This is a genomic window from Spirosoma lituiforme (assembly GCF_054776635.1).
The window spans coordinates 112,278-222,311 of the sequence record NZ_BAAHBO010000009.1; the positions used below are offsets into that span (position 1 = coordinate 112,278).

The window sequence follows — 110,034 nt, forward strand, 5'->3', positions numbered from 1 at the left end:
TTGCCTTCCGTTTCCTGGTCATTGTCCCTAATGGTCCAGTCTTGCCAATACTGGCCGGTTTTGTCCAATATCAAAATCGCCGTGTCATCGATGGGCAGGTGGGCTTTCAGCTCTCTGAAAATTGTGGCCAACAGCTCTTTCCGTTCGCGCACGCTGACAATGGTCTTGCTAAGCTGCAACAGGATCGTAACCGCATCGGACTGTAAAGAGGTAGGCATAGCAGAAGGGCTTTACTTACATATGGGTAGTTCGAAAATACACACTAAACTCTACCGGCAACGTACGGCAAACGTAGCTATATGCTGGAATTTTTAGGGGAAGGCGAAACGTATGTTACGAATTGCCGTTGCCAGTTACTAAAACAGGTTTTCTAATTTATAGTACAGGTTCATGCACTTGGAACTTTCCGACAAAGACCATTTACACTGTACTCAATCGGCATCCGTAGTAGGCTGAACGCAGAAACCACTTAATCCAGAACGCGGAACCTGATGAAGTGAACTATGTAGTTACCTTAGTCTAAAACTTCATTGCCATGGCCCTAGCATTGCCCCTTATTGCCCCAACCCATCCTTGCAGCCGTGGCTCTTGACCGAGCAGGAAATCATCACCCGCAGTCGACAAGGCGTGCTGCGCGCCGGGGGCGACCGCGTGGCCGCTTTGGTCGGCTTAACCGATTGGGAGTTTCGGGGACATTGACCCCCCTGGTTTCGCTGTAAACTAAACAGGCGTTCCACGGCAAAATGGCCAAGGTATACGGCTGTATATCAGCCCGTTGTTGCCAATGATTCTTTTCTGCTCCTTGATTAGTTATTTGCGAAATACAGCGCTCTCGATGACTGAAATTACCACTCCCCAACCCGGATGAAACCAGCTAAGTGCAAGCTCTTAACTATTACTATAGTTTAAAGCCGATAAGTTTCGCTTGTTTAAAACAAGCTCCATGTTTGATTGGAATGTTCGTCCCGCATAATAATATATTTTGCAACAATGTTGTAAAAAGAATATGGTGTGCACCTTCTAACAGCAACCCAAAGGCAAAAACCTCACGGTTAGCCATATGAATAGCCGACTGCCAGCCAGCGTATGCCGCTTGGCTGACCAGACGGGCACGATCTGCGGGTAGTATTATCGAAAAGCAGTCTTGCCGGATGAACTGACAAGACTGCTCACATTAACCATTTAATCGGGAAAATCAGCGCTTGATCAGTGAATCGCCAAAGTCTGGCTGAGGAGCCGTGAAACAAAAACCATTCGTAGAGACCCCTCTGCAGGTTTATCCAATGAGTTCTTCGATTGCCGTTACAGCTCTCCAAACTACTCGACCAGGTATCTGTGGACCGAGTGCGAAGCGACTTTTGTGGCGTACACCAACAAAATTCAGTCTGGCCCCCGCTCTGGCCCGATCCATAAGTTCTTTCCATACCGGAACTCGAACTGATGAATAGGTCTCAACGGCACTTTTGCCGTTCAGCTTACCTTGACGTAATCGATCGGAGATATGACGAGCCAGCATTTCAGCATCTTCAATGGCAAGGCTTGCTCCCATTCCAATGGTTGGCATAATCGCATGGGCTGCATCGCCAATCATTATGATATTTCCATGTTCGTTATAGGGGCGGGTCGCCACATCACTGTCACGCATCTTCCAAAGATAGATTTTCAATGAATTCCAATCAGGAATCCACTGAAAGGCCTGAGTTAGCATATTATCCTGGAATGAACAGTCGGTGGCAAGTAGTTCGGCGATAGTTTGTTTTAACGAAACGTCTAAATCAGCCCAGGTTTGATTGAGATCAGCTCCTACTGAACGCCATATTTCGGCCTGTACTTGATCATCAAAGCCGATTCCGACGGCGAAGCGGTCTTTCCCCAGCGGGAAAAAAGTCGCTGTTGTTGATTTGCCAAGAACGATCCAACATTCGCCAGTATTGGCGAAATCTTTTAAATGACGTGGCCCTTCATTAGGAACCTCAATTAACATGTACAAACAAGAAAAACCCCGGTTATGAATGTAATTTTTATTCTTAAAGTACTCTCTCCGAACCAGCGAACTAATCCCATCGGCGGCAATTAAAAAGTCGAACTCATAAGATACGTCGTTGCCTTGTGCGTCCTCGCATAGAACATCGACTTTCCCTGGCGACGATTGAATCGACTTCACGTTACATTGCCGCTTAATTCGGGTACGTTTCACGAGCTTTGTAAGGCCGGCGAGAAATTCTTGTCTGACTACCGTTACTGTCAAATCAGGATCTGTCGAAACACTAAAATTTTGTTTCTTATTTGTTCTCGAATTAAAGAAGCTGATACGAGAGTAATCTAAGCCGCAGGCTAAGGCCTCCTCCTTAATGCCCATCCGCCGAAGTGCGAGGCACGCCCGGGCCTGAATGCCGTATTCAACACCGGGGTAGTCAGCAGCACTTCGATTCTTATCCAACAGCGTTATCTCTACCGCTTCCGTTGATTTGCAATATGCCTCTAAGGCAAGGGCCGTGGTTAGTCCGGCAGGCCCAGCTCCGATAATACCTATTTTAAAAGCCATTTGATTCAGTGTTTACTTGGTAAGCATTTACAGTGCAAAGGACAGCAGCAAACACATTGTAAGAATTGTCAAATGGCAATAAATGAGCCTACTTGATTGTTTTGCGTAATCGGCTTAAAGATGTTTGGGTTACACCTAAGTAGGAAGCTAAATACTTTAATGGTACCCTTTTCAGCAATTCAGTCTCCTGCATAGCTTTCAGATAGCGTTCTTCTGCCGTCATGGTCTGAAAACTAATAACACCTTCGACTAATTTAAAAAAGGCGGTTTCCCAAATTTGCCTTCCGAATTGTTGCCAACAGGGAAACAGTTTGTAGAGTTTTTCCATCTTATCAGACTTTATGGTCAGCAAAATGGTCTCTTCTAAGGCATGTATATAAAAACGTGATGGCTGGTTGTATTTTAGGCTCGACAAGTCGGTAAAAAAATTGTTTTCCAATGCCAGCCACGTAGTTACTTCTTTGTCACCCTGGTCAAAATAGACACGAAGACAACCAGAGCTTACGAAAATATAATCTGTTGCCAGTTGACCTTTTTTCAGTACAAAGCCGCCTTTAGCGATTTTGCGTTCTTTGAATTGGCATAGAATTGTGTCTAAGTCCGTTTCGTCAATAACTATTTGTGATTGTATGTAGTCTTTTAATCTTTCCATTTCTCTATCGTTGAAAGTTGTGCTGAAATGATAGCCTACAGTCAACCCGCAAATCGTCGCCGATACTCAACGGGTGTCAAGCCGGAGTGCCGCTTGAAAAGCGTCCGGAAGTACGTCAGGTCATCGTATCCTAATCTGAACGACACTTCCTTGATCGACTGGCCACTTTCTTCCAGCATCAGCTTAGCCTGTTCAACTTTCACCAATTGAATGTATTCGGAAGGAGTTCGACCCGTGGCCGCTTTAAATCGCCGGATAAAGCTCCGTTCGCTCAAGGCGCAGGCAGTTAGCATTTGTCTTACGGTGAGTTTGTCTTGCACATGCGTTTGTATGTAGGTTTGGGCCTTGCGGATTTCTGTGTTCTGATGCGTATTTACCCCTGCAAACCGATAGTAGGGCTGTTGCGACAGTTTGCCCTTGTCTACCAGAACTACGTTGGCGCATTGACTGGCGACCCGTTTGCCGTATTGTTTTTCGATTAAATGAATATTTAGGTTGGCAAAGGTAAGGGTACTGCCACCTGTAATTAAACGGCCGCAGTCTACTACTACCCAGTCAGTGCGGTAGTTACCGGTCGTAGTTATGACGCTAATTCGTTACTGAATTGAGTAGCCGATGCATAAATTGAAATACCCGCTAAGAAGAATCGCTTGCCTGACCGCTCCATTGACGAGAATCTCTACAAGAATTGCAGCATAGTGGAGGGTTTATGTTTAATAACCATCCAATCTAATCAATAGCTTACGATTCCAACTCTGTGCAGTCTGGTTTGTCTTAATAGTTATCATGTAATAGTGATATTGCCGGAATAATGGTATCTATAAGCATAGCTGAGTGATTCCTAACTTGATCTCCAAAGCCACTTCTAGACACTATGGCTAAAGAAGCACTAATCGCGTTTATCCAAAGTAATATTCCCGTTTCAGGGAATGCCCTGACTACTATTATCGACCATTTTGAGGAGCGAACTATCAAAAAGAATGAGTTTTTCCTTCAAGAAGGGAAAGTCAGTAATGACTATTTTTTTCTGGAAACGGGCTGTATGCGGGCCTATACCCACGATCTCCATGGCAACCAGGTAACCACTTATTTTTATACCAAATACAAATACGTTTTTGAGGTATCATCCCTGTTTATGCGAACTGTTTCGACAGAAACCATTCAGGCGCTAACCGATTGTAGTGGGTACTCCATCACCTTCGAGACGCTAAACAAACTGTTTCACTCTTCGCCTGAATTCCGGGAGTTTGGCCGTATGATGTTGGTCAAAGCCTTTGCTGCCTTTAAACAGCGGACCCTAGATCTCATCAACAAAAGTGCAGAAGAACGCTATCTGAATTTGATGAGTACCGACCGGGAGATTTTTCAATACGCCCAGATTAAACACATTGCCTCGTACTTGGGCATTACCGACACTTCGCTTAGCCGAATCCGGCGCGAATTTACCAAAAAATAGGCAGCGCTTATTTCCTGCCATTTGGCAAGTGGCCTGATTGAGGTACTCCGTTCCTTTGCATGGTCATCGAACAACAATGTCATGGAACAAATCCCCCCTTTCATCCCCATCGTCTTCGGACTTACCATGCTGGTCGGTAGTTGGCTGTTCGCCAAAGCGACCCAGTACAGCCGATCTTTCCTGATAGTCATGACCGCCTGGATTATTTGCCAGTCGGTCTTGGGCCTTACTGGTTTTTATACCAGTATAGACCCCGGTCCGCCCCGGTTTCCACTGCTACTACTCCCCCCCCTTCTCTCGATCATTGCCTTGATGAGCATGGCGCGAGGTAAAGCCTTTATCAATCGTTTGAACATCAGAATGTTAACACTTTTTCACCTTGTCCGCATTCCCGTTGAAATCGTATTAGTATGGCTATTTACGTTTGAAGCCATTCCTCAATTAATAACGTTCGAGGGCCGGAACTTCGATATTTTCTCCGGGTTGTCAGCTCCGCTAATCTACTACTTCGGCTTTCAGGGCAATCGGCCTAACAAACCGTTACTTCTGGTCTGGAATTTTGCCTGCCTTGGCTTAGTAGTTAATGTCGTGATTAACGGGCTATTATCAGCACCCACTCCGTTTCAGCAATTTGCTTTCGACCAGCCTAATATCGCGATAGGTTATTTCCCCTTTAATCTGTTGCCTTCTTGCTTAGTGCCGTTAGTCATATTGGCTCATCTGACAACTATTCGGCAGCTACTCACTCAAAAAACGGTGCCAACTAACACTAAACTTATACAGCCATGAACCAGAAGATCCTCATCACCGCAGCTACTGGAAAAACGGGTTACGCGGCCACTACGGAGTTGTTAAGAGCAGGATACGCAGTAAAAATTTACGTCCGTTCCCGAAACGCGAAAGCGACTGAGCTGGAAAAACTGGGTGCAGAACTAGCAATCGGCTCATTGGATAATTTCCAGCAGTGGCAACGTGCATTAGTAGGCGTTAATCGGGTTTATTACTGCTATCCAATGATGAAAGGAATGCCCGAAAACGTAACCGTTTTTATTCGAGCCGCCAAGGAAGCGGGCCTTGAAGCGGTCGTATTTATGGGGCAACGCATCGCCGAATTTGCTGACACTGGTAGCCTGCTAACCAACGACATTCGGACGACTTACCGTTTATTGGAGCAATCGGACCTGCCAGTGATTTATTTTATACCGGGTTATTTTGCTGACAATGCATTTGTGGTCACGGAGTTTGTGTTACAACTTGGCTTGATGCCCAATCCGTTCGGCCACGGTAAAAACCCTTGGATTTCCACTGGCGACATGGGCCGATGCTTGGCGGCCTTGCTGCAAAACCCGGCACCTTACATTGGGCAAAGACTTTTCCCAACGGGGCCACAATCGATTTCTCCAACTGAAATGGCCATTATTTTCTCAGAGGTAAGCGGACGAAACGTCAGGGTGGTGCCGTCCCCGGAATGGCTCTTTCTGAGGGCGGGGATGATGCTCGGTGCGGATTTTGGATTTGATACCTTCAGCATCGTTCAGGCTACGTTCTACAACCGGCAAATGGCGCTAAATCGTTTCGACATATCACCTACTGACGTGGTCAAACGCCTGACGGGCCGCGAACCGGAAGATTTTTTGACCATCACCCACCAGTGTTTTGATAAATCGCCGTATCGGGTGCGTAATTTTTCCAATTGGTTTTCGGCCCTAAAAAAATTCATGGTGATGCCGTTAACGCGTGTGCCAAAGCCAGCTGAGTTAGCCGCATTGAATCGGTAGGGTTAGTATTTGGTTGGTGATTCAGGCAGTAGATTACTACTTGGGCACGTAAAGCATCAATTTGGCATAGATGTGGGATTATTGGTCAAATCAGTTAGCTTATCAACTGATCATTGCAGCGCACTTTTCCTATATCCAACTACATGATCTACCTTTTGAGATTATGTAGGATTTCTATGTAGTGTCGGCTAAATCTCTTTTTTAATCATACCTATACTCAAAATACGTTCCTTCTTGAGACAAATGGGCTTACAGGCGTTTGCAACTCTATTGGAGCATTTTTGTGAGAAATCGTCGTTTACCGTAGTTTGCTGAGTAATGCGTAGATTGGCTACCCCAAGTAGCCCAATTTAAAAAGCCACTTACTGATGACCAACCCACAAGCACTCAGTCGATTCTACCTTACCCTGGTTCCCTTTTTAGCCGCTGCTGTGGCGTTGGGCATCGGACACAGCAAACCTCAACTCTATCTACCCATCTGGCTGGTCCATGCCCTCCTGATGGCATTCGCCGTTTGGAGCTTGGGAAAGAACTGCTTCACCAATCCCGATCCTGAGCAAAGGCAACTCGGCACTATTGCCCTGTTGGTCATCATTCCTTGGATCGGGTTTACCGTTTTTGCGGGTATGGGCCCTCCGCCTACGTCCATACTCGAATGGGTCGAGACGGCTACCGAACAACAGATCCGCTATGCCCTGCTGATCGTGGGTGGAATACTGATCACGGCTGGTCTCGCCTTGCTGGCTAACAAACTCCGCCAAAGTGGGGAGAGGCAATACTGGTTACTTGGTTTACTGGCGTTGGGCATTGCCCTGCCTTTATTTATGGCTAACATGGCCTATTGGGGTAGCTTTTTAGTCGAATCGTTCACCAACTTTTCGGCTGCTTCGGTGGCCAAAAGGCCCGATTGGTACTTGTCCATGCGCGCCCTTTTTATCTGGATTAGCGCAGTGGAGGTAGCTCTTTTGTATTCGGCTACGGCTTCTTTTGGGGCAGCCTTACAATCGGCGGGCTGGTTCAAGATCGGTGCTTGCCGGGTCTATATTTTCTTGAGCCTAGTGGGCGCTTTGTTGAGTGTGCTGCCCACGTTTTCACTGGAACCGTTAGTGATTGCTACCTACTTAGTGTCGATCCCTGCTTTCCCCTTCATCATGCCCTATTTGATGGCACTTAATTTGTTGAACTTAGCTAATAGCAATTTTAACACAACTCCATGAACACTATCGTGTTTCACATGGGAGCGATTTATAAGCTATGAAAAAATAATACCCAAGATTCAGTAGTATATAAAAAATACTAGTATATTTGGGCATGAATACTACGTCTCATCAGCTACTTAAGGGCAGTCTGAGTGCCATCATCCTTAAACTGCTGGCCGACATCGAGTGGATGTACGGCTATGAAATTTGCCAAAAAGTCAAGCAAATCACCGACGGCCAGCTCAAGATTACCGAAGGGGCCCTTTATCCCGCATTGTACAAACTGGAAGCCGACGGTATGCTGATCACTAAAACTCAAATCGTAGAGGGCCGTACCCGTAAATACTATGCCATTGCTCAGGATCAACAAGGCAACGCAGTCGATCGATTGGCACAAATTGACCAGTTTCTCCATCAATTACAACGCATACTTACGCCTAGTGATCTCCATCAGCTTCCTACTCCCTAATCAACTTTACCGCTATGACTCAGGCTCAACAGGCTCGCATCACTACCTTTCTGACCCAACAATGTGACTTGATTGAAACCGTCTTTATTGACGAGATGAAGGACCATTTTGTGGCCTCCGTGGCAGCCCGGATGGCCGATTCGCTTTCGTTTGAGGAGGCACTTCAGCACACGATTGATGACTTTGGCGGGCCAACCAACATCCAGAAAATGGAATGGACCTATCGGCAGGTGTATTCGAAACGTCTGTTGCGGGACTGGTGGACCCTGGTAAAAAGCCAATTCGCTGCCCACAAACGAGTTCGAACGATACTTGTGGTCGGCTTTGTTACGTTTGCCAGCTTGTATTTTGGCTTGAATAGTGATTTTATAGGTGTACTCGGTGAGACGATGCTATGGAACTCAGTTCAATGGACAAGTAGTATATGGGCTCTCATGCTGAGCTGGTTTTTGCTCCAGGGAGTGGCTCCCCGGTTGAAGAAAGTGGGAGTCGTACGCTTCCCCGCCTTGTTGATCCGGTTGCTTACCTACTTGTTGTGGGCTGGGTCAGTGTTGCTTTACATAAGCCTTGGTGGTTTGGAGCTGTCTTGGCTGGTAAAAGGCTTAGGTTATACCGCTCTGTGGTCAGCGTCGGCTCTATTTTATCTAAGTCTGGTGGATTTCTCCAAGCAAACAGACCCCAACTCATGGTACCAAACCAGGTAGATACGAAATACCTATTCTAATCACTGCCTTACTAATCGCCCATTTTTAGTGACCATTTCCAAACTTCAGCCAGTTACGTCAATACTGTCTAGGCTTAGTCTCAAACTGCCATCTCGCAAATCAACGTATCATTTTCAACCAAAGCATGAGTTAGTGATACATCGTAGACCGCAAAGTGACGGATGAGTATTTAAACTGTAATAACTCGCGTCTGAGCGCTGATCTTACTTACATTGTCCGGATGTGCAGGAAGTATTTAGATCACCTTCCGTAAGGCCCCAGGAACGCTTAGGCGATCATCAATTAGTGCGGTTATATCTTATTTACCGACTGATCTGATTTTCTTATAGCTTCCACTTATGATGTAACACTTGTTTCCTACTGATAGTACGGATTCCATCCCTCATAAAAGCCACCAACTTTGATTGTTTAGTAAGGGTGCTTGCGGTACTACATTCGATAACATGAAGGTAGTTTGGTTTCCAAAGTTGGTGTTATTTCTATCGCTGCCAGGGCACATATGTCCCCGACCAAGTTTATTACTTACAGTTTTTCTGAGGTTAGGTTGTTATAACGGAATGGAATATTGAGAATGTTTACTCAAATATCTACCTTTCAATCGATCAGGAGGCAATAATAAAAGGGCTATGACTGCTTGAAGAGATTTAAGAGATTGATGTAACAAATTGGCAACTATTCTGATAACGCCCTAATCCTAAAGTCTAAGTGTATTCCAGCTACAACTGCTACAAATCAATTAGTTACCTTGATTGATGTGGACAAAAAACTAGTGTGTGTCCACGTAATTATCAATCAAGTATTTTGGCTTATCAGCAGGGTAAGCCAATAAGCCTGTCGATAAGCCACTTATAGGATTTACGATTGAGTTGAAAATTTGACTGATTGTTTATATATAATCTCATAAGTTTCTATAAGTCAGATACTTAGACTGTTGATGTGGACAAAAAACTAGTGGCGGCTGTACCGTCATATTGTGTGACCTTGTTTTTTTCCATTTCCTTCTTTGTTTTATCTAACTTTTGGACCAATTTTAGCTTTACAGCTTTCTAAAACCGTACCTTCAAATAACTTGTGAATCAATATATATTTTATTCTTTGATATTTACAGGTGTTTATAACTCCTTTATTATCAATCAGTTGAAGGGTGTTTTTGTGACTTTATGTGGACACAAAACTCGTTATTTGTGGACAGAAAACTCGTGAACTGTGGACAGAAGTTATTCACATTTGACCTGTAAAGTGGACATATTATTCGTAAAGTATTTTTATGCGTGGACAAAATACTAGTTCTTTGTGGACGTGACCACATTTGTATATATTTGTGGATAACCTAAGCAGGACCGCTATGAAGAAACAGATGCCTAGTAATCAACTTTCGTTACTTAAGCTCGACGCTAAAACAGAGATTCTGTTTCAGGCTAATGCGCTCACTAACGCGTATTACGATATGAGCGCGTTGCAAAAGAACATTCTGTATATGGTTCAGTCGCAAATTAAAAAGGATGATCCAGATGACCAACGGTATGTTGTACGAGTTAAGGAAATTATGACAATTACCGATACCGTTAACCCATATAAAAGTTTACAGCTGGCTACAGAGGGTATGATGCAGAAGATTATGAATATCCCAGTAGGGGGTAAGCTACTCCAGGTTGCACCCTTTTCATCGGTACTTTATGACTATGGAAAAGGAACCATGAGCTTTAAGATAGATCCCGATTTGCGTCCTTTTCTGTTCAATCTGGAGAAAGGACGGTTCACCACGTTTGGTAAGGAGCCTGCCATGAATCTACCGGGTAAATACTCTAAACGTATCTATGAAATGCTCTCGTCCTGGAAAAAGGCGGGGATTATGAAAATCAGCATTTTGGAATTGAAAACCCGGCTTCGACTTTATGATCCGGTGACCGAAATCGAGCAGTATGAAGACTGGCGCGATTTCAACAAACGAGTGTTGGTACCGGCTGTTAAGGACATTAATCAGGAGTCCGATCTATTTGTTGAATTTTTTCCGCAACGAGAGGGTAAACGAATTGCCCAGTTACGTTGGCTCATCAAAGTAAAAACTACAGTTCCTATTGAGATAAGTCCGACAGTGTCGGAACTACATGAGAAATTATTGACTCATTTTAAACTGCGGACTGATCAAATTGAGTACATACTGAGTAATTATGAGCCTGAGCTAATTAATAGAAAGCTCTACGAGATCCAGGTTCAGAATGCCAGTAAGAAGATTTCAAATATAGGGGGCTATACCGCAAAAGTGTTTGGCGTATTATGAATAGGGGATTTGTTGCCAAAAATTTTGGACATCCTTTTGCCAGGTTGCAATGCAAAACTAGTCGACCAAGTGCGTGGCTATGGCCTAAAGGCTATTTTTCATGATAGCACCGGTAAAATCAGTCAATAAACTAAGGGATGAGTTGGTAAACGTAGCATTAGTCAGATCGGCATAGGCAAATGAAGCATCTTTGAGCTGGGCTCCCCTAAAATCAGCACCTACTAGTGAACTTTGCGAAAAGTTTGCCCGGTTAAACTGAGCGCCGGCAGCCAGCAGGCTATCCAAATTTTGTCCCTGAAAGTCAGCATCTGATAGATCGATGTTGTTATCAATGGCCTGCTGAACAGCCATGGTCAGGGAATTCTCGGCTATATGTACTTCAGCGATTAGGTCGCCATCACAGGTTTGAAGGTAAAAGGTGTGCATTGATTCTTACGGTTTACTGCAGATTATAGTTGAACGTCCAATTCACTTACACGCTAAGCCTTTCTCGCTGGAAATAGTACTGACTGTCGGGTAGGGAGAGCCCTTGCTTTGTTCGCGTTAGTCCAACGTAGAGCATATTGATTTCTTCCAGGATACTCCCCGGATTTACCGGCTGACGATTGGGTTGTCCGCCCGCTTCGGCCTTTTGCTGCTGATTCAATAGGTCGATATAATCAGCTAATTTACGCTGATCAATGAAATCGTCGCATAAAGTGACCTGGTCATATTCCAGGCCTTTGCTGCGGTGCACCGTTGAAAAGATCAAATCCGCGTGCGGCCGAAAATGCTGGGCCAGGTGGGCCGTCCGGATCTGTTCGATGAAATGGGGTAAGTCATCGCCATACGTGAGCACGAGTTCCAGGGCCGTTTTCATCTGGCCATCACCCGTTTGATCGATGTAATCACCCAGCTCTTCCAGGGAACCCATGGAGCGTAGGAGTGGATTTTTTATTTCACGCTGCCGGTCTTGCTGTAATAAGACCATATCCAACAATCCCGCTCCGTTATCCATAAAGGTATATGTATCGAAGTTACCTTCGAAATAAACGCTTCCGATCACTTCCTGAATGCATAAGAGGTCAATAGCTGCGCTGACCAGCTGCAGATTGGTTCGCCCGATCAAGGCCTGTAGGCAGGTGGGTTCTGCTAAAATTGTCGCATCGTCGACGCTCATGCCCTCAATGGCCTGAGGGGTATAGGTTTCACCCAGAAAGGGATGAATAGGCTCTTTCAAGGATAAAGCGCGCCGGGCCTGGCAAGCAATACCGGGAGGAAATCGGAAGCTCTGCGTTAAACCATAGGCGTCAAAATCTACCTGATTCAGGCTGTTGACAGCGTGGCGGAACCCGTAAATTTGTTGATGGCTATCCCCTACAATGACCCGGCGCGCGTGCTGCTGCCGGCTGAAGACATCCAGCATCGTTGGAGAGGCATCCTGCCCTTCATCGAAAAGAATATAGTCGTAGCGCAACTGAGGCGCTAACAACTGAAATTTCTTCAAGTAATAATCATGGGTTACTTTCAGGCTTCGCTCGTCCATTTGATTCCAGAGCCAGATGGCACCGGCTTGGATAACCGCCCCAAAATAATCAGCGAACCGGCGGGATATCAGGGGATCGTAGCGGAGGAGGTGATTGTAGTTGAGGTCCTCGATCCGGGCAACGGGTTCATTACAGTACCACGCTAGCAGCCGTAAGCTGTGAGCGGCTACAGCTGTCCAGGGTGCTTTGCGACGTGTTGGGGGCATGCAACGGACAACGAGCGATTCGGTTTGCATTCGATTGGCCAGATCAAAAGCCGAATAGCTGCCACTGGCCAGCAATTCGCTGTTTTGTTTGATAACTCGCCCATAGGCTAGGGAATGCGCCGTGTGGATGGTAATGCCCCGTACGCCTTTTCGCGCGAAAGCTTGTTGAGCCTGCTCGCGCACGGTTCGGTTGAAGGCTAGATAAAGGCCGCGGCTACCCGTTTTTTGACGCCTGGCATACTCAATCAATGTGGTTGTCTTTCCCGATCCAGCCACGGCGTTTATCTTCATATCGGTTTGACAGTCGACAATCGCTTTCTGTTCCTGCGTTAGGGCATACCCATTTGCCTGAGACTTCAGCGCTAACCGAGGGGTAGGGGGGCGGTTAACCGACCCGAAGCTTACGCCAGCAAAACGGTCGAGTAGGGACCAGTTCCAAGTATCCATGTTCTTATCGTTTTAAAAGTATCCGGGTCACGGCAGACCGGGTCACCGCACCGGCGGAACGGCCAGACCGGGTCGCATCAGGCCGGTCGTTTGATTATTTTTCGTAATTGACTCCTTAGCGCTTGACATTTTGAAAAAGAATATACATTCACGCCAATTTTCAAATCGTATTACTGGGTTTAAACACCCTTAGCTTTATTTACCTATGCTCAACGTCCTAATTACTAAAGTCAAACCCCATATCTCTCCTCTGCTGGTGTTACTGCTGATCGGTCAATTTACAGCCTGCAAAAAGGGAGGGGTTTCCCCAGACGGCGATCCTGACGCGCTGACGCTGAAAGCCCAGCAAACAGAATTGCTCAATGATGCCAGTTTGCCCGTCGCGGTATCGGGTACTTACCAGGCAGTCGTCATCCGCTGGGAGCGATTCAACAATTCGGACTACAAGAATGAAGGATTCTTGACCTACGATACTCCAGCCATCGAAAGCAAATATTACCTGCAGGTAGATCCTACCATCGGCAAAGATTCCATTCAGCTTACGTTTTGGGGGAACGGGTACGGCGGTGAGATTCCTAAGCGAAATTTGGGTCGTTTTAAAGTAACCCAGGTTTTTAACCGTACCAAGTCGGGAGATGAGGCCACCGGGTATACCCTGGATAGCTGGCAGTTTGGCAGTGCCCTCGATTTGAATCAGATTCATGTTGCCCGCATGGGATATGCCACTAAAACCGAGTTGAGTTACGGCATGACCTTGTGCCGGATACTGGATAAGTCCAGGGCCGACTATGGTCAGATCGCGGTGAATATTACGGGGCAATCGGACCCCACGTCGAATCCCCGTAACCTCAACCCGTGGGGCCATTTTACCTTCACGCGCCGATCGCCGGGGACGCTGTTGAACCGCTAAAGGAGTCGCGCTGGTCATTCTATGATCGTTGTATCTGATAGTAAAATACGCATAAAGCAGGGGCTTTTTGAAAGGTTTCTGCTTTTTTTTTGGTCGCATAAAGAAATGCTTTAACTTTCTTTTCCCTGTTATAAAATATTAATGAATTGGTGAGGTTAACGTAATTGTGGGTCAGCAGCAAGTTTGGGATAAAAGCGCCATCAAAACACAATAAAAGCCTGATTCTAAATGAATTACCAGCTTCATATACTTATAGCGTCTTGTATTATTCTAAATCTTCCCTGCTGGGTCTGAGCTTTGCTCTTCGGATGACGGACGAACGTACACGTGATGCAAGTACATATCGGTGCGAATAGGAAAGCCCTCCAGGTAGCGATGAATTACTTTGTTTTGATACGGATCAGGCTGGACGATGGATTCCAGATCGATGAAAACGATATTGTAGCGAATCTGCGCTACGGCCTGGGTCCGGCCTTTACTACGATCTTTTTCGTACTGATTTTTTAGTAAATGAACCGTTTCGTTAGCCATTCGGTAGCCATCCGTTGGGTCCTCTACTAAATACTTATAGTTCAACGTGTTGTAAATATAATCTTTATGATAGTTTGACAGGGCTATGTCATAGCGATCCGGATGCTGGGCAATTTGTTTCCACTCATTAAGTTCATCCTGCACGACTCTGTGCTGATCGGTGGGTACATCGAACAACGTTTGTGTATCGAGTTTGTCCAGATCCTGCTGCAATTTCTGAATCACCTCCTGAATCGTGTCGAGTTTGGTTTGACGGGTAATTTTTTCGGCTTTTTTGAGAAAATACCGATGTGTTCGAAAGAAGGTGAGCCGACAGGCAGGTTTTCGCAGATTGATTAATTTAATGGTCCGGCAATCAAACTCTTCCCAAGGGTAAAAAAGGGGTGCATGTTCACGGCTTATGTAGCGAAGCTCGCAATCATCGGGTTCTGGCCCCTCAAGATTCCAGCCTTCGGGCCGCAGGCGTGGTACTTGCTGAATGCATTTTAGCAGTTCAGCACTCATATACAAATAATGATCGCTTTCATAGACTTTTCGTTTTGGTCTCCGCTTTGGCTTTTGTTCCTCATTTTCCATGATTGCTTGATACCCACCTGGTTTTAGTATGTTGCGCAATATTACACTTGAAGGTAAATATTACAATTGATTGCTAATCATTTTCTGACAATTTTATCTAATTTCCTCCAACCAGTTGAGTCATAGCCTTACCTATCCACCGATCTTTTAGTTTTTTTTCTAAGCCACCTGTCTTTTTATAATTTAAACTTACTTTTTACTACTTTTTACTGATTGAATAGATAATACGGCTAAAAAAACTTCTTGCTAACTAATTGATTTTGAATAACATATGATAACTAAATTTATAGTTCAGTGACTAATTCGCTAAGATTTACCGCCTTTGTAAGACAGATCCGCTAACCTCAAGCGACAGTTTCGCTAGCGTCAAACGACAGATTCGCTAATCTGTCGCGACAAATTCGCTCATTTCACGCGACAGATTCGCTAGAAACTGAACGAATACTATGACAAATCCGCTAAGCAAATTCCGGTTTATCCACATGTTTGCTTGACTGTTAGAGCCCTAGTTTACCGCGATAAAACCACACATGCTGATTCCGAACGCATGGGGCACATCAACCAACTCCAAGAAATGCAGCCGAAAAAAAAATTATACTAGCTTTGCAACTATAGATCTTTGAAATATTTATTGGTGACAAATGTTTCAGTTTGTCATTTGCGAACCGAAAAAAAAATTATATTTGACCATATATTTAGGGGTAACAGAAATATTTTCTTGTTCGTATGTCATCAACATCAGATATCACATCCCAGCCCTTGCCGCTGAAACAGATCCTGTCTAAATCCCAGAAGCGTCCCGTTAAGCAAAAACGAAGCAATCCCCCGGTGGTGGTTTCCTCAGCGGTTCAGCTGAATCTGTTCGAATTTTTCGAGCAGGGGTATACGCCAAATAACACCAAAGCGAATTACTCAGTCGAGTTAAATCAGGCCTTTCGTCAGCAGATGTTTCGGGAACCCATGCGCTTACTCCAGGCGCTGCCCAAGCTCAATGTGCTGGAACGACGGTTATACTGGCTTGTACTGGGGGCGCTAAAAAATTATCAATATCTCCAGCAGGCAACCCCCCAGAGTGAACCCCTACTTGAACAACGATTGTCTTTTCAGTTTCACCGATCCCGCCTGCGGCCTTGTAAGGATGAAACCGCAACGGTGAATATTAGCGTAACCGATGTAAAAAAGACGCTGGGTTCTTTGTCTGAGAAACGAATCAAATGGGTCAATCCCAAAGGCGATCAGGTGTCGGTTCACATCTTTGATACGCAGTACCTGATGGGTGAAGGGATGATGGTTTTGGAATTGAATCCGAAACTGACGGAGGCCTTTTTGAAGCTGGGTAATGATTTTGCTCAGTTTAATCTCCAGAAAGCACTCTTACTTAAAAAAGAGTATTCGCAGCTTTTGTATAGCTACTTCTCCCGACATCAGTGGCGCGGAAAGTGGACGATCGCCATTGAGGATTTCCGGAAATTAATGGACGTACCCAATCAAAACGACAGAAAAAGTGACTACAAAGGGAGTTACGATCGATTTGCGAACATTAAACGACGGATGATTGAACCGGCCATAGCTGAAATACTACCGCTGGGAGATATGAAGATAACCTACCAAGTACAATCAGTCAATCGCCAGGTAACGCACATTCAGTTCACCATCTGCTCAACAGCGGCTAAGCAGGTCAATGATAAAGATCCGGCGGCAAAAGCCCGGTTGGAAAAGCTTCTTGGCGTCATTGATATGATGAGTTATGCGGATAAACTGAGCTTCACAGCCAAGACACTCCACGAATATTACCCTAAGCTCCAGCCGTGGCAAAAAGATCGTATCCTGGCGGAGCGGAAATTACTGGACTTATTCCTGAGGGCAGACGCGTACGTAGAAGCAGGTTACGTGCAACAGGAAAAGCATGAGGCTTACGTTGCAACCAGTGTATTTAACCGTTCGGCCAACGGAAGCACCTCCTCGACCAGGCATATGGCCCTGTAGGTTTTTGTCAATGGGTGTCCCACAGCCTACACGCTATTTCGTCTAAACCTCCTGCGCTCCCCCTTTTCAAAACATTACCTAGTCACGGCTATGGACATAACACCCACCCAGCGCGGCATTATGCTTCTGGTTTTTACTGGCCTGATCGGTTGGCTCATCTATTACTGGTGGATGTTAGCCGGTGGCCGGCAGCCGTCAAAACGGCAGCCTACTTCCTATAATTTGGATAACCAATCTGACCGCCGCTTAAACCAGGCCCTGCATTCCCTGCGAGAGTTTCAGCAGCAACCTATTTTAGAATCCGCCCGATTAAATTTCCTGCGTCAACTCGAAGCAACGGATTTACATGACCTGATTCTACTGGCCCTCTCGGCGGTAAATTACGTCGTTCGCATGGATGAACCGGCGCTCCGCTATGAGCTTCCTCCTCTGCAGGTGACTGAACCCAACAGTGATTTTGTGGTACTCGACAACACGGGGGCGCTACCTACAAAACCATCCTACAAAGGGCGGTTAAGCCGACCCATGAAAGAGGTCATGATGAATCTTGAACCATGTATTGAGTCGGGTAATGTATTTACAGCAGACGGCCGACCGGTGCTGGTATCCATTCAAACAGAGGGGAATACCTATTCCCGGTATGGATTTAGTCGGCTAAATAAAGCGTGTGAGCTGGAAAACCTGATGGGACTTTTAATCTACCTGGGTACCTCACCCTTGACATCCGCACCCGTGTCACCAGTTGTCATTTTGACAGGAGGTGAACTGTTAGCCATCCTTGATGGACTTGAGCCGTAGAGTAACTACCACTAAAACAAATAAACAACATGGTCGCTCAGCACAAAATAACTGTCAGCGTAGATGACCGAAAAAAAACGCGTTCCCTGCCCGCAGGGCGGTCAGCCGATTACACCTGGACATGGCTAATTGCTGGATTCATTTTTCTGGCATTCCTATGGCATTGGTTTAGACCAATGATTGATGCGGCCTGGCTAATGGTTGACAAATGGCGGGTATTCCTCCATTACCATTGATCAAAATGTCTTAGTTAAACAGCAAAACTATGAAAGCCGAGACAATTAAACTTCCCATTGACCTGTACCGTCAGTACTTAACGTTGACGGATGAACAGCTGAACCAGGCTGTCCTTGTTATTGAAACGTGTCGTCAGCGTGGAATTTTCTCTTCCCTAACGCGGCCAGTTGACTCCTTTAAGCCTGGATTATTTGATTCTGCCTATTCCCGCTCTTGGCACGATCAGTTCAGTGAACATTCTGCTCGTCACACCTATTTTGTCGAATCTAATATTCGCTATTTCACGGCCTTGCTGTTAACCAATCTCATGGATAACTGGGGCCTGCACCCTGATGAAATTAATGAGGAATTCTATCATCTCCTTTTAGAAACAAAACCCGTATTCGACGCTCAATATAAGAAGCAAATTAATGGCTTGAGGGCCCCTATCTTCGAGGCAGAAATGGATTTGGCGCTGCTCCGCTTTGTTGACTCTACCATTTGCTGTCAGTTAATACCCCGTAAAAAAATGTCGGCAGATGAAGAAGTTGAATGCTTCAATGAGGGGAATGCCGAACTGGAGCCTACCCTGAGTATATCGGATTATATTGCCGAAGAAACACTAGAATCGCTGCTAGTATCTAGTAGTCAGGTTACGGCCAACAAATTTCTAAAAAAAATCAGCCCGAATTTACTTGGCTCATACGATCCACTGGATTTCAGTGCTCCCCTGTCGCCTCCTGAAGAAGATACGGCCATCAAACAGGGCAGCTTAGCCAATCTTAACCGATTAAACACGGAGGAGTTAATAAATCGATTAGCTGAATCTGACATCGATTTATTAAGTAGTATACCCTGGCATTCCATTCAGGCTTGCCCCAACTGTTTTAGTCGAGCGTTAGCTGAACGGAAAAAAGAAACGGATGAAGGCACTCATTACTGCTCAGCGTGTCGCAAACGCGTGAGGCCAGCTTATGTGCCTTTTTATACTGAAAACTACACGGCCGATCCCCATATTGCCGTTACCAAACACCGACGTCACCTTACTAAGCTAATAACGGATAAAATAGCCGGTCTTAAACGACTGGAATCATTAAAAGTATCTGGCTGGAAAAGGCGCTGCTATTTTATTAGTTTAGATCATATTGACGAAAAAGCATATAAGGACCTTGCATTATTGTACGAAGCGTTTTACGACGATTATACCGCTGACACACCAGATGCCAAACTGCAAATTCAGCTCTGCTCTAACGGAGGTAACGTCTTTCAGGCCAAACGAATTAGTGCGCTTATCAATGCTAATCAACACATAACGCATGTTCAAGGCAATGTGCTGAACAGTGCGGCTTTCGATATTTTCTTTACGGTAACCTGCAGCCGTGAGTTAACTCCGTACGCACAGGGAATGTATCACTTGGCCCGATCGGCGCACTTCGTGTTGGAAAATGGGTTAGTTCCAAGCTGGCAACAAACAATCAACGGGGAAGAGTCGCTGGCGTTATGTGAACAGGTTGGCATGACTGAAGGGGAAGTTGGTCGCATAAAATCAGGTGAGGACGTTTACTTTACCTATGCACGGTTGAACGATTTTCTCGAACAGTCAACTGCTCACAAACCAATTTCAAGAGATATTTCAAACGCTCATTCATACGCGGCTGACATAACAGCTATTGCTAAGCGGTTCACAGGTAGTAATTAAGATTAATGGTCTTATACACTTTAAGGCTTATTATAACTCGCCTCCCACCCATAAGTGCTAGGTTTATTAGTCAAAATGGGGAAGAGTCCGCTGGTCCGGAGGAGTATCAGGCTACTGTAAACAGTAATCAAGTCTACTTATTTTATCTACTATGAAACCTTTTGATGGTACTCTCATTTTCACTCGGCTGGCTCCGCTGCTCAACTTGATTATCCCGGACATTCCGCTCCGGCCGTTCTTTTCCCGCCTGATTATTGCTTTTCTGACCACTCAAACGATTGGAGCATTAGTCACACTGGGGCAGTCAATGCTGGGCAGTCCCAGTGATGACACCTGGCAATATTACCTGTTTCTGGCGCTGGAAATGATCCAATACGGTTGTTGGTTCTGGAATGTCTGGTACGGAATTCGGCTACTATTTACCTGGGTTATACCACTCGATGCCAAAGGTATCCTGACGGCGGACTCTGTTGGGTTAGCCATATCGCTTGGTTTTCTATTGTTTATGGTTAATGCGGTTTCTTCACTGCAAGATCAAACGTACTCCTTCACGATCCGATTAGTATTAATCGCTGCCTTCACGATTAGCATCGCCCTGCCAATGATTTGGAAAAAAGCTACCTAGTAAACTAGTGCTCTTTAGAACAATAAATGGGATACTGATGTGTCAGTATCCCATTTATTGTTCTAAAGAGCACTAGTTGATTTTTGGTTAGTCCATACTAGCAGTAAGCGTAGCTGTGGTAAATAAGCTTTTTTTGTGCGTACGACCTAACAATGGTTTTTCAATTAGGAACCAGGATAACGTGGCTGTACTGATTAGTAGCACTGAGTAAAATATAATTTCGGTGAATCCATTAACTGAACGAATGTGCAGGATGTCAGCCGTTCTCAACCAGGCCTGGCGACCATAGCTTTGCTGCGGGGCATGAATAGTAAAGATTAGATTATGGTATAGATACAACCCGTAGCTGATCCGGCCAATGTATTGACAAACGGGATTCAACAGAAGCAGCCGACCCAGCACGCCAAGGGGTTGATGACAATAGCCAACCAAATATCCCCCGTAAAGCGATACCGTAAAGCGTAAGCCAGCGGCCATACCTGGCGAATAGAATAATCCCCGACCGGTAAGCTGCCAGAGCAGGCCAGCCAAAATAACCGACGGCCAGGCGATGAATAAACTGTTTAACAGGATCGATGAGCTGAAAAATGATTGGCACTGTTCAGGTCTGTATAACCAGTACCAGGCAACGAGTAAGCCTATGCCATACCCATCCAAACAGCCTGGTAGTAGGCAGTAGCTGGCTGGCCACCAAATCGCTGCGGGAAAAAGAAGGTAACTGCTGCTCCGGAAAAATAAACTGATGATGATCAGGATCAATCCAAGCTTGGGCAGCTGCTGGCTGGGCGTCAGCCATATCAAGAAGGGCATTAGAATGTATAACTGTTCCTCAACCGACAAAGACCACAGGTGATCCAGATGAGGAACCGGATGAGTAACCAGAAAAAAATTGGCGGTATAGGTAAAGAAAGGTATACCCTGATGCCGGATCACGGAATCACCCGCCACCAGTAAGACTGACAAAGCAAGAAAATAAATTGGGAAAATACGCCAGGCTCGGCGCCTTAGAAAGGGGGTCAAAAACCGTCGAAAAGAAAACCGTTCATCACCTCTATCAACCCGCTGTTTTTCAATTAATAAAATACGACTGATTAAAAAGCCGCTTAAGACAAAGAATAGCGAAACCCCTGCGTTTCCTACCATACCGTAATCGTGCATTCCGTCAACCCAATGATCAAGTATCACAAGACCAACGGCCCAGGCCCTCAAACCTGTCAAAGCAGGAAAGTATCGTATCGTGGTTGTTGGCATAACATTGAGTATTTTTATAGACTGTAAATTATTCTATAACCTTGCATATGGGTAGTAATATTAGTTTTTTTTCGGTCAACATTGGTGAATATTTTAAACTATTATCAAAAGTAAACTACTTGGGAAAGTGTAAATGCCAAAATCCACAATCAAGAAAAACGCCTGATTCCTTATCAATTAGCTGAACTGGGCTAATAGTTTACCTTCAAGGTGGGTCACTGGCGCGAGTACTTTACCATAAGATCCTCAGACTTATACATTGCCATACGTAACTTAATAGCAAAATTACTTGATCGCTTAAACGGTAGTCGAAACACAAATGGGGGCAAAATCATGAAAGCACGACTAATAAAGGTGGTAAAGCCCCCCGGTTAATATTAAAAATAGCTTTATGCTTACCTCAGCTTGTATAGCCTCACGACCGTAGTTATACGTTAAGCGGCATAAAGGTTGGCCACAATCAGTTGACAGATGTTAAGATAGTTCATGAAAACAACCGCAGGCATAATCAGATTTCACTTTACCAGTGTAGGCGACCGGGCTTCTTACTTCACTATGTTGCGTACATATCGTCAGCAGCTCCTGTATTATCACGGTTCTGTATTTCCTGACTTTAATACGGATGGCAGTTTGCTTCTAACCAAAAAAGCCCGTTTCCGCTATGAGAACGAGTATTTTCTCAAACATGCTGAACGCCTTCCAGTAGACCCAATTTTATTATACAATGCCTTCATGCCCTGTCTGAGCTGGCAACATCTTGTGGATACCCGCATAACCCATGATGGAACAAATTGGGAATTAACTCTTCAATTGAATGATGCATGTCGCTCCTTCGGTCATGATACAAACACCGGTGAGTTTGACGAATGGGTTAGCCACCTGGAACTTATCATTCATAGACCGCTGGTGGCCAGTGGCGTTTACTACTAATATAACTACCAACGACTTGTTAATTAAACCAGTACGAAGCGCTCTGGCTATTAACATGCTTACGATTAAGTAGATAGGACATTAAAAACCATCAATAATACGACCTGCCAGGCAATTTGAATAACTAAACGTTACCGAAAATGAAAGACGACACAGTTAGTTTGCAATTTTTTATCGGATGGTATCATGGGGTAAATACCGAAATACACATTGCTCAGAACAAAGGGTTGTATTACCGATCTTCATTCCCTTTCCAGTCCACAAGGTTTAAGGAACTGGCGGAACCTGTTAATGTAGATAGCTCCGCGCTACTTGAGCTGGTAAAGCCCTGTTTGATTTGGCAGAGTAATTATGAAAGCCCACTCATGGACGGTATTCAATGGAGTTTATCAATCCTCATCCAAACAACGAGGCTAAAATGCATTGGTTCAAACGCATACCCTGAGGATTTCAACAACTTTGTGCTCGGCCTGGAACAAGTGATTGGAAAACCTATTCGTTAAGGGTTGATTCTTCAATTAATATCTTGTCCGAAAACTAGCCGGAGGTTTTTGTGGACGATTTCTGAGATGACTCGTCCTGAAAAGTATTGACCGTTTGGTGGTTATCCATCTTTTTATTGACCAGTAATTTAACCCCTATTTTTATCATCCGCCATAGTGACCACCTGCTTTTGGGGATAATAATTTTTCCATCTCCGCTTGAGCTTTTTTTCCCCGTTGTACGCCTGGTCCGGGACCAGCATATCACAGCTCATGTGGGGCCGTTTGTAGTTATAAAGAAAGACGGACTGCTCTAAAACCAGCTCAGCATGGACTAACGAGTACACCGCTCGATGAGCCAGATACTCATTCTTTAATATGCCATTGACTCGCTCGGCAATAGGGTTCTCCAGCGGGTCACCCGTCTCCGTCATACTAATCTGAACATGATAGGTATCTAACAACCCAATATAAATAGCGCTGCAGTACTGAAGGCCCCGATCAGAATGATGAATCAAGGCTTTAGCCGTTCGCTTCTTTATTTTCTTAAGAGCCATTTCTAGAGCTGCTTTGCAATGAACAGCACCCAGAGTTGGGGCTACATTGTAGCCCATGATTCGTTTGGAATAGGCATCAGTTACCAGCGAAATATAAAAGCATCCACCCTGAGTAAACCAATACGTGATGTCCGATACCCACACCTGGTTAGGTCTTTCTACGACTAAATCCTTGATCAGGTTTGGATATTTACGAAACGGATGGCCTGAAAAGGTAGTCTTTATTTTTCGTCGACGCCTTCGGATCAGCATCTTATGCCTGGCCAATAGCTCGAAAAAAGCATCCCGACCCAGTTTTATTCCCCTTTCCAAGAATTCATCCTGCAACAAATAGTAGAGTTTTCGCCCACCAATCCTGGGATGTTGGCGACGAATGGGCCTAACCAGACGCAACACATTTAAGTCGTCGTCTACCTGCTCATTCTGGCGTTGCCAGTATTGGTAGTAACCCTGCCGGGTAAACCCAAGCACATCCTCTAGCCGCCGAATCGAAATGTTGGGATGATTCGTCAGCATGAACCGGATGGCTTGGTAACGGACCGGGCCACGGCGGCTTTTTTTCGATATCCACCCCTAACTCATGCTTGGCTATTCGCACTAAAGTGGAATAGTAAAGTGCCTTGAAATTAGCCTCCTCTAATTGCTCTTCTAAGGCTAAGACCTTAGCGCGTAATTTATCTTCCTGGGATTTTGTCTTTGACTTCGGGAGGCTGGTTGGTTTTGGTGGAGGGGGCGGCTGCTCGAAATCAATTGGGGCCGTATGCTTGTTGGCCTCGGCTTCCTCTTCAATTTTCCTTATCCAGTGCATGACCGTCTTACGATTAACTTTTAGACGTTCCGCAGCTTGGTCGATGTTCAGTTGACCGAGCAGAATTTGGGCGACAATCTGGCGCATGACACCTTCTGGTTGTTTCATGCGTAGTTTAACAAGCCTGTCCATAAATTGGCTATTTATGGTCAATGTTTTCCAGGACAAGTCAGACACGGCTGGCTACACCGATATTATCTTTGCGTTGTTCGATCTACTGGGGCTTTTGTTCTCGCCCCGCTTACGGGATATCGCCGATCAGCGGCTATGCAAAATCAAAGGCAAGGACTGGACTTACCCAGGGTTGAAGTTCACGGGAACCATCAATCCCGATTACATTGAACGGCACTGGGATGAGTTGCTGCGGTTGGCCGGGTCGGTTCAATCGGGTGAGGTAGCAGCCTCATTATTCATCCGCAAGCTTCAGGCCTATCCTCGTCAAAACAACCTGACCTATGTGCTCCAGGCCTATGGCCAGCTGATCAAAACGATTTTTATTCTGCGTTATCTCCAGAGTAAACCGTTGCGTCGGCGTATTCATGGCCAGTTGAACAAAGGGGAAGAACTGAACGGTCTTCGGACCTGGTTATGGTTCGGCTCCGATGGAGTGATCCGGCGCAAACAGCACGAGCAGCAGCTGGAATCAAGCTGGAGTCTTACTATTGTAGCGAATTGCGTTGTGTTATGGAACACGGTGTATATGCAGGAAGTGCTACGGCAGTTGGCATCGGAAGGCTATATGGTTGATGAGACACATTTTGAGCATCTATCGCCCTGCCGCTTTGAACACATCAACCGATTGGGGAAATACAGCTTTGAAAATGGAACTGGGTTTGATAGTGGACATCGGCGGCCCTTACGTCGTCCTGATAAGGAATAACTAATGTCTTAGTTGATTAGCGTGTAAATCTGCCCCGTTGGAAGAAGAAGGCGTGGTATAATCGCCGACGGCGGCATTCAAGCCTGAACTACCAGACCCCGGCCCAACAGGAATCCTATTTTTACACCGCTCCGATGGCTGCCTGAAAAAATCTCCAGTGTACTGTTGCAAGTCCAGTCTACAGCATACAATCACTTTTTAAGCACTACATTTCCATCTTTATCGGTGATCGTCCCATGAACAACCAGGGGCGATTGCCCTTCCCGTAGTAACGCACAACGCCCGGTGAGCGTGTAGCCATCCGATAAGGGAACAGACTGAACAGCGTCCATATTCAGTGCCAGTTCAACCGTTTTTTCGCCTGGAATCTGGACGACTACCCGAAAGCTTCCAGCTGGAGATGGCAACACCTGCGTGGCGATGTCGGGTATTTTTTCAGTGGCCGATGGGTACAATATCCAGGCAAATATAGATGATGTGCCGCTCATTTTCGTGCGGTATTCAGCGCAGTACGACGGCACCCGCTGGTTATAACGCTCACTGTACCAGCCTTGTACGTAGGGCGTTTCCTGCCCTTTAATTAACGAGACCGACCACGCATCCGTGGCAACCGGCACTACACACAGATTGCCTGTTCCGAAATCATTGGTGCGGACCGACAACCCGTTTGTAATGACGGAACAGGCGGGATTGAAATGCCAGTAGGCGGTCAGGTTTCGCGGATTATCAGTCTGTATCTGATCGACGACAATCCAGTACCGGTTTTTTAGATAAACAACTGCCCGAGTGTGACGTCCGGGTACTCCCGTTGAACTGACTGTCGGTGCCGGGGAGGCTACGCCGGGATTTTCATCGTTGAAACCACCCTGATAGGTTCCCAGGCTAAAATCCACTTCGGGCTGCACGCTGTAACTCGAATCGGCGAGGGGGGAAGTAACCTCGGGCAGGTATCTGTTCTGCCCTTTGCCATCCAGCGCGATCACATTATGGGATGCCGACAGGTTAAAAAACCGGCGCCACTTGTCGATTTTGTAGTACATCCGCCCGGCATCACACAATATTTCCCGCCCATTCGCATAGACTGACAGATGCAGTTTATCATTATGCTGATGCGACGTGCCCCAGGGGCCATTGTCAAAGAAGGCATACTGATCTTTCCCAGCTGTTTCGCCCCAGCCGTTTCGCATAATAAGGTGCCCCGCCCACGGAAACAGCCTGGAGGTTTGGGCCGGTCGGTTCCCTGCTTTACCCTGCGTAAATACATACTGCCAGTCGGGCCGCGGGAAACGCTTGAGTAAAGGTGTAAGGATTTCGAAGTTATTGAGCAAATCCGCATCGTTGTTCAGCAGGCCGAACCCATCCGGGCGGGCTGTATACACCATATAGTTAATCATGTTGTCAACAATCTGGGCGAATCTGGGCGACAGCGATTTGGAATAGGTGTTGTGGAGGTCGAGGTACGCCAAAAAATTCCGAACCACTACCCACTGGTAACTGTTTGTAAGCTCCTTCATGGCCCCATCCGGGTAACTCTGGAACTCAAATTCTTCGCCCATGCTCTCCAGCGCGTGTTTATACCACTCGTCGGCGTGTTTAAATTCAGGAAAACACAAGGCTACCCGCGTCAGTCCATTCAGTTCCATCACGCCGTGATTGTGGTGAACCCAGTGAAACTTACGAACATACGTGGCTTGGTCGTATATAGACATCAGCATCAATAATCGGGCAACCGGCGTAAACGATGGTACCTGCTGAAGACCGTAGAACGCCGTCGGCCAGGAGCCAAACAAGCGTAACCCGACTTCCAGCACCCGCCAGGTTGCGTTAGTCATATTGCTGTCGGGCATTGGATTACTGCTTACCCAATCGATAACCAGCCGGTTAACGTCTTCTGCATAGGTGGAATCGCCGGTCTAGCAGTAGGCCGTCCGTAAACTTTCGAGATAACCCATCCGATTCAGGAAGTAAGCCCATTCGATGTCATTGTTCGGTCCTTTATGAAACCAGTTCAAATGATCAGTCGCGCGGGACGGTACTGAATCGGTAATGCCCTGAAATGTAAAGACATTCTTACCAGCAAGTTTGGCTTCTGTCTGGACAGATTGGCTAAGTGGCTCACTACAGGTACGAAGGTGCGGGTTGGTGCCGTTGGTCCGATAATAGTCCAACAGGGCCTGACACGCTTTGGGCCAGTCCTTTTTATCGACGGCCTGCCTGACCGGGTTCAAACCAGGGTAACCCAGGTTAATCTGGTCAAAAAAGGCAACGACTGCCGCCGTATTCTGTCGGCAGAACTCACCAACCGACAGCCGAGCCGACTTGTTAAGTTGTAACCGGGACGTTAACTGTCCGAACGAGTACGTAACGGCTGCTACCAATAGGAATACGGTAGAAAAAGCAACGGGGAGCCAGCTTCGGCCGGTAGTTCGGTATGACATACGAAAAGCAGTAAATGGTAAGGGTGATTTGCGCGCCAATCAGCTTATTGTTTGGCGCGCCCGCCGAACCTGTTCGCAAAGCTTAATAGCCCGTTCGGTGAGCCGGGAGTACTCTCCGGATTCGATTTCGTGTCTATCGGTCAACGCACCCCCAACGCCTACCGCGCAGGCCCCGGCCCGAAGCCAGTCGCCCACATTGTCGGCCGTCACGCCCCCGGTAGGCATGAGCCGTAATTGGGGCATGGGAGCTTTTATCGCCTTTAAAAAGGGAATGCCAAGTACCTCCGCCGGAAAAACTTTCACTACGTCGGCACCCTGTTCAAAGGCCGTCAAAATCTCGCCGGGCGAAAATGCGCCCGAAAAGATGGGTACATCGTACCGATGGGCCGTCTGAATGACGCTCTTTCGGGAAACCGGCGTGACAAGAAACTGCGCCCCAGCCCGGATTACAGTTTGCGCCATTACTGAATCAAGCACCGAACCGGCTCCAATCAGAACGTGCGGATACGTCTCCCTGATTGTTTCAATCAGTCGTAACGCGCCGGGCGACCCAACCGTAATTTCGAGTGCCTGGATGCCGCCCGCCTGTAAGGCATCGACGATAGCCAACGCTCCCGCTTCCTTATTTAACCGCAGAATGGCGACAATGCCTTCCTGAATGATTTTGTTCACCGTATCGATTCGGCTCATGGTTGGTTATCGCTTAATAAGTCCCCTGATGTCGCCGTTGGCAACCTCCAGAATCTCTCGTTCCGAAAGCAAATTCAAATCGCCGGGAATCGTATGTTTCAGGGCGGAGGCTGCTGCGGCAAACTCGATTGTTTGCGTATGATTCCACTGTTGCCCCAGGCCGTGCAGGACGCCGGCCGCAAATGCATCGCCACCGCCGAGCCGCTCGACCACCTCAATCGGGTAGCACCGGCTGTCATAAAACTGCTGGTTCTCATGCAGGATGCCTCCCCAATTCTGGCGCGCCCCCGACGAATGGTCCCGAATGGTAAGGGCTATCCGGTCAAATGAATGATACTGCAGGAGTATCGACACGGCCTCGCGGGCGCTTTCCTGATGGTCCTCCCACCGCCGGGCAGAGCCTGGGTTCCAGTCGAATATATCGGCAACGGACCCGACGTTGGCAAACAGTAGATTTACGTAGGGCAAAATCTGGTCAAAGGCCAAACGGGCAGCCTCCCGGCTCCAGAGTGTTCGCCGGAAATTGAGGTCAAACGCCACCTGAACCCCCAGTTTGTGGGCGGTAGCCAGCGCGGTCAGGCACTCCTGCCGACAGCTTTCGGACAAGGCGGGCGTGATTCCCGTCAGCATCAGCCAGTCGTTCCCCGCGAGTGTTGACTCCCAGTCGAAATCACCGGCTTCCACCTGGGCAATGGCCGAACCTTCGCGGTCGTAGGTTACCTGTGTGGCCCGGAGTGAAGCGCCATACTCAATAAAATACGTACCTACCCGCCTGCCACTTCGCCGAATAAACTGCGTGTCGACGCCAAACTGACGCAGGTTGTTGACAGCCGCCTGACCGATTCCATTGTCGGGAAGACAGGTAACAAAACGGGCGGTATGACCCAGTTTGGCCAGCGAAACCGCGACGTTGGATTCAGCACCGGCAAAATCCATTCTCAGGGCGTGTGTCTTTTCCAGCCGTTCGAGCGGAGCGAGTGGCGACAGCCGCAGCATGATTTCACCAAAACAAACTAGAGAGATAGGCATAGTTGGGAGCGTCAGAAAGTGGGGCGTAGTTGCAGGCCATAGAATGCCATGAAGGTATCGCCGGATTCGACCCGAATCAGTCCGTCGTGGTTGTTGACCGCATCACTGCAACACGACATTGGTTCTACAGCAATGGAAAGACGGTCGGGCGGGGTAAATAACTGGAAATAGCGGTACTGGTTAGCGCCTGATTCCATCCAGAAAACCAACTGCCTGTCGCTGGCTGGCGAGGTAAAGACAATCTCGCTACGGCCTGCTGCCGACAGTTGCCCAAAACAGTCATTCAGGTGAATATCCGCAAGCCGGGTTGGCACCACAAACCTCGAATAGTTTTCTTTGCTACCAGTTGGAATAGAAACATCATCCAGCTTATAAATTTGACAATCAGGCAATTGCATTGTCCAGTTAGCGATACCGCCCGGCAAACTCAGGTACGGATGCCAGCCAACCCCCAGCGGCATGGCCGTCGAGTCTGTGTTACGTATCTGGGTGGCGCACCGAAACCCGTCCTCCTCACTGACCCAGTACGTCACGGCAAGTTCAAAGGGAAAGGGATAGCCACTCACGACATCGTCGTAGGCGTACGTCAACCCTAGCTGAGCCGTCTGGTCGGTAACTTGCATGTCCTCAACCGTCATTGGACGGTTGTATAGTAGGCCGTGGATGGCGTGCCCATGCCGGGCTTCGTTGATGGGTAACTGGTACGTTTCTCCCTCAAAAACGTACCTGCCGCCATTGACCCGATTGGGAAACGGAATGAGCGGAGCACTTTTATACCGCTGGTCGTCCTGAATAACTTCTTCGTCGGCAAAGCCATCAAGAACCGAATGGCCCATACCATTCAGCGGCAATAGCAGGGCGCATACCCGCCCGCCCCAGGCCGGTGCCACAACCATCGACGCACCACCGGTTTGGGTACTCAGGCGGATTCGGTCAACCGATGCGGGACGAGCGGACATTTATTTTTTTATAAAAGTGAATAGTTCATCAGTCGGCTCCACCCCTAATCCCGGCCCGTCGGGCAGGTAAAAGAACCCTTCCTCACAACGCATGTTACCGCGCAGATAAGGCAGGTTTTTGTCGAAAATGGAATGCTGATACTCATGGTAGACCAGATTGGGCAACGCGGCCGAGACCTGCAGGCTGGCTGCCTGAAAAATACCAACGCCAATGCTAGCATGGGGCATCACAGTCTGGTTAAACGCGACCGCCATCTGGCATATATTCCAAAACGAAGTGATCCCGGTGCGGCCCATTTCGGGCTGAATTACGTGCATGCAACCTGCTTCAAACCGGGGGCGGTATTCATACACCGTCCGGAGTTCTTCACCAATCGCCACGGGGGTTTTCACCGACCGCACCACCAGCGCCTGTCCATTAATGTCTTCGGGTTTTACGGGGGCTTCGGCTACGTAAAGACCGTACGCTTCCAGCCGGGTAATCAGCGAAATGGCTTCGGCGGCCGTAAATTTCCAGTGCATATCGATCAGGATATGGGTCGTATCGCCGACAGCTTTCCGCAGGGCTTCCATTTCGGCTACAATACCGTCGTGCGAAACGGCCGAGGCAAACTTAAATGCGTCAAAGCCTTTGTCGATCCAGCTTTTGGCGAGGTCAGCGCGTTCGGCAATAGTTGGTTTGGGCAAACCCGACACGTAGGCCGGTAGCCGGTCGTGCCGTTGCGAACCGAGTAGTTTACAAATGGGCAGACCGGTTAATTTGCCACGTAAGTCCCATAGGGCGATGTCGATAGCCGCTATGGCATCGTGGTAGTAGCCCCCAAAAAAGCCCCGCACCCGCATGGCGTTGTACAGGTCTTCGTAAATCTGCACCCCGTCGTGGGGATCGCGGCCAATGAGCAAAGGGCCGAGCAGCTCCCTTATGAGAACGACCGCTACCTCCGGCACTACAAAGCCAACGCATTCTCCCCACCCATACTGTCCACTCTCGGTCGTAATTTTCACCAGCACACTCTGGTCGCTGATGTGGTACACGCTGTTGTTGCCGGGCCGGATGAAATACCCCTGTTTATTTTGAACATTACCCGATTCCAATGGTCCCAGGTACGGAACATCACGGGGTATTGAAATAGGGAATACGTCAACCTTATTAATTTTATCAGTCATAATGCTTAGGTTTTGAATAACAAATGATGGGTTCGCCAACGGAGGGGACGACACATTTTATAGCTGGTTGATGGGAAAATAGTCGGGCAAACGCGGCCGGATCTGCCCCATTCAGGACGAACATATCATAATGAGTAGGCACAACGGTGGTGGGCTGTAATGCAATTGCCAGTTCGTAGCTTTCGGTAGCACCGAGATTTCCATACTTCCCATTGATGCAGGTCAGCAGCACATCGACCTCAAACTTTTTCAGGTAGTGCAGAAAGGGGTGATACGCCGTGTCTCCGGTATGATACAGGGTGGGTCCGTTTTCGGCTTGAAGAACAAACCCAATCGAGTCCAGTACCCGGTCTTCGTTGGGTATACAGAACGAACCGGTCAGCCTACAGCCATCCAGTAGCAGCGTCTCACCGGCTTCCAGCAGCAGGCAGTTTGAATCCTTCAATCCTAACTCCCGCAACATGGACAACACATTTCGGGGACCAATAAACACCATCGACTCCCGGCTGACCAGCCGGGCAATCGTTTCGGGGTCGGCGTGGTCGAGGTGGTTGTGCGAACACAGATAGTAGTCGCAGACAACGGCTTCGGGGAGCAGCGGAACAGGCGTCAGCCGGTGAAAAGCCGGATTTTGTTTTGCCACCGAGTCAGACAGATAGGCATCCATCAGCAAAATCCTGCCATTGGCCAGTTTCACAAAAAAGCCAGACTGCCCCAGCCACCATAACACCACCGCTGAGGGTGGCACAAGGGTCGAACGAATGGATTGCATTAGCGACATACCGTTTTCGTGTTGATCGTCAAGCATAAACAATATACACGATAATGCGCAGGGCCAAGGCGATACTCCACCAGACCATAAAATTCCTTATCCCGCTATGTCGCCTGTTTTCTTCGGTTGATAGCTGCATATAGGATGGTTTCCAGATAATGTCCTCGGCAAGACGCTTCCGGTTGAGTCGGTTGCCCAGGAACGATACCGAGACCATCACGGAAAGCGAAAACAACCAGCTCACAAATGCCCGGTTCAGGAAAGGAGTCAGCAGGATCGACAGGCTGGCCGGTAGTTGTGGAGTGATTACTTTAAGGAATATGCCAAAGGCAATTCCGGCAACCAGTGTCCAGTTGGCGGCTCGTGCCGAAGCTCTCTTCCAGAGAATCCCCAGCAGAAAAATGACCGAAATAGGCGGAGCGAAATAGGTTGCCAGGTCCTGGATATAGACAAACAATCCTTTGCCAAGTAGTAAAATGAACGGCGCAATCAGGGTAGCCAGCAGCAACGCCACGGCCACCGTCCACCGACCCACCCGCACCAACTGCTGCTGAGAAGCCTGTGGGCGCAGATAGCGTTGAAAAATGTCGATGGTGAAAATGGTGGAGATACTGTTGAGCACGCTCGAAATGGTAGACATGATACCAGCCGCCATGCCGGTAAGGACAATGGATCGGATGCCGACGGGCACCAGTTCCTGCACCATTTTCACGAACACTTTGTCCTGCGGCACACCCTGGCCAAAAATAAGCAGGGCCGCCATGCCCGGTACCACCACAATCAGCGGCTTGAGCAGTTTCACCGTGGCTACCAGCACGATGCCCATGCGGGCATCCCACTCGCTGCGGGCGGCAAAACACTGCTGAATGTAGAACTGATTGGCGCAGTTGTACCAGATGCTGATGGTCAGCCAGATGGTAGCCACGCCCGTCCAGGGCGCAATGGGGTCGGTGGCGGGTTGAAACAGATGAATGCGTCCGCTGGCCAGTTGCTTATTCAACCGCCAAAGCTCGTCCCAGCCCCCCACTCGGTTGATGGCGATGGCCGTAACTACGCTTCCGCCAATGATGAGGATGATGACTTGCACCACGTCAGTCCAGACCACGGCAGCCAGACCACCTTTCACGCTGTAAATACCGGTTGTAACGGCCAGTACGCCAATCCCCAGCAATAGCGAGGAGCTAATCTGACCTGCTTCGGTCAGTCGAACTTCATCGTGCGCGAACAATTCCTGAAAGATCAGCCCCCCACCGTAAAGCACCCCCGCCAAAATGGCAATAATGCTATGGACAATGATGATTCCGGCAAAAATAAGCCGGGTGGTGCCGTTAAACCGGTTTTCCAGAAACTGAGGAACCGTGTAAATCTTCTTTCGGAAATAATAGGGCAGGAAAATAAAAATCAGCAGACTGAGCGGCACGAAAGCAATCAACTCCCAGTTGGCCGGAGCCACGCCCATGAAGTAGGCCGTTCCCACCATGCCAATGAAGTGCTCCGTCGAGAAGTTGGCACCAGCCATCGACAGCCCAACGGCGTACCAGGGCAACCGGCGCCCGGCCAGAAAGTAATCATCTGCCGTCTTCTTTTCCCGTCGACCTGCCCGTAGGCCGATAGCCAGGATACCCGCAAAATAGACGACGAACACGCCGATGGTGAGGAAATCCATTAGGCTGGCGTGGTTTGATGAACGAACTCGGTGAAGTAGGGCTGAATCTGTTCGTAATACTCATCAAACAGACTCAGGTAAATTTCGTCGGGCTGGTGCGTGGGCTTCCGGCAGTAGTCGCTGGCAATAATACCCCGGCGTTTCAGGATCTTCTTTTCGTAGGCAATAATCATTTCCACGTCCTGCCGGATGTGGTTCAGCATGGCGTTGAGCATGTTGTGCAGTTCAAAGACTTTTGCCCGGTTGCCGGCCCGGTATTCGTTGTAAATGCTCAGATAGAGGTCATACATGGAACAGCCCGGCACGACGCCCACAGCCCCCCGGTCGAGCCCTTCAATCATCTGAAAGCCGGCGTTACCGATGAAAATGCGGGCTTTGTTGCCCGACGCCTTCAGCAGGTTCGAGATGTATTTGCCCGATGGCTTATTCTCAATTTTAAATACGCTGATGTTTTCTACCTCCTGCCCCAGCTGAACCAGCATGGCCGGGTCGATGGCAACCCCCGTTTGTTCGGGGGCGTATTGTACCATGATGGGTACGCTGACGGCCTGCCCCACCTGGCGGATATGGTCAAAAATGCCCGAAGCGGCCGGTTTCAGAAAGAAAGGAGGCAGCAGCATCAGGCAGTCAGCCCCTTCATCTTCGACGTACCTCGCCCAGTCGACAGCTACCTCGGTGGCATGGCGGGTAATTGAAATGATGGAAGCCGCGCCAGCTTTTCGGCATTCCTCGACCGTGATTTTAATAAGCTGTTTCTCTTCCGGCTCGGTCAGCTTGTAGTACTCACCGGCAATACCAAAAAGGGTTATGCCGTGACAGCCGCCCTGCAGCAAATGCCGGGCGAGGTTCCGGTAGCTGTCGAAATCGACAGCACCGGTTTCGGTAAAAGGGGTAGCAATGGCCGGGCAAATTCCGTGTAGTTCCATACGAATAGTTAGCTGGGGTCAAATAGTATTTTTAAGCTTCGAGCCGGGTTGGCGGCCAGAGAAAACGCTTGCTGGTAGTCGGCGAGCGGGTAAATAGCGGTGATGAGTCGGGTGTAATCGACCGCGGAGGTGTTAAAAATTTGAACTGCTGTCTCCCAGGCCTGATGGGACGAAGAGAACACAAAATAGAGGTCGACGGCTGCATAAGCGGCCTTTTCCCAGGGGAACGGGGTATCTGTCGTGATAGAGCCGGCTTCCACAATCCGGCCGTTTCGTTTGACCAGTTCCAGAGCCAGCCCAAAGCCGCTGATTGTCCCCGTAGCATCGATAACTAAATCGGGTTTGTCGCCCCCGTTCGTATCCAGGATGTAGGTCAGTGGATCGGTCGTACTGGAATCGATACAATGGGTAATTCCCAGCTCAGTGGCAATAAGGAAGCGCACCTCCCGCGCGTCGTGCAGGCCAATGAGGTACACGGATTTTGCCCCCAGCTCAAGAGCGACCAAAGCACTCAGAATGCCGATAGTGCCAGGGCCAACCACCGCTACGGTTTCGCCCGACCGGAGCTTTCCTTTCACATGGACGCCCTCGGCGGCAATAGCGGTTGGCTCCACCAGTGCGGCCGCCCGCAGATCGGTTTGGGGCGAAAGCCGGTGGAGATACTGGCTGTTGAGCAGAACATACTCGGCAAACCCGCCGTTTTCGGTCCAGCCCACGATGTCTTTCGACAGGCACAGGTGATAATTGCCGTCCCGGCACATCTGGCAGGTGCCGCAGCTACCAAAAGTGGTTTCCGAAACAATTTTATCCCCAATCTGGTAGTCGGCAACCTGTTCGCCAACGTCCACGATCACCGCCGAGAACTCATGCCCCTGCACGACCGGCGGTCGATAAACGGTGTTGCGGCTGTAAAGAATATCCAGGTCACTGCCGCAGATGCCCGCATAGGCAACCTTAGCCAGCACCCGATTGCCGGATGGTTTCGGAATCGGGATGTCGACTAGTTGCAGATTGCCGGGCTGGCGGGATTCTTTGCACAGTGCTCGCATAGTAGGTTGGATTAAGGTTTGGGGCTGCTCGTTACCCGTTGATAGCGGAAGAAGCCGTAGTTCAGGGTGGTGGGCAGCGAAAATGTCACGGTTCCACTGTCATTCGTTTTTGCCTGAAAGCTCTTGCCACCACCGCTCAGGTGCTCGAATCGGTAGGTGCCGGCGGGCAGATTATACAGCCTGATCGGTCGGCTCCCGTCGGGGTTGAGTTCCCGGTACACAATGACGTACCCTTCCGCTTTACTGGTTTGCGATTGAAAACCCGTCCAGGAAAAACCCGTTGGTTCGTCGCCGATGGGAAAAATAGTGCCCTGATGAATGGCCGATTGGTGTGGCTTATAAACCGTCAGCAGGTCTGTAAAGGCCTTACGAGTTGAATCGGATAGCCCCGACGTTTCAAACCAGGCCATCGGTTTGGCAAACAGCGTAACGGCCAGCCCGTAATCTTTCGGATAGCGGGCCGGTGCCAGCGGGTCGTTTGGATACAGTTTCTGATTGCGTTCGGGGTTGAGAAATTCCATCCGCATTCGGCGCGGGTCCACAAACTGCGATAACTGCCAGAGATTGCGCAGGGTCGTGTGGGGATAGTATTTGCGCCAGTCGGTATAGCGATTCTCCAGAAACAGGGTTCCGTACGCCATCGCTGCAAAATACCCTGTTCGCAACCCGGCCGTGATGTCGATTTCGATACCTGCCTGTCCGTTCGTTTCCTGCACCACCCGGTGCATCGCCCGCAGCAGGTTTGCCTCTCCTTTTTTGGTCGTAAACTCAACCCCGTCGTATTTGAAATAATTGGCCCCAAACCGCCGGTGAAAATTAAGCAGCACGTCGGTATCCCGTTTCCAGTTGGCGTAATCGTTCGTCTTGTCGGGATTATACCACATCCCGATTTTGAAGCCATTGGCCTTTGCCTGCTTAACCAAGGCGTCGAAACCGTTTGGAAAGCGTTCTTTGTTGGGCTCCCAATAATCGGCGACTGACCACTGATTGTCCCAGAGGCCACCTTTCTCCCGGTTGATGGAGTTGGACGAAGGCCCTTTTTGCCAACCGTCGATGAAATACAGGTGGTCGATGCCGATCTGCCGGTTCAGGGCCATTTCCTTCGAGAGAAACCCTTCCGTCATGCGGCCATCGCGGTTACGATCGCCCCAGATGGAATGCCAAATGAGTTCATCCCGCTGGGCGTTGTAGACCCTAAACCGGCGCTGGTACTGTTGCAGCACCGCCGTGCGACCGGCTACTCCGTTCTGGTACAGCAGGATAGTAAACGGGTAGCTTTCCCGCACCGAGTCGGCCCCGGCCCCCAGTCCGGTAAACGCAAACTGAGAAGCATTCTGCCGTAAATCGGCTTCTGACTTGACTGGGCGGGCGTAGGGCAGCGGAGCCTCTTTCAGGAAAATCAGCCCGTTTTTGGTAAACTGATCCTCCAGAAAGAATAAGTTACCCGACCACGCATTACTCGATGGGTTGGTCAGCAGGTATGTATCGACCTGCACCAGGTTGTCTTTGTCGTCGGTATGGTCCATGAGGGTCACCGCCCGAAGCTGACGATGAACATGGTTGAGCAGCAGCAGATCCGTCAGGTCGGTTTTTATCGTTTGCGTCTGCTTTGCCGCTTCAATACCCGTAGCCCGCTCTCCACCGACGGTACCCGTAGCAAGTTTAGTTTTTTGCTCAATCCGCAGCCAGGTTGAAATAGCCGGGGTCTGGGGATAGATTTTACAGTAGGTCGTCAGGATGTACGAATCATAGTCTGACTGGATAGTGACCAGCAGGGCCGTCGTCTCCACGACAACGGCTTTGCTCGTATCGGCGGTGATCGCGGTTTTCCGGCATGTTTCCTGAACATCAAATTCCGGGGCAGGTGACGGCTGGGGGCTTACCGCCAGCAGCTGCTCTTTGCCCGTCAGGTTGTCTTTAAGGGACGTATTGACCAACAGCCCATTGTCAATTCGCCACTGCCGCTGGATAAACGCATTACCAAGTGTGAGCTGCTGAGCAGTCCATCGGGCCTGACAATCCTGGAAGATAAACGTGTTCGCCGTTCCAGCTTCCTGAGATTGAGCAAATAGCATCCCAGGAATGGCTGCCATCAGCCAAGCTATAACAATTCTCATCATACTAAATGGATGCCTGATAACCCAGCCGAAGCCTATGAGTTGAGCTTCGGCTGGATTAATTTTTAGTACCCCGGATTTTGCGTGAGGTTCGGATTAAGGCTCCGTTCCCGGAATGGAACTGGATACAATGCTTTGGTGGCGCTAAACTGGTAGTTCCCCACCAGGTATCCGCCCGACGTTCTGTATTTGGCGATGTAGGCCGTCATCACCGGTACCAGTCGACCGGTGCGGATTAAATCGAACCAGCGATGGCCCTCAAAACTAAGTTCGACCCGCCGTTCCTGCTCCACTGCTAACCGGAAAGCATCCTGCGTCAGATTTGTCTTAGCGGGCAGGTTGGCCCGGCTGCGTACCTGATTGAGCGCAACCAGAGCGTCGGTCGTATTGCCGGTTTCGTTGAGCGCTTCGGCATACATCAGCAGCACGTCGGAATACCGGATAACTGGCCAGTCGTTATCACTCTCGTTGGCCGTTGGTGGCTGGTCCAGAAATTTTCGGGTATAGTAGGGCATGTCGCCCCCCGTAAAGCGTTGTATGGACACGTTTTTCCGGCTATCACCTGCTTCAAAAGCATTGAACAGATCGAGGGTGCCCTGATTCAATGACGATGGATTCCCACCCGTCACGATGTCACTGCCCGCGCCGGTGGGCGCGAAGTCGAGCGAGAAATTACTGCCTTCTTTGTTGCCCGTTCGGGTGTACTGAACTGAGAAGACAATCTCAGCATTGTTGCCATTATTAGGTCTGAACACGTCATCGTATACCGGTAGCAGGCGATACGTACCTGGCGTAATGACTTCTTTAAGTTTAGCCACCGCCTTATCGAACTGCTTACTGGTCAGATAGGCTTTACCGAGCAGGGCCTGGGCTGCTCCTTTCGTAGCCCGACCAACATCAGCACCGGTATAACTGACCGGCAACACACTGGCGGCTTCCAGGAGGTCTTTTTCAATTTGCTCGTAGACTTTACTAACCGGTTCCCGATTGTAGGTGTAGGCTTCGGCTTCGGTATTGATTTCCGTCAGCACAATCGGGACATCCCCAAAATAACGAACCAGATTAAAATACATCAGCGCCCGTAAAAACTTTGCTTCAGCCTGATAGCGGGCTTTTAGGGCAGCATCCATTTGTACCGCTTCACTTTTTTCAATAAGGATATTACACCGCGAGATAATAGAATACGAGGAAGACCAGCGGTCGGTGATGACTCCGTTGGTAACGACCCAACTGTAGCGGTCGAAGTCACCAATGAAGGAATCCGCCCGGGAATTGGATTCGGTATTATCGGTCGGCACCTCGGCCATGACATAAAACGTACTGTAGTAACCCCGCAGTCCGCCGTAAGCTCCGTTCAGGGCTGCGTTAATATCGGACTGGGTCTTAAAGTACTGCGAAACCGGTATGGTTGTCGGGGGACTAAGATTCAGGAAACTCTCGCTACAGCTACTGGCGAAAATCAGTAGCGTAGCCGCCAGCAAGCTGGGCTTGAGCTTAAAGTCAGGGTTCATAGTGGTCGGAGTTATCGAGTGAAAAAGCGGGTTATATCCCTTAAAAACCAATGTTTAGACCCGCCGTCAAGGTGCGGTTAGCCGGGTAGGTACCCTGGTCGGAACCGGGCTGATAGACCGAATCGCCGTACTGACTGGGCTCCGGGTTGAATCCCGGGTACTTGGTAAACGTCAGCAGATTCTGACCGCTCACGTACACCCGAGCCGATTGTAGTTTAACCCGCTTAAGCAAAGCTCCTGGCAGTGTATACCCCAGCGTCACGTTTCGTACGCGCAGGAACGATCCGTCGTACACTACGTAAGAGGTTAACTGATTTTGTATGGTAATTCCGGCAGGGTTGTTGCGCGGATACTTGACATCACGGGTGGGATCGCTGGCCAGAAAGTAATTGTTGTAAACGGCCGCGATTGCGTTGAACTTACCACTAACGGCTTCACTATGCCGGGCGTTGCCATTGATAATACTGTTACCCTGCGTACCCTGGACAATGATGCTCAGGTCAAAATCCTTGTAGTTCACCCGGTTCGTGAAGCCGTAGGTAAATTTAGGTAATCCATTACCCAGCACGGTCCGGTCAGACTCATTTACGACGCCGTCTCCATTGACATCCCTGGGTTTCAGATCGCCGACCTGCGATCCGCCCGCCCATTTCGGACTGGCCGCCAGTTCGTCAGCGGTTTTAAACACCCCGTCAATGATAAATCCGTACATATTACCGAGTGGTTGCCCTACCTCAATGCGGTAGCCATTCGGCCAGCCCCCAGTAGCCTCGCTGGTGTTGAGAGACTGGCGCCCCCCCAAATCGAGTACTTTGGACCGGTTGAAGGCAATGTTGAAATCAGTTGTCCAGCGTATAGCACTACCCTGATTGGTGTTCCGGGTGGATAAGGATAGCTCAAGTCCGCGGTTTCTGAGCTTTCCGATGTTCGTCTGAAAATTGCTGGCGTAGCCTACAACAGCAGGCAGGTCTTTGGAAAACAGCATGCCATCCGTAATTTTTTCATAGGCGTCTACGGTCAGGTAGATCCGGTCCTGCCAGAAACCAGCCTCCAGCCCCAGATCGACCTGCTGGTTTTTTTCCCAGGTTAAGTTGGGGTTTGCGTAGCCATTCTGCTGCGTTCCGAAAACGCGTTGGTTGCCAAAGCTGTAGTTGGTAGAGCCAATGCTGCTCAGCCAGCTAAAATCGCCGATGTTCGCATTGCCGGTTTGTCCGTAACTGGCCCGAACCTTTAATTCACTGACCAGATTCTGCCGGCTCATGAACGGTTCTTCGGCAATCCGCCAGCCCACCGAAACCGACGGGAACGTACCAAACCGGTTGTTGGGGCCAAAGCGGGAGGACCCATCGCGACGAATAGCCGCCGAGAAGAGATACTTACTTTTATAGTCGTAGTTGATTCGGGCCGCCATCGACATGAACGCATTGAGTCCATAATTCAGGTTGCCTATCCGGTCTGCTGAGGCCGTTGGGTTCTGCACCAGATCGGTGGTGTACGTACCGGTTTTTCCGCTGACCGATGTATTGAACGACGTAAATTTCTGAATGGAATACAGCAGCAACCCGGAAAAGTTGTGTCCGGAAGCGAGCCGCCGGGTATAGTTCAGCGTATTCTCCCAGAGGTAGTCAATGGTCCGGTTGTTGGTTGATTCGCTGACAATACCGTTGAAGTTCGGAGAGGTTAAGCTCGCGGTTGGTGCGCCATCGTAAGATAGGGTCGGCGGGATGTACGTGTCACGGGAGGTGATTTCAAGTGAAACACCACCCTGCGTGCGGAACTTCAGGTTCTTAAGAGGCTCCCATTCCAAAAACGCATTGCTCAGCACCCGGTAGCTGTTGGCCTGGTTTTTCAATTGGTCAAGTACCGCCAGTGGGTTGTACAGGTTACTGATAGGGTTTAGATACCCGTACTGAAGTAAATTAGGATCGCCATTGGCCTGGCCGTAATTGCCGTTGGCAAATCGAACCGGAATAATGGGCGGCATCACCAGGGCCGAATAGATCGGACTGGGCAAACTTACCCCGGCAATGGCGTTATCGGTCGTTCCTGCGTAGGTGCCGGCCGCCGGTCGAACGTTCTGCTTGAGGTACGAGGGCGCAAAATTTACCCCTACTTTCAGCTTGGAGCTTAAATCGGCGTCGACATTGGCCCTGAACGTGGCCAGCTGATAGTCGGTGCCGATCAGCGTTCCTTTCTGATTTAGGTAGCTACCCGATATTGAGAAGCGCGTTTTGTCCGAACCGCCCGACGCCGACAGGTCTACCTGAGAGATGGGCGCCGTCCGAAAGATCACGTCCTGCCAGTCCGTATCTGGCAGTTCGTCGGGGCGGTCGAAAATGTCAGGGTAGCGTTCATTGCGAACCCTGGCCGCTTCCTTCGCATAGGCCAGGTATTGCTGTTTATTCATGACGTCAATCTTCCGGGCTACCTGCTGTACACCCGTGTAGGCATTGAAATTAAAACGGGTGACCCCCGCTTTCCCCCGTTTCGTCGTGACGATCACCACGCCGTTAGCCGCCCGGGAGCCATAAATAGCCGCTGATGCGGCATCCTTTAGGATTTCAATCGATTCAATATCGGTTGGGCTCATGCGGGTAAACTGGGCGGCATTTTGCAACGGATAGCCATCCACCACGTACAACGGATCATTGCCCGCTCCCAGCGAACCGGCTCCCCGGATGCGGATGGTAGGCGCATCGCCCGGCGAGCCTCCCCGCCCCGACTGCACCTGTACACCGGCCGCCAGTCCGGCCAGTGCTTCGCCCGGTGTCGATACCGGCAATCGGTTGATGTCTTTGCCAGACACTTTGGCGATGGCCGTTGTCAGTTCTTTTTTGGCCTGCTCGCCATACCCCACCACGACCACTTCGTTCAGCGTTTTGTCGTCAACCGATAATGCTACCGTTATTTCGGTCTTATTACCCACGTTGACTTCCTTCGCCAAGTAGCCTACAAAGCTGAATATCAGCGTAGCCGATCCATCAGGCACACTAATTCGAAATGCGCCCCGACTGTCGCTGGTGGTTCCCTGCTGGGTGCCTTTGAGCACAATGCTTACACCGGGCAGTGGTTCATTTTTGTCATCGGTGACCGTTCCGGTGATGGTCTGATCGGTGCTTATACCCGATGAAGACATGACTGACTTAGTGGGTGTTAGATCATCACCTGATGTAAACGAACGACGTACAAGGGCTACCTGATTGCCGGTGACTACGTAGCTGACCCGGAGGGGTGTCAGAAATTGGTCCAGTAACGTACCCAGCCGCTCATCGGTCGCGTTAACCGTAACTTTCTGATCCGGACGAATCATCTCCCGGCTATACACAAACTTTACGTGGGCAGTTTTTTCCAGCGTAGAAAGTACCTGCCTGATCGAGATGTTTTCCAGCCGGAGCGTTACCCGCTGCTCCAACACTTCCTGCGCATCGGCAGCCAGCGTGGCATTGAGCAAAAAACTGGTCAACAGGAATTGGAGAAGCGAAACCTTCATGACAAAAGCAATGGTTTCGTGTTTTAGAATTTTAGACATACTTTTAACTGGGTTTAGTTATTCTTGACGCAGGAATAGCACCCCGATCAGTGTAGCTTGAGACCCTCACTGATTGGTCAGTTAGTCCCGTCATGTTGGTAGCATGACGGGACTTTGTATTGGCGGGTTACTGGCACCCCTTCCCACTCACAACAATGTGGGTTTCAACAATTTCGTAGGTTGCTCCAATAGACGCACAGATAAGTTTAAGCTGGTCATAAAAGGGTACACCCGACAGGGTTGCTGTTATCGTGCAGTGTCGAAAAAGTGATGCGTCGTAGTTGATCGTGATGCCATACCCTTTTTCAAGCTGCTCAAATACACTCGACACCGGAGTATCCTGAAACGCAAACTGGCCAAGAGATTCGTTAGGGATAATGATACTCGGCTGAACGACCAGTTCTTTCTGATACGCGGCATGGTTGGCCTCATATACCACCTGCTGATTGGCGGTTAGTACCACCCCCGGTACATTCTTAACTTGTCTGCGGTGAGAGCGGGCTAGATCCTGCTGGCTATAAACCGATACTCTGCCGCTTTGTACACTTACAGTAATGCGGGAGTCGCCGGGTAAGGCTCGTACTTGAAACCGGGTCCCCAGCACTCGGGTGATTAAGGGGCCGCTCATGACCAGAAAAGGGCGGTTACTATCATGCACAACCGCAAAAATGGCTTCTCCTTTTAAGTTTATTTCCCGTTTAGATTTGCTAAACGTCTGTGGGTAACTGGCCTGGCTGTTCGGTGCTAACGTCATGCGGCTCCCATCGGGCAGTGTGATTGGTACCGGTTGAGAGGTGCCATTAACCTGATCAACCCAGCCGGCCGCCGGGGGCGGGCCGGAACGACTAATCAGTTGCTGGTTAAGTATGCTGGTACCGTTGGTAGTTTCTCTCCTGAGCAGCCCAAGCCCACCTATCCCCATAATTAAAACGAAGGTAGCGGCAAGCTGCCATACCGGGCGATGCCAGATACGCCGTTCATGCGTATCTGTTGTTGATTCAGGTAAACGACGGGTTAGCCGCATAATCTGGGCTACCTCGGCCTGAACCTGTTCATCTGTCATGCTGCCTGGCCGGTTTTTAAGCGCTTCGGCCATATCTTTTGCCAATAATATAGTAGCCCGCTGACCAGGATGCTGCTGTTGCCAGCGGTCCCAGAACTGCTGGGCTTCCGGCTGACCGTGCTTAACCCATGCCAGAAACCAAGGGTCTATCAGCAGATCTTCAGCCCGGAATTTTTCGTAGTCTTTCATGCTTAGAGTAAGTGGTCATAACCGATTCGTTAGCCAAACGCCAAGTAGGGCCAATAAAGAAGGCCAGTCATCCCGTAATCGGCTAAGGCCCCGGTGTAGGAGATTGGCAACCGACTGCTTGTTAACCTGTAGGATATCGGCAATCTCTTCGTTACTCAGTTCTGCGTAAAATTTAAGGTGGATAGCCTCCCGCTGCCGGTCCGACAGTCGTTCAAGCAGCTTGTTGAGTCTAACCGTTTGATATTCGGACAATTCGGTTTGTATCAGATTGTGCTCGGCGGTGAGGTCGCAGTGATCGGCTTCATTAAACGGCAGCGTTTCGTGGGAGGCCCGATGGGCATGGCGTGACACCTCGCGATAGATCTTTCGGCGGAGCGATTTATATAAATACGGTCGGATGTAGTTTGTCTCCATAACCTTCTGCCGGTATACCCATAAATCGACAAATAAATCCTGCAGACAGTCTTTCAGCAGATCAGTATCGCGGGTAAACCGGCTTCCATAAAAGTGCAGATCCTTATAGAAATAGGTTGTCAGTTGCTCAAATGCAGCCGGACTCCCCTGCCTGAACCGTAGCCAAAGCTGAGTTTCTGTGTCGTGGTGTGCGTACACATCTGGGTTACGGCTAACATCCGACTTAAGCATAGACTGGAGAAATTACTGGTAATACGTGTGTAGGGAAGTCACAACTCCTCCTGTTGATTTGGATAGCAATAGGAGGAAAATAAAAATCGATACTCAGTTTTTATAATTTATTTGAAGAATTTTTTAAATATATAAGGAAGTCATTCTACCGGCGAGCCGCATTATCGCTGAGTGAGATTCTACGTATGTCACGAGTTGCAATTACCTGTACTTGCTGATGGCGTAGCTTATTTTCTCTTTCAGTAGCTGGAGATCGTAGTGGGTATTGACCTCTAAAGACCAGGTATGGACCGGTTTTGGGGCAGTTGTTCTTTTTGGTTGACATATGCTGGTCATAAAAAGACCTCCTTTCTGGTTCTGACATGGTCGTCATGCTCAAGACGCAGGAAAGGAGGTTCTTTTCATGGCCCCCTGTATAGCTCGGGGTGGCTTATTGTACCATACAATCAAGTAGCGCCGAAAACGTACCTTAAGGATTCTCCTTCAGAATCTTTACCGTTTTGGTTTGCGAAGGAGTGCTGACGCGCAGTATCAGTAGACCGGTTGGCAGCTGTCCTGAGGATAGCCTGACCTGCTCGGATGCTGTAGCCTGTTCAATCAACTGATGGCTCACCAATGCTCCTTTCGTATCAATTACTTGCAGACGTAGCGGCTGGCCTTCAGCCCCCCGAACTTCAACAGCGACTTCAGGACCGCTCACGGGGTTACCTAATATGGTTACCTCAAAGGGAATCTCCGCACCAGCGGCTACACGAGCACCACTTCCGGGCTCCTGACCCCAGACCCGCTGACCCGCCACGTAAATTACCGCGCGGCTGTTTTCGGTCCAGTCAGTGCCTACCAGATACGAATGGTCGTTGGTCTGGTTGAGGTTCGTCCAGTCGTCCTTGGCAATCCGGTATTGAACATCGCCCGTGTTGCTGGCCGGATATATGGCTCCCAGGCTGGTGTTGAAGCTAAGCTCTAGGTACGCGTCGGCGCTGGCCTGTGCCGGATCGAGTTTAACAAACCGCCCCGTAACGTTCGAGTTGCCCAGCAGCGCGTAATCCAGATAGAAGCGGAGTTTATCGGGATTGCCCTCCGCCGTCAGGTAGTACCTGACCTTAACATCCTGGTAGTTTACCGGCACGTTTCCTTCGTTACGAACTTGCAGATACGTATTGATGGTGTTAGCCCCGTTGCTTCGGTTTTGGGTGTAGACTGTCAGACGTTGCTGGGCAGCTACTTCAGCCGGCTCCGTACCCCACACCAGCTTTCCGTTGAGGTAAGCCGTAATATGGTTGTTTGCGGTAAAGGTTTGGGCGTTGGCGTAGGAGTAATCGTCGGCTTCGTTGACGTTTGTATTATTCTGCTTGGCGATGCCACTCTGTATCTCGCCTGAGTTGCCGCCGGGCGCTAGCTGACCGGCCGACTCATCGAAGCGATACTCAACGTAACCCCATGCTCCCTGACGAGGATTGTCAAGGGCTACGTAGCTAGTCCGAATTTTATTGCCCCCTAGTTGCGCATAATAGATTGGTAAGTTGGTCAGCGGAGCAAAGTTTTCGGCCGTTAGCCAGTAGCGCAGGGTCAGCTGACCGTATACAAGCGGAGCATCACCCTCATTAACGATCTGGAGCGTCGGCTTGATCACGTTATTAGCTACGTTATTGTCGACGTCTTTGTGCAGCACCCGCACTTTAGCCGAAGGAGCCGCCTGTACGGTAATGGTCGTGGCAGTCGAAGTAGCGGCCAGACTATCGTTGTCCGATGCTTTCGCCGTTAGGGTGTAGGTACCGGCCAATACGTTGGTCAGCGTGAACGCGTAGGGCGACGTGGTGGCTGTGCCAAGTGACGTAGCGCCGTTGAAGAATTCCACCTTACTGACTGTGCCATCACTGTCGGTAGCTGTGGCGGCCAACTCTATGTTAGCCCCCGCTGTAAACGTAGCGCTTTCGGCAGGCGACGTCAGACTAACCGTTGGCCGGGCGTTGACCCGAACGCCAGAAGTGTTACTCGACTTGACCACGGCTGACCAGTCGCTTTTCCACAGATTGACTGACCAGTTACCGCCCTTGATTGGAGCAGCACCCGCCGGGATGGTCAGGATTACGGCCTGCGTACCCGAACCCGCTTCGACCTGTACGTTCTTCGATGCGATTGTTTGATACTGGGCGTTGAACAGGTACACGTCGATGATGCGCTTCGTCGTGGCGGTGTAATTGACATTGACCGTGTACGATTGCCCCGGATTAACGACCATTGGGGGCTTGTTAAAGGCAATGGCATCCTGTGCCACAGGCGCACCGCCAACGGTTACCGATACTGTCGAGGATGTAACGGCTGTTCCGCTGGTATTGGTTGCTTTAGCGGTCAGGGCGTAGGTACCGGCCGCAACGTTGCTCCAGACGTAGGCGTACGGGCTGTTCGTGGCCGTACCGAGCAAGGTCGTACCGTTGAAGAACTCCACCTTAGTAAAGCCACCCGCATCACTGGCCGAAGCCGTCAGTGTGATGGTTGCCGGGGCCGTGAAGGTCGCATTGGCAACCGGGCTGGTAAGCGCAACCGTGGGTACCGGGGCTGTTGAACCACCAACCGATCGAACAACAACGTTATCGAAGCGGGCAGGGCAGTAGAACGAATACAAACCGATTTTACCACTCATGAAGTCAGGCGTCGCCACGTTGTTGAACACCGTGTTGCCGTTGATCTTGACCGTGGTGGTACCACCGCTGTTGGTAACCAGAATTGCGTGGGTAGCGCCTGTACCTCCACCCGCAAACGTGGTTGAGGCAATCGTCGTCAAGACGCCATTCACCTTCTTTTTCAAGTCTACCGTTTTGGATTTTGAATTGAAGGTGACGAGGTAGTAGTTGTTGGTATTCTGGTAGTTGAACACAACACCGATGTTGTTGTCCCAACTGGCCACCGCATCTACTGCATAGGAGTAGTTACTGAACGAAGCGCCGTTGTAGAACGACGTAAATTCGCCGTTGGTGTTGGAGCTTTCGTAGCGTTGATTGGTGGCTGTCCAGGTGCCTCCATTGGTCTGCCAGCCAACGGCCGTATTCGTGTTGTAATCCTCGGCATACAACACATCAGACCCTAGATTGTCGACCGTAATCTTCACCGCGTCCGACGACTTCGTCACGCCCGCGTTATCCGTTGCTTTAGCCGTAACGAAGTAGGTACCCACCGGTATATTCGTCCAGACGTACTGGTAAGGGGCCGCTGTCGACGTGCCGATGAGGGCTGTACCGCTGAAAAACTCGACCTTCGTAATCGAACCATCCGGATCGCTGGCGGATGCCGTTAGCGTGAGGCTGGCCCCCGGCGCAAGACGGGTGTTGTTGAGCGATGAGTCGATCTTACAAACCGGAACCTGATTCGTCGGGTCGGTGGAGTTTCCCCAGAACTCCAGCTCGCTGATGTTGCCGTAGCCGGTGTTAGGCGACAGGAAGCGGTAGTAGCGGTACAAACCCGTAGTTGCAAACCGTCCCGTCGTGTAAAACCCTTCGATGGGCGTTTGGGTAAAGGTATAGAGGTCAACTGCACTGGAGAAGTCAGGCGAATTAGAACCCTGGATTTTACCACCCACAATCCGCAGCGCCCAGGCCGTGCGGGGAACGATGCGTACCTTCCTAACCGTCTTGGCCACGCCAAAGTCTAGTCCAACCCACTGCCCCGCCGGAGTTGCGCCATCAAAGTAGGTAGCGAGGTCGCCATCGAGCGCCTTAGCAAAGGTCTTGCCGTTGTTTTCGTACGAGCCTGGCGAGCCAATGCCTGTACCGGTAAACTTCACGTAGCCATCCGTCGATTTGACCGTAACGGTATCGACGGCTGAGGTAGCTGTTGCGAACAGGTTATCGGTAGCCACGGCTTTCAGCAGGTACGTGCCTTCATCCACATCGTTCCAGGTGTAGCGGAAGGGCGATGCAGTGGCTTCGCCAACCTTAGCAGCGCCGTTGAAGAACTCCACTTTGGTAACGCTACCGTCCGAATCGTTGGCTTCGGCCTCGAAGTTGATGGTGGCCGGAGCCGCAAACGTAGCGCTGTTCACGGGTGAAGTCAGGTTAACCGTAGGGGCTACGTTGGCGGGCGTGTTGTTGAGAATGGGCACCAGCGCATCAAACCAGGCGTTGGCGTCTTTGGTAGCGCCCTGCTTGCTCAGGTGGAGGTCGTCGAAATAATCGCCGGGGTCCCAGGTTGCCAGCATCTTCTGGTAAACGTCGGCCAGAAAGATGTTGTCCGTATCGCTGGCATTGGCAATGGCCCGAATCTTGGCGTTGAGCGCACCCAGACTTTTGTCATCGGGATTGCTGCCCCAGTTCTTATCCCACTTAACAGGCTCAACCGTACCCAGAATCAGCCGAACGCCGGGCTTGAGTTGCAGAATCTTGTTGACCAGGTCCTGGTAGCGCTGGGGTGCGGACTCTTTGTAGCCGGGGGCGTGGCTGGTTTCGCCAAACATATCGTTGATGCCAATGGCCAGCAGGACAATATCCGGATTAGCCTGGGGCAGATAATCCTGGATATGCTCATACAGCCCGGTCGTTTCGCAGGTCGGACAGAACTTTTGTATGTCCGGCCCGATGGTGTAGCCGCCGTGTCCGGCGTGGTCCTTATCGTTGGGAATGGTATCGCCTTCGGCGTAGTTCTGGCGGTCGCCGACGTAATCGATCTTATAACCGTTACGCATCAGCCGCGTACGCAGGAAACCCCGCCAGCTGGCCTGGGCGTTACCGCCACCACCCCCTTCAATCTTGGAGTCGCCCATGGGCATAATCTTGAAGGTCTGAGCTGGTGTGAAGTCAGGAGCAGCCGGTGCCCGGCGGTTGGTTAGGTCGATGATGGGACCACCACCTGGATTACCCTGAGTGTTGTTGGTTATGACATACAGATTTTTGAACAGCAGCTTAAGGTCGTTGGTCCAGTCTGAACTACCCAGGTTTCCGTTTATATCATAGCCGTAGAGCTGCTTGAACTCCTGGCGTACTGAGCCTTCGGGGCCGGTTTCGGTAATGAATGCATAACTATCCCCCGCTGTATTATCAACCGTGTAGCCACCGTAGTCGCGTAGAGTACGAGCAAGAATCAGCCCTGCCTGGGTTTTCAGCCCCAGGCTGTTGTCACTCACGCTATTGAGCACTACGTCTTTATTTAAGGCCAGCAATGCCCCAATTTTCATTTCAGGGTTGGTACCTCCGTAATAGTTGTAAGCACTTGGATCATTGTAGCCGCCATCCTGATTCGTAGCCGGCCAGCGTTTTCCACCAGTAGCGTCGTGGTAAAAATTTTCTTTCCCAAACAGGTTGAGCTTGATCACGTGCGGAATCTTACCCGAGGCAAACTCACCAACGCGGATGGTACCACCGATAGCGGATAGATGGCTACCCCCATGCGCCCCTTCAATACATTCTCCTGTCAGCACACACCCATCCGGTGCCCATGTGTACTGGGCGGTGGCCACGTCGGTGGCGCATTTAGCAAATGGCTGAGCCTGCCAGATTTTACCATCGGGTTGCAGAATAGCTACGCCCGCGTTCGGGGTTCTACCAACCCATACATTTTTATCGTAGATAAAGCTGGATGGGATAGGAGCTGAAAACAGGGTAGGCCCCTGCACCGGACAGCGGTCCTGCCCCGACCAGCCGGCATAGTTGGTTTCTACCTTCATCAACGGTTCATTCGGCTTGAATATGACAACATCCTCATCAGCCTCAAAGTAAGACGCATCCTGAATGTTAGCTGGCGCATACACTGCACTGTTGTGAATGGGGATGTTCCAGATAGACGTTTTGGCGAAGGGCCACTTGAGCGGGTCGCGCTGTGCGAGGGCGGAGTTACTGAGCATGGTAAGCCCGGCAACGACCGCGAGCATCATTTTTTTCATTGTTGAAATAAGGGTAAGGTGAATTGGTTAAGCCGTTACTCGGGGTGTGGATAGAAGGGAACCACAGGGGTAGGGCAAGCGCCTTACCAACCTGGATTCTGCTGTAACTTCGTGTTCTTGATCAGCTCGTCCTGCTGAATCGGGATGAGGTAATCTTTGGCACTGAACACCCGATCTTCCACTTTGAAGCGGATAAACGTTTTGCCGTCCTGGCTAATGCGCATGCCGTAGATGGGTGAGCCAATTACCTGCTTGGCCAGTTTCCAGCGCCGGAGGTCGTAAAAGCGGTGCTCTTCAAACGCCAGCTCGACGGCCCGCTCCCGCCGAATCCGCTCCCGCATGTCGGCCTTCGACAAACCGGCTGGCAGGGCGGGCATTTTCACTCTGGCCCGCAAGGTGTTGATGGCATCATACACGCTGGCGTCGGGACCGGCGGCTTCGTTCTGCGCTTCGGCGTAGTTCAGCAGAACTTCACCGAGTCGGAGCAGAATCCAGTTGTTGTATCCGTTTGTCGGGTTTTTGAAAAACGATTCGTCGATGTATTTCCGCAGGTAATAACCCGTGGTTGTGGCGTTACCGTCGGTTTGGTTCGGGCCACCGTCGATGCCATTGTTGCCTTTCACGCGGGTTTGTACCGTAATGGCATCGCCCCCCGTTCCCAGTACCGCTCCGTCGTAGATGACTGTGCCATAGAATCGGGGGTCGCGGTTTTTGTACGGGCTGCTGGCGTCGTACAACGGCGACTTATCGTAAGTCTGGCCATCGGTCATCTCAAACATATCGACCAGGTTCTGCGTTGGGCAGACGCCCCCCCAGCCGCCAATGCTGATAAGGCCGTTGTTGCGGTTAAAATCGTGGGTTACCAGCGTCGATTTGTACTGCTTGCTGAAAATAACCTCTGCATTGTTGTTGTTAGCTGCTTTGAAAAGGTTCTCAAAGTTGGGGAAGAGCGTATAGTTTTTGGCATCAATGACCTTCTTCGAGGCAACGGCTGCGTCGGTCCAACGTTCAGCGTAGAGCAACACGCGACTCTGTAAAGCTAAAGCGGCCCCGCGGCTAACCCGTCCTAACGCCTGGCCCGAGCGATTAGCGGGCAGTAAGGCGGCTGCTTCGCCTAACTCCTTACTGATGAAATCAACGCATTCGGCGTAGGTGTTACGTGGGATCAGTAACTGCGATATATCCTCAACACCCAGCGCCCTGGTCACTAAGGGCACTCCCCCATAAAACTTAACCAGTTCGTGATAATAATAGGCGCGGAGAAACTTCACTTCACCGGTCAGAGCCGCTATTTTGGCCGTATCGCCCGGTACTGACTTAATGTTGTCCAGGAAGATATTGCACCGACGAATGTAGTCGTATCCGTAGGTCCAGTACGTCGGCGGATTGGTCCAGTAATAGCCGTACCGTAACGATTTGTCCGGATTCGTGTAGCTCAAATCCCCCCGGTTCATGTCGTTGGTAACGGGCCAGGGAAACGTATTTTCGCCTTCGTCAGTAGCGCCGGACAGGTGATAGCCACCTCGCTCAAAACCGCTGATGATACCTGAGTAAATATTATTCGCAAACTGCTCGGCCAGGGAGTAATCGCTCCAGACGGCCGCGTCGGAGAACGAGTTGAGGGGCTTACGGTCCAGAAAGTCTTTCTGGCAGGCAGCCAGAAAAAAGCCTAGACCCGTTAGGATGAGTATGAAAATTCGTACGGATTTCATGGAATTAGGAAAGATTAGAAGCCGACGTTAACGCCTACCGCGTACACTTTTTGTTGGGGATAGAAACCGCCCCGCGTCGAGTTGGCTGAGTTGCCGGGTCCTTCGGGGTCCAGCACTTTAAGCTTGTCGAACGTTAGGATATTCTGACCGCTGACAAAGACGCGAAGCGTACTAATCCGGGCTTTTGTCGATAGAGCCGTAGGCAGGGTGTAGCCTAACTCCAGGTTCTTCAGGCGCAGGTACGACGCATCTTTCAGCCAGTACGACGATGTTTCGGTGTTGTTTGCCGTTGGCTGGGTCGTTATGCGCGGGTAGGTAGCGTCCGGATTGCTGGGCGTCCAGCGGTCGAGGTGGCTCACGAGGGCTTTGCCACTGTTGTAGAACGCCCAGGCGGCTTCGTAATCAACGTAGGCATTGACCCGGCCTGCTCCCTGAAAGAAGATGCTCAGATCGAGCCCTTTGTATTGCGCCCCGGCACTAAAGCCGTAAATAAGCTGCGGAATTGGGCTGCGGCCAATCTGCACAACGTCCTTGCTGTCAATTTTGCCGTCGCCGTTGATGTCTTCGTAACGGATGTCGCCCGGCTGGACGGCATTTGGCTGCCTGGGTGCGGCATCGATTTCTTCCTGCGACTGGAAGAGGCCGAGCGCCCGGTAGCCAATGAATTGGTTGAGGCTGCGGCCCGTTTCGCGAATGTTTGGGTTTTTGTCGGCCGGTTCGTCTTTGAACACGACTTTGTTCTGGGCAAAAGTCAGGTTACCGCGCAGGTTATAGGTTAGTCCACCAATCCGGTTCTGGTGACTGAGGACCAGTTCAACGCCTTTGTTATCCATAATGCCCGTGTTCTCGAACGGCAATTGCGCCCCGAGCGTAGCCGGAACGGCCAGATTTCGCTTGGTCAGGATGTCGCTGGTGCGTTTGTAGAACAGGTCGATTTCAAACCCGAGTTTACCCTTCCACAAGCTACCTTCCAGACCGACATTCGACGAGGTGGCTTTTTCCCAGGTGATGTTCTGGTTCGGCAATTCGCCCTGACGGAGTCCTTTCACCTGCTGCGCATCCGGCCCGAACACGTAGCCCCGGTCGTAATAGTAGGTCGAGAGGTATTTAAACCGACCAATAGCATCGTTCCCTAACTGCCCCCACGACGCGCGGATTTTCAGGAAATCAACCGTTGATAACGCTTTTTGGAAGAACGGTTCCTCCGAGATGCGCCAGCCAGCCGAAAAAGATGGGAAGAAGCCCCAGCGCGTAGCCGGTGGGAAATTCTCCGAACCGTCGTAGCGGAAGTTGCCTTCAAACAGGTACCGGCTGTTGTACGAGTACGAAATTCGGCCCACATAGCCCCGGCGCGCCCGTTGATCGGCACTACCTGTGTTGGTCTGGAACGCATCATTACCCGCAAACAACTGATCGAGCGTGGTCTGGGTATAGTTGGACCGGGTAGCGCCCAGGTTGCTGGATCGGGTGTCAGTCTGCGTGAACAGGAACAGGCCGGATACATCATGCTTGCCAAACGTGTGTACATAGTTGATGTGCGCTTCCGTCGTCAGGTTGGATATCTGATCGAACGTCTGGTTCAGCGAGGCAGGACCCGTAGGCAAAGCTGTATACGTATTCGCCGTAGCGTCATAATTGTAGAGCGAATAGGGTTCAAACCAGGCGCTGTACGTCCGGAACTGCTGATCATAGGCTATCACACCTTTTGCTGACAGCCCCGGAACAAAAGGCAATTGCTGGGTAATGGTGGCGATGCTTTGGAACACATTCCGCACATCTTTCTTGTAGCCGTGTTTGGGTGCTTCGGCCGGGTTCTCACCGATGTAGTTGCCAGGCAGGCCGTTGCTGTAATAAGCTACCGCCGTAGGCCGGTTGCGGTTCAGGAACCAGAAGGTCTGGTTAGCGTCCTTGTTCGGGTATTGCCGGTTTTCAATACGGCCGCTCAGGTCGAGCGTCAGACGCGTGGTGTTAGTCACGTCGGCGTCGATATTCGACCGCAGGTTGTAGCGTTTAAACTTATTATTCTCCAGCAAACCTTCCTGATTGAGGTGACCGGCTGAAATGAAGTAGCGGATTTTGTCCGTACCACCATTAGCCGAGATGTTGTACTGCTGCTGGGGAGCCGATGGCCGCAGGGCTACCTTCGCCCAGTCTGTATTCGGATACACGTCGGGGTTAGAACCCGTCCGGAACGCTTCCAGGGCGTCGGCCGAATACAATTCGGGTTTGCCTTCGTTGCGGTAGCCCTCGTTGAGCAACAGCGCCATATTGTACGAGTCGAGGTATTTAGGCAGGCGCGTCGCCATTTGCCAGTCCGTGCGGGCCGAGAATGAAAGGCTTGTTTTGCCTGCTTTGCCACGCTTGGTTGTCACCAGAATGACCCCGTTGGCACCGCGAACCCCAAACACAGCCGCCGAAGCCGCATCTTTCAGAATTGAAATGCTTTCGATTTCATTCGGGTCAATTTGTGAGAATCCATAGTCTGGGCGGGGAATTCCGTCGATGACGACGAGTGGGGTTGTGCTGCTGCCAAATGTGCTGACGCCCCTGATTAACAGATTAGACCCATCACTACCCGGTTCACCATTCGACTGTACGGCAATCAGACCTGGTAGCCGGCCAACGAGCGCATTGCTGATATTGGCGACGGGAGCTTGTACAATCTCGCGGGTTTTCACCGTGGCGACCGATCCTGTCAGGTTCGCTTTCTGCTGTTCGCCGTAACCGACCACCACAATTTCGGAAAGGGATTTGGTATCCTCTCTTAAACTTAGGTCGATAGTTTTCCGGCCATCCACAGGTATCTCTTCACGAACATAGCCAATGAAACTGAAGACCAGCGTTGGATTAGACCCCGAGATACTCAGTGTGTATCGCCCCTGATTATCGGTGGTTGTTCCCTGCGTAGTACCTTTTAGAATGACGCTGACGCCAGGCAGCAATTCACCATTTTCAGATGCGGTTACCCGACCGCTTACCGTCTGAGCCAGTCCGTAACTGCTCAGGCCCACCATCCAAACGAGGCCTATCAGAAGCCTCATCGACCCAATACCTGGAAAGGGAAGTATTCGTTTAGTCATAATAGAAATTGATTAAGGGTTAAAACCATACATACAGGAGAAGCACAACAACGATCAGTAGCAAGCCAATGAGCAGGCATTCCCCCCAGACAAGTCTGGAAAATTCATTAGCTGGACGAAAACGGGATGTGGCACGTCGGAACGGCAGCATGCACAATCAGTGACTTGTAAGGATTATATTTTATACCGGAATTGCTCAACAAAAGTCTGTTGATGGCAGCCGACGGGCGTTCACTGGGCTTGCAAACTGTTGGACTCAGTTTGCAGCAGGCTGATTTCAAGTCAATTTCTTATCATTTTCGGGGAGATAGCCGTCAGAGTTGCGTGCTTTCAGCGGCCGAAGCAATAGGTAATGACGACGAATCCTACGTTCGGGGGCATGCGGCCCTTTGTTTTCTCTTCAGAATCTCCGGACGATTATTAGAAGATGAAAGGATTGGTCTTTTGTAAAGGTTAATTATTACAGAATTTATAGTCTCTTTGGGGCTCCGATCAACACTTCGGTTACGCTAAACCTCTTATGCGGTGCTATTACGCTCTTCTCGGTTACTTGATTCTGTGGTCGCTGGTCACGACTGCATCCATTGCTCAGGCACCGATGCGTTTCGAACGAATTGGCTCGGCCCAGGGGTTAACGCAGAGCACCGTTCGCAAAATTTTTCAGGACCAGCGGGGCTTTCTGTGGATGGCTACCCGCGACGGGCTCAATCGTTATGATGGGCACGTGTTCCAGACGTTTCGCCATCGCCACGATGACCCCAGGAGCCTGCGAAGCGGTGACGTCGTTGCTGTAGGCGAAGACCTAGGCGGGCAACTCTGGGTAGGAACGTACACGGGTGGGCTGCAACGGCTTAATCCCGATGGCCGGACGTTTACACATATCGAACGCACGACAAACGGCCTGGATGTCAGCCATTGGGGTATTTCGAGTATCGTGACGGATCGGCAGGGACGCGTCTGGGCCGGAACCCTGGGGAGCGGCTGGCTGGTCGTGGATACCAAACGCAACCAGGCTACTCAATACCTGCTGCCGGACTCTGTGGGGAGACTCGATCACGTTGTGACCTGCGCGTTGAAAGACAAGGATGCCAGTTTGTGGTTTGGCTTCGATAATGGTCTCATCGTTCATTTCAATCCTGACGGACGATTCATCCGGACTTATCAATTACCCCCAGCCGCCCAGCGGTCGCGGATGCCCAAACGGATCACGGCATTTTTGCGCAGTCAGTCGGGGCAACTGCTGGTCGCTACGCGCAATATGGGTCTCTACGTGCTGGACGAGCAGCATGGCCAGCTAACCAGGCTATATGGGGAGGTGGGCCCAGACCGGAGCGATAATATGATCACGGCCATTACAGAGGATAAATACCGAAACCTCTGGGTAGGCACTGACGACGGCATCCGACGCTTTACGTTCGACAACCCCAGCCAGGTGCAGACCTTACGCGCCGACCCTTCGGATGAATCCAGCCTGTCGACTCATGCGATTCAATCACTGCTAACTGACAGACAAGGCAACGTATGGGTAGGTACCTGGGAAGGTGGTATCAATGTGTGGTATGCTGACCCGCCCCGGATTGAGGTAATCAGTCAACGGCCGACCGGCCCGCGTCGCCTGTTGACGCCCAGGGTTTCGGCGGTAAGTACTGATACGGAAGGTAACTTGTGGGTGGGTTCCGTACGCGGCCTGTTACGCATCGGAACCGATGGCCGATCTATGCAGCCTGTTGCCGCGCCCTTTGCCAGTCAGGATGTGTACCGGATGTTTACGGATCGAAGCGGTCATCTTTACGTCAGTTACTGGAATGGGGGTGTTGTTCAGTACGATGCGCAGGGGCATTCCAAAGTCCTTACGTTGACTCCCTCAACGAGTGGGCATGTTCTATCATTTGCCCACAAACAGGATGGAGGTGTCTGGATGATTGACAGCGACCAACGGTTGTATGCCTATGACCCTAAACGCAATCGGGTTGATAGCCTGGGTCTTATCCGCCATTTGCTCCGTACAAAGAAGTACATGACGTTTACCTGCCTGGTTGAGGATCGGCACGGCTGGCTTTGGTTAGGAACGTACGATCAGGGCCTGATAGGCTGGAATCGACGTAATGGGCAAGTAAAAGAGTTTTCTTCCGGGACTGGGGGCATCAGTGATAATTACATCACCTGCCTGTTTGAGGATTCGGCGGGCGACTTGTGGGTGGGTACCAACAGCGCCGGTCTAAATCGAATGCAGCCGAATCAGGATCGGTTTACCCTGTATACGAAGCACAATGGCCTGTCGGGCGATATGATTGCTTCAATGGAAGAAGATGCCTACGGTAATCTTTGGATCAGCACCAGCGAAGGGCTAACCCGCCTGAACCGGTCGACCCAGCAAATGACGGTTTACAGCGAAACCGACGGGTTACCGACCAGCGAGTTCGTCAATCCAGGCAGTGTGCGGTTACCCAACGGTGATATTGCCTTCGCCAGTACCCAGGGCCTGGTGTTGCTGCACCCCGATCAGTTCGCGAAGCCGTTACCTGCTCCACGAGCCTATTTGGCTGAACTGGAATTGTTCAACCGACCAGTCGTTGCAGGAGAAGCCGACTCTCCCCTATCGGTAGCTCTAAACGCTACTAAAGAGTTGACCCTAACCCCGCGCCAGAATGTGTTCACGCTCGACTTTGGGGCGTTGAGCTGGGGACAAAACCGCCACCTCGCCTACGCGTACAAACTGGAGGGGTTCGATTCCGATTGGCGATACACCGACGAACAGAAAAACACGACCTATACCAACCTGTCACCCGGTGCGTACACCTTCCGGCTTAAAGCGGCCCAGACTGACCAGCACTGGGGTCCTGAAACACAATTACGGATTACGGTACTACCTCCCTGGTTTAAGACCAGGTGGGCCCTAGTTGGGTATATCGTTCTGTTGCTAGGACTGTTTGCGCTTATCCGTCGGAATATCCGCGTTCAGGAAAAACTAAAAGCCGACGCCCGGATTCAGGAGATGCGGGCGCAGTCGATCCGGCAGCTCGACGACGCAAAAACAAGCTTCTTTACCAATGTATCGCACGAGTTTAAGACGCCCCTGACCCTGATTTTAACCCCATTGGAAAAGCTACTAGCGGAGGAGCTTCCCGCCGTCGACCGACTACAACATCAGTTTTGGGTTATGCACCGGAACGCCAACCGGTTACTGACGCTAATTAATCAGTTGCTGGATCTGTCGAAACTGGAAAACGGTGCCCTGGAACCTCAAATTCGGCTTACTAACCTTACCCAACATTTGGATTCGCTGGTTCGCTCGTTTGAAAGCATGACGCAGGGTAAAGGCATTGAGATGAAGGTATGGTTTGATCCAGCGTTGAGCAGCGTCTGGTCAGACCTGGACTTCATCGAGAAAATTGTGACGAATCTGGTATCTAATTCACTCAAACACACGCCGGAAGGTGGACAAATCAGCTTGCGGGCTGAGATCATCGACAATCAACTACAACTGACCGTTACCGACACGGGTGTAGGTATGACCCCGCAGGAGCAAAGCCGAATCTTCGAGCGCTTTTACCAGGGCGAGCAACGCAAATCGTCAGGTACGGGTATTGGCCTGTCTCTGACCCGGGAGTTGATCGACCGACTGGGGGGCAGTATTCGGGTGACGAGCACTCCTGGCCAGGGCAGCACGTTCATTGTTCGGCTACCGGCACAGGCGGAGGATTTCCATCCCGACTGGCTGAGCACGCCGATGGTGGCATCACCCGTACTCTTCGATGAATCTGTTCCCGATCAGTCCGGTACATTGTCGGCCGGGTCGCTGGTTCTGTTAATTGCCGAAGATGACCCTGACCTAAACGCTTACCTGACGGATTACTTTTCCGGTGAGTTTCAGGTATTGTCAGCCACCAACGGTCAGCAGGCGTTGCAACTGGCCCGCGAGCATCTACCCGACGCCATCGTCAGCGACTGGATTATGCCCGAACTGGAAGGGCCGGAGTTGTGTCACCTGCTGAAAACGGACGAGAAGACCAGCCATATTCCTGTCGTTTTACTCACCTCAAAAGCCAGCGTACCGAGCCAGTTAGCTGGCCTGGAGGTAGGCGCCGACGATTACGTAACCAAGCCCTTCAGTGCTACACTACTACGCGGTAGAGTGCAAAGTTTAATCGCTAATCGCTTGCGGCTCAGGCAGGCGTTCGTTCAGGAGGTCTGGTTACGGCCCAGCGACGTGAAGCTATCGAATGTCGACGAAGTATTCTTACAACGCGCAACCGCCTTCATTGAGGAGCATATCGACGACGCCCATTTCGATGCCGAGCATTTGCAGGAGCTACTGAACATGAGCCAGATGCAGCTGTACCGAAAGCTCAAAAGCCTGACCAGTCTATCGGCCCGTGACTTCATTCGTTACATCCGTTTGCAGCGAGCGGCTCAGCTACTGGAAACGGGTCAGGTAACGGTATCGGAAGCCGGATACCGGGTTGGCTTCAACGACCGGAGTTACTTCAGCCGGGCCTTCAAAAAACAGTTCGGTCACGCCCCAGCGGAACACCTGTCGGTAAAAGACAGAGCCTGATACTGTCAGCAAACACCTTATACGGCCCTTAGAGAAACATTGTCACGTCAATCGGGCAGATTGACTATTGGTTCGTCTCATCCTGTTAGTCGGTTAATTATCAGCTTAGGGGCGGTGTTGGGGGACCGTCTGCGGAACCACGCCTTTGCCTTCAGAAAATTGCCGGAATACCTGCCGCATCCGAGTAGTGAACCTGACCGATTCAGGGGAACGAAATGCTCATGGCTAAACCCTGGAAAAAAGAAGTTTCATTATCCGATCAAACATACCATCTTCAGCAGAACCGGTTCCGTTGCCTGCAGCAAATAGTACACTCGCCAATCGGCTCGTTCATCATTTAACCCACAGGAGCAACATAGTACTCTATCGTGTCGCTGTGCCATAAGATACCCACCATGTGCCTTATAGTTTCGAGGTTGCGCAGCTATTTGACTACGTTGATATACCAATAATGACAAAAGGCAGTATTCCCAGAATGTCGTTTGACTAACCCGCTCCTCTGCACACTCGTGTGAAGTGGTATAAGGAATGGAATCTGCCCCGGTGCTTCGTGTAATAAGTCGCCAACCCGTCAAAAATCCACCCAGTGCAAACCGGAGACAACAGTTTGCAAATCCAGTGAACGCCCGGCAACAGCGCTTTCCTGACTTTTGTTGAACAATTCCGACATAAGATATAACCACTGCGCGTGTGTACAATGCAGTCAGTGCGGGCCGGAGTGAAAATACCTACCCTGCAAGTCAGTTTGTAGGGAGCAGCTATGTGGGCGTGAACTCGGCGAAAACGGATGGCTGAAGAGTACCGCTGTTCCAATCGCCAGCGCTGGAAACTACCTGAGCACGTGCTTGGCAGAGTATACGCATCGTTCAGGATGGCAAAACGTTCGTCCGCTTCAAAGGGAAAGACCGTGGGTGCAGGGTCAGCAATTACCGGATTCTCATTCAGCAGGATAAGCGGATCAAAAACACAAAATGGCAACAACATCCGTAATGCTGGGTTAAGCGCTGGCCTGCACCCAGGATCCTGGCAGCAATTATCGTAATCATATAAATTTAGTTAACTATGTTTTCGGGTAGAATAAAGCGCCTGCGTAAGATTAACCTAAAACTCGTGCCGCAGGTGATAGCCCTCATGCTGCTGCTGAGCGCTTATCAGCGTACTGGCCCCTCTAAATCGTTTCTGAGTCGATACTTCAGTCAGTTGAACGATGCCGACAAACACGACCCCAGGAACGGCGTGGCCAGCCTGAGCGTTGCGCAGGGGCTGGAGGCTGCGCTCTTTGCTGCTGAGCCGATGCTCACTAATCCCACCAATATTGACGTCGACACGCGGGGGCGGGTCTGGGTGTGCGAAGCCTACAACTACCGTCCGGCCATCACGGGGAACGCCACCCGTAAGGAGGGCGACCGCATCGTGATCCTGGAAGACACCGATAAGGACGGCAAGGCCGACGTATCAAAGACGTTTTACCAGGACCCCAGCATCGAATCTCCCCTGGGCATCTGGGTTCAGGGGAATCAGGTGATCGTTTCGGATAGTCCTAACGTCTGGGTTTTGACGGACGACGACGGCGACGACAAAGCCGACCGCAAGGAATTGCTCTTCACGGGTATCGGTGGGGAGCAGCACGACCACGGCATGCATACCTTCGTCTTTGGGCCCGATGGTAAGTGGTATTTCAATTTCGGCAACGAAGGTGGGCAGTTGAAAGACAAAACCGGCAAACCGGTGATCGACGTGGCTACCAATAAGGTGATCAACAAACAAAACTTCAGGCAGGGTATCGTCTTCCGCTGCGATCCGGGCGGCACCAACGTAGAAGTGCTGGGTCAAAACTTCCGCAACAACTATGAGGTGGCCGTAGACTCGTACGGTTCATTGTGGCAGAGCGACAACGACGACGACGGAAACCGGAGTACACGCATTAACTATGTGATGGAGTACGGTAACTATGGGTACACCGACGAGATGACCGGGGCTGGCTGGCAGGCCAACCGCACGAACCTCGAAACCGAGATTCCCAGTCGCCACTGGCATCTGAACGACCCGGGCGTGGTGCCCAACTTGTTGCAAACCGGCGCCGGGTCGCCCACGGGCCTTGTTGTCTACGAAGGCCAGCTGCTGCCTGAGGTATTTCGCAATCAGATCATCCACTGCGATGCCGGGCCAAACGTTGTACGGTCCTATCCGGTGCAGAACGACGGCGCAGGTTATAAAGCCCGTATCGTGAATATACTGGAAGGCGTTCGCGATCAGTGGTTTCGTCCGGCCGATGTCTGCGTTGCACCTGATGGCTCGCTTATAGTTGCAGACTGGTATGACCCCGCTGTGGGTGGCCATCAGGTGGGCGATTTGAACAAGGGTCGTATCTACCGGGTTGCCCCACCTAAAACGCCCTATACCATTCCAATTGTAGAGGTAGCCTCGGTAGAAGGTGCCCTGGCGGCCCTGCAAAGCCCAAACATGGACGTTCGTTACTCGGGATGGCAGGCGCTGCATAACCTTGGAGCCAAAGCAGAAAAGCCGCTGGCAAAATTTTATAAGCACAGTACGGATTCGCGGCAGAAAGCCCGCGCCCTCTGGCTGCTGAGTAAACTGCCGAACGGTAAAGGTCAGCGCTATATTACAGAAGCACTGACCGATAACGATCCAAACCTGCGAATAACAGCGCTGCGGGCCGCCCGGCAAATGAGTGCAGCCATAACGTTGTCGGCGGTAAAGCACCTCCTCAATGACCAAAGCGGCCGGTCGAACGATGTACAGGTACGTCGGGAATGTGCGATTGCACTGCGTCATGCTACATCCCCCGAAGCACCGGGACTGTGGGCCCGGTTGGCTACCTTGCACGATGGTACTGACCGCTGGTATCTGGAAGCCCTGGGTATCGGAGCCGATGGCAACTGGGATACCTACTTTCCGACGTATCTGAAGCAACTGCAAAACAGCCCGCTGACTACTGCCGGGGGGAGAGACATTGTTTGGCGGGCACGCACAGCCGCAGCTGTTCCAATACTGGCTACCCTGGCGGGCGATGACTCCCAACCGCTCAGCAGCCGACTGCGCTACTTCCGGGCGTTTGATTTTAACCCCGGCAGGGAAGCAAAGTCGCAGGCGTTGCTGAACCTGATAACCAGCCATGACAACGAAGTGGCCAGGCTGGTCCTTAACCATCTTGATCCGGCCTTTGTAAAAAACAACCCGTCAGCTTCGTCGGCCCTGACGAAGCTAATGGACCAGGCCTATGGCACAACCGAATACCTCGAACTGGTAGCCCGCTATGAGCCGACCACCGAGAACCTCCGGCTGCATCAGCTGGCCCTTGCAAAACCATACGAAAGTCTGGGTCAGCAGGCAGCCAGGCAACTACTAACCCTGAATGGGGCTAAGTTGCTCTGGCAGACCATCAATGGACCCGATGTTGACGCGGCAAAAGCCGCGCTGACGTCGATACGAACGATTGGCAGCAAAGTCTCCCTGGATATGCTCAGCGATGTGGCGCTCGACAAAAGGCGCGCCCCTGCGCTTCGGAAAGAGGCTATCCGTTTTCTTGGTGGTAGCGAAAAAGGAGAGGATTTGGTAATTGCCCTGCTCAAATCGGGTCAGATAAAGGGCGACTACAAAGCGGTGGCCGTACAGGGCGTGGCAGGAGCCTGGCGCCGAAGCATTCGCACCGAAGCAGCTGGTTTTTTAGACGGAGGCACCACGGCCCTGACCGGAAAAATGCCAGCCATGACCGACCTGCTGGCACTCAATGGCGAGGCTACTCGCGGCTTAACGGTGTATAAAAACAACTGTTCCATTTGCCACATGGTCGGCGAAACCGGTATGGACTTTGGCCCGAAGCTGACCGAAATTGGCTCGAAACTACCGAAAGAGGGGCTCTATCTGGCCATTCTTTATCCCGACGCGGGCATTAGCTTTGGCTATGAGGGCTGGGAAGTGGCTTTCAAAGATGGCAGCAGTATGACGGGCATTGTGTCGAGCAGGACCGAGACAGACCTGCAGATGAAATTTCCCGGCGGACTCACGCAATCGTATAAAATGGCTGATGTGAAGACGATAAAGCCGTTGGATGGCTCGTTAATGCCCAGCGGCCTGCATGAAGCAATGTCGGCCCGGGACCTGGCTGATCTGGCTTCTTACTTAACTACGCTGACCACAACTAAGTAATCGTATCGGTGCGGGCGACAGTGAGATCAATGGGCGGTATTGCGGTTGTGATTCCACTGGCCGCGCTGAGTTTTTGGCGGCTGTGCTGTGTGGAGTCAATCAGTAGGCTAACAACCCCTAAAATGGAGATAATACATTTGACTGGAGACTATTTTTAGGCAGATTTGAGGCAAACATCAATTCAATCATGAGTGTTGGGGAAATGGCGCAGCCCGTCCGTATGGTCTATGTGCAGGTGCGTTAGTACTACCGACCGCACATCCGTTGGGCGAATGCCAAGCTGACCCCATTGCCGGTCAATCTCCTGCTCACGGGCAACGTCGAACCGAAACGCGTGGGTATTGACAAATTCGTTCAGGAAACCCGTTCCACGGAAATAATTGGGATTCGTAATAGCCTGATTCTCGCCGGTATCAATGACAAATATGCCTTCGGGGTGTTCGATCACCCACACGTAAATGGGCATCCAGTCGGCAAAGTGGCGATTGAGCAGAATCCGGGGCTTTCGTAGAAAACCAAAGTTACCTGCGTGCAAAAACGCATCCGTAACGGCAACCAGTCCGGTTGAGATGGCATGAATTTTCACCCCGCCGGGTAAGGATACGGAGGTAATGGGCGGGTTTACCTCTGGTTTACTGGCACCTGATGTTGATCCTGACGACTGGCCCTGGGCCATTAAGGATGCGAAGCTAAGGCCGATGGTAGCGGCGGCTGTCTGGCCGAGAAATAGTCTGCGTGTCATGGCGTTTGTTGGTCTGTTTGACATGACAAACCTACCGCCCGCCCAACGTCGGCGCATTAACAAAAGATAAGAACAGCGAGTGGGTCAGCCTACCGGTGCATAATTCGTTTGCGAATACGACTTAGGGAAATCGGCGTGATGCCGAGGTAGGTAGCTAGATGATGCTGGGGAATCCGGTGGAGTAAGTCAGGGTGTTCACGCAACAGATGCTGATACCGCTCTTCGGGGCTATCGAGAACGAACGCCGTAAAGAGTTTGTGCAACGCTACAAAACGATCTTCCATGACAATACGGACCAGTTTGTCCATGGCAGGCACCTGGGTATAAAGTCGTTGAAGCGCATCGTAAGATACCGCCAGTAACTGACAAGGCTCCAGCGTTTCCACAAAATGAGGACTAGGTGTTTGGGTAATAAAACTATTGTAAGCCCCGGCAAACTGGTTCTCCGTAAAGAAAAAAGCCGAACGATCCACGCCCTCTTTTTCATAATACAAACGCAGACAGCCTTCTACCACAAAGTATACCTCCCTTGCCACCGCCCCTGCCGATAACAGAACCTCCCGACGGGTGTAGGTTTTCGGTTCAAAGGCGGCCTGTATAAACAACCAGTCGGTATCGTTGAGTGAGATTAGCGATGCAACGGCCTGGCGTAGCCGCTCATGGGGTGTAGGTGCGCTCATGCTGTAAAACTAATACGTTAATGAATTAACTTACAGGCTTTTGCTAGTCTTAGCCTAAAATGCATAGCTTGGGACCATGTTCGACCGACTCAAAGAAAGCCTGGAGCGTCTGCTACCCCTTACCCGTGAGGAGTTTGTGTATTTTGTGACGTTGCTAAGCCCGCGTAAACTGGCCAAATACGAGCCGTTTCTGCGAGCGGGCGAGGTGTGCCGCGAGATTGCCTTCATCAATCAGGGATGCATACGATACTACTACCTGAAAGACGGCGACGAGTTCAACGGCCAGTTTTTCTTTGAAGGCTCGTGGCTCGGCGAATACCATAGCTTCCTGACGGGTCAACCTGCCATTCAATACATTGACGCGCTGGAGGATTCCGAACTGCTGGTCATGCAGTACGGCGATATGCAGAAACTGTACGAGGAAATTCCCAAGTTTGAGCGCTTCGGGCGAAAACTAGCGGAGAACGTGGTCATCGGTTCGCAGCGCCGAACGGCTTCGCTGCTGTTTGACACGCCCGAGGAGCGCTACCTTAAACTGATGCGCGAACGGCCTAAAGTCATTGAGCGAATTCCGTTGCATCACATCGCGTCGTACCTGGGCATCAAGCCCGAAAGCCTCTCACGCATCCGCAAACGGCTCGCCGACCAGCGATAACTGAGCCACCGGGCTGTCCGAATTTCTTAACCCAAGTCAAGTAAGTAGTTGACGTACTTAACCGGAGTCAAGGCATCCGGGCGGAGACGGGGTGCACCTTTGTCACGTAGTTCAATCACTAAAAAACTAACTGACAAAGCATATGAAAACGACTCCTGTTTCTCTGATGCTGGGCATGGCAGCCCTCTTTTCGCTGGCAACCACCGTTCGTGCGCAGAACACTGAGCCAACGCCAGCGAAGCTGCCTATTTACGGAAACATCAGCATTGGCTACGGCAACACGTTCTTCTCCGGCACATTAGGTGAGAAAGAAACCATCAACGATGGGCGCGGCTTTGGCCGCAACCAGGGAAACACCCTGACGACCTGGTTCTACGTGGCGCCTGCCCGCTGGAAAGGGCTTGGGGTAGGCACCGGCATCAAAGGCTTTTTTGCAACTCCTAACAACGGGGGTGACAACGAAACCTACCTGTACAACTACTACCATGTGGGCGTTGGTGCGCGGTATTATCCCCTCAGCCGGGTGTTCAACAAGGGCTTTAACGTGAAAAGCAGTTTCGGCATCGGGCAGATGACCGAGAAACTGAAGTATAACAAGACCCGCACGTATGACCACCAGTTTGCCATCGGGACCACGCTGCTGGCGGGTGTGGGGTACTCGATTCCGGCCTTTAAAAAGCGGGCGGCTGTCAACGTCGATCTGGAGTTCGAAACCTCTAATCGGCGGGGTGATGTAACGGGTCTTGGCGAAAACCAGCCGTTCCGCAACACGCATGTCAGCCTGAACGTCGGCCTGGGCTTTTAATTACGTTTAAACGAAAACCCACACAAAGTACATTCCAAGCACAGACAATCATGCAACCAACACTCGAGATCTCAACGCAGGCGGTGCGCTACGGGCGCATCAGCACGAAGCAATGGCTGGTGGCCCTGCTCATCGCCGAACTGATTACGGTACTAGCTCCGGTAGGCGTATTGTCCGTTTACTTTCGGTTTCCCGGCATCCTGCGCGAACCGGCCAGCGTAGCCCTGCCTCTGTTTGCGGCTAATCAGTCGATAATTGTACCCGCCTACTACGTCTTCATGTTGTCGGGGCTGCTGTATTTGCCGATGTCAATACTGCTACGCAGGCAGTTAAGCGCGTCGGCTACACAAACAGCGGGCCGTCTGCTGATCGGATTGGGGGTTGCCACCGCCTTGTTTCAGGCCATTGGCTTTAGTCGCTGGTTGTTTGCGGTGCCCTACCTGGCCCATGCGTATGAACAGGCTACAGCCAACGCAGCCCTGCGCGACTCAGTTAGTTTACTGTACGCTACCCTAAACCAGTACGCGGGTATTACCCTCGGCGAACACCTGGGATTTCTATCTATGGGTAGCTGGACAATCTGTCTGGCACTCATGCTTCCGAAATCTGATGGATTCTCTAGCTGGTTTAGCTGGGCTGGCATGCTGACGGGGGGGCTGATGATCATCAGCGTGGCCGAGCATTTCGGTACGTCGCAGGCCGAGCTGTTTGGACAACTCAACTTCATTGCCAATACACTTTGGTCGGCCTGGCTGCTGGTGCTGGCGGTGCGGCTTAAGCCAAGATAATAAAACCAGATCGGCTGTTCTATAATTGCTCTGCGACCCGTTAAACATCTGTTCATCACCTGTACGCTGGTATTGGCGCGGGCTACCTGACTCACCTGCCCGACGACTGCCATCAGCGCAGAACTTGTGCCAATATTTTTTTTCGACCAGATAGATCTGCTCGTGTTCGAGTTGTTTTCGAAGGAGGTTTAACTGAACGATTTTGTTAATGTCTTGTCCTGATATAGGTTGTCAGATTTTCACCAAAAATCGACAACCATGCAAGACCACATTCGCGACCTGCTGAGTCGCTTCCAGTACAGCGAACAACTCCGGGAGACGGCCGTATTTCGTATCCTCTTTGGCGGTGAAGAAGTAAGCCAGGTGATGGAGGATTTAGGCATTCATTGTGGCCATACCTTGCGCAGCTGGGTGCAACTTTATCGCCAGAAGATGAAGACGGGCCTATTAACTTTACCCGCCATGAAGCAAGCACAAAAGCGCGACATGGCCGCCTTAAAACAGCGAAATGAAGAGTTGGAACAGACTCTACAGCAAGCCAATTTGCTGATTTTGGCGCTCAACACCATGATTGAGACCGCTGAAAAAGAATTAAACGTGCCGATAAGAAAAAAGTCTGGCACCAAACGGTCTTAAACCTTCGTGAAAACGAGATAGCAAAGGTAAGCGTCGGAAGCCTTTGCCGACTGTTTGGTGTGAGCCGACAAGCATTTCACGCTAGAAAACAACGCTCCCAGCGATCGGTGAGCCATGCGATGTTAGTACTGGACTTGGTGACGGCCCTCAGACGAGATGTGCCTGGCCTGGGCACCCGAAAATTACATCTTTTGTTAGCCGAACCATTAGCCAAAAGTGGCATCAAATTAGGTCGTGACAAGTTGCACAAGATCTTATACAATCATGCTATGGTTATCCGTCAGGGTCGACAGGCACCCCGGACAACTGATTCTAATCATCGCTTACAGAGATATCCTAATCTGCTTATTGACAGGGTTATAGATGCTCCCAGACAGGTTTGGGTTAGTGATATAACTTATTTGTATATAGGGTTAGGATTTGGCTACCTATCGTTAATAACGGACGCTTATTCAAAGCTGATCGTGGGGTACTGCCTGCATCCATTCTTAACAACAGAAGGTAGTTTAAAGGCCCTAGATATGGCTTTAGCTACCCATTTGGAAAGGGAAGATGAACTGATTCATCATTCAGACCGTGGCAGCCAATATTGTAGTTTTGACTACGTTCGCAAGTTAAAAGGAGCGAACATTTTGATTAGCATGACGCAGCAAGGCGACCCTTATGAAAACGCCATCGCTGAACGGGTGAATGGCATATTAAAGACGGATTTCCGGCTGAACAGAGTGTTCGTTACTTTTGAGGAGGCTGAGAAGGCGGTTGAAAAAAGTATCTACAATTATAATCACCTGCGCCCGCACATGAGCTGTGGTTACCTGACTCCGGTGATGGCTCATCAGAGTGATCATCCGCTTAAAAAGCACTGGAAACCGAAGGTATATAAACGGTCCAAGGTTGTCCGAGACCAGGGCCAATTTGGGTAAGTCCAACTGTTTCATCTATTTTGACAACGCTATACCAGGATTACTATTGACCAAAAATTGCTGACCGAAAAACTGACAACTTATTTTCAGGATCAGACAACGGTCAACTTTTTTTAGGACGCTACAGAAGGGCAAATATAGAATTCAACCGGACGTTTAAATGAACGGTTACAGGGTGGGAGGGAAGGGGCTAGAAACGGCCTTTTTTGCGTTCAAAAAATGCGTTCACTTTAATCGATCAGTTTTTCCCATCAAGTTGAAGCTTAATTGAACGTCTTCTCCCCAAAGTAGAACTGGCTAAGTTGAGTTAATTATTTACGTAGAATACATTTAGCTATCACCATATATAGGTCCTTACTTGCATTAACAAACAATGTTTGCGTATTTGTGTGTCTTTGCTCAAGAGAGGAGTACACTTTATGTCATCTAAATTCTTCACAAATCGAAAAGGAAACAGCTTACTAAAAAAGTTTGAAGGCGTTTTCGACAATATCCAGAACCTCTACGCTTTTCATGCTGTAGTTGGCTACTTCCGGGCATCAGGTTACTTCCGAATTCGGGAGAAATTGCTTAAAGTTCCTGAAGTGAAAATTTTGGTTGGCATTAACGTGGATAAGTTGTCGGCGGATGCTCAACGCCGGGGTCTGCTCTTCCACGGTGATCCCAACCGTACTCGTGACGAATTTATTCGCTGGATGCAGCAGGACATCAAAGATGCCCGTTACGCCAAAGAAGTGGAAGAAGGCATTCTGACATTCATGCAGGATGTTATGGATAAGCACATCGAAATTCGGGCGCACAATTCCCAGAAACTACACTCAAAAATCTACGTCTTTCTGCCTAAGAATTTTTCTGAGAATACAGACGGGCGAGTAATTACCGGTTCGTCAAATCTGACGGACTCTGGTTTAGGAAGCGGCAAGAATTCGTTCAACTATGAGTTCAACGTTGAATTACGTGATTATAGCGATGTGTCATTTGCGGAGCAGGAGTTTCAAGAGCTCTGGAAAGAATCAACATCCATTTTACCTGAAGATTTCCAGCGAGTTAAAGACAAGACACATATTGATAAAGAGTTCAAACCCTTTGAGATTTACATCAAGTTTCTAATCGAGTACTTCGGACGGACTATTGAATATGACCCCGAAACGGTAGGAGATGTGCCAAATGGTTTCAAGAAGCTTTCCTATCAGGTTGATGCAGTCAATCAGGGGTATCAAATGTTAATGGACCACAATGGCTTTTTTCTAGCCGACGTAGTGGGTACCGGTAAGACGGTTATGGGTACTATGCTGGCTAAACGATTTATTATTGCCAATGGCTCGGCCCATACCAAAATACTGGTAGTGTACCCTCCCGCCCTGGAAAAGGCATGGAAACGAACCTTTCGACAGTTTGGGATTGATCGTTATACCAAATTCATCAGTAATGGCAGTTTAGACAAGATCATCAACGAGGACATTAATTACTGGACAAAAGAAGAATATGACCTCGTGCTAGTGGATGAAGCACATCGTTTCCGAAATCACCGATCGTTAGCCTTTCAAAACTTACAGATAATCTGTAAAGCAGGACGACTACAGAACGGCCTGGTTGAAGGGAATCATAAAAAGGTTGTGCTAATTTCAGCAACACCTCTAAATAACCACCCCCGCGACATATACTACTTGCTATCATTGTTTCAGAATATTCGTCGCTCGTCACTCAACGAAACAAATCTGCAACGCTATTTTGGAGGAAGTAACGGCGTTTTTGAACGATATGACAGACTCAAACGACAACCCCAGCCTGATATGGAACGGTTACGGGAGTTGTATACTGGTATTCGGGAGCGTATCATTAAGCCAATAACCATTCGACGTACCCGCGCCGATTTGCTGGGTACAGAACAATACCGTAAGGATTTAGAGGAGCAGGGTATTACGTTTCCATCCGTTGCCGAGCCATCCGCTATCCAATATGAGCTCGGGCCAGAACTGGAACCACTCTTTTACCATACTATTCTATCCCTGACCGATCAGGAACAGATTCGGTATATGCGCTATCAAGCCATTGCGAAATTGAATGATAACGTGCGTGAAGAATTCTATCCGAACGCGTCTGAATTGTCAGCTTTTTCGTTGGCCGGTATCATGCGGACGCGTCTGGTGAAACGACTCGAAAGCAGCTTTTATGCGTTCAAAGAATCCCTTCATACATTCCATTCGGCTACCGACTTCATGCTAAAAGCTTACCGGAATGGAAAAGTATTTATCTCGCCTGATTTGGATATAAATCTGCTACTCGAAAGAGGATATACTGAAGAAGAGATCGAAGAAGAAGTGTTGAAGAAGGGCGATCAGAAGGCGGGGAATCGTGTATTTGATAGCACAGATTTTAAACCGGATTTTGAAGAAGGCCTCCAACACGATCTTACAATTCTGACTAATCTGTGCGAAGCCTGGGACAAGGTAAACGAAGACCCTAAATGGGAGGTATTCCGACGCCTGCTCGAAACGGAATTATACCGACAACCCCGTAACCGAGAGAAGAAATTAGTCATCTTCACCGAATCAAAAGATACATCGGACTATCTGGTGGAGCAGATGAAAAATGCGGGTATAGGGCAGGTTCTGGCTATCTCATCTGATAATCGAAAAGCGCTTTTTGAATCGGTACTAGAAAACTTCGACGCCAACTACGATAAGCCATTTAAAAACAGCTTCGATACCATCGTCACCACCGAGGTATTAGCAGAGGGCGTAAACTTGCACCGCTCCAACATAATTGTTAATTACGATACGCCCTGGAACGCTACCCGACTTATGCAACGCATTGGGCGAGTAAACCGGATTGGTTCGCTGGCTCCTATTATATACAACTACAACTTTTACCCATCTGCTCAGGGCGACGGGCTGCTTGACCTCTACAACAAATCCTATGTAAAACTACAGGGTTTTCATACGGCGTTCGGCGAAGATGCCCGCGTTTATACGTTGCAGGAAATTGTAGAACAGTTCAAATTGTTCCAGCATGGAACCAAAGCCGAACGTGATATTCGGTTAGAGTACTTAGAGTTTTTACGAAAATTCCGGGACGAGCAGCCCGCTGAATTCCTGCGTATCAAACGCCTTCCCCGCAAAGCCCGGACGGGACGAGACCCGAAGCCGCACGACGATACCACACATGGCACATCACTCTGCTTTGTCCAGAGTGAGTTAAAAAAAGAACTATATGTAGTAAAGGATGGGAAGGCGCATGATCTGACGTTTGAACAGGCGGCCCACATCTTCGAAGCAACTGAGAACGAATCTGCTCGGCCCCTGCCCGATTGGCATTTTGAGCAAATTAATGTGGCTGTCCGGCGATTTGATATGGAGCAGCAGGAACAGCAGACAACACCTATTGCTGAACACGCCGATGCCCGTACCAACACGGCCAAAGCATTTCTACGGCAATTGAGGCCTCATGCGCTCACCGATCTATTTGAGGTAGCCTACAAAAAAATGATCCCGTTGCTAGATGAAGGAACGTATATCAACTTAACCATCGACCTTGATAAATTACGTCGTAAAACGCAGAAGGCTGGTAAGTTAGCCAATGTTGAAATGGACGTTATAAAAATTGCGGATAAGTACACCAGTAAATTAAATTTAGCTGATGAAGCCGCGAACCGCGAACAAGATCAACCGGTTAATGCCACCGCCGACCGGCTTCCCGTTGAACCGGAAATTATTATTTCAGAAACGTTTCTGTAGGGACACTCCCTCTGCCCGACACCACTAGTTAGATGACAAATCAGCAACTGCTTACCATTCTTGAATCTGCTTACGACCAAACGACCTGGGGTCAAACCCTGCGCGATGTTTTTGGTCCTGGCAACTATTATCCCAGTCCACAAGCGATTAGTTTACCGACTAACGATATAGCCGAAGCGGCCTATGAATTGGGTTCATTCAACACAGGTGCCGATCAACGCTTGGTGGGTGTGTATGAGGTAACGCTAAAACCAGGAATTCGTATAGAAGGAAAACGCGTGGGGTTACGACAGTTACTCAAGTCGGTTTACAAACTGGTCGATGGCGCGTTAGTTGTCTTTACAAGCCATGATGGTACCTGGCGGTTTTCGTATATCTCAGAGATATTTACCTACGATGCGGCCGGTAACCGACAGGAAGAGAAAACCGACTCGAAACGCTTTACTTACGTTTTGGGCAAAGGTAAGCCAGCACGCACCCCTGCTGACCGCTTTTATAAATTAGCTATCAAACGACCAGCTGGTCTATCGCTCAAAGATATTACGGAAGCATTCTCAGTAGATGCCCTGACCAAAGACTTCTACCGTGAGTTATCTGACTGGTACTTCTGGGCGCGTGACCTCGTTACATTTCCCGAAAAATCGGTGCCTCGCGATTCGGCCGACGATGAGGCCAAACACCAGGCAAAGGTCAACTCAACTAGTACAATCCGGCTTATCACCCGCCTGATGTTCGTGTGGTTTATTAAGCAGAAAGGATTAGTACCCGATGCGCTGTTTGACGAAGACGAGATCAAGAAGCTGATTAAAGGCTTTCAACCCAAAATTGACCCTGGTATGTTTTTGCCCGCTGACACTGGCGACGCTACCGGGAGTACCTATTACAAGGCCATTCTGCAAAACCTGTTTTTTGCTACGCTCAACACCGAAATGGGCGATACCGAACGGCGATTTAAAGAAACCATCCAGCATCGCGAAAAAACGGAGTTCCGCTATCGACGCTTTTTTAAGGATGAAAACCAATTTTTAACATTAATTCGTGATGTGCCGTTTCTGAACGGTGGCCTGTTCGATTGTCTCGACTCACCAGATGCGAAGGGTGACCGTATTGATTGTTTTTCTGATAATCCCCGTAACGAACCCATGTTGGCGGTGCCGGATTATCTGTTCTTTGGTGAAGAAAAGGTAGTAAATCTCAACAAGGCCTACGGCGATACCAAACACGGCAAACAAACCGTCCGTGGTTTAATCCGGCTATTGAACCGCTACAATTTCACGGTTGAAGAAAATACGCCTGTCGATGTAGAAGTGGCCCTAGATCCTGAATTGCTGGGCAAGGTGTTCGAGAATCTGCTGGCCAGTTTTAACCCCGAAACAGAAACCACCGCCCGCAAACAAACCGGCTCGTTCTACACTCCCCGCGAGATTGTGGAATATATGGTAGACGAGAGTTTGAAGGCTTACCTTACTAAGTGCTTAACCGGAAAACACCCTGGAGTAGATTATACTAAACAACTCAACGATATTTTCAATTACAGCTCGCCAGAAACGAACTTTGACAATACCGAACGCCAAACGCTCGTAAACGCGCTGTATGATTGTAAAATACTCGACCCGGCTTGTGGCTCTGGCGCGTTTCCACTAGGTATGTTACAACGTATGGTGCATTTGTTGGCTAAGCTAGATGCCAAAAATGAATATTTAGTACAGAAGGCAAAGACCGTTGCCCAAAAAGAATTTGGTGATGTCCTGACCGATGTACCCGCAAGCGAACGCCAGAATCGTATTAATGAGATTGAACAACAGTTCCGCGAACATTCCGATGACTACAACCGCAAACTCGTGCTTATTGAGCAATGCCTGCATGGAGTCGACATTCAGCCTATAGCGGTGCAAATCACAAAACTACGGTTCTTTATCTCGCTCGTTGTAGAGCAAGAACCCACTAATGACCGGACTACCAACCGGGGCATTCGGCCATTACCCAATCTTGAAACTAAGTTTGTAGCAGCTAATACCCTTATTGGTCTTGAACGACAGGGAGGAACTATTCGGGATTTACGTATTGACAAATTAGAAGCCGAATTAGAGAGTGTACGGCACCAGCACTTTAGAGCGAAGACCAGAAAAACAAAGAAAAAATACCGAGATAAAGATGCCGAGCTACGTGCTGAGATTAGTGATATTTTAAGAGGTAGTGGATGGAAACCTACGATAGCTAATCAATTAGCTGCTTGGAATCCATATGATCAAAATACTAGTTCAAAATTTTTCGATATTGAGTGGATGTTTAATATCTTAATTGGATTTGATATAGTAATTGGTAATCCACCATATGGCGCTGATATAAATAATATAAGTAAAGAGTTTTTGAAAGATAATTATAAGCATCAAGACTACCAGCTTGATAGCTTCCTTCTATTTACTGAGAAAGGTATCGCAACTCTAAAAGAAGGTGGCGTTTTATCTTACATAATTCCTAATACACTATTTACTAATTTAAAGACTGTTAAGATTAGAAAACTAGTGTTAGCTAATACCCTTATAAGTATCTCGCATTATAATCTACCTGTTTTTACTGCTGTAGTTAATACTGAAGTCATAATTGTAAAAAGGGAAAAGTGCACAAATAATAAGGTTAAATTAAACTTTTACGATGGTAATCTCGATAATGTTGTTGTCAAGTTGATTGACCAGAAAGATTGGATTGCTTTTGATGGTAAGCCAATTAATATTTACTTTAATGATAGTATTTATTCTTTAACAAATAATTTCCTGCCTAAATCAAAACTGCTAGGTGAAATTTGCAAAGTAACTCAAGGAGCAAAGCCTTTTCAAATCGGAAAAGGCCGTCCACCTCAAACACAAAGTACTTTACATGAAAAACCATACGTATCTGACTATAAGAAAGATTCTTCGTTTAGGCCATTGTTACGTGGAAGTCTGATGAACAAGTACAAGATTGACTGGAATGATAACTACTACATAAGTCTTGGCGATTGGCTTGCTGAACCAAGGTACTCCGCCGGTTATGATGCTGCAGAGAAGATAGTTATTAGGCAAACAGGTAGTTCACTAATAGCTACTTTAGATTCTAGACAATTTGTTATTAGAGACAATCTTTATACGGTAATTCCTACAAATAAAGATTTTAACATCCGCTATATTTTATCAATAATCAATTCAAAATTAATGAATTGGTATTACCAAAATGTATTAAACAATGAAGTGGGTGAAGCATTAGCACAAGTGAAACGAGGTCATATTATTGCACTGCCTATCCACAAAACCTATCCTGAATTCCCTCAGAATCCTTTTGTTGATTTAGTTAATTATGTTTTATATCTCAGATCCCTAGTTCTCTCTATTAATGACCAAATTATACCCATCTACTTTGGGGAGGTCATTGATGGACTAGTGTATGAGCTTTATTTCCAAGAAGAGCTACACAGTGCAGATTGTCGCTTCCACGAGCATCTACGCAATTTGCCTGATGTAACGGCTTTGTCAAGTGATAACGAGAAACTGGCTTTATGTCAGCAAGTATTTGCCAAATTGTATGATCCCCGCCACCCCGTACGGTTATCGCTGTTCAACCTCAGCACAGTGCCCGAAGTAGCCATTATTGAAGGGAAACCGGGATGATTCTACGTACCCTTATCTAGTTCTTTTTTATCACGTTCATGCCCTTTTCTTTAGCCTAAACCTCATCCATTGATGGCCTCATTGATTAGTACAGTTACTCACTCTGCGTTATTAAATCTTTTCGAAACCGCTCAACGAGAAATTATTTATGCTGCTCCTGGCTTGCCAACCGCTGTTGCTGAAGCACTGATTTCTTCACGCAGAAAGGGAGTTAACATCCGTGTCATTATTGATCCGGCAGAAACCTCATTCCGAAATGGGTACGGCGAATTGGAAGCCATTAAGCGTTTACAAAAGGACGGCTGTGAACTACTTGAAGTCCCTGGCAATCGTATCTCCTTTCTGCTTACAGATGATTCTGGTTATCTGCTCTTCAATCAGAGTCTGGCTTTGGAGGAACAAGGGCATGGCACAAATGCTGTTCAGATTGATGCCGTCCAACAGCAACAACTTCTATTACATTTCTTCCCACCCCGCGATCTGTTTGAGGCTACCCAACGCATTCAACATTTACAAAAGGCCATCGAACGCACATCTGTAAACATGAGTCGTCTTACAGCCGAGGTAGATAGTCAGGTTGGTAAAACAGGCGCTCAGACTCTCAATCCGATTGCTTTTGCAGAGGTTACCGAAAGCCTAACAAATAACCCGCCGGTACACCCTGACCGCAGGCGCCAGACGATGGTTTACACCTCAAAATTCCAGTTTGTCGAACTAGAGTTCAAAGGTGCCAATCTAGGCCTTAAGAGGGTAATTATTCCTAAAGATGTGCTACCTGTACGTGATAAGCGTTTAAAAGATGCTTTGGAGACCAAACTTAAAATTCTGGAAAACCAGAAAGATCTTCCAGAATCCTGGTTGAAGCTAAAAGATGAAGTTGATAATGTTCGGGAAATGTATTTGGTCAAAATAGCCTCAGCTAACAAGAATGTTTTGGACCTTACAAAAAAGCTGGAATTCACGAAAGCAATTAAGGAATTAGAAAATAATGTTAATAATACCAAACAGGAGTTGGCAGTGTTCTTAAAAAAAACGTTCATTCAAACTCAGGAAAGGTTTGTACAGACGTTAGTTCAATTTTTTGCCGCTAATCCACCTGATGATCTATTGTTGTTTAAGGATGACAAAAACTACCCCGATTTCGCTGATGATTACGCAAATGGTATCGTGCGCCAAATTAAATTTCCTAATCTGACTACGGAAATTAATAACGTCACTTTCACCGTTCGCTATTTCGACGTAACCTGGGAAGATTTGAATAGCGAGAAGTTCCTTGAGGAATTACAAGCCAAAAAACTGATCACTGATAAGGATTTTGATCAGCTACGTAAAACGGAGCAGATGTTTAAAAGTAAGGGTATTTAGCATTGGGCAAACACGATGAAGATTTCTAAAATTCGTATCCACAACTACCGGGCATTCTATCCACAGTTCGATCAAGACGATCAGCCCAAACCCTACGAGATTGATGTTAAAGGCAAAAATGTGCTTATCTATGGCGAGAACGGGGCTGGTAAGACTTCCTTGTTTCGCTCATTGCAGGACTTTTTCCGCTCATCTCAACCAAACGAATTAATCCGTTTTTCGAAAAACCACTTTGTACCACCAGTTCCAATTGGTACACCACAACATTCTGGTAAGGTAGAGTTAATTTTTTCAGATGATACCCAGTATGCGCTTACTGATTCAATAAATAATACATCAACCAAGCAGGAATTTATCAAAAAAGGTCAGCAGGCGGCCGGGTTTCTTACTTATGTACAGTTAATCAAAACCTACATTGCAGGTAGCCAAACCAGTAAGCCTCCCGAATTATTCGATTTGCTTATTGATAACATCTTGCGTGGACATCTACTACCACCCACAAACAATTTAACTATTGGCCAATCTTGGGCGCAGTTAAAGGTTGATGTTAATGCCCATAGAAATAATAAATATTTAAATCTAAATCCCGACGGCTCACTAAACTGTAGCGATTTCAATACTGGATTAAACATTCTTATAAAAGGCTTTCAGGGCACGCCAGAAAATAGCCTGAAAGGTATTGAAGATTACGTAAACGACTGGCTGACAAAATATTTTAAACTCGGTTTACAAATTGAGTTCAATCTTCAGCCAGTTGAAGAAGTTTTGAGTGCAAACAAAATTAGAAAAAAAAGAGTGTTAAGTAGAAGCTTAACTATTAGTCCTATTTTACACAACACTACCATACAACCTAATTATCAAGATTTTTTAAATGAAGCTCGTCTATCAGCTTTAGCAATTTGCATGTTTTTAGCCTCACTTCGCACATATCCCAAAGATGTAAGCCGTATGAATGTGCTATATCTTGATGACGTATTTATCGGCCTAGATATGGCAAACCGATTACCACTTCTTGATATTTTGCGTAATGAGTTTTCTGATTATCAAATTTTTCTGAGTACATACGACAGGGCCTGGTTTGAAGTGGCGAAACAGGTCGTTACAGGGTGGGAAACAGTAGAAATGTACACTGCGGAGCAAGGGACGAAAGATAAACCAGGTTATTGTGAACGGCCAGTTATCGTTACGCCATCAGACGATCATTATTCCAAGGCATGCAAATATTACGATGCCAAGGATTATCCAGCCAGTGCCAACTATCTTCGTAAGGAGTTGGAGCAGCAAATTAAGAACCGGCTAGCAGAGGAAGATGTCAGAACGTATGATGACAAGCATAAAACGCTACAATGGTTTTGGGATCGGCTGGTATTGCGTTATGATAGCCAAAGAAAACCATTAAAGGAGATAGTTAAAGACGAGTTTAGCCGATGTAAGCTGACTATTTTCAATCCTATGTCACATGATGCTTTGTCATTCCCTGTCTATCGAGCAGAATTGGATAAAGCATTTCGGGTAACGGAAGAAATAAGGAACCTAGAAACCTTACGATGGATCTGTGTATTGAAGCAGGGCATGCTACTTACCTATCATGACGAAGACCGCAACTATACATTGATTATTAAACTAGCGGGTGATTGGTGGCTAACATCCGAAACTATAAAAAATCCTTTGGAATGTGTAAAAGCTACTGTGCAAAAGTGGACAGATAACAATGGCGATTACTTCGATTATCGAAAAGATAGAGTTTTGACTAATGAAGAAATTATTGTGGTAAAAGCTCGCGTCGACAAACTCGATAAGATTTTTAATAACATTGTTAAAAGTCTGAATTTGAAAGACGTGAATGAAATTCTCATTTCGACTCAAGTTGAAGGTTATGTACTTAAAGAGTTACTCATAGAGGCTAATGGAATAATAACGCGTCCATCTCTCAACTTTTTAATGCGTTAGTATATAATATAATAAGAGCGTGTTTTATCTCTAGGCAGCACGTCCACGGAATCCATTGTCTCCCGGTTCTTTTTACGCAACCCTGTTTACAAGATAGAATATATACACAATGATTGAACTACAACTATTTGGTCTTACCGGCTTAAATATTTGATTTTACAAATAGTCAACATGCCACGCACCTTTAACATTCAAGATCCAGACGATCTCATTCGATTACGCTACGCTTTTGAAAACTATTCAGTAACAGATTGGCGTGATTACCTTGAATTTACAAATCATGTAAATAGAAAGTTGCTTTTTAGTTATGATGATCGCGGATGTCTTATAGATATGGTGAATCACGCCGAGAGGGGGCGTATTCCAGTTAACCCCAAACGCATTGTATGGGCGCTTAGTCTAGTTGATAAAATTGATTTATTAAAGAAACAATTAGAAGTCTCAACAGATATTGAGGAACAGGTCCGTACTGGACACGTTGATGTTCCTCAACAGCACTTTACCTTTCGAGTTGCTTGGCATGATAATCGTTGGAATGGTAAAATCTGCAACGATCCCAGCCGAAACCGGTTCTGCAGCGGTTACCATTCGCTATTGTCAGAGCGGCTTCGTAAAAGAAAGTTTGAGCATCTTGAGCAGGAAATAGAGCATAAAAGTCAGCCCGTTACTCCAAATTATGTACCACCTTGTTTTTGGAGCATCAATGTTTTTGGCGAACAGTCCATTATTGTCCAGCATGATAACCCTGCGGAAAAACGCCTAAATCCAATATCAGAGCAACTGCCTCCTTATTCCATGTTCAGTTGGCCATTCTCAGTGGCATTTACCCGCTCCGAAGAGCAGATTATAACTGAAGGGGCCTATCCACGCAATCTTGAATCTGTCCGGATACCTCGTTTTAGGGGTAAGGTTCACAATGAAGAAAGCATTGGTTTTATTTATGCAAAATTCAGTAATCCTCTTACAGAAGAGGAACAGCAATATTTAGTAGTCGGATGTGGTATAATCACTGCTCAAGGAAGCCCCACTACTTTTGGACCGCGTGAAATTATTGATGAGAAGCGTAAAAAACCTCGCAACCGCAATTTTCCTGAAATGAACTGGGCATTACGATTCTCCTTTGACCCAGACCGCCTTGTTCGAATGCCTTATCATGAATATTTAGATTTCGCTAATCGGACTGACTTAGACGAGAATGCCCGAGATAAGGACCTCAATCGTATAAAAGTAGCTATTCATGAACCGGAGCTTCAACATTGCTTTAAATATGTTGCAATGGATGTGGACGACGACGAGGCCATTTTCATTTTGTCAAAAATGAGACAAAAACTTTTAGAATGCTTAAATGATGGTATCGTCTCGCCTGTGGAAATGCAACAGAAACTCGATAAAGTCGAGTCACTGTTAGAATTTTGTTGGCATAAGCGTGGGTACTTCCCTGGCTTTACTGCACTTAGTCGTGCCTTATTGAATTGGGATAAACCGGAGTTTCCGCTTGGTGATCTTCTATCTAAACTTCGCCAAGATGAACCTGATTACGCAAATAAATTACTCGAACTCCTCAAAACACCAACATCTGATCCTTCTTATAAAATATATAAGTCCTCTTTAATTGATCTGCGGGAAGCCTACCAAGATAAACATGATCTGAGTACTACACAATTTTTAAACTTATGCTTATTAAATTTAAAACCCACCCAGTTTAAGCGAATTTTAGAGGGAAAGTTGAAATTACCCAAGCAGTGGTTTCGTAGTCTTGACTCAGTAAATGCCAGTACAGATTTAACCCGTATTAGTGATAATCCCTACTTACTGTATGAAGAGTATGACGTCTTGGAGAATAACCTCGATCCAATTACTGGGGAAGAAACTGATAGTCCCATCGATTTATTTAAGATCGATATAGCATACTTCCCTGATACTCGTTTCGGTATAAAGCGATTGGATCTACAACGTGAGATGCGTTCTGGCGATAAACGTCGGTTAAGGGCGATTGTACTTCGTTACCTGCGCACGCTTGAATCGACTGGGCATTGCTTTGCAGATGGTGCGGAATTGGAAGAAGCTGTTAAAGATTATCCCCTATTCTATAATTTTAATGATGAATACAAAATACCGCCTAACACGTTTGTTAGGCTGAAAAGTGACTACGAGAACCATTTTGAGGAAAATCCAGAAAAGCTAAAAGTCATTGCTGAGAATGATACTTACTACTTTTATCTCAACAGCATTTACCAGGCTGAACGTAATATTGAAAGCGTTGTAGGACAATTGCTCAAAGAAGATGACAACACCGAGCAATACAGCAACGTGAATACTTATATTGACACCAGTTGTCAACAATTACAGCAGCGACTAGGTAGTCATTTTGACGAGCAGTTGTTTCGCGAAGAACGAACTCGCTTATACCGGAATATATTTTTAAAACGCTTTTATATATTGTCAGGTAATGCTGGTAGCGGTAAGTCCTACGAATTACTCAATATATTGACCAATCTCAAACAACAAGGTCAATCATATTTATTATTGGCTCCCACAGGTAAAGCCGCTTTACGACTCAAGAATGACCCAGACTACGAGGGTATCGAAGCGATCACTATTGATAAACTAATTGCTGAGGCAGAAAGTAATCAAAATAGGAGTCAAGAAATTCGAAATATTAATAACTTAGTCGTTGATGAGATGTCGATGGTAGACCTTGTAAAATGTAAGCGTCTTTTCGATTTATTTGAGTTTAGGCGGCCATCATTCAAGCGATTAATTTTTGTCGGCGACCCGAACCAGTTACCACCAATAGGTTATGGTAAGGTTTTAAAAGACATCATCTATTATTTGAAATCACACCCGGAGTATAAGTCAAGCTATATTGAATTACAAGCTAACTGTCGTAACGAATTAGCTGAAAGCCAAATACTTGATTTAAGCGAGGGTTTTGTCCCTGACGGCGACTTGTCCGATGATCTACTAAAACGCATAAAATCCGGAAAGCCCGATATTTCAAAAGGATTAAGAATTCACTACTGGCAAACAGAAGTGGAATTATACAACCATATTAATGCTGAGTTTGACGATCTATGTAACAGCCATCAGTTCACCGGCACACGTGAAGAACGCATGAATCAGCTGTTTAGATTGTTGCCTAATGGAGCCGTCAATTCACAGAAGAAGCCAGACCTTGACCGCTTGCAACTAATAACACCTTATAACGCTGACTTTTGGGGAACCGGTCAACTCAATGACTTTATACAGGAACATTATAAGAGTTCTAAAGAGCTGGCCCTAATGAACAATCGTTTCAAGCAGGCAGATAAGATAATCCGTACAAAGAATTATTACGAACGTAACAAACTTGTCTTATCTAACGGCTCAATAGGACTGATCCGGATGGAAGGCAAACAGGAGGTTTTATATTTTCCAGAGTTGAAAGAGCCGATGCCGTTAAATGGTGAAAGTGGTATTCGTAGTTCTGATCGCGAAGATTTTGATCTGGCTTATGCCATATCCGTACATAAGGCACAAGGTAGTGGATTCAATCATGTCTTCTTAATTCTGCCTAAGAAATTGGGCTTGCTCTCTAAAGAATTAGTATATACTGCTCTTACACGTAGTAAAGAATCTGTCACTTTATTCGTGCAAGGAAGTTTTGACGAACCATTTGGTAAAGGAGTGTTGGATAAGGCTAGGTCGCGATCCTTTACCGAATCACGCCGGACCACATTATTACTGCCTAAACCGTTTAAATTTTATGCTCTCGAAGCTGACGGCACCTTTATCGAATCTCGGGTCGAACTCCTTATTTACCAAGCCCTTAAAGCAGCTCAAAACAATGTTGGCGAAGCCGATTTCACTTTTAGTTACGAAGAAAAACCATTTGCAAACGGTACAGAAGTACCGATTAAAACTGACTTTACAATTAGACATCAGACAACTACGTGGTATTGGGAGCACCTAGGTAGGCTTGGTAACAAACGTTATGAGCAAACTTGGCAGGAGGTTAAAAAGCCGACTTATAAAAGTGCTGGTTTGTATGAGCAACTCCTTACTACAGATGAAAGAAGTGGTATTGACCCAGCAAAGATTGATGAAATTATTCGCGGTATCGTCTCTGGTAATGTATCAACTGAAGATAGGACTGAAAGATACTCATCACACCATTTTTCACTTCGTTGACGACTAAAGCCGATTTTATTTCTAAGATTCTTTATCACATCAAGCAATCTGAGTCTTGCAATATCACTTATAGAGTACATTAGTTAAACGAGTACTGACTTTGGTGAGGATGGTGCTCTGAGGTGCAGCGCCTGTGTGCTATACTTATCCGGGTTGACCCAATTAATGACTCGAATGACTATGAGGAAACCTTTGACCAGCTCGTTGCAAAAACAAGTTATTTTGCTGAATTTACTAGCATAGTAAAACAGGCAATAGCTGAAAAATTACCTTACCCAGAATTATTGGCAGCAATATTTTAGAACAGTAGTTTCATCTTATCTACCCAGCGTCTACTGTTTCGCACACATTATGATGGATTCTATTCACCAAGGCAGCGTCATTTTCTTTAATCAAGAAAAAGGATTTGGTTTTATCACCTCAGATTTGGGAGAGGTTTTCTTGCTGAAGCAGTTTTTGCGGGACACAAGCGAAGCAACTAATTTACGCGATGGGATATCAGTGCAATTCACAGTTGTGACTGGAAAACATAAAGCGACTGGTGCAGACCAGTTAGTGGCCAGAAATGTACAGATAGTAGCAGATAGTAGACTTAGTGAATCTCAATCACCAGCTATTCCCTCCGCGCTTTTAGAAGCAGTACCAGACAGTGACCAACCTCTGCGTAAACATGGATTAGGATTGGCACGGGAGCTCATTCGACAAAACGGACAAGTCTTTAACAAAAAGCTAGTTAAAGCTTTAGCCCATGGTCTTGGCTCCATCGAAACTGATGAACAGTACAACAGAGCCAAGCAGCTACTAGCAGGCAATCAGAAGGCGGAAGGTCTACAGTGGGCAAAATTGAGCGCTACACTATTTAACCAAGCCAATAATATTTTCAAGCTGCAATTGTGGTTGGACGGACATCATCCCACTTGCGATGCTATACTAATTGAGAATGCTTACCTGAAAGGCGACACGGCGAATAAAGAGGCTATACTCGCTCGCTGCATGCCCGAGCAACAGCAGCAGCTAAAGACGCTGCCAGCAGTTGTGCAGATGAATGCGGTGCCGACCAATGCTGGTGTTGAGGTGCATTTTAGTGGTATCCGAGACGTGATACTGGCGGAAATAAGCGGTGCTAAGACACGAATTCGAGTCGCAGTGGCCTGGTTAACCAGCCATTACTTATTCGACGCGCTATGCCAGCGCGTGAAAGATGGACTAGAAGTCGAACTTATTATCCTCAATGACCCAATCAACAACTGGACTGAAGGACTGAGTTTTCAGGAATTTATCGAACTGGGTAAGGTGAACGGCAACAGCCGACTGTATTTCTCCAACGTAGGAGACCGGCTGCTGCATCACAAATTCTGCGTGATTGATGATGCTGTGTTGCTGAATGGTTCTTACAATTGGACTTACTATGCGGAGGGACGCAATACGGAAAACTGTATGGTATTTAAGGGCCATCCTGCCCTCATCGAACAGTTTAACCAAGAGTTTACTCGCCTGACAAAGAAACTGGAGCAAGTAGAAGTAGTTATCCCCTTTGACGCATCATTCTCGCCTGCGCTGGATATGCATCGGGTGGGTGCCTACCGCTCAAATGACGTTTTGGCCCATGCTAAAGAATTACGCAGAACGAACCGTGCCCAAGCGGCTATCCTGATTCGCCAGGCATTGAAGCTAAATCCTGAGAATGAAGAGGCCAAACGATTACAACCGAAGCCGGTTCGACAGAGTGAGCAGATGATACGAGATGCAGGCATCCAATCTTCCTTGGATTTGATAGCTGAGGGCCGGCAAAAATTGCAGATGGAAAAAGCTGCCGAAGAAGCACAAACTCAAAAAAGGGAACAGGAAGCAACTGAGAGAGCCGAAGCACAAAAGCGTGAGCATCTGGTGCAAATGCAGAAACTGGAAGCGGAGAAGCAGCAACGGTTGGCGGAAGATAGCCGATTGCGAGAAGAGCGGGCAGTACTAGAAGCCAAAGAGCAACGCGAAAAAGTAGAGAATAAGCGCCTTGCTGAAATTGCGGAGCAAGAGCGTGGTTTGAAAGCTGAAAACGAGCGAATCGCTCAAGAAAAACGCGTAAATGAAGAGAAGGCTAAGCAGGAGCATGCAGCGCAAGAACAGCAGCAGCGCGAAGAGCAGAAGAAAATAGCGGCAGCCGTAGCGGCGAGAGCCAAAGCTGACCAGGAGTTAGCAGAAAAAGCGGCAGCGCTAAAGGCTAGCAAAGGGACAGTTTTGCAAGGCAATCGAGGGGGCCTGCGAATTAACTTGGAATGGAAAACATTTGATGACCTTGACCTACACGTATACGACCCGGATGAAAACCATATTTACTATAGTACCAAGGAAGCTACCTGTCAAGACTCAGTAGGAAAGTTAGATGTTGACGCAAATGCCGGGGAGCCACTAACGAAAACTCCCCAAGAGAATATTTTCTGGGATAGTAATCCTCCAGAAGGGACGTATAAGGTTGAAGTACAAAATTATTCTATTCGGGAATTGGATGATTGCCCATTTGTACTAACGCTCATCCCAACTGTAGGCGAAGCCAAGGTTTTGGCAGGTAAGACAATAGGACTTAAGACACCAGCTAATGTCATTGAATTCAAATACTCAAAGGCTACTGGCATTAGAGTGGTGAACTCCATTTAGCAGATTATAAGATTAGCTTAGCATAACTGTAAGTAATCAGTATAGAGCATTAAGTCTCCAATCCAGTTTTCCGGACGGGTCATTTCGTTTTCGTCCAGTTAATGGCTAGGGAGTACTATTAAATGAACTGCATAAACAACTGTTATTCAGTGCATTTTATGTATTATAAGTGGCGTTGAAAATCGTTCAAGAAAACCCTTCGACGAATGAACAAGATTTCATGGTTTCCCGCCCTGCCCGCTCAATTGATTATAAACCCGAAACCGTTCACGAAAAGGTCGCCTATCCTGAACGGCTACTAAGAAAAGTACAAATCAGTAAAAAACGGGGGTAAAGTGTTCTTATTTCAAATTTATCGGTAAAATACTATTACCAAGATAGATTTAGGCTGGAAGCTATCACTTCGATATTAACGCTATTTAAAAAATAATGAACCGTTAATCGTCAAAATACAAACTGTGAAAATTGTACAATTCTTAGTCAAGTTGTATAACTAGGATTATGTAAAGGGATTAAAGTCAGAAAAGTTAAAGCACAGACAAATAGTGTATTATTCAATTAACACTGGATTACCGTAGATCATTTTAATGTGGTATAGTCTTATGCCAGTAATGATGAATGCTCTGCAAGAACTCACTCCATTCCTCAACGCCTGTTGGTTTTAGCAGGTATGTACCACCTCGATAGTTTACCTCTTGACGGTCCTGGTCATTTGTTGACGAACTCATAATAACTATTGGCAGATGATGATAACCTGAAGAGAATTCTTTTAAACTCGTTAGTAAACCAAGACCGTCATTCAATTGAGGTGTATAGAGGTCACTAAGTATCAATTGAGGCAGAGGTCGTCCTTCAAGTGAACAACTATGTAAGTAACTAAGGGCCGTTGATGCGTTAGCGACGTGAACCAGATGGACTAGTGGTAGTACTCCCTTTAAGTGTTTCTTTAGCAACACCCACAAATCAATTTGATCTTCGACAACCAGCATCCAGTTTGTGTCATGATTAAGGCTCATTGCTTATCTGGATTGGAGTTGTTAGACCAAACCACTTAAGCTGAGTACTTAGCAGTATATAAAATCGTAAAGTGAGAAAGCGGCTTATTAGTATTTCAATAGCACTGTTGTATAAGTGGCATTATGTTTTGTAATACAGGTTGTAAGACAAAATTGCGGTCTGTCTTACACCTGTAAGACAACCGTTTTTTTAGAACTTAATCGCGTTTTCTAACTGATCCGCTTCCTTTCGTAAATAATCTCTAGTTTCTGGATCGTCTTCCACGTTCAGTTGTTGATGAAGGATTAAGTAGCGAGCTTTTCAGCTAGTAAAGGGTTCGCTGGTCATAAACTCCTCCAGCCACTGACTAAAATCAAGTAACTCAGCTTGCTGATGGGAATAGGTGAAATAGTCCGTGAAACCAGCCTGAGCCAAATTAGACCATTCGTATTTTGGGAGCGGTTCAATGGGATGGTCAAAGAACTTATTCAATACATACGTATTGGCACAGAAGGTTTGCCCCATTTTCGCTTTTGCGTCGGCCAGCTTACCCCCTTTAAAAAGTAGCAGAGCCCACTCAAACAGAAAGTCCGGAAAGCCAATATCGTCGGAAAAAGTTTTGGCGAACCAGCGGGTATAGGCCAATCCCCCTTTGTAATCGGCCAGCTGGATGTAATAGCGGGTGGGTAAATAGCGCAGTCCACGGGAATCATCATACCCACCAAACTTGCGTTTCTCGGCGGCTAAAGCCCGTTTAATATCGGCTATTTTTCTGATCAGCCGTTGCACTTGTTTAGGCGTCATTGGATGAGGCTGGGTAAGGTAAACTTAGTCGTTACGACCAGGCACCGGCTAGGTGTTAATTCATTGACCACCTCTACCGCAAACTGGAAAATAGTATCCATTTTCTAACCGGCCCATCTTGAAAAAACAATACATTCATCTAGTGTAAAATTAGCGTCTGTTCACTGTGTCTTATTGGTTAAGTACAAACAAGTGGCAGAATTTTCTCGGTCGAGAAAACCCTTGATCGACCAGGTGGTTTTGCAATCTGTCCAGGGGTCTCACACCACAGCGTAGCATTCCTTCCGACACTTAACTCGTTCAACAAAAGCAATTAATCGCACGCATGACAATTGAAACGTTCAATTTAGCCATCACAATCGGGGAGATCGTTGGAGCTATTCTCTTTCTAAGGTATGTGTGGAAGAAGACCGATTGGAAACAGGAGCGCGAATTTAAGCGGCTCATGGATACCAGGGATTGGGATAAGCTACCTGAAAAGCCACGCTCACCGAACCCACAGGCGGTTACTCCTGGCTCGGGGTCAACTTCTCATCGGTTTCCTCTTGAGTAGCCAGTTCCACGCTTTGGACGAATTCCTCCGTGGAAATCGAGTGAATATAGGGATCATCGAGTTCATCCGCCGAATCAGGACTGGTGACGGGATTATCTTCATTCATACGCGAGTAAGGGTTTAACATTCGGGACAAGGGAGCGAAGCCTGTTGTTCATCAAAACTAGTCCGGTTCCAGAAAGTTCGTTTCGACCTACGAAGGTCAGTAAATGCGCTATTCTTAACTATTCCAAGCAAATAAATTTGTTCACCGTTACACAAATTCTCATTTGTGTAAATTGGTGAAACCCGTTTATTTTGTAAGTTGCCAACTGATGACAACCCGTTGCACTTTACAATGTAGCAGTAACGGTGCATCGACGCGTATTACCGTTTATATCTATGACCTCATCCCAATCATCGAGCCTGACCTTACCCGCCCTGCTCAGCTGGTATCGTGACCTGACCAGAGACTCACTTCCCGTGGGGGGTTACAACGGGTTGATTCACTGCCATCATTCGGCTGCGCTGGACGGCTGTAGTCTCACACTTACCGAAAGTCTGTCGTTGCTGGAGAAAGGCGTAACCACGGATAGTAAACCGGCCGCTCATTACTGGATGCTGGTCGATTATCAGCAGGCTCAACAGCAGATGCTGGCCTGGGCCGCCGAACGGGAACCCCTGAATCGCGCCCGGCTTCAAGCCATTGGCGCGGCCCTGATGCGCCGGACGGGTGGTCCCATGCATACAATACTGGGCAGTTATGACTCCAGCCAGGGCGAATTACGACTGGCCAGCCGCATGACGGCCCATCGCAAGTTAATCGACGCGCAGAAACTACCCGCCGCCGTAGATAAACTACTCAGGCAGCTCAATACAGACCTAGCTGCCGTTAAAACTATGCGTCAGATCTATGATCTTTCCTTTCAGGCGCATTACGACCTACTTTGCCTGCAGCCCTTTGGGGAGGGTAATGGCCGGGTGGCTCGCCTGCTGATGAATTACGTTCAGCACTACCACAAACTACCCATCAGTTTAGTACATGCTACTGATCGTCAGGCTTATACAAAGGCGTTGGATCAATCTCAATCGCAGTCTTTTGCCAGACCTATCCTGGACTTCATGTATACGCAACTCATCACCTACTTACAGACGGAGTGTGAACGCCTTACGCAGGAGCCGTCCTAACGTCCGTAAATAAGCCTGCCCCTTTAAGGGGCTTGTGGCCATCCCGGAATTTACACGTCACCCATCAATCGACCCAGTCCCTACTACTGAAATGCCATTACCTGCCAAACGTCCTGACGATCGTTCCCCCTCACCGGCCTCCGCCCCGGCGAGTTACACCGTATCCCGACTGATTGCGTATTTTGCCAGTACGCTGCCTGCCTCCAGTAACTACCCCCGTCATGCCAGGGCTTACCTCGACTACTGCTTACAACAGGGGTATGGCGTGGATGGGTTTAGCCTGGGTCTGTACGCTACTGGATTCCGACCCAACCGCATCTCGCCCCTGCGCAAGTTTCTTTTCTTTTATCAGCAACTCGGCTACCCGCAGATCCTTTTGGACCCGCCTAAAAAAGAGATCTCTCCCGCGGCCAACGAACTGGTCCTGCGCTTCATTCGGGAGCACAAAGGATTGAAAGGGGAACGTTCCAAACAGACCTATACCCAGGCATTAAATGCGTTTTTCCATTACATTGATGTGCAGCTGCAGCAGGGCCGTCCAGCCTCGCTGACTGGCCTAACGGTCAATGACTACATCACCCAGCTAAACCAACAGGGAAAGTCACCCTTCACCATCAACATTTATTTATCCCCGGTGAAGCAACTAGCCGCCTGGTGCGTGCTGAAGCGAAAGGAGCTGGCCCTTACCCCCGACCAGGTCGAGTCTCTTCAGGATGTGCAGGCCGTGAAAGGGTTTACCGTGGAGCGTCGCTTTTACAAAGAGAGTTTGGAAGCCAACGAGCGAACCGACTTGCTGGCCTCGGCAGCTTCGCCCCGTGACCGGGCTATTCTGGCCCTGTTAAGCCTGGAGGGATTACGTACCGTTGAGATCACTCGTCTCCTATTGGCCGACGTGGATGTCGATCGTCGACTGATTCATGTACTGGGAAAAGGAAAGAGCACTAAAAAGCCCATTAAGCTTTTCGAGGCCTGCCTGGGGCCGCTGGTTGGTTACCTGCAAAGTATCCAGCAGTGGCCGCTGCCCGAACAGGATCAGAAAACTCCTTTGTTTGCGAACCTGACCACGGCTCAGGTTCGCTACATCACCAACAAACACCTGCTAAAAAATGGCCTTAAAAAGAAAGGCATGTCTGCGCACAGTCTTCGGCATACGGCGGCGCAACTACTGCTGGATGGAGGCGTTGAATTAGTGTATGTTCAGCAGCATCTGCGCCATGAATCGATCGAAACGACGCAGTTTTATACCTTAAAACAAACCCTTAAAACGTATTTTCAGAAACTACCCAATTAGGCAAAGGCGGCTTGGTTTCCTATTGCTTTACGGAATCGTTTCAACCAATTGATTCATCAGGAAGCCAGAACAATCATCAACACTAACAGGAATGAACCCATTGTCGTAGCCATCAACAAATCCATTAGCGTTCGGGTCAATGGCGTATACTGTTTTCGGCGTAAAAGCAGGAACATGAGGAAGATTCCGACCAGACCGACCGCTACTAATTTTATCACAAACTGGCTATTTGTCATACTTGCCCTTAGGAGTTAACGGTCTGGATTTACTTCGGACGAAAATAGCCAATATATAAATAGGCGTACATTAGCCTTACTTTTTTGACCCCTAATAACTAATCGCTTTATCCCCTGTTCCTACTAATTCACGCTGGACTAGTAAGTATAACGCAGCCAGAAAAAAAACAATTTTCAGCCCTTTGTTTGTTACCTTGCTGAAACTTTTCACCAGTTAACTATTTACTAGTATGGGCTTTATACTAATCTTCCGCGTGCTGTTCGCCAATAGTTATATGCGACCCTTCGAACAGTCTTTTTTCTTTACTCTTTATGCTCCTATGATCAAGCCGTGGGTCCAACGGGTTGTCCAACGGGAGTATATGCAACCCTGGACCTTATTGTTTATCATCTGGGCGATAGCGATGGCCGCCTTACCCGCTGTTACCTTTTTCTCATCGTTTCTTTTACAGGGGCTGAGTCAAAATACCTTTATACCTACCGGGTTCCTAACAACGGCCATCTTACTGGTTCAGTTGTTGATTGGATGTATCGAAGTGTGGGGTATCTACTACATTACCCGGCTGCACCTCACCAAATTATTTTACTGGCACCGGGACAAATATCCGGATTGGCCAAATCGACCGATCTGGTTTCAAATGGATCGATACGTGTTTCGACCAGAGGTGTTTGCGCTGGTCATTGTTACGTTCTTCTGGCTACAACTAGGGAATTTTATGCAGCATAGTGACTTACTGCTCTTTCAAAACGGCGGGTGGATCTCGTTAATCCAACTCTGGTTGCCGTGGGTAGGTGGAGCCGTATGGCCAATGGTATCAATTTTCTATCACCGTCAACTCCTGGAATTATAATGAATTAGCCAGAATGAATCTGTGAAGTAAAGTAAATCGACGTCAGCAAAAAGCCGCTTCCTAGCAGGGAACGGCTTTTTAGTTGGCTAACAACAAATCGAACGCTTTAAACAGCTTCGATCACTTCGGTTTCCAGTTGTTTTTTCAATTCACTAACCAGCAAGCTTAATTGGGTCAACTGCTCCTGTTTTTTGAAGGGTTGATTCAAATTCTGACTAAAGGCTTCCTGTTGACTAATGGCCCGTTCCAGTTGTTTTTTTCCTACTTCGGGCGCGTCTAACGTTCGATTAATGGCCGCTCGCAGGGACGTTCCCAATGCCCATCCGTAGTTAATCTGGCCCTTTAGATTTACCCCCCATTGGTAACTGATGGAGTAAATAGCGCGGCCTGTTTCCCGATCATGGCCGCTCCATTCGCCTTTCAAATGTATATCCAAGCCGTTTACCGTAAGCAGACCTGAACTATACGCGCCGTTGGTACGCCGGGCTGCGGATTTGATTTCGGAGAAATACCGCTCTAATGGTTCGCTCCAATCGGCTTTACTGGTAAACTGCTGACCAGTAAACCCAATTGTTTTAATCATTCCGTCAACCTCATCGGTTGGCACGTCTACGAACTTATTTTTTATGATTTCGGCCTCCAAGCTCAATTTTGGCAAAAGCCCGTTTAAATGAACACTCGTGCGCCGGGCTTCTTCAATCATGGATTGTGCGTTCATTAAACCCCGTTGCCACGCCTTTTTCTGCTGATTCAGCCGCGTTAATTCGTGGTTTTTAGCCGTATAGAGCAAGGCGGTCTGAGAGCCGGATAAGGTAGCCATCATCTGTTCATAATTCATTGACGAAAAATCGTCGTCGTCCGATACATCGGCCATTGTTTCAACCGTAGCCCCCCCTTTTAGAACCTGGTTAATAAATTTTTGCTTCATGGCTAACCGGCCGTAACTCGTCGCGTCAAGGGTTTTTTCTACGCCATAGGTTAGTACCTCAACGCATCGTTTCCAGACGGCGAATAAATTACCCTGTCGGATAATTCGCCCGTTCCGCTGTTCAAAATCGGTGGGCCGGTTGGGAGCGTCTAAATGATGGATAGCGGCTAACCGTTCCTGAACGTTTACCCCAACGCCCAGACGTTCACTACTGCCCATCAGAACGCGAATCCGGCCGGTGCGAACATTGGCAAAAATGGGCTCCCGTTTGTTTTTATCGGCGGGAACAACACAGATTTCCCCGGTGGGAATGCCCAATAAGCGCAGTTTATGGGCAATTTCGTCGAATAGATTGAATTGAGCAGACATCGCCACTAAACCGGCGGACCGGCCGGGCGTCGCCACCGCATCGGCGGACCGGCCGGTTTCCTCGTCAGTCTCGCCAGCAAACATGCTGGCTGACGAGGTAAATACATCGCAAAAAACTAACTGCGTTCCTTTAACGTCGCCGGTCTGGTGGTAAATCCGGTGTATTTCTGCAACAGCCCGGTTCACTTTATTACCGGGTTCATCCTCGGCGGTGGGATCGATCAAGCGTATATCCAGCGTCGCTTTTTTAGCCTTGCCGTACATCACTAACGGTATATGACTGTTCTCGCGCTTTTCTTTGCCGGTTAACTGCTCGAACCAGCGCAGGGTTTGCCGAATAGCATAAAGTTCAGCCCTAACGCCCGGCGTTTGGGGTAGCAAAATACGGGTGAAGCCGGGATTGGCGGGGGTGGTTTCTGTGGCGGGTTGGCTGGCTAAAACCGGTAAAAAGTCGCCGGTTTTAAACTCATGTACATCATCGGCCAAGACAACGTCTACCGACTGCCGGTATAAGGCTGACAACTGGGCAACGTTCATAAACTGCGCCAGTCGTTCCACGGTCTTAAACTGACCCGATGTACTTAATTCAAAAACGGGCACCACTTTACAGAATGTTCCGCAAAATTGGTCAAAGGTGGCTAGTTGCAATTTTTCCAATCGGTCGCTGGCAATGTAGCGTAGCATCGTCCAGGCTTCGGCCATCGTGTTTGAAATAGGGGTTCCCGTTGCCAGAATGACCCGCCCGTTTTTATTTAAAATGGTCCGGCATTTAACCATGGCTTGAAAGGCATCCTGACTCCCGGCTGTATCAATGCCTTTAATTTGGTAGCGGCTGGTCGTAAAGCCAAACCGTTTGTATTTGTGGGCTTCATCCAGAAACAGCGCATCAATTCCCAATTGAGAGAAATTAAGCATCTGATCTTTTTTACGGCTGGCCTGTTCAAGCCGTTTGGCTTCTATTTTGGCTTTCCGTTTGTTGATTTGTTTAACGCGTTGCTTCCCGCTCCGGCGGTTGGCCCGGCCTTCGGCGGAGGGGTCTCTGTCGTCGTAGTCAATGCGGCTTAGTTCATCCCGAATTAATTCTTCTTCGATCGCTACATCATCCGGGATAAGCTTTAAGAACGACTGCGGAATAACAATACCGTCGAACCGGTTAGTCGCTATCCGTTGCAGAAACCGTTTTCGGTTGGATGCCTGTAAGTCAGCCGGGGTTGGCTGGTAAACAATTGCGCCGGGGTACAGCGCGCGCCAAGCCTTCGCAAAATCCTCGACGGTTGAATTCTGCACGGCAACCAGGGCTTTTGATGCTCTGCCAAGCCGGATCAATTCCATGGCGGTCGAGATGATCTCCCAGGTCTTACCCGTTCCGACCCAATGGGCAAATAGACAGTCCTCCTGTTTTCCCCGCTCAACGGCTTTAAACTGGTGGTCACGTAAGGTAATTAACGGGGAAGCACCGGGATAATGGGCCATGGTCGGTTTGGCAAACTGGCGTTCGACATAGCTATTAAACCGTTCGTTAAATGCCTTTTCTATGGCGGGGGCGTAATGCTCCCGCGCCCACTGGTTAAACTGTTCCTGCAAGACTTCCTGTTGCTGTACGGCGGCAGTCATGGCCTCAATGTCCTTGACCTCCTTTTTATTTCCAGCCTCATCCTGTATAGTTTTGGTGATGACTATACTACGCTGATTCAACGCGGCTTCGATTAATTCAAGGGCGGTACGTTCTTTGGTACCCTGTGACTGATTGAGGGCGGAGTACCCCGTTTGATTGGCTAAACGGTACTCGGCCCGTTGTGAACTATATACTAAGGTTAGTTTTATCGAAAGCAAGGTCTGTATCCAGTCGGTTATACAAGCCAGTGGCAACCAGTTCGATCCTAATTGAAAACTAATCAACGATACCGGTAAACTAGGCGGTAGTATAGCTTGTAAGGCATCTAGATTGGCCTGTAACTGCGGCTCATCCAGCAATCGGCCTTCCAATAGGGTTAGTTTCTCCCGAATATCCCCCGACAGATACGTACCGGCATCTAGTAACTCATCGGCCCGCTCCGGGTCTATAAAGGCTAGCGCGTTCGTTAAAAGGTAGGTACGTACTTCGCCAATAGGCTTGCCCGTTAGCGTACTGATATAATCCAGATCAATACGGCCGTGGTTAAATAAGGACAGACTTAACCCGTCCTCTACTAAATCAACGTGCGTGATGGTGGTAAGGGCTCCAAACACCCGTTCCCGCAAAATGGCCGATTCAACAATGACTGGTTTTCCGTGGGCATCCAGCTTTTGAATTTCAAGCGCCTGAACGCTTAAAAACTGACCGTCTACGGATTCAATCCAGTTTAGCGACCGATTGGCGGACAATCGCCCGTACGTGGTGACAAAGAACGTATAGTGGTCTTGTAGCTCCTGACGTAAGGCATCACAAACGGAATCACTCTGATTCTGTTCCGCCTTTAACAAAGCAAAGAACAGGCGTTTTAGGGTCGAATAGGAACGGTATATACGCTGCTTGCTCCACATTCGGCCCCGAATTTTCACGGTTCCGCTCAAAGCGGGATTTATACGTTCCGTGCGTTCTTCGGGCAACTTTGCCCCCGCCTGACCAAACCGGCTGGCGGCCCCCTGTAGCTGGTTCCCTAATTGAGTTACGGCTTCATCCAGTCGGGTAGCCAGTTCGCTACTGCGTTCCAGAAATAACGTCTGGCGGTCGCCCCGGTAAAGCCCTCCCTTTCCTACTTCGCTGGCAAAAGTCATTTCCCCTAACATCCGATGTGGATTTTCAACGTAGTATTGGTTGACCTGAATGCTTGGCATAACGGGGGGGTCGTCTTGGTCTTCCCCCTCGCTGGTCAGTGTTCGCAGTGTAGCCGTATTGACAAAGGGTTGAGCAAACGAGGTACGAGCCTGATTTTCGGGCCGCTTTTGAAATAGTAAAATATCCGTCGTTACTTCGGTGCTGGCGGTTTTATCAAATGCGCAGGAGGGCAGACGAATGGCACCCAACAATTCCATGCGCTGTTCATCCAGTTTAAGGCGAAAGGCTTTACTACCGGCATCCAGCGTGCCCATTGACGTAATGAAACAAACCAATCCACCGGGAACGACAAGTCGGGACGCCTTACCGATAAAATAATTATGAATATGAAACGGGCACCAATCCCGGTCCACGGCATCAAAAACAGTGTAATCCCCGAACGGCACATTGCCAATTATCAGATCGTACTTGCCTCGTTCCAGCGGGGCTACCTCTAGCCCCGTTGCGTGGGTAATCACTTCGGGATAAAGCAGCGCTAAAATAGCGGCTGACAGGGGGTCTTTCTCGACGGCAGTAATCGTAGAGGCTTGCCGTAAATGGTCGGGCATAGCCCCGATGAAATGACCTGTACCGGCGGCTGGCTCTAAAACCCGGCCTCCCTTGAAGCCTACTTTTTCCGCTAACGCCCACATTCGTTTAATGACCTCAATGCTGGTAAAGAATGCGTTTAAGGTGCTCTGCCCGGCCCCTTCCCGTTCCATGGGCGTCATTAACGAATCGGCCTCCATTCGCAAACTTTTGTATTTCCGGTACCAGCGGTTTTGTTCTTCGGTCTGCGCCTCTACGTCGGTTGCCCTATGGGTTACCTCATCCCACAGAGCCGCCAAACTGCCCCATCCGCTAAAACGGGCTAATTCATTACACTGCTCCGGTGTGGGTTGCTGCTGATTGGCGTTCAGCGATTTACAAAGGGCAATAGCCGCCAGATTAGCGCGAATCCGGCCTATTTCGCCCGTTGGGGCGGGTTCTTGCTGTAAGCTAAACCGTTGAATCCGTGGCGAAACGATCTGGTTAACCGCTCGAACGGCAGGAACCAGTTCGGGTGCAACTTGTAGCAGTACGTCAAATAAACTGAGTTGAACGGGTGCGCCCTGTTGCGAAGTTGCCGGGCGTTTGGCTTTGAGAGGTTTCATACAATTCTTAGGTGTTCTCTTTGTTGTTTAGCATATAAAAATACCGATATGCCGACCGAGAAAACCGCTAAGAACCTTCTATTAACTTACTCAAAATCAACCCTTTACCCTGTTATAGTAGGCCCGTAGGGCCTCTATTTCGAACGTATTCCGACTTGCCCATCCGGGCTTCGTTCATTCTTCACTCATGAAGCTGGTGAAGTGATGTCGACAAAAGTTGATAAGCCTCGGGTTCATACGGGGATTATTCCGAGATTTAACCCGCGGGAAGGAGCGCTTGAGAAAACCCAAAAACTATAGATAAACGCGTGCAGACCACATTCTAACTACCCTGAACGGCCATCGCCAATTCATACGTTTACAATCCATATTGGAACTGCATGAGAACGGATAGTGGAATAAAAAATGTCGTTAAATTTCGGCTAACCGGAACCGCTGCGGCGGGCCGTCCCCGATGGCAATTTGTTGGTGAGTTTTTATCACCTGAATATCGCCAGCCAGGAGGCCGTCAATTGGCATATTGCCGAGCAACTGGTTGAGGGTAGGTTAATGGCTGAAGTTTTATATGAAGGAAACTTGCAGAATAATACCGCCTATCCAGTTGCGATTTACCGACTCCTCGAACGGGTCGAGGTGTACGTCAACTGCGTCCGGATCGAACGGGTAAAGTAGGACCATTTAGTGCATTATATGGAGACTGATCGACCAGCAACACGAAAGGCTAAAACAGGCAACACGTTATGATGAGTTTTGACATAGGTCGGCCATTTCCGATCGATCGCTACCAGGCCACGGGGCAGGAATCGATTAAAGCCATGATGACGGTGGGCTTGTTCGACATCCTGTTTTACACGCTTAACCCCGTCGACGACCGCGCCCTGTTCAACCGGGGTCTGCTTCGCTACGGCCTCTACGAACGGGAGGGCCTGCCGTCTTTTCTAATCGAGTTCCCTGGCCACTTCAGCTTTGAGCTTCCGCTTAATATCCGTAAAATCGATCCGGATGCGGTCGCCGACTGGATCAAGAGCGACGCCAACGGCTTGACGCTTTACTTGCTCAATGCGCGCTCCAATATCATCGAAGGGATACGATTCATGGGTTTGCGGCCCGAGCTGATTACCCAACTCCGGCAGGTTAGCCAAGAGCAGCTGGCCCGCTACCCGACACCCTCGGCTGTCGAGGACGGCTTTGATCAGATTTACGCCCACACGAGCCTTGATCAGATGGTGCGGGGCACGACGATGTACTTATACTAAACCGGACTCATCTTGTTAGCGTCGGTAAGTTCAATGAAAGCCAGTTCGGTTATTCATGATGCGTTAATTCCAGCGGGCTGTTTGTCTAGTGAAGTTTTAAGGCGTTTCAGTACCTCCACTGAATTTGCATTACCTTGTCGTGCAGCTTCTATGGTTGTAGTGATGGTCCTGGCCAGATTATCAGTCGATTCCCAAGCCGATATTTTATGGTACGTAGCGGGCCATTGTTTGCTGATGAACCAGCTTATAAGTGCTTCTTCCTCTTCATTCATAATTCAAAGTTAGTTACACTGTTGTTGGTAGGTCTTCCCGGCGGGAAAGGAAGCACCCTGGATAGTATTCTTGCGAAGCTATAACCTTCTCGTCCGCCTTTTGACCCATTTGCTTAGAAAAACGTCAACTTACTGACCTTTTCGTCATTTGGGAAAAAATCAGTCCGCCCGGCGGCCCGGTCACGAACTCAGCTTAAACATGAGATTCTAATTTTGTTTAGTGAGATGACATGTAGAGACTGAAATTCAAACCAACTGACTTTAGTAGAACAATCATGGTATCCATCTCTATAAAAGGGCGTTTTGTGGGACCCTTTATCGGTAGAGTCAGTTCGATCAAAACCACTTATCTCTGTTTATATCAGTAAGACTATAGACTAGAAGAATTTAGCTTAAATTGCCTATTAGTCTACAACAAGTTTTCTATGAACGGCCAGCAACAGCCTTCCAATACCCCTGCTACTCTTACTCAGCGACTTGATATCAATTTTGCCCTCCAGACGGCCGGTCTGGGCCTCTGGGAGCTGGACCCGGTCACGAAACAACTTCTCTGGGATGACCGATGCCGTCAGTTATTTGGCCTGGCTAACGACAATCCGCTTACCTATGAGCAAGCTATCCAGTATATATATCCCGACGATCTGGTCCGTGTGGACCTAGCGGTTCAACAGGTGCTCTCGGGTCAGTCGAACGGGCAGTATGATGTGACCTATCGAACAGTGGGGGCAGATGATGGCCTGCTCCGGTGGGTTCGTTTCATAGGGAGGGCCGAGTTGACCCCCGACGGGCAGGTCTATCGCTTTGCGGGCGTGGCGCAGGAGGTCACCGAGCAGCGACAAGCCCAGCAAGCTCTCCAGGAAAATCAGCAGTTTTTACAAGCTGTTATTGATCTGGCCGAATTAGGATCCTATACAATTGATGTAGCTTCCTTTCAAATGGTTAAATCAGCCCGGGTTGCCCAGTGGTATGGACTCTCGGAGCAAACCGATGTCGAGTCATCCATGAAGGCCATCCTGGAGAGTGATCGGGAGCGGGTCGGTCAAGTACTAGCCCAGGCTCTTGAGCCCGGCGCACCCGGCTCGTATCAAGTTGAGTACACGATTCATAACCTACAAACAGGCGTCCGACATAGCTTACGAACCATCGGGCAAGTCAGAAGAAATGAAGACGGCCAACCCTTTTGCGTTGAAGGTGCCGTCATGGACATTACGCCACAACGCGAGTTGCAATTGATGCTGGAGCAGCAGGTGCAGGCGCGCACCCAGGAGCTGGCCGCCAGTGAAGCCCGCTATCGTGAGTTAGCCCAAAGCTTGGAAGCCCAGGTGCACCAGCGCACCTAGGCGCTGGCAACGGCTAATGAGGAACTAGCCGCCATTAATGAACAACTCCGAGTCAGTTATCAGCAGGAGCGGCTAATTCATCAGCAGCTGGAAGCCAGTGAGGCTAAACTGCGCGCGGTGATTGCCGTGGCTCCGGCTAGTATCGGCTTGGTGGTGGGACGGGATATGATCATTGAGAGTCCCAATCAAGCCTTCATTGACATTGTGGGTAAAGGATGGGACATTGTGGGCAAGCCCGTACGGGAAGCCATGCCCGAAATAACCACCGAAAACCAGGCTTATCTGCAGATTCTGGAAGACGTTTACACCTCGGGGAAGCCGTTTCAAAGTTATGGGTCACTGGTTCAAGTCGTTCGAGAAGGCATACTCACCAACAACTATTATAATTTCAGCTATAGCCCGTTGTTTGACCCAGCCGGTCAGGTCTATGCCATTTTGTCCATTAGCATCGATGTCACCGGACAGATTCTGGCACAACGGGCAGCAGAAGACAGTGAGGCTCGCTACCGTCAACTAGCCGAGCACCTGGAAGAGCAGGTGCTTGAACGTACTGAGCAGTTAGCCGCCAGCAATGATAAACTGGCGTCCACCAATGAGGAATTAACAACGACCAACGAGGACTTCGTGGCCAGCAACAAAGCCCTGGAAGCGGCCAATCATGACCTGTTACGCTCAAACCAGAACCTGGAGCAGTTTGCCTATGTGGCCTCCCATGACATGCAGGAACCGCTTCGCAAGATCCAGCAGTTTGGTGATCTTATCAAGAGTCAGTATGGGGACCGGCTGGGCGATGGGGTGGCTTACTTAGAGCGGATGCAGACCGCCGCCAGTCGCATGTCAGTGTTGATTCGAGACTTGTTAGCCTTCTCGCGCATCTCCACCACGCAGGTGATTGCCCAACCCGTGGCGCTCAACCAGGTGGTGAGCCGGGTGTTAGATACCTTATCGGTCGTGGTGGAGGAAAGTGGGGCGCAGGTGGAGGTGACTAGTTTGCCGGTGGTGCCGGGGGACTCGTCCCAGTTGGACCAACTGTTTCAGAACCTGTTGTCCAACGCCTTCAAGTTTCGGCGTACCAACCCAGGCGGGGAGCTGGTTACCCCTCAAATCCGGGTTAAGGCCAGTCTAGTCGCTGAAAGCGATTTACCCCCATCCCTACATCCTGCTCGATACGCCCAAACCTATCACTGCATCGAAGTAGCCGACAACGGCATTGGCTTTGATGAGAAGTATCTGGAGCGCATGTTTCAAGTGTTTCAACGGTTGCATGGCAAGAACGAGTTTGGAGGTACGGGCATCGGGTTGGCCATTGTGCAGAAGGTGGTGACCAATCATGGAGGAGCCATCACCGCTACGAGTGAGCCCGGCAAGGGCGCTACCTTCTTGGTGTACTTACCCGCCTAGCGAGTGGTCGTTCTATCTGAAAAGGATCGAAGCAATTTGGTTTTGACGGGCAATCATCCGTTTGCCTAATCTCGCATAACGCTACCTTAATAACCCCTAAATAAAGTTGGCAAAAGAAGTGCTAAATAATCTATCTCTCTTTCAAACTACACAATAAACTCAGTTAACGAACGTTTTAAATTTGTTACCTAATTTCGAAGCCCCTTCGGTTCAACCGGTGGGGCTTTTTTTGTGTCACGAAACGCTGGTTTGATTTTAACAATGGGACTAAACACAACAGGCCAGCTACAACACATTGTGTTGTAGCTGGCCTGTTGTGTTTATTGGTGACCCCGGACAGGTTCGAACTGTCGACCCATTGATTAAGAGTCAATTGCTCTACCAACTGAGCTACGGAGTCATGTTAAACATGGTACTACAAGAACCATTTTGTTCTTATTTGAGTGCCAGTTTACGAGCTATTTCAGCGGTGTGTCGGCCCTGGAAGCGAGCCCCTTCCAACTCGTTGGCGGTGGGCTGGCGTTCGCCCTGGCCGCCGGCGACCGTGCTTGCCCCATAAGGCGTGCCGCCGGTTACCTCCGCATGACCCATTTGACCCTGCCAGGCGTATGGCAAGCCCACAATTACAAACCCGTGATGTAGCAACTCGGTATGGAAGGCGCGAATGGTCTCCTCCTGGCCCCCGTGCTGACAAACGCTCCGCCTACCTTGCCTACCAGAGCCCCGCTGGCCCACAGACTGCCCGTACTGTCCATAAAGGCCTGCATCTGGCCGCAGAGGTTGCCGTATCGGGTGGGTGTGCCAAACAAGATCGCGTCATACTCAACCAGTTCAGCGGGTGTGACGATGGGCACATGAGCGAAGGCCTGCTGGGCTTGGGTAGCTCCTGTTTTATCCAGTACTTCAGGGGGCAGTGTTTCCGGTACGCGTTTAACGACCACCTCGTTGTTCTCGATTTGGCGAGCCCCATCTGCAATGGCTTCGGCCAGGGTCCAGACGTGGCCATAGGTAGAGTAAAATACGACAAGCGTTTTCATAAATACAGATTGAGATGTTGCGCATCAGATAAAGCGCTTTATCAACCCATCGCTTAATGGCATTGTTTAAGCAAAACCGCATGGCCGTCTTTCGGGGTGATTTGGCTTAATCAAATCTGACGCCAAATTCATTCGCTCTCTGAGGCGCTAAGTCAACAGTGACTGATGGTACTTGAGAGAAAGTAAACTATCAATAACCTATAAAACGCTCTTACGATCAAAGCTGCGGAGCAATCTGAATCTAGTCGGTTCGTTTTCACACAGATGGTGCGATAATGCACTTGAGACCAGCAAGAAATCGTGAATAAGTGTTTGTTTACCAGACAATTAAGATTGGCAAGAAAGTTGACTAGAAGAGCGGGTAAACAAACCATTTTTCGCTATCTATGAACTCTTTACTAGGTCTCAGCCTCACCTTTAGCCTGATGGGTATAGCTCTCAACTCTACTGCATCTAGTTATCAGTCTCTTCATCATGGACCCACCAGTCATTTTGTTTATCCCGTTCAGCAGAAATCGGATTCGCTCCACCGCTACGTGGGAACCTACGAACTAGCTCCAGGTCAGCAATTAACGGTGAGTTTGGTGACCAACGTACTGTATATTTTACCTCCCAACGAGACGGCAAAAGCCTCTCTAAGAGAAATTGGCCCTAATAAATTTGAAGTTGTTGGTGAAGAAGCGCATCTAGTGTTCACCCAAGCTCCTGGGGGGCAAATCACAGCAGTAGAAATTCGATTCGGTAACGGAGCTGCAGCAACCGGCAAGAAACTATAATGACAGGGAATGTCGCAAAAATCGCTAGTAAGCGCAGTGAGCAGACGTCTAGGCAATTGCTAAAAATGTTTACTTCTTGCAGAGCTACCCAGTGATGGGAAATTCAAGGTAAACGACAGTCAATATGAATACGGTCTCATCTCGATAAACAATCCGCATGGAGGAGGACAGCCTGGCATTTGTATAATGAATGGCTTTCACCAGCGCCTGCTCGATGGATAGAGAAGCTGGTACGACAAATCCTTCCGCTTCAATTCGTTTGATTAAGTCCAGGATGTCGTCCGTCGAACAGGCCAGCACTGGACTCGACTGGTTAGCTATCGTTTCCAGGTAGTCAAAAAAGCGATCACTAAGGTCGTATAAAACGGTCGTTCTCATACCTAAATATCGCTTATCAGGGCTGTCCAATACGGGTTAACAACGCGTCGTTGGCAGAGAAGTTAATCAGCCCTCCCCTGTTATTGGCTTTAGCTTTGTCCAAAATTTTGGACATCATTCTAGTTCTGAATCCAATCAGGAAAAGGGAATCTGATCATCTGAAATTTGTTCAGCCAGTTCCTCCGTTGTAAAACACGCCAGCTGAATGGCCGAAAAATAACCGATAATCCGAGCGTTGTTGTCAGTAGCTAACGGTGTTGTTGGGAAGGGCACTTGTGAATGATCGTCATCATAAAAAACACTTGGGCTAAAGGAAAGGTGATTTTCTTGATCAAGTATCGCTGCGTAGGCGGTGGTATCACTTTGCTGGAATTTCTCCGGCATTACTTATTCAAACGCTTTGGACAAGCCAGCCGCTAGTGACAATTTAGTGAGCATAATTCTTGAGTCGTTTTCGATTGGGAAATCGCGTTGCTTGTTGGATAGTGTAACACCTGGCTAGCGGCCAGCTTTGATGCGGCCACTACCTGTTAGTTTTTTACTTGATACATGAATGGTGTAATGCGCCCGTTTTTCGTCCTGAACCGTAAAACCTAACTGCGTGGCACCGTAAGCCATGACCTGACGGATTTGGGAGTCAAACTGATCGAACTGCAAAATTGCGTCGACGGGTTGATCAATTCGTTGCCAACGAAGCTGGGGATGGTAATACTCAGTAAAGGCAATTACTGTAGCCTGCGGGTAGGCTTCTGTAATAATTGGATAGTTTAACATAAGTAGAAGGAAGTTAAGTCACTCGACGGGTACTGATGGGTCGGAATACCTGAGTAGAGGACGTTTTTTGTTGACTCGGGAGCGGCCTGCCGGGGGCAGATGTCTTTAGGTCGGTCAGGTGAGGATTCCCGGGTTTAGGCAAACGGGGTGCCTTCAGCGTTGGTAGTTCAGCGGGGTGCTGAACGGCTCGTGCTATAATTTTCTTTACCTGATCCCAGTTCCTGCCGTTTCGAACATCCACTTTGGTTGAATCTGCTTCGGCATCCGTAAAGAACGTAAGCGCCCGCTTGGTATGGCTCATCGCCATCGGGGAGGGCGAAAACTGACGTTGATAGTTTTCGAGTACCTCTTTCAAGGGCATCCGTTGGAGGATCTCCGCCAGATCGTAAAAATCACGGCGCAATCCGCGGTTAGCCACGGCATGTACTTTCATCGCCACGGCATCCCTTAAATCCAGAAATCGGATGTTCTGCTCCGTAAGGGGGGCATGCTGCATTTGATAAGGAAACCGAATCATATCAAATTTTATCCCATCCAAAAAACCTCGAATACCTAAATCACTTTGTGCATACACATCGACACGAGCGCCAAAGGTTTGCTCCATGAATTTCTTCATGGCCTCGGCGGGAATGGCTTTAGGCGTAAACAAATCAATATCCGTACTTTGCCGGTGGCCCAGGTGCAGGGCAATTGCCCCACCCCCGCACAGTAAAAACCCGGCTTGCTCCAGCTCTCGATTCGTCATCAATTCCTGCAGCAACTGGTAGGGTTTTGCATCGATAGTTTGGAGATGATACATACGGGCTAGTTGATTATGGGCTTGGCCTTACGCATAAGATCAGTATGGAAGCATTAAGCGTGGGCAAACAGGCTCCTGATGGCGTTAAAACGAGGCATGCTTCAACTGTGATAAGTCCAGTCGTTTGTAAGCCCGGTACATTTCCGGTTTTAGATTCAGCCAGATGGCCGTCAAAGAGATGGTCGATGACTGCAATTCAGCGGTATTCAATAAGGCTTGTTTGATCGTCTCCAGATCAAAAAAATCGATTATGGCCAGCTTATCTTCATGGGTGCCCGCATCAAAAACGCGCGCGATAATTGTCTGGCGATCCTGATCGTTTTCGATATTGAGTGAGTCGACGTCGTAGCCCCATAAACTGCGCGTGGTGATTTGCAGCGACTTGCGGGAAGTATCCGGCTTGCCGGTTGCCAGGTTAGGTTTTGAATGATCTAAAGCCATGATCTTTACACTAAAAAGGATGAATAAACCTAAGTCTTATTGACCAAAAAAAAAATAGTTTAGCACGCCAAATAGGCCAGCAAATGAAATTATTAATTTTTTAGATTTCGGGCGCTATCAGACGTAAGGGCTTTACTGCGGGGACAAAAAAAGCCATCGCGTTGACCACGGTGGCACGTGAAAGCTCGGTCTATAATTCTTCCGGTGAGACTTTCTTTTCGTAGGTGGTAATCAACCGCCCCTGTTCATCGACAATGTCAACTTGCTCTACCACTTCAATCGTCGGTGTGGCATTCGCTAGTCGGTAGCCAACGTATAGAGACATCCCAACTTGAACGATTTCAGCGGCGATGGCTAAATAGAGCATCCACTGCCGCCCGGTTGCATCCTGTTTAAACAAAGCAAAGACGATCTTCACCAGGAAGACGCTGATGGCCATACCAATGCGAAGCCGGCTGATGAAATAAGCCTCTGGTCCCAGCAGAATGGCGATGGTGAGCCGAATTGCCCCTACCAGGAAAGCCTGTATGTAGTAGGGAATAGCAAACAGCTTAGGCACTTTAAACGGTAATGACAGGGGTTCAAAAAGGCGTTTCATGACCAGGCGGGCGTCTAAAAGGTTCTACCCTATCTAATATACAATCCAGCGGAAAAAGAATCGGGCTAATACGGCCGAGATGCTCACAAGCGCTTAGCAGTTCATCCCGGTTATCGCCCCTTTTTTATTTGACGGTTTGATTTAATCAAGGAGCTCGTCAAGGTGGTTAATCGATACAACGTTGCTACTGATCCTGCTTTTCACTGGTAAGCTGATTCACCCGGGCGGGCAGTTTTGCATACTCTGGTGATCGGGCAATTTCCTGCTGTAGCTTCTGGCTTAACTCATCGTATAATTCCCAATTCCAGTCTTTAAACGTCAGCGAATATAAATCGTATGGACAATCGGATACGCAGGTGTCAGCGGGGAGTGGTTGGATCTGTTTTAATTCAGGATGGCAGGTTTCCCCTTTCTTAGTTACCTGTACCGATAAAAGACTGGGAGTGCCTAACAGCGACAACAGATCAAACGGATAGGTAAGCTCTGATTCAGAAAAGTCATAGCCTCTCATTCCAATGACATCCCGGTAGAGGTGCGAACTTTGCCGAAGTGATTGCGTGTATTCTTTATGGATCAAAACGGGACGCGGTTGCTTTTGAACGAGTTCATACTGATCCGGCAACACCCAAGTCAACAGTACTTTTGGCCGTTGATACAATTGATTCGTTTGTTTGAATAGCTCCTCCTGGGTTCCTTTTTCAACAATACGAAACAAAATGCCCACGTATTCACCCGTGGTTAAGTCAGTTGGGCTTTGCTGAATGATTGGCAATAGAAGGCTCATCGTCGGTCTTAGTTAAAGGATTAAATCAAATAACTGGGGAGAATCCTGCCGTCGTTCACGAAGGTGGCGTCGAGACCAGGGTAATTTCTCATCGGTTTTCAGAAGCAAATACCGGTCTTTCTGTCTCTTTTGGTGATCCAGTAAATACTGCTTTACGTAGATCGGATTAACCGCATGGGTTCGGTGAATTCGAACAAAATCGTGCAGGTATTTTGACACCCATTTTAGACTCATCGCTAATAGATAACGGGTGTTATCCTTGAGATAAATGTAACAATACCCGCCGTTGCTTTCCAGTCGAATAATTTCTTCATTGCGCAGGGGCTCCATCTCCGATTTAATGCCATTAACGTTCACCTCTCGATAGATCAGATAAGCGGGCTCCCCAACTATAATTGCATTTTGTGTATCGTTTGGCATTGTCGCTTCAGTTAACCATTCTAACTCGTCCGTTGAACCGGATTCACCCCCCTTACAGGAAGAAAGCCGTTCTTCGTTTTCATCCGTTACTCTTATTTTTTCGGTACTTCCACTGTAGGTAGGAATTCTCAAATACCGGATCGTTGCATTAAGGCGTATACGGTGCATGGCTAAAGTAGCGTTTTTTGGGGAATTTTAGTGGCGATGGACTACTAACCTTTAACATTGGGTTTCAAATAAACCATTTTTTGAGGATATTTTTGTTTTTTTTTCGGCTCAAAAAATGCAAAAAAAGTGACTACTTGTTAGTGGCTTTCCTTTTCCACTCCAGATAGGCTTTTATGATAGCCTGTGCATCAGCGGTCTTAATCGTTTTCATCTGGCTTTCCGTAGCAAACTGCTTAGGCAGTTTAGCGTTCGTAACCCCGTCCGTTAGGTAGTACCCAAACTGCCCTTTTCTGACTTCGTATTTCCCGGCTTTGTGAATGATTGTAAGCCCTTTGGCAGCCGGTGTCGAAGAACTTGATTCTAACACTGGAATAGCAAGCTCCAGCGTTAGCTCATCGGCGGATAGCGACTCGACCCGCGTAAACGCATCGTTATATAAAAGATACGTTCCCTGTTTTGAGGTGCCTACCCGAACGGGTTTTTGCTTATACTCCCCCAGTAATCGAGTAGCTGTTTCCCGCTTGGCATCAGGAAGCGTCGCTTCCACATGGGCAATCATTCGCTGATGCATTTGATCATAGCTTTGAATAACAGTCAGAAATTTGCTTTTGCCCTCAACTATTTCGTCAAGCTGTTTCTCCATACCTGCCGTAAATCCGTAGTCAACTAATGGGGAGAAATTCGCTTCCAGAAAATCGGCTAATTGAATACCCGTAGCCGTGGGAACCAGTTTGGCTTTGTCACCCCCAACGGATTGTTGCTCGGTCGTAGTACGAATCGACCCCTGTTTCAGCGTAATGAGGGTTGCCGGCAATTTTCGGGCAGCGACATTGCCCGTTTCAGCATAACCTCGCTTTTGAATCGTCGATAGGATACTCGCGTAGGTAGATGGTCGCCCGATCCCTTTCTGTTCCATATTTTTAATCAGGGTTGCTTCATCAAATCGCTTTGGGGGCTGTCGGTAGGTTTGTTTACCCTGCATTTGATCGACGCGCAGCGTTGTACCAACCGCTACGGGCGAAATA

Annotated in this window: 82 protein-coding genes, 1 tRNA gene and 3 pseudogenes (1 of these 86 cut by a window edge); 36 read left to right on the plus strand and 50 right to left on the minus strand. The window is 48.7% G+C overall.

Going from position 1 to position 110,034, the window contains the following annotated elements:
- From ACYU87_RS23980 to ACYU87_RS24000, 5 genes are all read right to left on the minus strand, one after another.
- On the minus strand, positions 1-218 hold the start of the coding sequence (locus ACYU87_RS23980) for a sigma-54-dependent Fis family transcriptional regulator (protein WP_461136572.1). It extends 3,022 nt beyond the left edge of the window; 218 of the gene's 3,240 nt are visible here — the first part of the coding sequence; it begins with the start codon at positions 216-218; its stop codon lies beyond the left edge, outside the window.
- 336 nt (positions 219-554) lie between these two features.
- Entirely contained in the window at positions 555-737 is a 183-nt protein-coding gene (locus ACYU87_RS23985; protein WP_461136573.1) for a hypothetical protein, read from the minus strand.
- 539 nt (positions 738-1,276) lie between these two features.
- Positions 1,277-2,545 (minus strand): FAD-dependent oxidoreductase, encoded by a 1,269-nt coding sequence (locus ACYU87_RS23990; protein WP_461136574.1) that lies wholly within the window; start codon positions 2,543-2,545, stop codon positions 1,277-1,279.
- A gap of 88 nt (positions 2,546-2,633) precedes the next feature.
- Complete coding sequence (locus ACYU87_RS23995; protein ID WP_461136575.1) at positions 2,634-3,197, minus strand: Crp/Fnr family transcriptional regulator; 564 nt, start codon at positions 3,195-3,197, stop codon at positions 2,634-2,636.
- Positions 3,198-3,238: 41 nt separating this feature from the next.
- Positions 3,239-3,517: a helix-turn-helix domain-containing protein gene (locus tag ACYU87_RS24000; protein WP_461136576.1), complete on the minus strand. Its 279-nt coding sequence runs from the start codon at positions 3,515-3,517 to the stop codon at positions 3,239-3,241.
- 554 nt (positions 3,518-4,071) lie between these two features.
- Here ACYU87_RS24000 and ACYU87_RS24005 point away from each other — a divergent pair.
- The 6 genes from ACYU87_RS24005 to ACYU87_RS24030 all read left to right on the plus strand — a co-directional run bounded on the left by ACYU87_RS24005 (position 4,072) and on the right by ACYU87_RS24030 (position 8,803).
- Positions 4,072-4,653 (plus strand): Crp/Fnr family transcriptional regulator, encoded by a 582-nt coding sequence (locus ACYU87_RS24005; protein ID WP_461136577.1) that lies wholly within the window; start codon positions 4,072-4,074, stop codon positions 4,651-4,653.
- Between the two features lie 81 nt (positions 4,654-4,734).
- Complete coding sequence (locus ACYU87_RS24010; protein ID WP_461136578.1) at positions 4,735-5,442, plus strand: hypothetical protein; 708 nt, start codon at positions 4,735-4,737, stop codon at positions 5,440-5,442.
- Positions 5,439-6,431: an NmrA family NAD(P)-binding protein gene (locus ACYU87_RS24015; RefSeq protein ID WP_461136579.1), complete on the plus strand. Its 993-nt coding sequence runs from the start codon at positions 5,439-5,441 to the stop codon at positions 6,429-6,431. Before ACYU87_RS24010 ends, ACYU87_RS24015 begins: the two co-directional genes overlap by 4 nt.
- Before the next feature lie 368 nt (positions 6,432-6,799).
- On the plus strand, positions 6,800-7,648 hold the full coding sequence (locus ACYU87_RS24020; RefSeq protein WP_461136580.1) for a hypothetical protein: 849 nt from the start codon (positions 6,800-6,802) through the stop codon (positions 7,646-7,648).
- 94 nt (positions 7,649-7,742) lie between these two features.
- Positions 7,743-8,099 carry a PadR family transcriptional regulator gene (locus ACYU87_RS24025; RefSeq protein ID WP_461136581.1) on the plus strand — a complete coding sequence of 119 codons (357 nt, stop codon included), beginning with the start codon at positions 7,743-7,745 and terminating at the stop codon, positions 8,097-8,099.
- 14 nt (positions 8,100-8,113) lie between these two features.
- On the plus strand, positions 8,114-8,803 hold the full coding sequence (locus tag ACYU87_RS24030) for a hypothetical protein (protein WP_461136582.1): 690 nt from the start codon (positions 8,114-8,116) through the stop codon (positions 8,801-8,803).
- A 403-nt stretch (positions 8,804-9,206) separates the two neighbouring features.
- Here ACYU87_RS24030 and ACYU87_RS24035 read toward each other — a convergent pair.
- Positions 9,207-9,332: pseudogene (locus ACYU87_RS24035) on the minus strand (DNA/RNA non-specific endonuclease); the annotation flags it as partial.
- A gap of 849 nt (positions 9,333-10,181) precedes the next feature.
- Here ACYU87_RS24035 and ACYU87_RS24040 point away from each other — a divergent pair.
- A complete protein-coding gene (locus tag ACYU87_RS24040; RefSeq protein WP_461136626.1) occupies positions 10,182-11,105 on the plus strand; it encodes a replication initiation protein in 924 nt (307 codons plus the stop codon).
- Positions 11,106-11,189: 84 nt separating this feature from the next.
- On the opposite strand, the gene ACYU87_RS24045 is transcribed toward ACYU87_RS24040, so the two are convergent.
- On the minus strand, positions 11,190-11,531 hold the full coding sequence (locus ACYU87_RS24045) for a pentapeptide repeat-containing protein (protein WP_461073699.1): 342 nt from the start codon (positions 11,529-11,531) through the stop codon (positions 11,190-11,192).
- Between the two features lie 46 nt (positions 11,532-11,577).
- Positions 11,578-13,284 carry a UvrD-helicase domain-containing protein gene (locus ACYU87_RS24050; protein ID WP_461136583.1) on the minus strand — a complete coding sequence of 569 codons (1,707 nt, stop codon included), beginning with the start codon at positions 13,282-13,284 and terminating at the stop codon, positions 11,578-11,580.
- A gap of 205 nt (positions 13,285-13,489) precedes the next feature.
- Between ACYU87_RS24050 and ACYU87_RS24055 the strand changes: the two genes are divergently transcribed.
- Positions 13,490-14,194 (plus strand): hypothetical protein, encoded by a 705-nt coding sequence (locus ACYU87_RS24055; RefSeq protein ID WP_461073701.1) that lies wholly within the window; start codon positions 13,490-13,492, stop codon positions 14,192-14,194.
- Positions 14,195-14,464: 270 nt separating this feature from the next.
- Here ACYU87_RS24055 and ACYU87_RS24060 read toward each other — a convergent pair whose 3' ends face one another.
- A complete protein-coding gene (locus ACYU87_RS24060; RefSeq protein ID WP_461136584.1) occupies positions 14,465-15,229 on the minus strand; it encodes a hypothetical protein in 765 nt (254 codons plus the stop codon).
- A gap of 798 nt (positions 15,230-16,027) precedes the next feature.
- On the opposite strand from ACYU87_RS24060, the gene ACYU87_RS24065 reads away from it, so the two are divergent.
- The 4 genes from ACYU87_RS24065 to ACYU87_RS24080 all read left to right on the plus strand — a co-directional run bounded on the left by ACYU87_RS24065 (position 16,028) and on the right by ACYU87_RS24080 (position 20,625).
- The gene (locus ACYU87_RS24065) at positions 16,028-17,287 is read left to right on the plus strand and encodes a RepB family plasmid replication initiator protein (RefSeq protein WP_461116838.1); all 1,260 of its coding nucleotides are present in this window, start codon (positions 16,028-16,030) and stop codon (positions 17,285-17,287) included.
- Between the two features lie 90 nt (positions 17,288-17,377).
- A complete protein-coding gene (locus tag ACYU87_RS24070; RefSeq protein ID WP_461136585.1) occupies positions 17,378-18,085 on the plus strand; it encodes a hypothetical protein in 708 nt (235 codons plus the stop codon).
- Between the two features lie 265 nt (positions 18,086-18,350).
- Complete coding sequence (locus ACYU87_RS24075) at positions 18,351-20,000, plus strand: hypothetical protein (protein WP_461116841.1); 1,650 nt, start codon at positions 18,351-18,353, stop codon at positions 19,998-20,000.
- A gap of 151 nt (positions 20,001-20,151) precedes the next feature.
- Positions 20,152-20,625 (plus strand): hypothetical protein, encoded by a 474-nt coding sequence (locus ACYU87_RS24080; protein ID WP_461116842.1) that lies wholly within the window; start codon positions 20,152-20,154, stop codon positions 20,623-20,625.
- 87 nt (positions 20,626-20,712) lie between these two features.
- Here ACYU87_RS24080 and ACYU87_RS24085 read toward each other — a convergent pair whose 3' ends face one another.
- Positions 20,713-21,876, minus strand: coding sequence for an acyltransferase family protein (locus tag ACYU87_RS24085; RefSeq protein WP_461116843.1), 1,164 nt, complete (start codon positions 21,874-21,876; stop codon positions 20,713-20,715).
- A gap of 486 nt (positions 21,877-22,362) precedes the next feature.
- On the opposite strand from ACYU87_RS24085, the gene ACYU87_RS24090 reads away from it, so the two are divergent.
- Positions 22,363-22,806 (plus strand): hypothetical protein, encoded by a 444-nt coding sequence (locus ACYU87_RS24090; RefSeq protein ID WP_461116844.1) that lies wholly within the window; start codon positions 22,363-22,365, stop codon positions 22,804-22,806.
- A 140-nt stretch (positions 22,807-22,946) separates the two neighbouring features.
- Positions 22,947-23,309 carry a hypothetical protein gene (locus ACYU87_RS24095; RefSeq protein ID WP_461136586.1) on the plus strand — a complete coding sequence of 121 codons (363 nt, stop codon included), beginning with the start codon at positions 22,947-22,949 and terminating at the stop codon, positions 23,307-23,309.
- Positions 23,310-23,437: 128 nt separating this feature from the next.
- Here ACYU87_RS24095 and ACYU87_RS24100 read toward each other — a convergent pair whose 3' ends face one another.
- Both ACYU87_RS24100 and ACYU87_RS24105 read right to left on the minus strand, forming a co-directional pair.
- Entirely contained in the window at positions 23,438-24,361 is a 924-nt protein-coding gene (locus ACYU87_RS24100; protein WP_461116847.1) for an IS3 family transposase, read from the minus strand.
- Positions 24,264-24,761, minus strand: a complete 498-nt coding sequence (locus ACYU87_RS24105) for a hypothetical protein (protein ID WP_461116848.1) — start codon at positions 24,759-24,761, stop codon at positions 24,264-24,266. Before ACYU87_RS24105 ends, ACYU87_RS24100 begins: the two co-directional genes overlap by 98 nt.
- 61 nt (positions 24,762-24,822) lie before the next feature.
- On the opposite strand from ACYU87_RS24105, the pseudogene ACYU87_RS24110 reads away from it, so the two are divergent.
- Positions 24,823-25,533, plus strand: a pseudogene (locus ACYU87_RS24110) (Tn3 family transposase); the annotation flags it as partial.
- Between the two features lie 191 nt (positions 25,534-25,724).
- On the opposite strand, the gene ACYU87_RS24115 reads toward ACYU87_RS24110, so the two are convergent.
- The 18 genes and pseudogenes from ACYU87_RS24115 to ACYU87_RS24200 form a co-directional block, all read right to left on the minus strand.
- The gene (locus ACYU87_RS24115; protein WP_461136627.1) at positions 25,725-26,861 is read right to left on the minus strand and encodes a heparinase II/III family protein; all 1,137 of its coding nucleotides are present in this window, start codon (positions 26,859-26,861) and stop codon (positions 25,725-25,727) included.
- 3 nt (positions 26,862-26,864) lie between these two features.
- Positions 26,865-27,971 (minus strand): annotated as a pseudogene (locus ACYU87_RS24120) (heparinase II/III family protein); the annotation flags it as partial.
- A 39-nt stretch (positions 27,972-28,010) separates the two neighbouring features.
- On the minus strand, positions 28,011-28,661 hold the full coding sequence (locus tag ACYU87_RS24125) for a bifunctional 4-hydroxy-2-oxoglutarate aldolase/2-dehydro-3-deoxy-phosphogluconate aldolase (protein ID WP_461136587.1): 651 nt from the start codon (positions 28,659-28,661) through the stop codon (positions 28,011-28,013).
- A 6-nt stretch (positions 28,662-28,667) separates the two neighbouring features.
- Positions 28,668-29,690 (minus strand): PfkB family carbohydrate kinase, encoded by a 1,023-nt coding sequence (locus ACYU87_RS24130; RefSeq protein ID WP_461136588.1) that lies wholly within the window; start codon positions 29,688-29,690, stop codon positions 28,668-28,670.
- Between the two features lie 11 nt (positions 29,691-29,701).
- Positions 29,702-30,649, minus strand: coding sequence for an aldose epimerase family protein (locus tag ACYU87_RS24135; RefSeq protein WP_461136589.1), 948 nt, complete (start codon positions 30,647-30,649; stop codon positions 29,702-29,704).
- Positions 30,650-31,816, minus strand: coding sequence for a mandelate racemase/muconate lactonizing enzyme family protein (locus ACYU87_RS24140; protein WP_461136590.1), 1,167 nt, complete (start codon positions 31,814-31,816; stop codon positions 30,650-30,652). It abuts the gene before it with no gap.
- Positions 31,809-32,624, minus strand: coding sequence for an MBL fold metallo-hydrolase (locus tag ACYU87_RS24145; protein WP_461136591.1), 816 nt, complete (start codon positions 32,622-32,624; stop codon positions 31,809-31,811). The genes ACYU87_RS24140 and ACYU87_RS24145 overlap by 8 nt, the downstream gene beginning before the upstream one ends.
- Complete coding sequence (locus tag ACYU87_RS24150; protein ID WP_461136592.1) at positions 32,617-34,254, minus strand: sodium:solute symporter family transporter; 1,638 nt, start codon at positions 34,252-34,254, stop codon at positions 32,617-32,619. Before ACYU87_RS24150 ends, ACYU87_RS24145 begins: the two co-directional genes overlap by 8 nt.
- Positions 34,254-35,180: a dihydrodipicolinate synthase family protein gene (locus tag ACYU87_RS24155; RefSeq protein ID WP_461136593.1), complete on the minus strand. Its 927-nt coding sequence runs from the start codon at positions 35,178-35,180 to the stop codon at positions 34,254-34,256. The genes ACYU87_RS24150 and ACYU87_RS24155 overlap by 1 nt, the downstream gene beginning before the upstream one ends.
- 8 nt (positions 35,181-35,188) lie before the next feature.
- Positions 35,189-36,229 carry a zinc-dependent alcohol dehydrogenase gene (locus ACYU87_RS24160; RefSeq protein ID WP_461136594.1) on the minus strand — a complete coding sequence of 347 codons (1,041 nt, stop codon included), beginning with the start codon at positions 36,227-36,229 and terminating at the stop codon, positions 35,189-35,191.
- A gap of 11 nt (positions 36,230-36,240) precedes the next feature.
- On the minus strand, positions 36,241-38,349 hold the full coding sequence (locus tag ACYU87_RS24165; protein ID WP_461136595.1) for an alpha-galactosidase: 2,109 nt from the start codon (positions 38,347-38,349) through the stop codon (positions 36,241-36,243).
- Positions 38,350-38,411: 62 nt separating this feature from the next.
- Positions 38,412-39,857, minus strand: a complete 1,446-nt coding sequence (locus ACYU87_RS24170) for a RagB/SusD family nutrient uptake outer membrane protein (RefSeq protein ID WP_461136596.1) — start codon at positions 39,855-39,857, stop codon at positions 38,412-38,414.
- A gap of 40 nt (positions 39,858-39,897) precedes the next feature.
- A complete protein-coding gene (locus ACYU87_RS24175) occupies positions 39,898-43,386 on the minus strand; it encodes a SusC/RagA family TonB-linked outer membrane protein (RefSeq protein WP_461136597.1) in 3,489 nt (1,162 codons plus the stop codon).
- Positions 43,387-43,513: 127 nt separating this feature from the next.
- The gene (locus ACYU87_RS24180) at positions 43,514-44,638 is read right to left on the minus strand and encodes a FecR family protein (RefSeq protein WP_461136598.1); all 1,125 of its coding nucleotides are present in this window, start codon (positions 44,636-44,638) and stop codon (positions 43,514-43,516) included.
- A gap of 15 nt (positions 44,639-44,653) precedes the next feature.
- Positions 44,654-45,283, minus strand: a complete 630-nt coding sequence (locus ACYU87_RS24185; RefSeq protein ID WP_461136599.1) for an RNA polymerase sigma factor — start codon at positions 45,281-45,283, stop codon at positions 44,654-44,656.
- A 469-nt stretch (positions 45,284-45,752) separates the two neighbouring features.
- The gene (locus ACYU87_RS24190; RefSeq protein WP_461136600.1) at positions 45,753-51,155 is read right to left on the minus strand and encodes an Ig-like domain-containing protein; all 5,403 of its coding nucleotides are present in this window, start codon (positions 51,153-51,155) and stop codon (positions 45,753-45,755) included.
- 83 nt (positions 51,156-51,238) lie between these two features.
- Positions 51,239-52,867: a RagB/SusD family nutrient uptake outer membrane protein gene (locus ACYU87_RS24195; RefSeq protein ID WP_461136601.1), complete on the minus strand. Its 1,629-nt coding sequence runs from the start codon at positions 52,865-52,867 to the stop codon at positions 51,239-51,241.
- A gap of 14 nt (positions 52,868-52,881) precedes the next feature.
- Complete coding sequence (locus ACYU87_RS24200) at positions 52,882-55,947, minus strand: SusC/RagA family TonB-linked outer membrane protein (protein ID WP_461136602.1); 3,066 nt, start codon at positions 55,945-55,947, stop codon at positions 52,882-52,884.
- A 520-nt stretch (positions 55,948-56,467) separates the two neighbouring features.
- Between ACYU87_RS24200 and ACYU87_RS24205 the strand changes: the two genes are divergently transcribed.
- Entirely contained in the window at positions 56,468-60,505 is a 4,038-nt protein-coding gene (locus tag ACYU87_RS24205) for a hybrid sensor histidine kinase/response regulator (RefSeq protein WP_461136603.1), read from the plus strand.
- A gap of 1,131 nt (positions 60,506-61,636) precedes the next feature.
- Positions 61,637-64,675: a PVC-type heme-binding CxxCH protein gene (locus ACYU87_RS24210; protein WP_461136628.1), complete on the plus strand. Its 3,039-nt coding sequence runs from the start codon at positions 61,637-61,639 to the stop codon at positions 64,673-64,675.
- A 181-nt stretch (positions 64,676-64,856) separates the two neighbouring features.
- On the opposite strand, the gene ACYU87_RS24215 is transcribed toward ACYU87_RS24210, so the two are convergent.
- Both ACYU87_RS24215 and ACYU87_RS24220 read right to left on the minus strand, forming a co-directional pair.
- Positions 64,857-65,417 carry an MBL fold metallo-hydrolase gene (locus ACYU87_RS24215; RefSeq protein WP_461136604.1) on the minus strand — a complete coding sequence of 187 codons (561 nt, stop codon included), beginning with the start codon at positions 65,415-65,417 and terminating at the stop codon, positions 64,857-64,859.
- 89 nt (positions 65,418-65,506) lie between these two features.
- Positions 65,507-66,097, minus strand: a complete 591-nt coding sequence (locus ACYU87_RS24220; protein ID WP_461136605.1) for a Crp/Fnr family transcriptional regulator — start codon at positions 66,095-66,097, stop codon at positions 65,507-65,509.
- A 76-nt stretch (positions 66,098-66,173) separates the two neighbouring features.
- Between ACYU87_RS24220 and ACYU87_RS24225 the strand changes: the two genes are divergently transcribed.
- From ACYU87_RS24225 to ACYU87_RS24275, 11 genes are all read left to right on the plus strand, one after another.
- Positions 66,174-66,752 carry a Crp/Fnr family transcriptional regulator gene (locus ACYU87_RS24225; protein WP_461136606.1) on the plus strand — a complete coding sequence of 193 codons (579 nt, stop codon included), beginning with the start codon at positions 66,174-66,176 and terminating at the stop codon, positions 66,750-66,752.
- 142 nt (positions 66,753-66,894) lie between these two features.
- The gene (locus tag ACYU87_RS24230) at positions 66,895-67,557 is read left to right on the plus strand and encodes a hypothetical protein (RefSeq protein ID WP_461136607.1); all 663 of its coding nucleotides are present in this window, start codon (positions 66,895-66,897) and stop codon (positions 67,555-67,557) included.
- 50 nt (positions 67,558-67,607) lie between these two features.
- The gene (locus ACYU87_RS24235) at positions 67,608-68,345 is read left to right on the plus strand and encodes a DUF4386 domain-containing protein (RefSeq protein WP_461136608.1); all 738 of its coding nucleotides are present in this window, start codon (positions 67,608-67,610) and stop codon (positions 68,343-68,345) included.
- Positions 68,346-68,603: 258 nt separating this feature from the next.
- A complete protein-coding gene (locus tag ACYU87_RS24240) occupies positions 68,604-68,981 on the plus strand; it encodes a transposase (protein WP_461136609.1) in 378 nt (125 codons plus the stop codon).
- Positions 68,936-69,904: an IS3 family transposase gene (locus ACYU87_RS24245; RefSeq protein ID WP_461136629.1), complete on the plus strand. Its 969-nt coding sequence runs from the start codon at positions 68,936-68,938 to the stop codon at positions 69,902-69,904. The genes ACYU87_RS24240 and ACYU87_RS24245 overlap by 46 nt, the downstream gene beginning before the upstream one ends.
- A 419-nt stretch (positions 69,905-70,323) precedes the next feature.
- Positions 70,324-73,641: a helicase-related protein gene (locus tag ACYU87_RS24250; RefSeq protein WP_461136610.1), complete on the plus strand. Its 3,318-nt coding sequence runs from the start codon at positions 70,324-70,326 to the stop codon at positions 73,639-73,641.
- 32 nt (positions 73,642-73,673) lie between these two features.
- Positions 73,674-77,285, plus strand: coding sequence for an Eco57I restriction-modification methylase domain-containing protein (locus ACYU87_RS24255; protein WP_461136611.1), 3,612 nt, complete (start codon positions 73,674-73,676; stop codon positions 77,283-77,285).
- 72 nt (positions 77,286-77,357) lie between these two features.
- Positions 77,358-78,650, plus strand: coding sequence for a hypothetical protein (locus tag ACYU87_RS24260; protein WP_461136612.1), 1,293 nt, complete (start codon positions 77,358-77,360; stop codon positions 78,648-78,650).
- A gap of 15 nt (positions 78,651-78,665) precedes the next feature.
- Positions 78,666-80,600, plus strand: a complete 1,935-nt coding sequence (locus ACYU87_RS24265; protein WP_461136613.1) for an AAA family ATPase — start codon at positions 78,666-78,668, stop codon at positions 80,598-80,600.
- A 171-nt stretch (positions 80,601-80,771) separates the two neighbouring features.
- Positions 80,772-84,770: an ATP-dependent DNA helicase gene (locus ACYU87_RS24270; protein ID WP_461136614.1), complete on the plus strand. Its 3,999-nt coding sequence runs from the start codon at positions 80,772-80,774 to the stop codon at positions 84,768-84,770.
- 351 nt (positions 84,771-85,121) lie between these two features.
- Positions 85,122-87,419 carry a phospholipase D-like domain-containing protein gene (locus ACYU87_RS24275; protein ID WP_461136615.1) on the plus strand — a complete coding sequence of 766 codons (2,298 nt, stop codon included), beginning with the start codon at positions 85,122-85,124 and terminating at the stop codon, positions 87,417-87,419.
- 584 nt (positions 87,420-88,003) lie between these two features.
- Here ACYU87_RS24275 and ACYU87_RS24280 read toward each other — a convergent pair.
- From ACYU87_RS24280 to ACYU87_RS24290, 3 genes are all read right to left on the minus strand, one after another.
- Entirely contained in the window at positions 88,004-88,435 is a 432-nt protein-coding gene (locus ACYU87_RS24280) for a response regulator (protein WP_461136616.1), read from the minus strand.
- A gap of 301 nt (positions 88,436-88,736) precedes the next feature.
- Positions 88,737-89,219 carry a hypothetical protein gene (locus ACYU87_RS24285; protein ID WP_461136617.1) on the minus strand — a complete coding sequence of 161 codons (483 nt, stop codon included), beginning with the start codon at positions 89,217-89,219 and terminating at the stop codon, positions 88,737-88,739.
- A 506-nt stretch (positions 89,220-89,725) separates the two neighbouring features.
- Positions 89,726-89,878: a hypothetical protein gene (locus tag ACYU87_RS24290; RefSeq protein ID WP_461136618.1), complete on the minus strand. Its 153-nt coding sequence runs from the start codon at positions 89,876-89,878 to the stop codon at positions 89,726-89,728.
- Between the two features lie 275 nt (positions 89,879-90,153).
- Between ACYU87_RS24290 and ACYU87_RS24295 the strand changes: the two genes are divergently transcribed.
- Positions 90,154-90,939 (plus strand): Fic family protein, encoded by a 786-nt coding sequence (locus ACYU87_RS24295; protein ID WP_461116891.1) that lies wholly within the window; start codon positions 90,154-90,156, stop codon positions 90,937-90,939.
- 91 nt (positions 90,940-91,030) lie between these two features.
- Positions 91,031-92,230, plus strand: a complete 1,200-nt coding sequence (locus ACYU87_RS24300; RefSeq protein WP_461136619.1) for a tyrosine-type recombinase/integrase — start codon at positions 91,031-91,033, stop codon at positions 92,228-92,230.
- A gap of 56 nt (positions 92,231-92,286) precedes the next feature.
- On the opposite strand, the gene ACYU87_RS24305 is transcribed toward ACYU87_RS24300, so the two are convergent.
- Positions 92,287-92,466, minus strand: coding sequence for a hypothetical protein (locus ACYU87_RS24305; RefSeq protein ID WP_461116893.1), 180 nt, complete (start codon positions 92,464-92,466; stop codon positions 92,287-92,289).
- 230 nt (positions 92,467-92,696) lie between these two features.
- On the opposite strand from ACYU87_RS24305, the gene ACYU87_RS24310 reads away from it, so the two are divergent.
- Positions 92,697-93,317, plus strand: coding sequence for a hypothetical protein (locus ACYU87_RS24310; protein ID WP_461136620.1), 621 nt, complete (start codon positions 92,697-92,699; stop codon positions 93,315-93,317).
- A gap of 106 nt (positions 93,318-93,423) precedes the next feature.
- Here ACYU87_RS24310 and ACYU87_RS24315 read toward each other — a convergent pair whose 3' ends face one another.
- Positions 93,424-98,565 (minus strand): Eco57I restriction-modification methylase domain-containing protein, encoded by a 5,142-nt coding sequence (locus ACYU87_RS24315; protein WP_461136621.1) that lies wholly within the window; start codon positions 98,563-98,565, stop codon positions 93,424-93,426.
- 468 nt (positions 98,566-99,033) lie between these two features.
- Between ACYU87_RS24315 and ACYU87_RS24320 the strand changes: the two genes are divergently transcribed.
- Together ACYU87_RS24320 and ACYU87_RS24325 are read left to right on the plus strand one after the other, a co-directional pair.
- Positions 99,034-99,237 (plus strand): hypothetical protein, encoded by a 204-nt coding sequence (locus ACYU87_RS24320; RefSeq protein ID WP_461116896.1) that lies wholly within the window; start codon positions 99,034-99,036, stop codon positions 99,235-99,237.
- A 68-nt stretch (positions 99,238-99,305) separates the two neighbouring features.
- Positions 99,306-99,821 carry a hypothetical protein gene (locus tag ACYU87_RS24325; RefSeq protein ID WP_461136622.1) on the plus strand — a complete coding sequence of 172 codons (516 nt, stop codon included), beginning with the start codon at positions 99,306-99,308 and terminating at the stop codon, positions 99,819-99,821.
- A 53-nt stretch (positions 99,822-99,874) separates the two neighbouring features.
- On the opposite strand, the gene ACYU87_RS24330 is transcribed toward ACYU87_RS24325, so the two are convergent.
- Positions 99,875-100,093: a hypothetical protein gene (locus ACYU87_RS24330; RefSeq protein ID WP_461116898.1), complete on the minus strand. Its 219-nt coding sequence runs from the start codon at positions 100,091-100,093 to the stop codon at positions 99,875-99,877.
- Between the two features lie 425 nt (positions 100,094-100,518).
- Between ACYU87_RS24330 and ACYU87_RS24335 the strand changes: the two genes are divergently transcribed.
- Both ACYU87_RS24335 and ACYU87_RS24340 read left to right on the plus strand, forming a co-directional pair.
- Positions 100,519-101,433 (plus strand): PAS domain-containing protein, encoded by a 915-nt coding sequence (locus tag ACYU87_RS24335; RefSeq protein WP_461136623.1) that lies wholly within the window; start codon positions 100,519-100,521, stop codon positions 101,431-101,433.
- 126 nt (positions 101,434-101,559) lie between these two features.
- Positions 101,560-102,834, plus strand: a complete 1,275-nt coding sequence (locus ACYU87_RS24340) for a PAS domain-containing sensor histidine kinase (RefSeq protein ID WP_461116900.1) — start codon at positions 101,560-101,562, stop codon at positions 102,832-102,834.
- 324 nt (positions 102,835-103,158) lie between these two features.
- Here the strand turns inward: ACYU87_RS24340 and ACYU87_RS24345 are convergent.
- From ACYU87_RS24345 to wrbA, 3 genes are all read right to left on the minus strand, one after another.
- Positions 103,159-103,234 (minus strand) — tRNA-Lys (locus ACYU87_RS24345).
- Between the two features lie 35 nt (positions 103,235-103,269).
- Positions 103,270-103,455, minus strand: a complete 186-nt coding sequence (locus tag ACYU87_RS24350) for a hypothetical protein (RefSeq protein ID WP_461116901.1) — start codon at positions 103,453-103,455, stop codon at positions 103,270-103,272.
- A 2-nt stretch (positions 103,456-103,457) separates the two neighbouring features.
- On the minus strand, positions 103,458-103,871 hold the full coding sequence (gene wrbA / locus ACYU87_RS24355) for an NAD(P)H:quinone oxidoreductase (protein WP_461116902.1): 414 nt from the start codon (positions 103,869-103,871) through the stop codon (positions 103,458-103,460).
- Positions 103,872-104,257: 386 nt separating this feature from the next.
- On the opposite strand from wrbA, the gene ACYU87_RS24360 reads away from it, so the two are divergent.
- Positions 104,258-104,647: a hypothetical protein gene (locus ACYU87_RS24360; protein WP_461116903.1), complete on the plus strand. Its 390-nt coding sequence runs from the start codon at positions 104,258-104,260 to the stop codon at positions 104,645-104,647.
- An 84-nt stretch (positions 104,648-104,731) separates the two neighbouring features.
- Here the strand turns inward: ACYU87_RS24360 and ACYU87_RS24365 are convergent, their stop codons facing one another.
- From ACYU87_RS24365 to ACYU87_RS24405, 9 genes are all read right to left on the minus strand, one after another.
- On the minus strand, positions 104,732-105,025 hold the full coding sequence (locus ACYU87_RS24365; RefSeq protein ID WP_461116904.1) for a hypothetical protein: 294 nt from the start codon (positions 105,023-105,025) through the stop codon (positions 104,732-104,734).
- A 135-nt stretch (positions 105,026-105,160) separates the two neighbouring features.
- Positions 105,161-105,409, minus strand: coding sequence for a hypothetical protein (locus ACYU87_RS24370; protein WP_461116905.1), 249 nt, complete (start codon positions 105,407-105,409; stop codon positions 105,161-105,163).
- 114 nt (positions 105,410-105,523) lie between these two features.
- The gene (locus tag ACYU87_RS24375) at positions 105,524-105,799 is read right to left on the minus strand and encodes a hypothetical protein (protein WP_461116906.1); all 276 of its coding nucleotides are present in this window, start codon (positions 105,797-105,799) and stop codon (positions 105,524-105,526) included.
- A 13-nt stretch (positions 105,800-105,812) separates the two neighbouring features.
- On the minus strand, positions 105,813-106,598 hold the full coding sequence (locus ACYU87_RS24380) for a nucleotidyl transferase AbiEii/AbiGii toxin family protein (RefSeq protein WP_461116907.1): 786 nt from the start codon (positions 106,596-106,598) through the stop codon (positions 105,813-105,815).
- Between the two features lie 84 nt (positions 106,599-106,682).
- Positions 106,683-107,039 (minus strand): DUF6922 domain-containing protein, encoded by a 357-nt coding sequence (locus tag ACYU87_RS24385; RefSeq protein ID WP_461116908.1) that lies wholly within the window; start codon positions 107,037-107,039, stop codon positions 106,683-106,685.
- A gap of 190 nt (positions 107,040-107,229) precedes the next feature.
- Positions 107,230-107,637 (minus strand): hypothetical protein, encoded by a 408-nt coding sequence (locus ACYU87_RS24390; RefSeq protein ID WP_461116909.1) that lies wholly within the window; start codon positions 107,635-107,637, stop codon positions 107,230-107,232.
- A 184-nt stretch (positions 107,638-107,821) separates the two neighbouring features.
- The gene (locus ACYU87_RS24395) at positions 107,822-108,421 is read right to left on the minus strand and encodes a phage replication initiation protein, NGO0469 family (protein WP_461073731.1); all 600 of its coding nucleotides are present in this window, start codon (positions 108,419-108,421) and stop codon (positions 107,822-107,824) included.
- A 12-nt stretch (positions 108,422-108,433) separates the two neighbouring features.
- Positions 108,434-109,009, minus strand: coding sequence for a LytR/AlgR family response regulator transcription factor (locus tag ACYU87_RS24400; protein WP_461073732.1), 576 nt, complete (start codon positions 109,007-109,009; stop codon positions 108,434-108,436).
- A gap of 130 nt (positions 109,010-109,139) precedes the next feature.
- On the minus strand, positions 109,140-110,034 hold an 895-nt coding region (locus ACYU87_RS24405; RefSeq protein WP_461136624.1), incomplete at its 5' end, for a DNA topoisomerase.

What these genes read in the sequence shown, in the direction of transcription:
- ACYU87_RS23990 (WP_461136574.1), bottom strand. Translation starts at nt 2,545, where the DNA reads ATGGCTTTTAAAATAGGTATTATCGGAGCTGGGCCTGCCGGACTAACC.
- ACYU87_RS23995 (WP_461136575.1), bottom strand. Translation starts at nt 3,197, where the DNA reads ATGGAAAGATTAAAAGACTACATACAATCACAAATAGTTATTGACGAA.
- ACYU87_RS24005 (WP_461136577.1), top strand. Translation starts at nt 4,072, where the DNA reads ATGGCTAAAGAAGCACTAATCGCGTTTATCCAAAGTAATATTCCCGTT.
- ACYU87_RS24010 (WP_461136578.1), top strand. Translation starts at nt 4,735, where the DNA reads ATGGAACAAATCCCCCCTTTCATCCCCATCGTCTTCGGACTTACCATG.
- ACYU87_RS24015 (WP_461136579.1), top strand. Translation starts at nt 5,439, where the DNA reads ATGAACCAGAAGATCCTCATCACCGCAGCTACTGGAAAAACGGGTTAC.
- ACYU87_RS24020 (WP_461136580.1), top strand. Translation starts at nt 6,800, where the DNA reads ATGACCAACCCACAAGCACTCAGTCGATTCTACCTTACCCTGGTTCCC.
- ACYU87_RS24025 (WP_461136581.1), top strand. Translation starts at nt 7,743, where the DNA reads ATGAATACTACGTCTCATCAGCTACTTAAGGGCAGTCTGAGTGCCATC.
- ACYU87_RS24030 (WP_461136582.1), top strand. Translation starts at nt 8,114, where the DNA reads ATGACTCAGGCTCAACAGGCTCGCATCACTACCTTTCTGACCCAACAA.
- ACYU87_RS24040 (WP_461136626.1), top strand. Translation starts at nt 10,182, where the DNA reads ATGCCTAGTAATCAACTTTCGTTACTTAAGCTCGACGCTAAAACAGAG.
- ACYU87_RS24045 (WP_461073699.1), bottom strand. Translation starts at nt 11,531, where the DNA reads ATGCACACCTTTTACCTTCAAACCTGTGATGGCGACCTAATCGCTGAA.
- ACYU87_RS24050 (WP_461136583.1), bottom strand. Translation starts at nt 13,284, where the DNA reads ATGGATACTTGGAACTGGTCCCTACTCGACCGTTTTGCTGGCGTAAGC.
- ACYU87_RS24055 (WP_461073701.1), top strand. Translation starts at nt 13,490, where the DNA reads ATGCTCAACGTCCTAATTACTAAAGTCAAACCCCATATCTCTCCTCTG.
- ACYU87_RS24060 (WP_461136584.1), bottom strand. Translation starts at nt 15,229, where the DNA reads ATGAGTGCTGAACTGCTAAAATGCATTCAGCAAGTACCACGCCTGCGG.
- ACYU87_RS24065 (WP_461116838.1), top strand. Translation starts at nt 16,028, where the DNA reads ATGTCATCAACATCAGATATCACATCCCAGCCCTTGCCGCTGAAACAG.
- ACYU87_RS24070 (WP_461136585.1), top strand. Translation starts at nt 17,378, where the DNA reads ATGGACATAACACCCACCCAGCGCGGCATTATGCTTCTGGTTTTTACT.
- ACYU87_RS24075 (WP_461116841.1), top strand. Translation starts at nt 18,351, where the DNA reads ATGAAAGCCGAGACAATTAAACTTCCCATTGACCTGTACCGTCAGTAC.
- ACYU87_RS24080 (WP_461116842.1), top strand. Translation starts at nt 20,152, where the DNA reads ATGAAACCTTTTGATGGTACTCTCATTTTCACTCGGCTGGCTCCGCTG.
- ACYU87_RS24085 (WP_461116843.1), bottom strand. Translation starts at nt 21,876, where the DNA reads ATGCCAACAACCACGATACGATACTTTCCTGCTTTGACAGGTTTGAGG.
- ACYU87_RS24090 (WP_461116844.1), top strand. Translation starts at nt 22,363, where the DNA reads ATGAAAACAACCGCAGGCATAATCAGATTTCACTTTACCAGTGTAGGC.
- ACYU87_RS24095 (WP_461136586.1), top strand. Translation starts at nt 22,947, where the DNA reads ATGAAAGACGACACAGTTAGTTTGCAATTTTTTATCGGATGGTATCAT.
- ACYU87_RS24100 (WP_461116847.1), bottom strand. Translation starts at nt 24,361, where the DNA reads ATGCTGACGAATCATCCCAACATTTCGATTCGGCGGCTAGAGGATGTG.
- ACYU87_RS24105 (WP_461116848.1), bottom strand. Translation starts at nt 24,761, where the DNA reads ATGAAACAACCAGAAGGTGTCATGCGCCAGATTGTCGCCCAAATTCTG.
- ACYU87_RS24125 (WP_461136587.1), bottom strand. Translation starts at nt 28,661, where the DNA reads ATGAGCCGAATCGATACGGTGAACAAAATCATTCAGGAAGGCATTGTC.
- ACYU87_RS24130 (WP_461136588.1), bottom strand. Translation starts at nt 29,690, where the DNA reads ATGCCTATCTCTCTAGTTTGTTTTGGTGAAATCATGCTGCGGCTGTCG.
- ACYU87_RS24135 (WP_461136589.1), bottom strand. Translation starts at nt 30,649, where the DNA reads ATGTCCGCTCGTCCCGCATCGGTTGACCGAATCCGCCTGAGTACCCAA.
- ACYU87_RS24140 (WP_461136590.1), bottom strand. Translation starts at nt 31,816, where the DNA reads ATGACTGATAAAATTAATAAGGTTGACGTATTCCCTATTTCAATACCC.
- ACYU87_RS24145 (WP_461136591.1), bottom strand. Translation starts at nt 32,624, where the DNA reads ATGCTTGACGATCAACACGAAAACGGTATGTCGCTAATGCAATCCATT.
- ACYU87_RS24150 (WP_461136592.1), bottom strand. Translation starts at nt 34,254, where the DNA reads ATGGATTTCCTCACCATCGGCGTGTTCGTCGTCTATTTTGCGGGTATC.
- ACYU87_RS24155 (WP_461136593.1), bottom strand. Translation starts at nt 35,180, where the DNA reads ATGGAACTACACGGAATTTGCCCGGCCATTGCTACCCCTTTTACCGAA.
- ACYU87_RS24160 (WP_461136594.1), bottom strand. Translation starts at nt 36,229, where the DNA reads ATGCGAGCACTGTGCAAAGAATCCCGCCAGCCCGGCAATCTGCAACTA.
- ACYU87_RS24165 (WP_461136595.1), bottom strand. Translation starts at nt 38,349, where the DNA reads ATGATGAGAATTGTTATAGCTTGGCTGATGGCAGCCATTCCTGGGATG.
- ACYU87_RS24170 (WP_461136596.1), bottom strand. Translation starts at nt 39,857, where the DNA reads ATGAACCCTGACTTTAAGCTCAAGCCCAGCTTGCTGGCGGCTACGCTA.
- ACYU87_RS24175 (WP_461136597.1), bottom strand. Translation starts at nt 43,386, where the DNA reads ATGTCTAAAATTCTAAAACACGAAACCATTGCTTTTGTCATGAAGGTT.
- ACYU87_RS24180 (WP_461136598.1), bottom strand. Translation starts at nt 44,638, where the DNA reads ATGAAAGACTACGAAAAATTCCGGGCTGAAGATCTGCTGATAGACCCT.
- ACYU87_RS24185 (WP_461136599.1), bottom strand. Translation starts at nt 45,283, where the DNA reads ATGCTTAAGTCGGATGTTAGCCGTAACCCAGATGTGTACGCACACCAC.
- ACYU87_RS24190 (WP_461136600.1), bottom strand. Translation starts at nt 51,155, where the DNA reads ATGAAAAAAATGATGCTCGCGGTCGTTGCCGGGCTTACCATGCTCAGT.
- ACYU87_RS24195 (WP_461136601.1), bottom strand. Translation starts at nt 52,867, where the DNA reads ATGAAATCCGTACGAATTTTCATACTCATCCTAACGGGTCTAGGCTTT.
- ACYU87_RS24200 (WP_461136602.1), bottom strand. Translation starts at nt 55,947, where the DNA reads ATGACTAAACGAATACTTCCCTTTCCAGGTATTGGGTCGATGAGGCTT.
- ACYU87_RS24205 (WP_461136603.1), top strand. Translation starts at nt 56,468, where the DNA reads ATGCGGTGCTATTACGCTCTTCTCGGTTACTTGATTCTGTGGTCGCTG.
- ACYU87_RS24210 (WP_461136628.1), top strand. Translation starts at nt 61,637, where the DNA reads ATGCTGCTGCTGAGCGCTTATCAGCGTACTGGCCCCTCTAAATCGTTT.
- ACYU87_RS24215 (WP_461136604.1), bottom strand. Translation starts at nt 65,417, where the DNA reads ATGACACGCAGACTATTTCTCGGCCAGACAGCCGCCGCTACCATCGGC.
- ACYU87_RS24220 (WP_461136605.1), bottom strand. Translation starts at nt 66,097, where the DNA reads ATGAGCGCACCTACACCCCATGAGCGGCTACGCCAGGCCGTTGCATCG.
- ACYU87_RS24225 (WP_461136606.1), top strand. Translation starts at nt 66,174, where the DNA reads ATGTTCGACCGACTCAAAGAAAGCCTGGAGCGTCTGCTACCCCTTACC.
- ACYU87_RS24230 (WP_461136607.1), top strand. Translation starts at nt 66,895, where the DNA reads ATGAAAACGACTCCTGTTTCTCTGATGCTGGGCATGGCAGCCCTCTTT.
- ACYU87_RS24235 (WP_461136608.1), top strand. Translation starts at nt 67,608, where the DNA reads ATGCAACCAACACTCGAGATCTCAACGCAGGCGGTGCGCTACGGGCGC.
- ACYU87_RS24240 (WP_461136609.1), top strand. Translation starts at nt 68,604, where the DNA reads ATGCAAGACCACATTCGCGACCTGCTGAGTCGCTTCCAGTACAGCGAA.
- ACYU87_RS24250 (WP_461136610.1), top strand. Translation starts at nt 70,324, where the DNA reads ATGTCATCTAAATTCTTCACAAATCGAAAAGGAAACAGCTTACTAAAA.
- ACYU87_RS24255 (WP_461136611.1), top strand. Translation starts at nt 73,674, where the DNA reads ATGACAAATCAGCAACTGCTTACCATTCTTGAATCTGCTTACGACCAA.
- ACYU87_RS24260 (WP_461136612.1), top strand. Translation starts at nt 77,358, where the DNA reads ATGGCCTCATTGATTAGTACAGTTACTCACTCTGCGTTATTAAATCTT.
- ACYU87_RS24265 (WP_461136613.1), top strand. Translation starts at nt 78,666, where the DNA reads ATGAAGATTTCTAAAATTCGTATCCACAACTACCGGGCATTCTATCCA.
- ACYU87_RS24270 (WP_461136614.1), top strand. Translation starts at nt 80,772, where the DNA reads ATGCCACGCACCTTTAACATTCAAGATCCAGACGATCTCATTCGATTA.
- ACYU87_RS24275 (WP_461136615.1), top strand. Translation starts at nt 85,122, where the DNA reads ATGATGGATTCTATTCACCAAGGCAGCGTCATTTTCTTTAATCAAGAA.
- ACYU87_RS24280 (WP_461136616.1), bottom strand. Translation starts at nt 88,435, where the DNA reads ATGAGCCTTAATCATGACACAAACTGGATGCTGGTTGTCGAAGATCAA.
- ACYU87_RS24285 (WP_461136617.1), bottom strand. Translation starts at nt 89,219, where the DNA reads ATGACGCCTAAACAAGTGCAACGGCTGATCAGAAAAATAGCCGATATT.
- ACYU87_RS24290 (WP_461136618.1), bottom strand. Translation starts at nt 89,878, where the DNA reads ATGAATGAAGATAATCCCGTCACCAGTCCTGATTCGGCGGATGAACTC.
- ACYU87_RS24295 (WP_461116891.1), top strand. Translation starts at nt 90,154, where the DNA reads ATGACCTCATCCCAATCATCGAGCCTGACCTTACCCGCCCTGCTCAGC.
- ACYU87_RS24300 (WP_461136619.1), top strand. Translation starts at nt 91,031, where the DNA reads ATGCCATTACCTGCCAAACGTCCTGACGATCGTTCCCCCTCACCGGCC.
- ACYU87_RS24305 (WP_461116893.1), bottom strand. Translation starts at nt 92,466, where the DNA reads ATGACAAATAGCCAGTTTGTGATAAAATTAGTAGCGGTCGGTCTGGTC.
- ACYU87_RS24310 (WP_461136620.1), top strand. Translation starts at nt 92,697, where the DNA reads ATGGGCTTTATACTAATCTTCCGCGTGCTGTTCGCCAATAGTTATATG.
- ACYU87_RS24315 (WP_461136621.1), bottom strand. Translation starts at nt 98,565, where the DNA reads ATGAAACCTCTCAAAGCCAAACGCCCGGCAACTTCGCAACAGGGCGCA.
- ACYU87_RS24325 (WP_461136622.1), top strand. Translation starts at nt 99,306, where the DNA reads ATGATGAGTTTTGACATAGGTCGGCCATTTCCGATCGATCGCTACCAG.
- ACYU87_RS24330 (WP_461116898.1), bottom strand. Translation starts at nt 100,093, where the DNA reads ATGAATGAAGAGGAAGAAGCACTTATAAGCTGGTTCATCAGCAAACAA.
- ACYU87_RS24335 (WP_461136623.1), top strand. Translation starts at nt 100,519, where the DNA reads ATGAACGGCCAGCAACAGCCTTCCAATACCCCTGCTACTCTTACTCAG.
- wrbA (WP_461116902.1), bottom strand. Translation starts at nt 103,871, where the DNA reads ATGAAAACGCTTGTCGTATTTTACTCTACCTATGGCCACGTCTGGACC.
- ACYU87_RS24360 (WP_461116903.1), top strand. Translation starts at nt 104,258, where the DNA reads ATGAACTCTTTACTAGGTCTCAGCCTCACCTTTAGCCTGATGGGTATA.
- ACYU87_RS24365 (WP_461116904.1), bottom strand. Translation starts at nt 105,025, where the DNA reads ATGAGAACGACCGTTTTATACGACCTTAGTGATCGCTTTTTTGACTAC.
- ACYU87_RS24370 (WP_461116905.1), bottom strand. Translation starts at nt 105,409, where the DNA reads ATGCCGGAGAAATTCCAGCAAAGTGATACCACCGCCTACGCAGCGATA.
- ACYU87_RS24375 (WP_461116906.1), bottom strand. Translation starts at nt 105,799, where the DNA reads ATGTTAAACTATCCAATTATTACAGAAGCCTACCCGCAGGCTACAGTA.
- ACYU87_RS24380 (WP_461116907.1), bottom strand. Translation starts at nt 106,598, where the DNA reads ATGTATCATCTCCAAACTATCGATGCAAAACCCTACCAGTTGCTGCAG.
- ACYU87_RS24385 (WP_461116908.1), bottom strand. Translation starts at nt 107,039, where the DNA reads ATGGCTTTAGATCATTCAAAACCTAACCTGGCAACCGGCAAGCCGGAT.
- ACYU87_RS24390 (WP_461116909.1), bottom strand. Translation starts at nt 107,637, where the DNA reads ATGAAACGCCTTTTTGAACCCCTGTCATTACCGTTTAAAGTGCCTAAG.
- ACYU87_RS24395 (WP_461073731.1), bottom strand. Translation starts at nt 108,421, where the DNA reads ATGAGCCTTCTATTGCCAATCATTCAGCAAAGCCCAACTGACTTAACC.
- ACYU87_RS24400 (WP_461073732.1), bottom strand. Translation starts at nt 109,009, where the DNA reads ATGCACCGTATACGCCTTAATGCAACGATCCGGTATTTGAGAATTCCT.